The organism is Mesorhizobium loti R88b (assembly GCF_013170845.1).
GTDB lineage: Bacteria > Pseudomonadota > Alphaproteobacteria > Rhizobiales > Rhizobiaceae > Mesorhizobium > Mesorhizobium loti_B.
In genome coordinates, this window is the sequence record NZ_CP033367.1 from 5,469,756 (window position 1) to 5,585,098 (window position 115,343).

Consider the following 115,343-nt stretch of genomic DNA (forward strand, 5'->3'; position numbering starts at 1 on the left):
TGATGCCGACCACCTGGCCGTTGAGATTGAAGGTCGGGCCACCCGAATTGCCGCGATTAACCGAGGCATCGATCTGGAGGAAATCGTCATAAGGTCCGGCGCCGATGTCACGGCCGCGCGCCGAGACGATGCCGGCGGTGACGGTGCCGCCGAGCCCGAACGGATTGCCGACCGCCACGACCCAGTCGCCGACCCGAACCTTGGAATCATCGGCGAAGTCAACATAGGTGAACTTGCCGCCACCATCGACCTTGAGCACGGCGAGGTCGGTGCGCGGGTCGGTGCCGACCAGCTTGGCATCGAGTTCCTTGCCGTCACTGGTCACCACGGTGAAAGCGGTGCCTTCCTCAACGACATGGTTGTTGGTGACGAGGTAGCCGTCCTCGGAAATGAAGAACCCGGAGCCCTGCGCCACCGGCCGCGGCTGGTCGTTGTTGCGGTCGCGGTTACCGAAGCGGCGATGACCATCATCGTTCTGGCCGTTCTGGCTGTTCTGGTCGCCGAAGCCGCGGAACTCCTTGAAGAAGCGTCGCAACTGCGGATTGTTGGGAAGATTATCCAGACCGTCCTGATCATCGGAGCCATCATCAGCGGTCGGCTGGATCTTGGCCTTCACCTTGACGCTGACGACGGCGGGCGAAACGCGCTCGACCACATCTGCAAAGCCTTGCACCTGCGGTGCCTCGACACGTACGGCATCGGCTAGAACAGGACTGGTTCCACTGGTCAGCGCGCCAACGCCGATCACACCGGCAACGGCGACGGAAGCGGCGGCAGCCAGGAGACGGTTGCGGGTTCGGGAATATGAATTGGGGGCAATATTCATGGGTCTCTTATCCTCTTTCAAACGGACGCTGCTTGATCGGCATCCTCGGGGAGAGAGAATTAGAGAGGCGCACATTACAGCGCCATTTCCGACACATGAATCTTTGGTAATGTTGGCGGGGCGGTCGCCGCCGTCAGTCGCGGTGAAGGATGGCGTCCAATGCCGCCTGTTCCTCTGAAGACAGGGACTTTGTCGCCAGTGTCCGGCGCGATCGCGCGGTCAACACAATGAACACGCCTCCGACCAGCAGCAACAGTACTGGCGTGCCCCAAAGCAGTGCGTTGCGCAGGTCGAAACGCGGCTTCAGCAGAACGAATTCGCCGTAACGCGACACGACATAGTCCATCACCTGTTGGTCGGTATCGCCGGCGACGAGGCGCTGGCGCACGAGGATGCGCAAATCACGGGCAAGGTCGGCATCGGACTCATCGATCGACTGGTTCTGGCAGACCATGCAGCGCAGGCCTTCCGACAGGGCCCGTGCCCTCGCCTCGAGCGCCGGATCCGCCAGCATCTCGTCAGGCTTCACCGCCAAGGCAGAGCCGGCGAAGAACAGCGCCAACAGTAGGACAATCGAGGTTAATGAAAGCCGTGCGTTCATGGCAGGGTCGCGGGCGCCACGGCGCTCGCCTGCTTGCGCCGGCGCGAGGGCGCGCCGACACGCAGGCGCCTATCCATCAGCGACATGGCAGCGCCCGCCATCATCACCAGGCCGCCGCCCCAGATCAGCGTCACCAGCGGTTTCCACCACAGGCGCACCACGACCGAGCCATCCTTGTTCTCATCACCGAGCGAGAGGTAGAGCTGACTGAACCAGAGTGTCTTGATGCCGGACTCTGTCGTCGTCATCTGGCGCACGGGGAAGAAGCGCTTGGCCGAGGTGATTTCACCAGCCGCGTTTCCGTCGGCGCCGATCAGTTCGAAGCGACCAAGGTCCTCGCTGTAGTTTGGCCCTTGCGCCGGATAAAGCCCGACGAAACGCAGCGTATGGCCTGACAATTCCACCGTCTCGCCGGCACGCATGGTGAGGATCTTCTCGGTGCCGAAGGAGAGCGTGGCGACTATGCCGAGCAAGGTCAGGCCGAGACCGAGATGGGCCAATGCCGTGCCGAAGACCGAGCGCGGCAGGCCGGCGAAGCGCCTGAACATGACGGCCGGTGCGACAGATCCGACGCCGGACTTGACGGCAAGGTCGGTGAGCGCGCCAGCAACCAGCCAGACGGCAAGGCCGATGCCGAGGGCGGCGAAAACCGACGCACCGTCGATAAACAGGCCGGTGACCAGCATCGCCGCCAGCGCTACTGCGAAGGCCGCCATCAGGCGTTGCGAAGCGGCGAAGACATCGCCACGCTTCCATGCCAGCAGCGGCCCGAACGGCACGATGGCCAGAAGCGGCAGCATCAACGGGCCGAAGGTCAGGTTGAAGAACGGCGCACCGACCGAGATCTTGTCGCCGGTGAGCGCCTCCAACGCCAGCGGATAGAGCGTGCCGACGAGCACCGTGGCTGTCGCCGTGGTCAGGAACAGATTGTTGAGGACGAGCGCGCCTTCACGCGAGATCGGGTGGAACAGGCCGCCGGCCGTCAATTTCGAGGCGCGCAGCGCAAACAATGCCAGCGAGCCGCCGATAAACAGCGTCAAAATGCACAGGATGAAGACGCCGCGCGTTGGATCGGTGGCGAAGGCGTGGACGGAGGTCAGGACACCAGAACGCACCAGGAAGGTGCCGAGCAGCGACAGCGAGAAGGTGAGAATGGCGAGCAGCAGCGTCCAGATCTTCAAGGCCGAGCGCTTTTCCATGACGATGGCCGAATGCAGCAGGGCGGTGCCCGCCAGCCACGGCATGAACGAAGCGTTCTCGACCGGATCCCAGAACCAGAAACCGCCCCAGCCGAGTTCGTAATAGGCCCAGTACGAGCCCATGGCGATGCCACCGGTGAGGAACATCCAGGCGACCAGTGTCCATGGCCGGACCCAGCGCGCCCAGGAGGCGTCGATCCGGCCCTCGATGAGAGCGGCGACCGAGAAGGAGAAGCAGATCGAGAAGCCGACATAGCCAAGATAGAGCAGCGGCGGATGAATGGCGAGGCCGAGATCCTGCAGGACCGGGTTGAGATCGCGGCCTTCGATGGGCGCCGGATTGAGCCGGATGAAGGGATTGGACGTCGCCAGGATGAACAGGAAGAAGGCAGCGCCAATGGCGCCTTGCACAGCCAGCACATTGGCCCGCAGCGTGGCCGGCAAATTGGAGCCGAAAGCGGCGACCAGGGCGCCGAAAAAAGTCAGGATCAGCACCCAGAGCAGCATCGAGCCTTCATGATTGCCCCAGGTTCCGGTGATCTTGTAAATCAGCGGCTGCAGCGAGTGCGAGTTTTCCCACACACTTGCCACCGAGAAATCGGAGTTCGCGTAGGCGCTCGCCAGGGCGACGAAGGACAGCGCCGTCAGGGCAAAGCCTGTGAGCGCGACCGGACCGCCCACAGCCATCAGGCGCTGGTTATTGAGGCGCGCGCCGAACAGCGGCACGGTCATCTGCACCAGCGAAAGCGCAAACGCCAGCACCAGGGCGAAATGTCCGGTTTCAACCATGCCCGTGATTCACTCTTGCTCTCATGCCAGGCTATTCACTCTTGCTCTCCTGCCAGACGCCCTTGGCCTTCAGGCCGTCGGCCACTTCCTTGGGCATGTAGCGCTCATCATGCTTGGCCAGCACGCTGTCGGCAACGAAGACACCGTCCGGGCCGAAAGTGCCTTCGGTGATGACGCCCTGCTCTTCGCGGAAGAGATCGGGCAGGATGCCAGTATAGGTCACCCTGACCGATTTGTGGGTGTCCGTGACCGAAAACGCGACCGTCGCGCCCTGCCCGCGCTGGATGGTGCCCTTTTCGACCAGACCGCCGAGCCTGATACGCTGACCAGGCTGGACGCTTGCCGTGGTGAGGTCGGCCGGCATGTAAAAATACGAGGCCTTCTGGCCAAGAGCGTAGAAGGTCAGCCCGGTGGCGGCGCCCAGGAAAGCCAATCCACCTGCAATGACCGACAACCGCTTCTGCTTGCGCGTCATATCCAGTTCTACTCCGTCGCCGTCAGGCCGAGCGAGGCGGCAAAGGCGGTGAATTTCTTGGCTTCGTCACTGCCGGCGCCGAAGACAGCTATGGCACGACCCAGCGCATCGCGCGCCTGGTCGGCCTTGCCCAGCACGACATAAGAACGAACGAGCCGCATCCATCCTTCCGGGTCACGCGGATTTTGCCGCAGTTTTTCGTCGAGGCCGGCGACCATCGTGTTGATCATGGCTTCGCGATCCTGCTGCGACATCGAGGACGCGGCGTCGACAGCCGCGGCATCGGGGCCTTTCGCTGCCGCGCCGGAAGCAACTTCCGGGTTACCGGATTTGGCCAATGCCTGCTCGACGGCGCCACGCCATGGCGAGTCCGGCGGCAAAGTACCAAGCATCGCCTGCCAGGCCGTCACCGCTTCCTTGTTTCGCCCCTCCTGCGCCAAGGCCATCGCCAGATAGAAGTTGGCTTTCGCATTGGCCGGATCGAGTTTCAGCGCCGCCTCGAAGGCATCCTGGGCATCGGCGGAAACAATGCCGCCTGCCGCACCGGCGATCGCCTCGCCAAGCCCCGCCCGACGGGCGGCACTGTCGCCGTCGAGACGGATGGCGTTGCGATAGGCGGCCACCGCATCGGAAAAGCGCTGCATGCGCAGATAGACCGGCGCCAGCACCTCCCATCCCCTGCCATCGGCAGGGTTGGCGGCAAGATGAGCCTCGGCCCGCGCCACCAACTCGTCAACCGAACTGTCGGCCGGGTTCTTGGCCAGCCGCTGGCTAAGCGGCTGCGACGGCAAATCAGGCGAGCCGATCTGGCTGTAAAGACCCCAGCTGACCAGCGGCACGGCCAGCACGGCCACGGTCGCGACAAGCCGTGCCGTGACAGAGGCCTGCCTGGCCGAGGTCTCGCCGGCCTTATCCGCGTTGTCGAGGCGAAGAATGCGGCGCGCGATTTCGGCACGGGCCTCGGCCACTTCCATAGGCTGGATCAGGCCGCGCGCGGCGTCTCGGTCAAGCTCGGACAATTGATCGCGATAGACTTCCAGATCGTGACCGCTGCTCGACGACGCGCCCTTGGCGCCTCCGGCCAGCGGCAACAGCACCGCCAGGCTCGCACCGAGCGTCAGTATCGCGGCTATGACCCAGAACAGCATGGTTCTTCCAATAACGGCAGAGCCCTGCCCTGCCAACACGGGCATCCTGCGACGCTTTGACGGCCGGACGCCTGTCCTTGATCGACATCAACCGGCCGGAGCCGGTCTGGATATCAGGTCAGCGGCGTCCAACTGCCGTCGGCGTTGCGGCACGCGGTTCCACGGGCGGTGACGCCGGCTCCGCCGGTAAAGACCGTCTGCGTGTACTGGCGGCAGTCCTGCGAACCGACGCGATAGGGCTGCGCCGGAACCACCTCGCCGTAACGAGAAGCCTGGTCGCCCTTCCATGTCACCTTCTGGCCGCTGGTCGTATATTCGAGCGCCTTATACTCGGCCTCGAGCGCACTGCGCTTCTCCGTTGCGCTGAGGCTGCTGCCGATCGAGCCGCCAATCAGGCCACCATCCATCGCGGAAATGATTGAGGTGGTGACCTTACCGGCGGAAGGAGGCGTTGAGGCCGGTGTAGCCCCAATGGTTGGACCCTTGCCGCCCAAGGTCGTGCAGCCGGACACGGCCAGCAAGGCGGAAACAAGCGCGACGCGAATCTTCATGCAAACAACCGGTTTTCTTGAGTTGGAGCCTGCCATGGATGCGCCGGGGGCCGCGTCATCGGAGAAGTAGGCGTGGCCATAGTATTGATATTTGTCGGAAATTTGGCCGCTACCGGCAAGGCCGGGAGCAATCGATATTGCTCCGGGAGCAATCGACATGTCGCCATAACTTGGCCCGTCCACCGCTGTCGATTGGCCTGGAAAAGCGTCACTGAAGGCTCCGCAACCGCACCACCGCCTTCAATCCGCCCATACCGGACCGTTCAAGCGCGAGAACGCCTCCATACTCGTTGACGAGGTCGGCGACAATGGCAAGCCCCAAACCTGTTCCCGGTTTTGTCTCGTCCAGGCGCCTTCCGCGCTTCAGCGCGTCGCGCGCCTTATCCTCGGGAATGCCTGGGCCGTCGTCGTCGATGCTGATCTCGAAAAGATTGTCATCCTTGCTGGCCAACGGCGCCACGGTGACCAATACCGCGCTTCTTGCCCATTTCATTGCATTTTCGAGCAGATTGCCGAGCAGTTCCTCGAGGTCCTCGCGCTCGCCGGCGAACACAATCTCGGCAGGCGGCAGTGTCAGCGACAGGCTGGTCTGCGGATTGAGCTTCTGCAACACCCGCACCATGCGCTGCACCAACGGCGTTACCGGCGTGCGATAAACGACGCTGTCGCGCTGCGCGGCCACACGGGCGCGTTGCAGATAATGCTCGACCTGCTTCTGCATGGAGGCGGCCTGTTCGGCAATCAATTGGCCTTTGGCGCCGCCGAGCGCGCGGCCCTCATTGAGCATCACCGCGAGCGGTGTTTTCAATGAATGAGCAAGATTGCCGACCTGAGTCCGAGAGCGCTCGACGATGCGTTTGTTGTTTTCGATCAACGCGTTGGTTTCGTTGGCTAATGGTTCGATCTCGGCCGGGAAGCGGCCGTCAAGCCTCTGCGCGGTGCCTTCACGAACCATGGCCAGCGCGTTCCGGACCCTGCGCAGCGGCTGCAAACCAAGAAAAATGGCAATCGCATTGATGGCGATCATGCCGACGCCGAACAGGCCGAGATAGGTCAGCAGCCGGCGCTGGAAGGTGGAGATCTCCTGTTCAAGTTCGCTTTGATTGCCCATGACGCGGAAACGCGCGGCGCGGTTCTTGGCGTCGAGCACGAACTCGCTTTCGAACACCTGGAGTTGCTCGCCATCGATGCCTTCGGTCGCATAGCTGCGCTGGAAGCTGGCATTGAAAGGCACTTCGGCGACGCTTGGCGACGGGATGGTCTTGGTCATCGAAGAGGAATGAAGATCGCCATGCACGCCTTCAGAGGCGGGCTCCACCGACCAGTACCAACCCGAATTCGGCTCCGAGAATCGGAGATCGCCAAGGTCGGGGGCGCCGGTCAGCGCGCCGGTGTCGGAAATGCCGATGGAACCGATCAGGTTGAAAAGATGCGCCGACAACAGGCTGTCGAAACCGCGTTCGCTGGCCTGGCGATAGAGCGTGGTGATCAAAGTGAAGATGACGACAAGGGTCAGGATCGCCCAGACCGTGGAAAAGGCGATGACGCGGAACGTCAGCGAACGCGGCCACAAACGCAGCGAAAGCGGCGCCTTTGCGGTTGGTTTGAGCGGTTCCGAGTTACGCCTCCGGCTCACGCATGCGGTAGCCCATGCCACGCACGGTTTCGATCATGTCGATGCCCATCTTCTTGCGCAGCCGCCCGACAAACACCTCGATGGTGTTGGAATCGCGATCGAAATCCTGGTCGTAGAGATGTTCGACCAGTTCGGTGCGCGAAACGACCTCGCCCATATGGTGCATCAGGTAGGCAAGCAGGCGGAATTCGTGCGAGGTCAGCTTCAACGGCACGCCGTCGACATCGGCCTTCGAGGCCTTGGTGTCGAGGCGCAGTGGTCCGCAGGTCAGTTCGGACGAGGCATGGCCGGCGGCGCGGCGGATCAGGGCCCGGAGCCTCGCCAACACCTCCTCGATGTGGAACGGCTTGGTGACATAGTCGTCGGCACCGGCATCGATGCCGGAGACCTTGTCGCTCCAACGGTCGCGCGCGGTCAGGATCAGCACCGGCATCTTGCGGCCACCGCGCCGCCAGCGCTCGACCACGCTGATGCCGTCCATCTGCGGCAGGCCGATGTCTAGCACGACCGCGTCGTAAGGCTCGGTGTCGCCGAGGAAATGGCCCTCCTCGCCGTCGAAGGCGCGGTCGACCACATAGCCGGCGTCGACCAGCGCATCCGCTATCTGCCGGTTGAGATCCTTGTCATCCTCGACGACGAGTACGCGCATGCGGAGATCGATACCTGTTGAAGAGCTTGGTCAGATATAGGCCGATTCCGTCGGCCTGGAAACGTAGCCCTGTAAGACGTAAAGACTGGATCAGTTCTGCGGAACGACGATCTCGGAACGGCGCGGGCGCTGCCCGTCCTTGCCAGGCACCAGAACGACGATGACGCAGACCGCCTGGCCACCGCGCGTCGACTGCGAGGCCTTGGCCAGCGTTCCGCCATTCTGCTCGGCCACCTGTTGGCCAATCGCGTAGCAGTCGTTCCCGGCCACGACGATCGGATCGTCCTGGCCGGACGCCGCGACCGAAATGGCGCTTGCCTGCGACGCAAACAGCCCGGCGGCACAGAGCGCCAGGGTCGCGGTTCGAAACTGGGAGCAAAGCGTTTTCATGGTCGGCGTTGTAACGCATCGGTGCTGAACGTGAAATGAACAGTGATCGATGCGAAAGCCATGTCCGCTACACCCCTGAAACGCGAGACGACAGATCGTGATTTCGACGCCCCAACTCGACGAAATCACGCAGACGCCAGTCTAGACTCCGTTTCGGTCGCATTGAAAGCGCGTCAGGCATTTTCCTGCGTCAGTGCACGAAACCGCAACAGCCCATGGTGCACAAGGAGATCCTCGTCGTAGCGGGCCTCGGTGAATTCAAGCGTCAGCCGCGTCTGGCCGCGCGGGCCAATCGTCAGCGCCGCATTGGCAAGGCGTGCCTTGATGGCGTCCATGATGGCAAGCGTCTCGGCTTCGCCATGGGCTTTTGACCAAACATGCAGCGTGATCAATTGGTCGTCATTGTTCTCGGCGCCGGTATCCCAGTCAAAGGCCGAGGTCTGCCCGCAGGTCACATAGGGAAAAGCGGCATTTGCGGTTGGACTTTCCAACAGTCCAGCGCCGCCGAGCAACGCCGACAGCGACTTGTCGCTTTTCAGTCTCAGAAACAGTGCCTGCTGCAAATCGCCGGGCGCGGTCATTGTCCATTTCCTCAAGCCATTGCACCACCGACAATGCTTTTCCAAAGCCTGTCCATGTCTGCTTACACTTGCCAGATATAGCGGTTCGCCACGCGAAGACGATGGCGATTCGTCATCGCAATGATGAACGCCGATGATCTCGGAAATACGACTTGCGTCGGCAAGCGCGGTATAGCCGGAACCACGAGGCTGCACAGCAAGCATCAGCACTGCCCGGCAAGAAGAGCATGAACGCGTTGTCCCGCTTGCCTGGTCACTTGATCTTGTCCCATATGGATCGGTCTACACGATGGAATGTTCCTTGCCCGCTTTGGCCGGCCAGATGAGCATTCTCCTAGATTTCCGGAGCCGATCATGCTCGATGCAGAAAAAGCCGGAGCCGCGTCTCGGTTATTGGTAGGCCACTGGGACAAAGGTACCCGTCTCGATGCCATACCCCAAGATTTGCGGCCCAAGACGCGCATTGAAGGCTATGCCATCCAGTCGCATGTGATGGATCGCTCGGCGGCTCCGCTTTTCGGCTGGAAGATTGCCGCGACCAGTCTGGCCGGACAACGACACATCAATGTCGATGGCCCGATGGCCGGGCGTCTCATCGCCGAGAAAGCGGTCGAGGTCGGCGGGACCGTTTCCCTGGTGACGAGCAAGATGCGCGTGGCCGAAATCGAATTCGCTTTCCGTTTCGGTCGTCCGTTGCCGCCACGTCCGGCGCCCTACGAGATCGCCGAGGTGATGGAAGCCGTGGCGAGCTTGCACCCGGCGATCGAAATACCGGACTCGCGCTACAATGATTTCTGCGCTGTCGGGGCACCACAGCTCATCGCGGACAATGCCTGTGCCAATCTGTTTGTCATCGGCGAGGCGGTAAAAGATGAATGGCGCGACGTGAACCTCGCGGAGCATCCGGTGGTCGGTTTGATTTCCGGCAAGTCGCAGCACAATGGATCGGGCGTGGCTGTGCTGGGCGACCCTCGTGTTGCACTCACATGGATCGTCAATGAACTGTCTGGGCTCGGCACAGCCCTCGAGCCGGGACAGCTGGTGATCACAGGCACCTGCGTGACGCCTATCAGCGTCGAGGCGGGCGACGAAGTCATTGGCGATCTTGGCAGATTCGGCCGTGTCTCGGTGCGGTTTGTCTAGGGCACCTCGCTGCTGGCGATGAACTGTCCGACCGGGAACGAACTGTCGCCCCGCAGGCCTGTTTGATTTGGCGCAATGACGGCGGGCGACTTTCCTGACGGAATGAGCATCGGGATGTAGAGCACTCCTGCTGCTGACCCGAAGGAGATCGCCATGAAAACCATATACAGGACAGCAGCGCTCGGGCTCGCGGCCGCAATGCTCATCGCCGGCAGCGCCGGCGTCGTCCAAGCTGCTTCGCTTGTCCAGATTTCGCTCTGGGACAAGGGCGCGAGTATGGAGATGCCGATGGGGCTCGCCTATGCGACGCCCGGAATTGATCCGGCCAAGGCGACCATGGGCGTCAAGGCTTTGCCAGCTGTAGTGAAGGCCGGGCAGGTCACATTCAATGTGAAGAATGATTCCAAGGACACCATTCACGAAATGATCGTTATGCAACTTGCCGATCCCGGCAAGCCGCTTCCTTACATTGATTCCGAGAATCGGGTCGACGAAGACAAAGCTGGCGACAAGGGCGAAGTTTCGGAACTTGACCCCGGGAAATCAGGCACATTGACCGTCGATCTGACGGCTGGAAAATATCTGCTTATCTGCAACGTGCCAGGGCACTATGCCGCCGGCATGTGGGCCGAATTCACCGTCGAGCCATAGGCATTGGGCTTAAAGCGAGGTTGTGCGTCGGGTCGATCAGTGCCCGCCGCGCGGCCTGGCCATCACACTGCGCACCGCCAACACCAGCACCGTGATGATGATCAGGATCACCGACAGCGCTGCGATCGCCGGGTCGATGTTGTCGCGCAGGCCCATCCACATCAGACGCGGCAGCGTGATGGCGTTGACCGAGGTGATGAACAGGGTGACGCCGATCTCTTCCCAGGACAGCACGAAGGACAATAGCGCCGCGGTGACGATACCGAATTTGATGTTGGGCATGATGATGCGCGTGGCGCGCTCCCAGACAGTTGCGCCGAGACCCCGCGCGGCAAGGTCGATGCGGCGGTCGAACTGGCTGAGCGAGACCAAGATCAGCACCGTGGCGAATGGCACCGTCATCACCGAATGCGCCATGACGACACCGAGCCAGGTGTCATAGCCGAAGAACGAACTCATCCCCGAGACCGAGGTCAGAAGGAAGTACAGCGTGATCGCCGACACCACGGGCGGCACGACCATCGGCAGCAACACGAAACCAACGAGGGCCGCCGTGAAGCGTGGCTGGAACATCCAGACGCCGAGGCTGAAGCACAGAGCGAGCACTGTGGAAAAGGCACTGCTGACGATGCCGATGCGGATCGAGAGCAGGATCGAATCGATCCAACGCGGATCCTCGATCAACGCCCTGTAGTGGCGCAGCGACAGTTCGCCCGACGGCATCGCCAACATGCGGCTCGGCGTCAGCGAGACCGGAATGACGGCGAGCAGCGGCATCAACAGGAACAGCGCCACCAAGGCGGCGATAACAAGCGAGACGGGACCGGGGCGATAGGTCGGCATCAGATCAACTGCCTCGGTTTGACATAGCGGAACAGCACCGCCATCAGCACGCCGACGAACAGCACCAGCACGACGCTGATCGCCGCGCCCAGCCCCCAGTCCGGGCTCTGGAAAATCCTGAGATAGATCAGCTCGGCGATCATGACGCTGCGGCCGCCGCCGAGGATTGCCGGGGTAACGAAAAAGCCGAGCGAAAACACGAAGACGATCATCGCGGAGCCGATGATGCCGGAGCGCGTCATCGGCACGAACACGGTCCAGAAGGTGCGCATACGGCTGGAGCCGAGGCCGCGCGCTGCGAGCAGCACCCGGTCGTCGAGGCTGCGCATGGCCGACGCCAGCGGAAAGACGGCGAACGGAATGAGGAAATGCGTCATGCCGACGATGACACCGAATTCATTGCGCACCAGCGCCAGCGGTTCGGAAATGAAGCCGATCGCCTGCAGCCAGGTGTTGATCAGGCCGCGATTGGAGAGCAGCGCCACCCAGCCGAAGGCGCGTGTCAGCACCGATATCCAGAACGGCACGAGGATGCAGAATTCGGCGATCAGGCGCTGCGCGGGGGTGCCACGCACCCAGACGACAGTGATGGCGTAGGCGGCGCAGACCGAGACGATGGTAACGATGGCGGCGATGCGCAGCGTGCGGATGAACACCGACTGCACCAGATCGTCGGTGAGCAATGCTTCATACTGGCCGAGCCCAGGCGTCGGCAGCGTAAAGCTCCATTTGACGACGCCGAGGAACGGCCAGGCATAGGCCAGGACGAGAAACAGGAGCAGCGGCGCCATCAACAGCGCCGCGCCCATCCTGTCTGAGAGATAGGACCGCATCCCTGCCCGGATCAGGCGGAGATGATCTTGGTGTATTCGTCGAGCGCCGCGCCGTAGTTCTTGGCGTACCAATCCATGTCGAGCGCGATCTGCTTCTTCATGTTGTCCGGGTCGACGGGGTTGATGCGCTTCTTGTCGGCAGGGATCAGCGCGTCGGTGGCCGGATTGGCCGGACCCTGGCCGAGCTTGTCGAACATGATGAGCTGCTTTTGCGGATCCTGGGCGCTGGCGATGAATTTCATCGCCGCATCCTTGCCGCCGGGATTGCCCTTGAGCACGGCCAGCGCACCGGGCGAGATCAGGCCCTGATCCCAGATGAACTTGATCTTGCCGCCGGAGTCCTGCTCGATCAGTGAGGCGCGGGTCGACCAGACGATCGCCATCGAGGCTTCGCCGTTGAGCAGCACGCTCTGGCTCTCGGCGCCGCCACCCCAATAGGCAACGACGTTTTCCTTGAAGGCGGCGATCTTGTCATGCGCACGCTTGAGGTCGAGCGGGTAGAGCGAAGCCGGCGCAATGCCGTCGGCGAGAAGGGCCGCTTCCCAGCTCGACACACCCCATTTGTAGAGCGAGCGCTTGCCGGGAAATTTCTTCACATCGAAGAAGTCGGCCATGCCGGTCGGGGCATCCTTGCCGTATTTTTCGGAATCATAGGCGATAATGTAGGAGAAGAAATAGGTCGAGGCGGCATAGTCCCAGCCGAAGCCCGGCCGCATCTTCTTCTTGTCGACGATGTTGTAGTCGATGGGCTCCAGCGCGCCCTGGGCGCCGAGCGTGATGGCCGAGAACGGATCGACGTCGACCAGATCCCAGGTCGGGGCGCCGCTCTTGAACTGCGCCGAGATGGCGCCTTCGGTCGGGCCCGAGCCGTCCATCTTCACGGTAATGCCGGTGTCCTTGGTGAAGGCCTGGCCGTAGGCGGCATCGTAAGCCGTAATGGCGTCGCCACCCCAGTTGACCAGCACCAGTTCCTTGGCCTGCGCGAAGGCACCGGTCGAGCGCAGCAGCATCGGCGTGCCGGCAAGTACGAGGGCCGCCAACTGCGTGAACTGGCGGCGCGAAATCTCGCCGCGGCCTGCCTTGGCGGACAGGCTGTCGATGGCTTGTTTCCTGGTATCGTTAGTCATGTCAGTTCCCCTTTTTGTCGTTGATCGTTCCCGGAAGCCTGCGTGTCCCATCGGTCCACGCTGGCGGTCATTGTCCTCCATCCGGAAGGAGGAAACCCTTTTCCGCCGGCCATGTCAGCCAGACGGAATTGCCTTTGCTCAGCGCTGCCGCCGCGACCTCGTTCGGCACCGAAACGGTCACCTTGGCGCCCTGGCGTGTGGTGAGATCAAGCTTGGTCGCGGCGCCCAGATAGGTCGAGGCGGTGGCGGTCGCGGCAATGCCGTTCTCGCCGACCGCCGCTTCGCGCGCGATCGACATGTGTTCGGGCCGGATCGCCAGGATGGCGTCACCACGGACTTTCTCGGCCTTGCAGTGCATGTTGACCGCGCGGTCCTCGCAGAGGCCCGTCGAACCATTATCGGCGGGCTGGACCCCCTTCAGCGGCAGCATGTTGATCTCGCCCAGGAACTCGGCCACGAAGCGGTTGTCCGGCCGGTCATAGACCTCATCCGGCGCGCCGACCTGCAGCAATTTGCCATGGTTGAAGATGGCGACGCGTGACGACAGCGCCAGCGCCTCGCTCTGATCGTGGGTGACGAACACAAAAGTGGTGCCGGTTTCCTGGTGCAGGCGCTTCATTTCGGCCTGCATCTGGCCACGCAAGCTCTTGTCCAGCGCCGAGAACGGTTCGTCGAGGAGCAGCACGCCCGGTTCGAACACCAGCGCCCGGGCAAGCGCCACGCGCTGCTGCTGGCCGCCGGAGAGCTGCGAGGGCAGTTTCTTCTCGTGGCCGACCAGACCGACGCGCTCGATCATCTCGCCGACACGCTTCTTGATCTCGGAGGATGATTTCTTGCGGACCTTGAGCGGGAAAGCGATGTTGGCCTCGACGCTCATATGCGGGAACAGCGCATAGCCCTGGAACACCATGCCGGCGGCGCGTTGTTCGGCCGGGCGATCGGTGATGTCGGTGCCGTCGCTGAACAGCTTGCCTTCGGTCGGCTGCACGAAGCCGGCCAGGATCATCAGGAAGGTGGTCTTGCCCGAACCGGAGGGGCCAAGCAGGGTCAGGAACTCGCCACGGCCGATATTGAGCGTCAGATTGTCCAGCGCACGGAACGAGCCGAAGCTCTTGCCGATCCCGATTGCCTTGATCTCCGCGGCCCGGCCGGGTTGCTGCATCCTGCCTCTTCCTCAGTCCCAAGAGGAAATCGTAGGCAGGCTGGCGGCTCACCGCAACCGAATAGTTTTCGCCTCATCGGCAAATTTCATTCATCTATGCCGGGCTGGTCGCCCTGTCCTCAATAGGGCTGAATGCGGTTCTCCGAGAGCTTCGACCTCAGCCACCCAGCGAAAGCGTCCAGCACCGGATGCGAAGCCTTGGCGTGTTCGGAGACGAGGAAATAGGAGCGCGGCGACTTGATGGCGATGTCGAACGGCCTGACCAGCCGGCCCTCGCTGAGTGCGCGCCGGCTGGTCAGTTCGTCGCCCATGGCAATGCCCTGGCCGGCAATCGCCGCCGAGAAGACCAGGTTCATGTCGGAGAAGAAGATGCCGCCCTCGGTATCCGGGTTTTCCACCTTGGACAGGGCCAGCCAGCGCGCCCAATCCTCGGTGTCGTCGAGATGCAGCAGATTGGCGCGCAGCACGTCCGCCGGCCGGGAAAAACCGCCGACCTTGTTGAGCAGCGTCGGGCTGCATAGCGGCGTGAAGGAGATTTCGCAGAGTGGCTCAACCAAGCGGTTCGGCCAATTGCCAACACCGAAAGCGATGAAGGCGTCAGCCTCCGCATTGCTGACATCGTCGAGCCGCCTGGGCGTCAGGATGCGCAACGCCACGTCAGGATACATCTGCCGGAACTCGCCGATATGGGTGCATAAAAACAGTGAAGCAAAGCCCGGCGTGCAGGAAACGGCGAACGAGCCGCCGACACCGGTGCCGGCATCGCGCGTCACCGCGTCGCCCAGCACGGTGAGCGCCTTGCGCACGTCGCTGGCATAGCGCTGGCCACGCGGGGTGAGCGCGACGCCCTTGCCGATGCGTTCCAGCAGATCGAAGCCGAGGTCGCGCTCCAGCAGCCGCAATTGATGGCTGACCGCGCTGCGGGTGAGGTGCAGTTCATCGGCGGCGCGCCAGACGCTGCCGTGGCGGGCGAAACTGTCGAGGGCGCGCAGCGCTTGCGTGGATGGAATTCTCAAGAGGTGAACCGAATTTGCACGAACCGGGAAAACATATCACTTTTTGGCGCGCCGCTTCACTGCTTTCTTTGACACATGGACAAAGCGGTGACGACATCAGCGCAAGAGACTGCGCTCGCTTGCATCGACGGCATCCAGCCGTCGCTGTCGGCATGGACGCGCACCATTTTCGATTTCGGCGAGACCGCCTGGCGCGAATACCAGTCGGCCGCCTTGTACGTAGCGCGGCTGAAGCATGAGGGTTTTTCCGTCGAGGAAGGCTCGGGCGGCATGCCGACCGCCTTCTGCGCCCACTGGACGAATGGCGCGGGGCCGACGATCGGCATGTATGCCGAATATGACGCGGTGCCCGGCAATTGCCAGGACGCGGTGACGATGAAGCAGCCGCGGCCCGGCCTTGGCGTCGAGGCCGGCGGCCACACCGATCCGCATTCGGGGCTCGGCATGGCAAGCCTCGGCGGCCTGTTGGCCACCAAGGCCGCCATGCAGCGCCACGGCATTCCAGGCACGCTGCGCTTCACCGGCGAGCCGGCGGAGAAGGTTCGCGGCTCGAAGCCGATCCATGCTGCCAAAGGCTATTATGATGGCCTTGCCGGCATGATCTCGTTCCATCCCTTCTACATGCTGCCGCTCTGCAACACGGCGCGCTGGGATACGCATTGCGGCGCTGCCTACGCGATGATCTACCGCTTCATCTGCGACGAACCCGAAAACTGGATCCACGCAGGCGATGGTGCGCCGATCCCGCAGGCGCATTCGGCGGTCCGCGCCCCGGGCGCCAATGACGCGCTGATGACGATGTACATGACCTCCAAGGCGCTGCGCGATTCCATGCTGCCGCACCAGGGCGGCTGGTCGATCAGCGAGGCGATCCTGACCGCCGGCCAGGCAACGGCCGACAATCTGCCGGCGGGCCTGTCCGAGATCCAGTACATGATCCGCGTGCCGACCATTGCCATGGCTGAGCAGGTCACATCAGTGCTCGACCGCAATGCCGCCGCCGCCGCCAGCATGAGCGGCTGCCGCTATGAGCGCCACTGGGTGTCGAAGTCGCGGCCAGGGCTGGCCAACCATGCCATGGCCGAGATAGCCTATGAAGCGCTGTCGACGGTCGGCCCGCCGCGCTGGGACGAGGCCGCCAAGGCAATCGCGCGCGAAATCCAGGTCAATGCCGGGGCTACCGCGACGGAGAACCCGTTCATCGACGAGTTGGAGCGGCTGATTTCGCCACAAGACGCGGAGGCGATCCTGCGCCGCGACCTGCCACCCTCGCAGGTGAATTCGACCTCCGACGACTACACCGACATGAGCTGGCATGCGCCGACGGCACGCTTCTATGTCGCGCGCCCGGCGCTGCGCTCGGCGAAGGGGCACGCCTATCCCTCCTGGGTGATGAATGCGCTAGGTGGCATTTCCGCCACCATCGACCCGATGGTGACCTGCGCGGCCAAGACCGTCGCGCTGGCGGCGCTGCGCCTGCTCGAGGACAAGACCGCCCGCGACGCGGCGATGGACGAATTCGTCACCCGCACCGGAGGCGGCGTTGGTGGCACGAACTGGATCGCGCCGCTCTGCGACTACGAACCGCCGGTCAATTTCCGCTGGCCGGAATATGTCACCACCGCGCGCGGCCGCGACTGGTGGATCCCAAGCAATGCATGACCGACCAACTCTTGAGAACAAGCCCACGAGGAGAACTCCATGACCGTTCATGATCGCATCGTCGCCGAGCCGTTTTCGCTGCAGCGCCGCAATCCGACTGGCGGCACCAAGCCGCTGACATCATGGGGCTTCGCCAACGAAACCGACGTGCTGACCGACGTGCTGCTCGGCTCACCGAATTTCCTCCGCCACCTGTCGACCAGCTCGCTGTCGCGCAAACATCTGCGCGAGGCGCCCTGCAACGTCCAGATCGCCCAGGCGCAGCACAAGGACCTGGTCGCCGCCTACGAGCATTTTGGCGTCAACATCCACTGGCACGAGCCGACGCCGGAACTGCCGATGCAGGTCTATTCCCGCGATTCCAGCGTCATGACACCCTATGGCGCCTTCATCACCGCCATGGCCAACTGGTGGCGACGCGGCGAGAATTATGCCGCCATCCGCACCTACGAGAAACTCGGCATCCCGATCTACGACATGGTCACCGCAGGCACTTTCGAGGGCGGTGACTTCAACGTCATCGAGGAAGGCGTGGTGCTGATCGGCTGCGGCGGCGCCCGCACGCAGGAGGAAGGCGCCCGTCAGGTGCAGTCCTGGTTCGAGAAAGAGGGCTGGGAGACGCGTCTCGCCTTCATCGACGAATACTATGTCCATATCGACCTGATGGTGGTGCCGATCGCCGAAAAGCTCACCGCCGTCTGCCTCGCCTGCACCGAACCCGGCATTGTCGACTGGCTGAAGGGCAAGGGCCACGAGATCATCGACGTGCCGTTCCAGGACACGATGGCGCTCGGCTGCAACTTCATGTCGCTGGGCAAGGACCGGGTCATCGCGCCGACCTCCTCGAAGACGCTGATCGAAAAGCTCAAGGCGCGCGGCTTCGAGGTCGCGGCCGTCGACATGAGCGAGATCTCCAAGACCGGCGGCGGCATCCACTGCATGGCACAGGCGCTGAAGCGCGAAGCAGCATGATAGAAGGATAACGGCAACGACCCCTCACCCGCCGGATCGAAAATCCGGTGGGCGGGCAACCATGTTGGCTGTTGCCTGCCTTTTCCATCGACAAACCACGCAGCTGTGTCCTGCCTGCCCTTGTGAGCGTCCGAAAAATGGATGAATAGTCGCGGCAGGGCGCCGCCCTGAAATTGCCCGCTTGCGGTTTTCAGGTCACGCCACAGCCGAGCCGGGTTTTTGAATGGTCAACCCTGAACCGCGCAAGAGAAGAGGTCCGATCGCGTCGCGCCTTCTGGCGATGGATGCCTGGGTCGATTCCTCGCTCTATGAGGTCGGGTTCAAGGCGCGCCAGTTCTGGGAAGGCGCGACGATCTTCTCGCGGCGTTTCCGTCTCAAAGGCTGGCGCCGCGGCATCATCGAACTGTTGAGCGAAGGTTTCACGCTTGGCGCCGGCGGCATGGTGGTGATGCTGGCGCTGGCAATCCCGGCCTTCCACGATACGACCGGTGACTGGCGCGCCCAGGGCGACTTCGCCGTCACCTTCCTCGACCGCTACGGAAATGAGATCGGCCAGCGCGGCATCATCCAGCGCGACTCCGTGCCGGTCGACGAGATGCCCGATCACGTCATCAAGGCGGTGCTTGCCACAGAGGATCGCCGCTTTTTCGAGCATTATGGCATCGACGTGCTCGGCCTTTCGCGCGCGATCTTCGAGAATGTGCGGGCGAACTCGGTCGTCCAGGGTGGTTCGAGCATTACCCAGCAATTGGCCAAGAACCTGTTCCTGACCAATGAGCGCACCTTCGAGCGCAAGATCAAGGAAGCCTTCCTGTCGCTGTGGCTCGAAGCCAATCTGTCGAAGAAGGAAATCCTGCAGCTCTACCTCGACCGCGCCTATATGGGCGGCGGCACCTTCGGCATCGAGGCGGCGGCCGACTTCTATTTCGGCAAGAGTGTCAAGGACTTGAACCTTGCCGAGGCGGCGATGCTGGCCGGCCTGTTCAAGGCGCCGACCAAATACGCCCCCCACATCAACCTGCCGGCGGCGCGCGCCCGCGCCAATGTGGTGCTGTCCAACCTCGTCGATTCAGGCTTCATGACCGAGGGCCAGGTGCTGCAGGCAAGGCTGCATCCGGCCGACGTCGTCGACCGCGGCGAACAGAAGAGCCCTGACTACTACCTCGACTGGGCCTTTGACGAGGTCAAGAAGATCGCCAAGCCGGGGCAGCACTCGCTGGTCGCGCACACCACTTTCGACGCCAACATCCAGAAGGCGGCGGAGGAGTCCGTCGAGTTCCACCTGCGCCAGTTCGGCAAGGAGTATAACGTCACCGAAGGTGCCGTGGTGGTCATCGAGACCAATGGCGCGGTGCGGGCGATCGTCGGCGGCCGCGACTACGGCGCCAGCCAGTTCAACCGCGCCACCAAGGCGCTGCGCCAGACCGGTTCGTCGTTCAAACCTTATGTCTATGCCACGGCGATGGAACACGGCTTTACGCCGAACTCGATCATCTCGGGCGGACCGATCAGCTGGGGCAACTGGTCACCGCACAATTATGCCGGCGAATCCGCCGGCAACATCACGCTGATCATGGCGATGGCCAAGTCGATCAACACGGTGCCGGTGCGGCTGGCCAAGGACCATCTCGGCATCGCACCCATCAAGGCGATGGCGGAGTCATTCGGGGTGGAATCACCGCTGGAGGGGCACAAGACTATGGTCCTCGGCACCTCGGGCATGACCGTGATGGACCAGGCGACGGGCTACAGCGTGTTCGCTCAGAACGGCTTCGTCGGTTCCAGGCACGGCATCACCCAGCTCGTTACCCGCACCGGCGACGTGGTGTATGACTGGACCAAGGACGCACCGCCGCCGCACCGGGTGCTGTCAGAGCAGGCGCTGAAATCGATGAACACCATGCTGGCGGCGGTGCCGGTGATGGGTACGGGTCGGCGGGCGCTCATTCCCAACATCGTCGTCGCCGGCAAGACCGGGACGACGCAATCCTACCGCGACGCCTGGTTTGTCGGCTTTACCGGCAACTACACAGCGGCCGTGTGGCTGGGCAATGACGATTTCACCCCGACCAAGAACATGACGGGCGGCACGCTGCCGGCAATGGTCTGGCAACGGCTGATGGTCTATGCGCACCAGAACATCGATCTGAAGCCGATCCCCGGCATCGACAAACCGTTTGTCGACGAGGAGATCGCGGCCAAGGCCGCGGAAGCGCAGAAGAAGAGCGAGGACCAGGCAGCAGCCGATGCCGCTGCCGAACGCCCGCCGGTGCTGTCCAGCCGAACCACGCAGACTTTGAGGGACATGACCCGGCTGTTCGAGACAGCGCCCCGGCTCGACGCCCCCGCCCCGCCCGAAACGCTTTCGGCGCTGTGATTGCCACAGCGCAGCAGAATGGGCAATTCCATCACGCCGGCTTGCCACGAGGCCCCGCGCCGCGATATCCCCGAGCTGCAATTCTCCACATGACCGGCTTTTGATGCTCAAGAACGCCTTCCTGATGCTGCTTTCGCTTGCCATAGCCATTGGCGGCGGCGGCGCCAGCGTCTGGTATGCGCTGAAGATCCAGGATGGCGTCGGCGCGATCCGGATCGGCCAATGGACCGCCTTTCCCGACATCGGCACGCCGGCCGCCGACCCCTATTCCAAGGCGCGCGTGGCACGCGAGGGCGTGCTTGCACTCGGCCGCGCCGAAGGCTTGTCCTTCGTCGCGGAAAATGACGCTGCCGGCGACCAGCTCAAGCGGGAATGCACCTACAGAATAGAGGGCGGATTTCCGACCGCCCGCTTCTGGACGCTCTATGCCGCCGATCAATCGCTCGGTGTCGTCGAGACAGGCAAGCCGCGACTTGCCGCGCTTCAGTCCTATGAGGTGCTACGCCAAGCCGACAATTCGGTGATCATTTCTGTCGGCCACCACCCAATGCCCGGCAACTGGCTTTTGACCGACGGATCGGGGCGGATGTATTTCGTCCTGACCTTCTACGACACGCCGATTGCCAGCAGCACCGGCCTGTCCGACGTCTCGCTGCCCAGGATCGTGAAGGCCGGCTGCGATGCGTAACGTCCTGGCAGCACTACGCCGTCTTTTCCATGCCGTCCTGCTCGGCCTGGTCGGCGCCGGCATCGTGCACATCGTGGTGTTGCTTCTGGTACCGGAATTTTCGGAACGCGACGCTTGGTCCCGACTGTCCATGGCGTCCGATCTCTACCGGATGAACCGGCTCGATGCCGAGGCGGGCGGCGCGCCGGTGGTGAAATCGGTCGACCCGCTGTTCTACGCCACGGCCTGCCGGTTCGACCTCGAGGAAGGCATGGTCCGCATCAAGGCGCCGGGAAACGTGCCCTTCTGGTCGGTCTCGGTCTATGACCGCAACGGGCACAACATTTATTCCTTCAACGACCATACGGCGACCGGCGGCAAGCTTGATGCCGTGGTGCTGACGCCGGCGCAGATGATCGACGTGCGCAAGGACTTGCCTGAGGATCTGCAGGGCGCGATCTTCGTCGAAGCGCCCATCGACGAGGGCATCTTCGTCATCCGCAGCTTCGTGCCGGACGACAGCTGGAAGCCGATCGTGTCGCGCTTCCTCGATCAGAGTTCCTGCGAGCTGCAGGATTTCTAGGCCAGATCGCGAACCTGATATCCGTACCAGGAGAGCCGGCAGCGAATACTGCCTGATGAGGCAGTCTGCTGCTTCAGGAAAACTCAATGGTGCGGCATCGGCGTCCGTGGCGATCCCGGCTTGTCTGGCCCGGCAGGCCGCGCATCAGCGGCGCTGGACCGCTCATAGCGGATGCCGGGAAAGATGATCACCGCCGCCGGTATTTCGGCGGTTTGCTTGGCTCGATTGGTTGGTGCCGCTCGCGGCACGAAAGACAGTACCATGCCCATGATTCGCGCATTCCTCTCGGTTTCCCCGGAGCACAACGCAACGCCTCCAAATGTTATTAAGGCCGGCAGAGGGTTAACGGAGCGCTAACGGATCGCCGCTAACTTGATCTTTGTTCTTGGCGATCGCGAAACCGACACAGTCCCGGTTGAGCGCTACCAGGGCTGTGTATCGAGTATCGGGTATCCTTCGTGTCATCTTCGGATTTCAGGCAAATCGCTGTACGAACGGAATCGGGTCGGGCTGAAAGGCTGTTCCGCGCCGCGGTGTCGGCGTTCTGTTGCCTTACCCGCCCGTCGCGCCGCGAGATCGGCCAGCTCGAAGACCTGACGCTGCCGCTGTTCGACGATGTGTCCGTCGAATCGCGACGCTACGTGGCCGCCGCCCTTTCGGAATGTGAATATGCCCCCGCAGCACTTGTGCGGCGCCTGTGCGAGGAGCCGGTCGATATTGCAGCACCGCTGCTGATCCGCTCACGCGCTGTCAGCGATATCGACCTTATCGCGCTGATCGGCCGGCATGGGCTGCCGCATGCGCGCGCCATTGCGCGCCGCAAGGACCTGAACCCGACGATCGCCGATCTGATCAGGGCGCTCGAGCGACCGACGCTGGTGCGGGTGCGGGAACCGGAGGCACAAGCTCCCGCCGCACCAATCACCGCAGCCGCGAATGCGGAAGCGGCCGAAGACATCACGGCAAGCTCACAGTCCTCCGGCATTGCCGCCGAGAATGCTCGGCGCAGGCTGCGCTCGATGATGCGCACCGGCGACGAAGCATCAGCGGCGAAGGTCGATGCGTTCCCCGGTTCGGATACCTATGTCAAGCTGCGCGAGACGGCGCTGACGGGAAACGCCGCGTTCTTCCAGACCGCGCTTGCCGACGCCCTCGACATTGATTTCTCGACCGCCCGCTCGCTGACCGCCAACCAGAACTACGCCTCACTGCTTGCGGCGCTGCGCTCGCTCGACTTCAGCGAAGACAGGGCATTCCTGATCACGGTCGCCGTCTATCCGAGCCTCTTCCCGCATCCGCAGGCCATCCGGACCTATCTCGACCGCTATCGTCTGCTGCATCGCGATGTGGCTCTGGACCGGGTGCGGGGATGGAAAGCCGAGACGCTGTCCAGGATGGTTCGCGACGCTTCTCCCGCAAACAGCGATAGCCGCGAGGCCTCGAACAGCGACGAAGCCGCTACCCCCGGCCTCAGGGCGTCTTCACGGAAATAAGTTCCTCGACGGGAACGGTGCCAGCCTCGATCTCGACCACCCAGATGTCGGGATCAAACTTCTTTTCCCTCTCGAGGCGGGCATCGAGCACGGCTGGATCATCGCCGGTGGCAAGAAGGCTGAAGAAGCGGTCGTCGGGCTTGGCCGAATCGTAACTTGTCTGCGGTGCCGGCCCGTAGAGGGCGATTTCGCCCAGCCTGCCCCGCGCCAGAACGAAAACGGCGCCGGCCTCGGTCGCGCCACGGTTGACCACGGCGGCAAAGCCGCCGGCGCCGAAAACCCGGCGCAACAGGGCCGAAACCCACAGATCCGATGTGACGCGCATGAAAACTCCGCAGACCGTGCGGGCTATCTATCGACATTTCATTCGCTGTGCGAGCCGCGTTTCGGGCTTGTAGGTCGGACCTCAGTTGGTCAGGCCGATCTCGCGCATCTTGACGTAGACGATTTCATCGGGCTCACCGGTCTGCGGCAGGCCGAACAGCGACTGGAATTCCTTGATCGCCGCCTTGGTGCGGGCCCCGACGACACCGTCCAGCCGCATGTCGTCATTGCCGAATGCCTTCAGACCGGCCTGGATCTTGACGATGCGGGGATCGGGTCCCTCGATCGGGGCGGCATTCGCCTGTCCGGAATTTGTTTGCCCAGAATTGGTTTGCCCCGAATTGGTTTGCAACGACACCGGAACCGCGGCTGGCGAGACGTCGGGACGTGGCTGCGGTTTCGGCACGGCAGCAGTCTTCGGCGTTGCGCCAAGCTGATCGAGCAGCAGCGCGTCTATCTCGCCGGAGGCGTTCAGCCCGACCTTCTGCTGATAGGCCTGTATGGCCTTGCGCGTGTTGGGGCCGGAAATGCCGTCGACCGTGCCCGGATAGAAGTCGAGATCCTTCAATATGCCCTGCACCTGCTCGATCACCGGATCACCCTTCATCGGTGCGGGTGCCGCATTCGGCCGCTCGATGTTGATCGTCGTCTCCGGCTCATCGGCGGCGGCGTGCGGAACACCCTGGAAGGTGCGGGTGGCGAAGAATGCCCCGGCATGCGGGAAAGGCTGATACCACAGCGCGTTGGCCGAGACATAGAACAGCGTCACCAGGAAGGCGGTCGATCCGCCCACCAGGACGGGATTGCGCGAAATCATCCCGCCGACGGCTATAGCGCCGTCCTGAAAGGCGTTGCTGCGGCGCTTGACCGCCTTAGGCTGTTTTGCGGAGCGAGCCATTTCTGTCCCCTTTCGCCCTCGTCACCGGCATCGTCAGCACCCCTGCCTGGTTGGCCGGGCGCCCCTTCGGCCCGTTGACCGGCAGGCTGATGGTCACCGTGGTGCCCTCACCCTGCATGCTTTCGATCGACATGGTACCTTCGTGCAGTGCCACCAGGCCCTTCACCAGTGACAGGCCAAGACCGGTCCCCTCGAAACGGCGGGTATAGTCGTTCTGGATCTGCATGAAGGGCTTGCCGAGATTGGCGAAATCCTCCTCGGCAATGCCGATGCCGGTGTCCCTGACCCAGAAATGCAGGCGTGAACCGATCCGCTTGGCGCCGACGACGACGTCGCCGCCATCGGGTGTGAACTTGATCGCGTTGGAGACGAGGTTGATCAGGATCTGCTGCACGGCGCGGCGATCCGCATTGATGTCGCCGGCGTCGGGTGCGATCTGCGCCTGCAGGTCAATGTTCTTGGCCTGCGCCTGCAGCCGCATCATCGACTGGCACATGTCGACAGCTTCCATGAACCGGAACGGCTCCGGTTCGGTCGCGTAGGCGCCCGATTCGATCCTCGATACGTCGAGTATGGATGTCACGACGGCCAAAAGGTGCTGGCCCGAATCCCGCACCAGGGTGACATATTCCTTCTGGCGCGGATCCTTGAAGGCGCCGAACATCTCGTGCAGCAGCATGTCCGAGAAGCCGATGATGGCGTTCAGTGGCGTGCGCAACTCATGGCTCACCACCGCCAGGAACCGCCCCTTGGCCACTTCAGCGGCGACCGCTGCCTCATTGGCTTCTGCCAGTTCCTCGCGCAGCCGGGCAGTCTCGTCATTCTCGCGCAGGACCAGCGTGAAGACGTCGCTCTGTTCCACACCGCGCACCAGCTCCAGCGTGAATGGCCGGTAATTGTCGGCCGCCAGGCGATTGTCATTCTGGCCGTTGCCATTCTGAGGCAGCCTGACGCGCAATTCGAGGCGGCGCGACAGGGCGCCGTCACGCATGTCGGCCAGGGCGCTGAGATAGCAGACGCGGTCCGACAGATGGACGCGGTCGAACAAGCCGCTTCCGGAAAGCAGTTCCGGCGGCAATTTCAAAAGTGTGCGCGCTTTGGCGGACGCATCGAGCACCTCGCCGTGGCGGGCGATCCGCAACACCACCGCATCGATGATATCTTCCAGCCGATCACCGCTATCCAGCGTGTCGGCCGCGCCGGCGGTGTCGCGAAACGCCGACAGGCGCGGGATCAGCGTCAGCGCCCAGGCCAATGGCACCAGCCAGTGCCAGGCAGCGATCTGCGCGCCCGTGATTGGCATGAAGGCCGTGGCCAGAGGCTGAAGAGCAATGGCGACAATGGCCGAAACAGCCCCCCACAGGGCCGTACGCCGCGACGCGCCGATCCACCAGGCTTCGAAGGGCAGCGCCACGGCAAGCATGGCGACAGGAGAACTCAACCCGCCGGCGGCGGCGATGAGACCGCCAAGAGCAACAGCCGCCATCGCCAGGGCGATCCGCGCCGCCACGGCCATCTTGCCGGTCGCCGCCACCAGCAAGGCGACGAACCAGCACAGGCCGAAGGCCGCGAAGATGGCAGCCATGGTGACCGCGGCACCCATGCCCGATGTGACCAGCGTGACCGCAGCGCCGGCGGCAAAGAACGGCGCCGCCAGCATGACGCCGATGAAGCGGCGCTGGCGCTCGCGGTCGCTCTGCCCAAGAATGGAGGGATGGACCATACGTTCGCAACCGGCGGCAATTGCGCCAGGCAATTCAGCGTATCTGGCCTTGATCAAACTCAACTCAACGCACTCGCACTCGTCGTGAACAGCACTGCTTTTGCAGATTCTTTTGATTGCCTCTGAAACTCTCATCCAGCGTTTAAGGAATGGATAAGGCAGGGCCGACCAACGCCCGGCCTGCGGCAAATATCGGGATGCTTGCCGCCGAAAACCCGTGCAAATGCCGCCATAGTAAATGGAGCGTTATCCGCCAACGCCTGCCGTCGGCGGACCTTAGGCGGGAAGAGAGCCGCCCGAATTCAAGAAAACTGCAATGGAAACAACCAGATAAATGGTTATCGGATGGTAACGCGAATGGTCCCGATATGAAACAAATCGGTCGCAACACGCTTCCTTTCGGATTTGCCTAAAATTTGAGGAAAATTCTCGTCTAACTTGCAAGCCGTCCTTTGTGCCTGTGTGCCAACATCCTGCCATAAAAGAGGTCATGCCATGTGATGCATGATCCGGTCACGACGAGAGGCAAGGCATGTTCTTCCTGATAAGAATGGCTTTCTGGTTTTCACTGGTGCTGCTGGCGCTGCCGCTGAGTGTCGGTTCCGACGAGCCGGGCCAGGAAAGCGTCGGGCCGATCCAGGCTCTGTTCGCGGCACGCGATGCGGTGGGCGACATTGCCGGCATCTGCGAGCGCAAACCCGATGTCTGTGAAACCGGCAAGTCGGCGATGCACACCATCACCGCGCGCGCCAAGGAGACGGCCAAGATCGCGGCCGCCATGCTGGACGACAAGTCCGCCGGCCCCGATACCTCGACAATGACGGCCAGCGTGCCGGAAGAAATCGTCCTGCCCGAGACCGTCAACCTACCGATAAGGAATTAAGCCGTCTCGACGGCACACCGCGGGCCGTCTGCCCTCTCGACGCCCGCGGTGTTTGTTTTTCTCGTGACGCGGCGCTGCCGCGTGACTATATCCGGGATCATGACGACCACGATCCAGACGATCCGCGACGATTTTTCGTTCCTTGATGAATGGGAAGACCGCTACCGCTATGTGATCGAACTGGGCGAGGCGCTGCCGCCATTTCCCGATGAGCAGCGCAATGCCGCCAACAAGGTGCCAGGTTGCGTCAGCCAGGTCTGGCTGACCACCGAACGGGAACCGGGCAGCGATCCGGTCATCACCTTCACCGGCGATTCGGACGCCCATATCGTGCGCGGACTGGTCGCGATCATGCTGGCGCTGTTTTCCGGAAAGACCGCCAGCGAAATCCAGAAAACCGATGCCGAAGCAACGCTAAAAGAGCTCGGCCTGGACGAGCACCTGTCGCCCCAGCGCGCCAACGGCCTTCGCTCGATGGTCAAGCGCATCAAGCGCGATGCCGAAATGGCACTCGCGCAGACCGCCTGATCGGATCCGATCCGCCAACGGCCCCCCAAAATCAAACGGCGCCCGAAAGCGCCGTTGATTCAGCTTCGACCTGACAAAGCAGCGATTACCGCGCCTTGCGCTTGCGGCCAAGGCCCATTTTCTTGGCGAGCTGCGAGCGTGCCGCCGCATAGTTCGGCGCAACCATCGGATAGCTCGGGTCGAGATTCCACTTTTCGCGATACTGGTCCGGCGTCAGGTCATAGTGGGTCATCAGGTGACGCTTGAGCGACTTGAACTTCTTGCCGTCTTCAAGACAGACAATGTAGTCGTCATGAACCGAGCGCTTCGGGTTGACAGCCGGCTTCTGCTTGTCGGCAGGGGGCTGTTCTGTGGTGCCGCCCACACGCCCGAGAGCGGCATGGACATCGGATATGAGGTTCGGCAGTTCGCCGACCGGCACGGGATTGTTGCTGACATAGGCGGCCACCACATCGGCGGTCAGCTCGATCAGCGCATCGTTGTTTCTGGAAGGTGTTTCGACAATATCCATGATCTTCAGGCCCCAACAAGAGTTACGTCGATCTGCGCCCTTTTTTACAGGCAGGGCATTGCACGAATTTTGTGCAGGTAGAGTTCCTGCGATTCGTATCGCGGGCGCATCAATGCGACGATAAAGCAAGTAAGTCAATTCGCTCTGTGCATTATATTTAAGAATGTTGATCAACTATTCGCGGATCAGCTTCAATCTTTCGTGCATCATGTAATTTTTCGATATTTCGCCCGCCAAACCGACAAAGCCTGCCGTAACGTCAGCCCCGCGTTACATTCGCGATAACTCACAAAGCAGGTTTCAATGCTCTGGTTTGCTTTGCTATCGCGCCGACAGTCTTGGTTGTTCACATCTGTCCGCAAAACCACAGGTTGCCGTGCATCACACAAAAACAAGGGAGCTGCCTGCCACCGGCCTGGTGCCAATCGATGGCGGCCAATCAATATAGGTGATGTATTTTGCCATAGGCGCACGTTGAGCGTGTCGCCGACCAGCACATTGGCCACTTGCCAAGCCGCGAATACGGTCGCATGAGACTGGCCGGCAAAGACCAGAGTTAGCGAAGCAACGGCGAAAGTCGCAGCAATCCAATCGTCACCTTTCCTCCCGGCCCCCATCTCATGAAGCCGGCACCATCCCAGGCTGCGGCCCTTGAACCCGCCCTGACCGGCGTATTCACTGCCCACTCAAGATATTTCCCAAGCGAGACGCAATGACCAAGACTTCCATGTTTCCGATCGCCAGCCCGCCAACACCCGAAAAGCGGCCGGTCTTCGACACACATCACGGCATCACGCGGACCGATGAATATGCCTGGCTGCGGGCCGACAACTGGCAGGAGATGTTCCGGGACCCTTCCCTGCTCGATGCAGGGATCCGCGCCGAACTCGAAGCGGAAAATGCCTACCAGTCGAAGCTGATGGCCGACACATCAGGCCTGCAGAAGCAACTCTTCAAGGAAATGAAGGCGCGCATCAAGGAAGACGATTCTTCCGTTCCGATGCAGGACGGGCCCTATGCCTACGGTTCTTCCTTCAAGCTCGGCGGCGAGCAGCCACGCTATTTCCGCATGCCACGCGACGGCGGGGCTGAGCAGATCCTGCTCGACGGTGACCTGGAGGCGGAAGGCAAGGCCTATTTCCGGCTCGGCGGCGTTGATCATTCGGCCGATCATCGCAAGCTTTTGTGGGCCTTCGACGACAAGGGGTCGGAATTCTACACGCTGCGCGTGCGCGATCTTGCCGATGGCAAGGAACTGGCGGACCAGATACAAGCCACCGGCGGCTCAGGCGTGTGGGATGCGGGCAATGACGGGTTCTTCTATACGCGTCTCGACCCAAACCACCGCCCCTCGAAGGTGCTGTTCCACGCACTTGGACAAGACCCTGAAAGCGACCGCCTGATCTATGAGGAAACCGACCCCGGTTTCTTCATGAATGTCGACGGCACCCGCAACAACGAATGGATCATGATCGGCATCAACGATCACGAGACCTCGGAATATCGCCTGTTGAGCGCCAGCGACCCATTTGCCGAACCCAGGCTGGTCTCGGCGCGCGAGATCGGCCTGCAGTATGAGCTGGAGGAAGGCGGCGACATCTTCTTCATCCTCACCAACGCCGACGGCGCCAAGGATTTCAAGATCATGACGGCGCCGGCGAGTGATCCGGTCCGCGCCAACTGGCAGGAACTGGTGGCGCACGAGCCGGGCCGGCTGATCCTGTCGGTGATCGGCTTCAAGGACCACATGGTGCGGCTCGAACGCAAGGAGGGCCTGCCGCGCATCGTCGTGCACGACCGCACCAGCGGTGAAGAGCATCTTCTGTCTCTCGATGAAGAGGCTTTCTCGCTCGGCCTGTCGGGTTCCTACGAATACGACACCGAGATCATGCGCTTTTCCTATTCGTCGATGACGACGCCGGCGCAAGTGTTCGACTACAACATGCGCACCCGCGAGCGGGTGTTGCTGAAGACCCAGGAAGTGCCGTCCGGCCATGATGCGGACCACTATGTGACAAGGCGGCTGATGGCGCCCGCCGCCGATGGCGAACTGGTGCCGATCTCGCTTTTGCACCATCGCGACACGCCGCTCGACGGATCCGCACCTTGCCTGCTCTACGGCTACGGCTCCTATGGCATCACCGTGCCGGCGGCCTTCAACACCAATTGCCTATCGCTGGTCGACCGCGGCTTCGTTTACGCCATCGCCCATGTCCGTGGCGGCAAGGACAAGGGTTATGGCTGGTACGACGACGGCAAGCGGGCAACCAAGATGAACACCTTCACCGATTTCATCGCCTGCGCGCGCCACCTCGTTGCCGAACGCTATACCGCGCCTGACCGCACCGTCGCGCAAGGCGGCTCGGCCGGCGGCATGCTGATGGGCGCCATCGCCAACATGGCGCCCGAAAGCTTCGGCGGCATCGTTGCCGAGGTGCCGTTCGTCGACGTGCTCACCACCATGCTCGACGCGACCCTGCCGCTGACGCCGCCGGAATGGCCGGAATGGGGCAACCCGATCGCGTCCGCCGACGACTACCGGACGATCGCCGCCTACTCGCCCTACGACAATGTCGCGGCACTCGACTATCCGCCGATCCTGGCGCTCGCTGGTCTCACCGATCCGCGCGTCACCTATTGGGAGCCGGCCAAATGGGTGGCGCGGCTGCGCGACCGCAAGAGCGGCGACAATCCGGTGCTGTTCAAGATCAACATGGATTCCGGCCATGCCGGTGCGTCAGGCCGGTTCTCACGCCTGGAAGAGATCGCCTACACCTATTCCTTCGCGCTGAAGGTGACGGGCAAGGCGCAGCTTACCGAGGAGACCCTCCAATGATCGATCTGTCGACATTGATCGCCTACATCGCCGTCGTGCTCGGCTTCGTCTTTATCCCGGGGCCGGCCACGCTGCTGACGATCGCCCGGGCAACGAGTTCTGGAACGAAGGTCGGGATCGCGACCGGTGCCGGGATCGCGGCCGGCGACATGTTTCACACGGTCATGGCGATGATCGGCATCTCGGCGATCATCGCCGCGTCGGCGACGCTGTTCAGCGTCGTGAAGTACATCGGCGCGGCCTACCTCGTTTACCTCGGCATTCGCGCCATCCTCGAGAAGACGCCGACCGATCCGACCGCCGGTGCGCTCGCGATCCCTGCCGGCAAGGCGTTTCGACAGGCTGTCTTCACCGAGGTGCTCAATCCCAAGACCGCGCTTTTCTTCCTGGCCTTCCTGCCTCAGTTCGTGCGGCCCGAAAACGGTTCGGCGATGCTTCAACTGGCCGTATTGGGAACTGTCTTCGTCGTGCTGGGTCTTTTCAGCACGGTCATTTTTGCGGTGAGCGCAGGTCGGCTTGGCAGTTTCCTGCGCAGAAATCCGACAGCGCTGAAATGGCAGGGCAAGCTGGTCGGCGGTATCTATTGTGCCTTTGGCGTCCGCATGGCCTTGCAACAACGCTGACGCTGGAGAGGCCGGCTTCCGACAGACATCTTCCGGAAGACATTGCGATCATGACTTTTTGAATTCCGTACTGCTCATTTCCGCTCGCAATTGCACCAGCCGCGCGCTAACCAGTGCGCGGCTTTTCGCAAGCCGTGCCTGCCATGTTTTTTACCGGGGTGTACCATGTTGCTCGTCGACGTCTATCTCGACAAATCGCCGATCCAGGGCATCGGTGTGTTTGCCAAGAACCACATTGCCAAGGGCACGCTGGTCTGGAAGCTCGACCCCCGGTTTGACCGCATCATCGACGTCGAGACCTATGAGGGCGAGAGCGGACCGGTGAAGAACTATCTCGATCGCTATTCCTATCCCGACCGGCGCGATCCGGCCTATATCGTCTTCGAAGCGGACGACGCCCGCTACATGAACCATGACGACGAGCCGAATTGCGATGTCTCCTCGCCCGAGGAAACCTACGCCTTACGCGACATCGCAGCGGGCGAGGAGATGACCTGCAACTACAATCATTTCTTCGAGACGGGCTTTGATTTTCTCGGCGATCGCCACCTGTAGTCTGAGGACGGCCGCGGGGATACCCTGAAGCAGGAGCTCGAAACTTCGATTGCCCGGCGACGCGCTGGCGAAGATCGTCGAATGTTTTGCCAGGGGACGGGAGCCAAGCCTGAGCGACGAAGCCGAAATCAATTCGCAGCCGCCTTGCGTGCGGGATAACCGTTCGTGTGCGGCGGTACAGCCTTGAGATAGGCGGCAATCGCGGCGCGATCCTCTGGTGTCAGTTCGGCCATGTTTCGCTGCACGTCGACCATCGCACCGCCGACGGAATCGAAATCCGGTGTGAACCCGGTCTCGAGATAATTGGCGATGTCGGCTTGCGACCAGTGGCTAAGGCCACCCTCGCCCGATGTGATGTTCGGCACGATGCCGCTGCCTTCGGCGGCCACGGCGCCAGCCAGCCATTCGTTCTTTTTTATACCGCCCGCGAAGTCGCGCGGCGTGTGGCATTCGCCGCAATGACCCGGCCCTTCGACCAGATAGCGGCCGGCCATCACAGGGGCAGGCGTGCCCACCGGCAAGGGAATGACAGGCTGATCCCTGAGATAAAGCAGTTTCCACAGGCCGATGCCGCGACGGATGTTGAACGGGAACGCCAGCGAATTGTCCGGCGCCTTGCCCGCGATCGCCGGAAGCGTCTTCAAGAAAGCATAGAGATCGGCGATATCCGATGGCTTCATGCGGGCGTAGGAGGCGTAGGGAAAGGCCGGATAGAAATGCTGGCCAGACGGCGACACGCCCTTGAGCATGGCGTTGGCGAGATCCTCGACCGACCACGCGCCGATGCCGTCCTTGGGATCTTGCGAGATGTTGGGCGGAACGAAGGTGCCAAACGGCGTCTTGAGTTCGAGGCCACCCACGAGCTGAAGCCGCGCATCGCCTTGCGAACCCGGCTTGGCATGGCAGGACGTGCAGCCGCCGGCATAGAAAATGCGCTTGCCCCTGGCGGCATCGCCCGGCCCGAGTTGCGCCAGGACCGTCGTATCGAGCCTGACCGGCGCCGACAGCAGCAACCCGGCAGCCGCGCCGGCGCCCCCCAGAACGAGGGCCACGCCGACGAGTTTCTTCAGCCATGCCATGGCTGAAATCAGCTTTTCTTGACCCTGTAGCCCTGATGGCATGTGCCGCAATCCGAGCCGATTGCGCCGACCTGCGTCTTCAGCGCGCCGACATCGGCGGGAGCCGCCGCGACGGCTGCCTTGACGTCGGCGAGATACTTGTCCTCGGCCGCCTTGAAGCCGGTCATATCTGACCAGATCTTCGGTCCCGCCGTGGTGTCGCCGGTATCGCTGCCTTTCGGGAACAACGCGTCGACGTCGAACTTCTCGGCATTTGCCTGCAGCGCCTGCAACTGCGTCAGCACGGCAGCAGCATCGAAGGGCTCATCGCCCTTGGCCACTTTTGCCAGGCCGCCGACGATCTTTCCGCGCTCCTTCATCAGAGCCTGCCTGTCGAGGATCGGATCGGCAAAGGCGGCCGAACCGGCGAAGGCGAGCATTGAGATGGCGATAACAAGCTTTCTCATTCATTTGGCTCCATGATGAAGGCATTTCAGGACAGGACGTTAACGGATGCGACGGGGGGAATATTCCCTTTCCTCTGACGATTTTTGCCGGGCCTTCGCAGCCACGGGCGTTGATACCGAAAAAGAAAAGCCCCGGGATTGCCGGGGCCTTTCTGACGATCGATTACTTCGCCTTTTCGTAGAGTTCCAGCACATGATCCCAGTTGATCAGGCTGTCTACGAACGCCTCGAGATATTTCGGGCGGGCGTTGCGGTAGTCGATGTAATAGGAGTGTTCCCAGACGTCGACGCCGAGGATCGGCGAGGCGCCATGAACGAGCGGGTTTTCGCCGTTCGGGGTCTTCGAGATCGCCAGCTTGCCGTCCTTGACGGAAACCCAGGCCCAGCCCGAACCGAACTGCGTCGTGCCGGCAGCGATGAAATCAGCCTTGAACTTGTCGTAGCCGCCGAGATCGGCGTCGACCGCCTTCTGCAGCGCGCCAGGCAGCTTGTTGCCGCCGCCGCCCTTCTTCATCCACTTCCAGAAATGGATGTGGTTGTAATGCTGCGCGGCATTGTTGAAGAGGCCGGCATTCTTGCCGAACGACTGCTTGACCACCTCTTCGACCGACAGATCGCCAAGGCCGGCTTCAGCGGCAAGCTTGTTGCCGTTGTCGACATAGGCTTTGTGGTGCTTGTCGTGGTGATACTCCAGCGTCTCTTTCGACATATAGGGCTGCAAGGCCTCATAGTCGTAGGGCAGAGCGGGCAATTCAAAAGCCATGGGTAGTACTCCCTCGTGGAAAAGTCCGGTGTGGATACCGATTTAAGATAGGTCTGGAATGGATTTGGACAACTCCGGAATGAAGCGTCGGTCGCCTTTTTATCCGCTCACGCGGCGGAAGTCGAATGCGCCCAATCCCAATAGAGTTCGCGCGCCTTCTTGGCCACCGGCCCGGGTTGCAGGTTGCGATCCTCGATGCGCGTGATCGGCACCACCTTGGAATGGTTGCCGGTCGAGAAAATCTCATCCGCTTCGAGGAAATCGCGCACCGACAGCGTCTTTTCCGTGGTTTTGAAGCCATACTCGCCCAGCAGCGTCATAGTGCGCGAGCGCGTGATGCCGGACAGGAAGGTGCCGTTCGGCGCCGGCGTGAAAACGTGGCCATCCTTGACCAGAAAGATATTGGAGCTTCCGGTCTCGGCGACATTGCCCAGCATATCGAGCACCAGCGCATTGTCGAAGCCGCGCATCTTGGCTTCGAGGATGGCGCGGCCATTGTTGGGATAAAGGCAGCCGGCCTTGGCGTTGGTCGGCATGGTTTCGATCGTCGGGCGCCGGAACGGCGACACTGTCACCGAAAACCCGGTTGGCGCGATCATCGGCGATTCATAGAGGCAGAGGCAGAACCGGGTCGAAGCGGGATCGGCCGGCACGCCCATATAGCCGCCATGCTCGGCCCAGTACATCGGCCTGACGTAGACCGCCGTCTTGCCGTCGAACTTCTTCAATCCGTCCCAGGTCAGCCCGACGATCTTTTCGGGCGTCATGTTCGGCTTGAGGCCAAGCGCGATCGCCGAGGCGTTCACCCTTTTGGCATGAAGGTCGAGGTCGGGCGCCACGCCCTCGAACCACCGAGCGCCATCAAACACGCTGGTGCCCAGCCACATGGCGTGGCTGCGCGGCCCGAGGATGGCTACATTGCCCTCGTACCAGTCGCCGTCGACATAAGTCCATGTCGCGGATTGCGCCGCTGCCGCCAGTGTCATCGCGTTGTCCCGTTCCGATCAATCTTGTGTGACAACATTGGATGATGCTTTGGCCGCTGCCGTCAACCAGCATCAAGGAGTTTTGTTGATGCCAGCGGCGGGCGCGTTGCAATCAAGGCTTGCACCTTGCCCCGCCTCGCCTCAAAACTGTTGCCATGCAATACACCGCCTATGTTTTCGACGCCTACGGTACGCTGTTCGACGTGCATGCCGCCGTACGCCGACATGCCGACCAGATTGGGCCGGACGGCCAGCTGCTGTCCGAAATCTGGCGTGCCAAGCAACTCGAATATTCCTGGGTGCGCACGCTGATGGGCGCCTATGCCGATTTCTGGCAGCTGACCGAACACGCGCTCGACTTCGCCTTGCGCAAGGTCCCTTCAGCTGATCCAAGCCTCAAGGCCAGGCTGCTGGAAGCTTACTGGCGGTTGGATTGCTACCCGGAAGTGCCGGCCGTGCTGAAGGCGCTCAAGGCTTCGGGAGCGAGGCTCGCGATCCTCTCCAACGGCTCGCCCGAAATGCTGGAAGCAGCGGTCAAGTCCGCCGCGCTCGACCAGGTTCTGGACGACATCTATTCGGTCGATGCCGTGCGGCGTTTCAAGACCGATCCGGCGGTCTACGACATGGTCGCCACTGGCTGGCGCCTCTATCCCGGCGCGGTGTCGTTCCAGTCCTCCAATCGCTGGGATATTGCGGGCGCCACCAAATTCGGCTTCCGAACGGTGTGGATCAACCGCTCCAACCAGCCCGAGGAATACCGCGACTTCCCGCCCGCCCTGATCCTGCCGACTCTTGAAGCGCTGGTGCCCGGCATCTGAAGCGGTTCACCGTTTCAGCTATTCGTTTGATGCAATTCCCAAGGGAAAGCGCTATGCGCTTTTCCCGGGAAAACCGCTTCACCCTTTTCCTGGCATTGCTCCAGCAACAGGCTGTGGCCCTGGCGCCACAGTGGCGGCGCGGTCACAGCTTCGCCTTTGTTTGTCCACGTTCGGGCCAGAATCGGAACCGCCTATCGCCCCAGGTGTTGTCAGGCACCGGTAACAGCGGTCGGTGAATTCACGCTTTGTTGCGATTCCCGACTTAAAGAAGGCAGCTATGTCCATAACCGAAATCGAATCCTATCGCCTGAGCCGTCGCGGCTTTCTCAACGCCGCAGCATTGGGCGCCGCCTCGATTGCGGTTTCCGCATGCACCACCACTGGACCCGGACCCGGGCCGGTCGAGCCACCCCCACCCACCTATGTCGAACCGCCTCTTCCCGACTACGCGACGATGTATGCAGCCGTCAGCGATGGCGGCTTCGACCTTCCGGCGATACCGTTCGAACGGATCGATCCGCAGTACCTGCGTCAGATCGTCCCCGATCCGACCGGGCAGAAGCCCGGCACCATCATCGTCGATACGACCGGACATCATCTCTATCTGGTGCGTCCGGGCGGCCAGGCGATCCGTTACGGCGTCGGTCTTGGCCGCGCCGGCTTCGAATGGTCCGGCGATGCTGTCGTCCAGTGGAAGCAGAAATGGCCGAAATGGACGCCGCCGGATGAAATGATCGCCCGGCAGCCAGAGTTGAAGCCATACAGCGCCGACAATGGCGGCATGCCCGGCGGCTTGAAGAACCCGCTCGGCGCGCGTGCGCTCTATCTTTTTCAGGGCAACGTCGACACGCTGTACCGCCTGCACGGCTCGCCGGAATGGAAATCGATCGGCAAGTCGGTCTCGTCAGGCTGCGTTCGCTTCATGAACCAGGACATCATCGATCTCTACGATCGCGTGCCGTCGAAGACGCCCGTGATCGTGACTGCCGATATCAGTCAGGCTGCGGTGGCGACGGCTAACCGGAAGGCCATCCCGATCGACGCTGGCGTGCCGGACGGATCGGTCCTGCTCGGACCGGTCAAGGCCGTCACCAACGCGATCTTCTGAGCTGGCCGAGGGAGCGGCGGGCAGCCGTCGCTTCTTGGAGGCGAAGTTTGTTCCCTCAGACGGTGAAAGCTTCGCGAAACGCCCGCAGGGCTGCTTCAGGGTCTCCGGAGGCGAACGCCTCCATGCCGACAGGCCCACGATAGCCCATGTCCTTCAGCGCGTGGGCGATGCCCCGGTAATTGATCTCACCGCGCCGGGCTCCATGCGTCCGGAAACATCGGCAACCTGGACCTCACCAATCCAGGGCAGGCAGGCGCGGCACAGCTCGATCAAATTCCCTTCGCCGATCTGGGCATGGTAGAGATCGAGATTGAGGCGCAGTCCCGGCCGATTAACGCTCGAGACCAGCGCCAGCGTATCCTGCGCGCGCCCGAACGGCACGCCGGGATGGTCAACCGGCAGGTTCAAATTCTCCAGCGTGAAGGTCACGCCTTCCGCCTCGGCGAGGTCGGCAATGCGGTTCAGCGTGTCGCGCGCTTTGAGCCACATGGCACCGGTGACCGTCTCGCAAGGGGTTACCGGCAGGCCGCCATCGCCCAGCCCGGTGCCGTGCAGATTGAGCCGCGCGACGCCGAGGCGCTTGCCGACCGCCGCCGTCTCCTTCGCCGTCTTGAGCAATTCGGCGGCACCTTCGTCATCGGCCAGCCGACCGCGCAGGTAACCGTTCATGATCGAGAAGGTCGCGCCGGACCTTTCCAGCATTGCAAGGTCGTGCTCGGGCCAGTTCCAGAGGCCGACCTGAAAACCCATTTCGGTGAGGCGCTTGACGCGCCATTCCATCGGCTTGTCGCGCCACAGCATTTCGGCGCAAGCCGCAAGCGCAAAAGTATCGGACATGTCAGACCTCGATGTACACGCGGCCGTTCTCGACCTTCGTGGTGTAGGTTTTAGCGTGCGCTTCGCCGGTTCGGGAATCAACACGCCGCTATGTTTTGGACATTCGAGCTAGCCGGGCTATCGGCCCTGGGCGTGGCTTAACGCCCCCGCGACAGGCTCCCGAGAATCCCGCGCACGATCGCACGTCCGACCGAGGAGCCGACCGAGCGCACCACCGACTTGATCGCGGCCTCGGTTACGGTCTGGCGATTGGAGGGGCGCGGCGCAGGGGCGCGGCGGCCCCCCGACTGCGGCGGCGGATCGTCATTGCCGAAACCCGGAATGGTCCAGCGCGAACCGCCGCTGCCTGCCTGCTGTGCCTGCGCTTCAGCGTCCTGCGCCTCCTGCGCTTTCTTCTGCAGCATCTCAAAGGCCGATTCGCGATCGATGACCTCGTCATACTGGCCGGCGACCGGGCTTTCGGCGATCAGTTTTTGCCGCTCGGCGGCGGTTATCGGCCCGAGCCGCGACGAAGGCGGGCGGATCAAGGTGCGTTGCACCACAGACGGAATGCCTTTGGTCTCCAGCGTCGAGACCAGCGCTTCGCCGGTGGCGAGTTGGGTGATGGCGACGGCGCAGTCGAAATCGGGATTGGGGCGAAACGTTTCCGCAGCCGTCCTCACCGCCTGCTGTTCACGCGGCGTGTAGGCGCGCAATGCGTGCTGGACGCGATTGCCGAGCTGGGCCAGAACCTTTTCAGGGATATCCAAGGGGTTCTGCGTGACGAAATAGACGCCGACGCCTTTCGAGCGGATCAGGCGGACTACCTGTTCGACGCGATCGATCAGCACCTTCGGCGCTTCATCGAAAAGCAGGTGCGCCTCGTCGAAGAAGAACACCAGCTTCGGCTTGTCGGGATCGCCGACTTCCGGCAGCACCTCGAACAGTTCCGACATCAGCCAGAGCAGGAAGGTGGCGTAGAGCCGTGGGCTCATCATCAGCTTGTCGGCGGCGAGCACGCTGATGGCGCCTCGGCCGTCCCGGGTGGTGCGCATGATGTCGGAGATCCGCAACGCCGGCTCACCGAAGAAATGGGCAGCACCCTGCTGCTCCAGTATCAGCAGCGTGCGCTGGATGGCGCCGACGGAAGGTTTGGTCACATTGCCGTAGCGCGAGCCGATCTCATCGGCACGCTCGGCGACGTTGGCCAGCAGCGCCTGCAAATCCTTCATGTCGAGCAGCAGCAAGCCTTCCTCGTCGGCGATACGGAAGGCGATGTTCATGATGCCTTCCTGCGCCTCGGTCAGGTTCATCAGCCGCGACAACAGCAACGGCCCCATCTCCGAGACGGTGGCGCGGATCGGATGGCCCTGCTCGCCGAACAGGTCCCAGAAGATGACGGGGAACTCCTGGAAATCGTAAGGGTCGAGCTTGACCTGTTCGGCCCGCTTGACCAGGAAATCCTGCGCCGTGCCCATCATGGCGATGCCTGACAGGTCGCCCTTGATGTCGGCGCAGAACACCGGCACGCCAGCATTCGAAAACCCTTCAGCCAGGATCTGCAAGGTGACGGTCTTGCCGGTACCGGTGGCGCCAGTCACCAGGCCATGGCGATTCCCATACTGCAGCAACAGCTGCTCGGGGCGCTGATAGCTGTCGTCGGGCTTGCGGCTGGCGCCGATGAAAATACTGGTGTCGTCGGCCATATCCAGGGTCTCCGCAAACTGATGTGTCTAAAGCCGGCCTTTGCCGGAAGGTATAGTGAGGCCGTTGGGCAGCGACAATGCCAATTGCCCAAAGCGGGGCCAATTGCCCAAAGCGGGCCAATCAATCAAATCGGATTTTTGGAACTTGCGGATTTTGCTGGTGTTTGGCAATCGTTCATGGTCCGTCCACGCAAGCCGCCCTATATCTCGATGATCGAATTTTGACCTTGGAGGCACGTCGCATTGCGATAACCGACCGGGAACCGTAGACTGAACCGCACCGGCTGATGCGGCCGCATAAAACGAGGAAGATCGATGGGCGCCGGAGCCTTGACGAGGGATGCTGAACCTGTGAGCGCGGAGCGCCAGCGTTGGCTGGCCTTGGCGGAAAAGGCGCTGGCCGGTGCATCCTTCGAGGAAAAGCTGGTCTCGCATACCGACGACAACATCCGCATCGAACCCCTCTACGACCGTGCGACCGGGACTGAGCCGATCGTGCGCGCGAATCCCCGATCGACCTGGATCGTCAGCCAGCGCGTCGACGACCCTGATATCGATCGCGCCAAGGCCCAGGTGCTTGACGATATCGCGCAGGGCGCGACGGGATTGTCGCTCGTCTTCGAAGGCGCCCCGAACGCATTCGGCTATGGCCTGCCGAGGACGGCACAAGCACTTGAGACGGTGCTGGAAGGCGTGCCCCTCAACCGGGTCCAGATCCGCATCGATACCCATCCCTGGAGTCGCCCCATGGCCGATTGGCTGGTGGCGTTCCTGAGCAAGCGCCGCTCCGATCCGGCGAAGCTCAACCTCTCCTTTGGCATCGACCCGGCGGCGATCCTTGCCGGCACCGGCCGGCTGCGCATGTCGATCGAGGCGCTGCAGGAATCGATGCCGCAATCCTTGGCGCATTTCTTCTCGATGGGTGTTCCGGGCGTGCTGCTGGAGGCGGACGGTCGCGTCTTCCACAATGCCGGCGCCACCGAGGCGCAGGAGCTCGGCATCATGCTGGCTTCGGCGGTCTCGTATCTCAGAATGTTCGAGAAGGCGCGGCAGCCGCTCGTCTATGCCGCACCTCACATCGGCTTCGCGCTTAGCGTCGACCAGGACCAGTTCCTGTCGATGGCCAAGGTGCGGGCCTTGCGCAGGTTGTGGGCGCGGGTGCAGGAGGCCTGCTCGATCCCCAACTCGACGGCCAACATCCATGCCGAGACATCATTCCGGATGATGACGGCACTGGACCCGGAAACCAACATACTGCGCACGACGATCGGCTGCTTCGCGGCGGCAGCGGGGGGAGCCGATTCGATCTCCATCCTGCCGCACACGATCGCGCACGGCCTGCCGGCGGCTTTTGCCCGCCGCGTCGCGCGCAACGCGCAGCTGATCATGGCCAATGAAAGCCATGTCGACCATGTTGCCGATCCCGCCTATGGTTCCGGCGCGGTGGAGGCACTGACATCTGACCTTTGCGAAGCCGCGTGGGCGGAGTTGCAGACGATCGAGGCCGAAGGGGGTGTGCTGTCCAGCCTTCGGGACGGGCATATCCAGGGACGCGTCCGCGCTGCCGCGGCTCAACGCGACACCGCCTTCAAGACGGGCGAGCGGGCGATCATCGGCACCACGCTCTATCCCGTGAAAAACGAGCGTCCGGTCGAGACGCTGGACGCCGAGCGGCGGCCCGCCTTCACCGAAGGCGTCGTGCTGTGCGAACCGCTGTTTGCGGCCCGCATCGACCAATCCATCGGGGCCGCTTCTTGATTCCGGATTTCAGTCAGATTGGCTGGGTGCCGCCACGCCGGGCACCGGTCGAGGTCAAGGGGCAGCGAACGACGCCGGAAGGGCTTGTCGTCAAGCATCTCTACAATCAGGGCGACCTCAAGGGCCTGCCGCATCTCGATACGTATCCGGGTTTGCCGCCCTTCGTGCGCGGCCCCTACCCCACCATGTATGTCCAGCAGCCCTGGACGATCCGGCAATATGCCGGTTTCTCCACGGCCGAAGAATCCAACGCCTTTTACCGGCGCAATCTTGCCGCCGGCCAGAAGGGCCTGTCGGTTGCCTTCGATCTGGCCACGCATCGCGGCTATGACAGCGACCATCCGCGCGTTGCCGGCGATGTCGGCATGGCGGGCGTCGCCATCGATTCCATCCTCGACATGCGGCAATTGTTCGACGGTATTCCGCTCGGCGACATGACCGTGTCGATGACGATGAACGGCGCGGTGCTGCCGATCATGGCGCTTTACATCGTCGCGGCGGAAGAACAGGGCGTTGCGCAGAAGGATCTGGCCGGGACCATTCAGAACGACATTCTGAAGGAGTTCATGGTCCGCAACACCTACATCTATCCGCCCAAACCCTCGATGCGGATCGTTTCGGACATCTTCTCCTATACGTCGAAGAACATGCCAAAGTTCAATTCGATATCGATCTCCGGCTATCACATGCAGGAGGCAGGGGCGACCGCCGACCTGGAACTCGCCTATACGATCGCCGACGGCATCGAGTATGCCCGCGCCGGCGTTGCCGCGGGTCTCGATATCGACCGCTTCGCGCCACGCCTGTCCTTCTTCTGGGCAATCGGCATGAACTTCTTCATGGAAGTGGCCAAGCTCAGGGCGGCGCGCCTGCTGTGGGCGACGCTGATGAAGAAGAATTTTGCGCCGAAGGACGAACGCTCGCTATCGCTGCGCACCCATTGCCAGACGTCCGGCTGGTCGCTGACGGCGCAGGACCCCTACAACAACATCATCCGCACCATGATCGAGGCGATGGCGGCAACGCAGGGGCATACCCAGTCGCTGCACACCAATTCCTTCGACGAGGCGATGGCGCTGCCGACCGACCATTCGGCCCGCATCGCCCGCAACACGCAGCTCATCCTGCAAAAGGAATCCGGCACCACGCGCATCATCGATCCGTGGGGCGGCTCCGCCTATCTCGAACGGCTAACCCACGATCTGGCGGCGCGCGCGCTTGCCCATATCGAGGAGGTCGAGGCTCTCGGCGGGATGGCGGCGGCGACCGAACAAGGCATTCCGAAGCTGCGCATCGAGGAGGCTGCAGCACGCACGCAGGCACGCATCGATTCCGGCGAGCAGATGCTGGTCGGCGTCAACGCGCATCGTCCCGAGACCGACATCGAGGTCGACGTGCTGAAGATCGACAATGCCGAGGTCCGGGCGCGGCAATTGTCGAAGCTGCAACGGCTGAAAGGCACTCGCGAGGTCGCTGCGGTGGAAAGCGCGCTCGATGCACTGACCCGTGCTGCGCACGGCAATGAAAACCTGCTGGAATTCGCCATCCGCGCCGCACGTGCCAATGCCACGGTCGGCGAAATCTCATTCGCCCTGGAAAGGGCCTTTGGCCGCCATGTCGCGACGGTCCAGACCATTTCTGGCGTCTATCGCAAGGCGCTTGGCGACAATCCGGTGGTCGACGGGCTTCAGGACAAGCTCGACGCCTTCGAGAAGAAAAACGGCGGCAAGCCGCGTATCCTCGTTGCCAAGATGGGACAGGATGGCCACGACCGGGGACAGAAGGTCATCGCCACCGCCTTCGCCGATCTCGGCTTCGACGTCACCGTCGGCGCGATGTTCCAGACACCGGAAGAGATCGCTAAACTGGCTGTCCAGCAGGATGTCCATATCATCGGCGCCTCATCGCTGGCCGCAGGACATCTGACGCTGATCCCCGAATTGCGCGACGCGCTGAAGAAGCTCGGCCGGGGCGATATGGTGATCGTTGCCGGCGGCGTCATCCCACCGCAGGATTATGACGCGGTGCTGCAAGCCGGTGCGGCGGAAATCTTCCCGCCGGGGACGGTTATTCCGGAGGCGGCGGATCGGTTGTTGGATCGGCTGCTGCGAGCTGATTAGGCTACGACGCTCTAACTGTCCGACAGCTTGACGATTTCCCATTCCTTGCCGTTGACCGTGACGACCTCGCCAACCTTCTTGCCGAACAGCGCGACCGCCATCGGAGAAACGTGCGAAATGCTGCCCTTGGTGGGATCGGCCTCGTCCTCGCCGACGATCTTCCAGTGCACTTTCTTGCCGTCATCGCCTTCCAGCGTGACACCCATGCCGAAGCGCACCAGATCGCTGCCGGGCTCCGGTACGGAAAGCTCGGCATTCTCGCGCCGGGCCGTCCAGTAGCGCAAATCGCGTGAGACGACGGCGATGCGCTCGCGGTCGGCTTTCCGTTCGGCTTTCGCCAGGATATCGCGCAGATCGGCCAAATTATCCTCGATCTGCGCCAAGCCGTGCTCGGTCACCAGATTGCGGTGCGTGCTGATCGGCCGTTCGCCGACGCCGGCAATGGCGTTTTCGCTATCTTCTTCGCGGGTAAAAGCTCTGCTCATTCCCTAAACCTAGGCCTCGAGTGGTTGCTCGACAAGCCATCGTCGACAGTTCGTGAAGGGGAACAGAACGTCTGGCACGATTCCTGCGGTGCCGGGGCTGACACTGTGGTGTCAGGGCTGAACGCAGGGAATCTGTGCCGATGTTGAACAGACGAACGCTGCTGACCGGAACCGCCGGCTTTGCCGTCATCGGCCTTGCGCTCGGCAAAGCGGCGGCCGCCGGCCTGACCGGCATCGAAAAGGCCTCGATACGCGGCTCGATCAATGCCACTGACCTTGGCGTGCAGCCCGGCACCTTCGACGACCAGAGCAAGGCCTTTGCCAAGCTGCTGCGCGACGCGAACAGCCGGGACATACCGGTGTTCCTGCCGGCGGGCACCTATGTGGTGTCCAACCTCTCGCTGCCCAGCCGGGTGCGTCTTTCCGGCGTGTCGGGTGCGACGCGGATCGTCTATGGCGGCGACGGCCACCTCTTCATGGCCGAACAGGCCGACCATATCGAGTTGAGCGGGTTGGTCTTTGACGGCTCGAACCGCTCGATGGGCGACTATGCGCAAGGGCTGCTCGATCTGCGCCGGGTCGGTCATCTCGTGGTCGACAATTGCCAGATAACCGGCAGCGGCAAGAACGGACTGGCGCTGGAACGTGCGGTTGGGCGCATCGAGCGCACGGACATATCGGGAGCTGCCGATGCCGGCATCTATTCAGTCGAAGCCGGAGGCCTGGCGATCACGGGCAACACCATCTCCGACTGCGCCAATGGCGGCATCCTCGTGCATCGCTGGCAAGCCGCGGAGGACGGCACGATGGTCACCGGCAATCGTGTCGAACGCATCGGTGCGCGCAGTGGCGGAACCGGCCAGAACGGCAATGGCATCAACGCCTTTCGCGCCGGCAATGTCATCATCTCGGGCAATGTCGTCTCGGACTGCGCTTTCTCGGCAATCCGCGCCAACAGTTCCAGCAATCTGCAGATTTCCGGCAACACCTGTTCGCGCTCGGGCGAGACCGCAGTCTATTCCGAATTCTCGTTCGAGGGCGCCGTCATCAGCAACAACATCGTCGATGGCGCGGCCAACGGCATCTCGATCGTCAACTTCAACGAAGGCGGCCGCATGGGTGTCTGTTCAGGCAACATCGTGCGCAATTTGTCGACCAGCGGCGCCTACACCGCGGACCCGCCCGGCTTCGGCGTCGGCATTGGCGTCGAGGCCGACACCATCGCGTCCAACAATGTCATCGAGAATGCGCCGCTCTACGGCATGTCGATCGGCTGGGGGCCGTATCTGCGCAATGTCGTGGCCACGGGCAACATCATCCGCAAGGCGGGCACGGGCATTGTCGTCAGCGTGGTCGAAGGTGCCGGCACAGCCGTCATCTCCGACAACGTCATCGACGGCGCGTTGAACGGTGCCGTCATCGGCCAGCGCTGGGCCGAACCGGTGACGGCAGACCTGACCCAGTTGACCAACAGTGGCTTTGCGCATGTGACGGTTGAGCGCAACCGCGTCAGCTGAAGATGGCCTGAACGCTTTTGGCGATCAATGAGGCGACACGGGCGGGCTGTCGGAGATAGAGCGCCAGCATCGCTTCATCCTGGCCTGCTGCAGCACGCCAAAGGGAAACATCCCGCTCGACCTCCTTTACGCGGTCATCAGTTTGAGCGCCTTGAGCAGGCGGACATGCGTGTGGGAATGATGGTGTCTGACATGCACGGCCGAATAGATGGGATGTGAGATCTTCGGCGCATCACCAACGAGTTGTGCCACACCGTCCTGCCGCAATTTTGTCGCTACCGTTTCGGTGACGAAGGCGGTGCCGCCCCGGCTTCGCAGCAGATAGGCAACCGCGCCGCCATTCCCCGTCGATACGGGGCTGTTTTCCAGTTCCGGCAGCATCTGCTTATGCGCGCGATTGAAGAAGGCCGAATAATTGGCGCGGATGTAGTCCGCCGGCACCACCTCGCCGAAGGCAACGCCGCGGGTCGAAACCATGACGAAATTCTCCTCGGCGATCTGCTCGTAGTGCATGTCCGGAAGATGCTGCGGCGAATAGAGCACCGCCAGATCGAGACTGCCGGTGGTCAGATCGAGGATCATCTGGTTGGAGTAGTCGATCTCGACATAGATCGCGAGCTTGGGCATCGTCGCCCGCACCCATTCCAGCCACCCTTCCAGCACGCGTTCGTAGAGCTCGAACTGGATACCGATGCGGATCAGGCGGTCGAACTTGCCGACCGACTGGATTTCGCGGCGGGCGTCGAGCCAGCGCAGTTTGACCGCGCGCGCATGCTCCTCGAACCTCAGGCCAGCGACGGTCGGCTCCGTGCCACTCTTGTTGCGGATGAAGAGCTGCTTTTCCAGCAGCGCCTCGAGCGTGCGGATGCGGCTCGAAACGGTCGACTGGGTGATGCCAAGGCGCTCCGCTGTCCTGTTGAAGTTGCGGGTTTCGATCAGATCCAGGAATGTGTCGAGCAATTCGATCTGCATCTTGGCCACCCCACGGAGAACGTCCGCAACGGCTACCGCTTTTTGATCCGCTTCGACAATGGCTAATCGGATTCTTCGATTAACATCCCATCCCGGGTTGCGTTGCCGGATATCGCCTTAGCGCGCAGAATTGCAGCATCTTTCAGACATCCGCCACGGCAGGTCATCCATGTTCATCGTCGACACCGACGTCCACAATTACTGGTCCAGTGCCGAGGTTCTGCTTCCCTATCTCGAGCCCTATTGGCGTGATTTTCTGGTTCGCGGCGAAAAGCCGGGACCAAAGGGCAGTTTCCCGCACGGACATCGCCCATGGCTGCATCCGGAGGGGTTCTCGCGGCATGACATCAGGCCACAGACCGAGGAGGACAATTATCTGATCATGAAGGAGAAGCACCTCGATCTCTACGACATCGATGTGGCGATTCTCACCGCCGACGAGCCGCTGGAAGCTTCGACGCTGGCCAACTATCATTACGCCAACGCACTGGTGAAAGCCTACAACGATTACATGATCGACTGGTGGCTGCCCAAGGACCGGCGCTTCAAGGGATCGATCATCATTTCGCCGACCGATCCGCACGGCGCCGCGGCCGAGATCCGCCGTCTCGGCGCCCACAAGGATATCGTCCAGGTGCTGGCCAGCCACGGGTCGCAACGTCCTTACGGCGATCCGTTCTATCATCCGATCTTCGAGGCCTGCGCCGAAGTCGGCCTGCCCTTCGCCATCCATTTCGGCGGCCAGGGCGGCGTCAACCACAATGCCATCGCCAGCGGCCCGACGACCTATTACTGGGAGACGCATGCGCTGCTCAGCCAGCCGGCGATGACCCATGTCGTCAGCATGATTTCCAACGGCGTGTTCGAAAAATATCCCGACCTCTACTTCGTCGTCATCGAATGCGGCGTGTCGTGGGTGCCGTCGCTGATGTGGCGGCTCGATGCCAACTTCAAGGCGCTGCGCAAGGAGACGCCGTGGCTGAAGATGCTGCCGTCGGAATATTGCCGCCGCAACATCCGCTTCAGCACCCAGCCGCTCGAACAGCCGCAGAACGTCAAGCATCTCTGGGAAACGCTCGAGCACATGGATGGCCAGAACACGCTGCTTTTCGCGTCCGACTATCCGCACTGGGATTTCGACGCGCCGACCAACATCCACATCCCACCGGCCTGGCGCGACAAGGTGATGGGGCTGAATGCGCTGGAGGTCTACAAGCGCATCGAGGCTCCGGCCGCCGCCAGCGCGAGGGTTGCGTGATGACGGCCAATGCAGCAGCCGTGCCAGTCCGAGGCCGCACCTTTGCCTGCAAGGTCAACGAGGTCGCGGTCGGGCAACCCAGGATCGTCGCCTTCGGCCGCATGAGCATCGGTATATTCCAGCTCGACGATGGCTATGCCGCCTTGCTCAACATCTGCCCGCACCGGGCAGGCCGGCTTTGCGAAGGGCCGGTTTGTGGAACCACCAGGCCGACCGACAGGGCGGAATTCGTCTATGAGCGCGCAGGCGAAATCGTCCGCTGTGCCTGGCACGGCTGGGAATTCGAAATCAGGTCGGGAAAATGCCTCGTCGATGACAGGCTGAAGGCGCGGACATTTCCGGTCGAGATCGTGGGCGGCGACCTCTATCTTGAGCTCGGTCGCTAGGTTTCTGGTTGCGGAAGGTGACGACAATGGAAACGGTAAAATTCACCCAGATGAAGGATGGCGACCGCGAGGATTATGCCTTCCTGACCGCACATGAAATCGAATATGCCGCCGGCACAGCCGACCGGCTACTGGCGGCCATGGTCGAACTCGACAAATCGCTGTCAGGCTACAAGGTGACGCGGCTCGGTCATTCGCTGCAGGCCGCGACGCGGGCCTGGAACGCCGGCGCCGACATAGACTGGGTGGTGTCGGCGCTGCTGCACGATATCGGCGATATCTACGCGCCCTATAACCACGACGAATACGCCGCTGCCATCATACGACCGTTCGTGCGCGAGCAATGCGCCTGGGTGGTCGAGAAGCATGGCGATTTCCAGCTTGTCTATTATGGCGAGCATGTCGGGGCCAATCCGCACAAGCGCGACGCCTTCCGGGATAGCGCGTATTTCGACGACTGCGCCGAGTTCTGTGAAAAATGGGACCAGTCGAGCTTCGATCCGGACTATCCGACCCGGCCGCTGGAATTCTTCGCGCCGATGGTGAGGGAAGTCTTCGCCCGCAAGAGCTATGACCCAGCTGTCGTCAGAGCCAACCAACGGGAAGTCATGTCGAACTCCGCGCTCGCTGCGGCACGCGCGGCGATCTAATGATGTCGCTCTTCAGCCGAGGGCGGCGGTCGGCCTCAGCGCCCCAACCTTGGTGCCGATCCGGCTTTCGATTGGGGCGTTCGCCAGTTCGAGCAGCTTCGCCGCTACGGCCTCGTCGGCACGCAGCAGTTTGGCAAGGACGGCGGCAGCCATGGCGTCGCCTGCGCGGCCGGCGCCATCATCACATTTGATCGCGATGCCGAGGCCAAGTTCCGGGATTGCGGCGCAGTGGACGCCTTCGGCGCCGCCTTTCGCAAAAATCCGGCCCGGTGCCGCTTCCATCAGGGCGACATCGGCGCGACCGGTGCCGGCAACGAAGAATGGTTCTGCCATGCATGCTGAAAGCAGTCGCTTGGCAGCCTTTGCCCGCTCGGGGCCAAAACCTGATGTCGTGGCCATGCGCGCAAAGCCGAGCGCGAAACTTTTCAGCGGCACCGCATAGGTCGGGATCGAGCAGCCATCGGTCGCCCGCTCGTCGGCACCGTGGACGGCGCCGGTGACCGATTGCATGGCGTCGCGCACCATCTCCTGCAGACCGTGCCCGGCCTTCACGTAGCCCCCGTGTGCAATTCCGGAATGGACACAGGTGCAGAGGAAGCCGGAATGCTTGCCGGAGCAATTGTTGTGCAACGCGTTCGGCAAGCCGCCGGCACGGGCCAGCGCAATCTCCGCCTCATGATTCGAAGGCCAATGCGTGCCGCATTCGAGTGCGCGCTCATCGAGCCCAGCCCTGGCCAGCATGGACCGCGCCAGTTCGACATGCGCCGGCTCGCCCGAATGGGATGCGCAGGCGAGCGCCAGTTCGCGGTTGCCGAAGCCATAGGCATCGGCAGCACCCGTTTCGACCAGCGGCAAGGCCTGGATCGCCTTGACAGCCGAGCGCGGAAAGACAGGCTTCGAGGTATCGCCGATCTCCAGGACCGGCTTGCCGTCGGCGTCGAAGACCGCGACGGCACCGCGATGCACGCTCTCGACAATAGCGCCGCGCAGAACCTCGATCAGAACCGGATTTGTCATATGACCTCCCGCCAAATCCAAGTGTTACAGCGTCCTTTGCGCGCCCCAAAAGGCGCGCGGCGCTGTAATGCAGGGGCGGTTTATCTGATCCGGTCGAGAATGGAAACGTAGTTGGCGACGGCAGCGCCACCCATGTTGAAGATGCCGCCAAGCTTTGCGCCCGGCACCTGGATGCCGCCGGCTTCGCCGACAAGCTGCATGGCGGTCAGGACATGCATGGAGACACCGGTGGCGCCGATCGGATGACCCTTGGCTTTCAGCCCGCCGGAGGGGTTGACCGGCAAGCGGCCATCTTTCGCCGTCGTGCCGTCCAGCGCCAGCTTGGCGCCCTCGCCCGGCCTGGCCAGGCCCATCGCTTCGTATTCGATCAGTTCGGCGATGGTGAAGCAGTCATGCGTCTCGACGAAGGACAGATCGTCCAGCGTCACGCCGGCGCTCTTCAGCGCCTTGCCCCAAGCCTGCTCGCAGCCTTCGAAGGCCAGGATGTCGCGCTTCGACATCGGCAGGAAATCCTGCACATGCTCGTTGGCCCGGAAGGCAACCGCGCGACGCATCTTCAGGGCCGTCGCGGTATCGGCGAGGATCAGGGCAGCAGCGCCGTCGGAGACCAATGAGCAGTCTGTGCGCTTCAGCGGGCCGGCGACGAAGGGGTTCTTTTCGCTCTCCTGGCGGCAGAACTCGTAGCCGAAATCCTTGCGCATCTGCGCATAGGGATTGTCGACGCCGTTCTTATGGTTCTTGGCGGCGATCATGGCGAGCGCATCCGACTGGTCGCCATAGCGCTGGAAATAGGCTTGCGCGATTTTGCCGAAGACGCCGGCGAAGCCTGCCGGCGTCTCGCCATCCTCCGGCAGGTAGGATGCTTTCAAGAGGTTCTTGCCGATTTCCGGACCGGGCGTCGTCGTCATCTGCTCGGCGCCGACCACCAGCACGATGCGGGCGGCATTGGCATCGATCGCGCGGATGCCTTGCCTGACCGCCGCCGAACCGGTCGCGCAAGCGTTCTCAACGCGAGTCGCCGGCTTGAAGCGCAGTCGATCGTTGGCCTGCAGCACCAGGCTGGCGGTGAAATCCTGCGCCGAAAAGCCGGCGTTGAAATGGCCGAGCACGATCTCGTCGACCTCGTCCGGACCGATCCCGGCGTGGTCGAGCGCGTCTGTCGCCACCTTGACGATCAGGTTTTCGAGCGTCTCGCCTTCAAGCTTGCCGAAGCGCGAATGCGCCCAGCCAACGATGCATGCGGTCATGGCGGTCTCCATCCTTGGCGCCAGCCTGTGACATGGCGCAGTTCGCCGTTATTGTTCAAATATAAACAATCGCCCTCACCTCGGAAAGGGCCGGAACAAGACAATCGCTTGGTACAGGCTTCGCCGGTGTCGATTTTTTGTTGATTGACCCGTCAATAAAAAATAATCTCGCGCAAAAATCGGGAACAGCATGCCTAAAGTCGGAATGGAGCCACTGCGCCGCAAGGCGCTCATCGACGCGACGATCTCAGCGATCGGCGAGCGCGGTTCGCTTGACGTGACCATGTCCGAGATCGCCGGGCGCGCCGGTGTTTCCTCGGCGCTTGCCCACCATTATTTCGGCGCCAAGGACGAGCTGCTGCTGGCGACGATGCGACACATCCTCGCCGAACTGACCATCGACATGCGCCGCGCCCTGCAATCCGCCACCTCCCCGCGCGAACGCGTCTCGGCGGTGGTGGCCGTCAACTTCTCCGACATCCAGTTCCAGCCGGAAACCATCGCCGCATGGCTTGCCTTCTATGTCGAGGCGCAGAAATCGTCAGCGCTTCGCCGGTTGCTCAGGGTCTATGCGCGACGGCTGCATTCGAACCTGATGAGTGGGCTGACCGGCATCCTGCCCAGGGCTGAGGCCGACCGGGCCGCCGAAGCGACGGCGGCGATGATCGACGGGCTCTATATCAGGCGGGCGCTGAAGGACGGCGTGCCTGACGCCGCGACCGCGATTGCGCTGGTCGAGGACTATCTCGAAACCAAACTCGGCGAGCGGCGCAAACAGTGACCACGAAGCGACCCAATTTCCTGATCGTCATGGTCGATCAGCTCAACGGGACTTTTTTCCCAGATGGGCCGGCCGCGTTTCTGCACGCGCCGCATCTGAAGGCGCTGGGCGCACGATCGGCACGCTTTGCCAACAACTACACGGCCTCGCCGCTCTGCGCGCCGGGCCGCGCCTCGTTCATGAGCGGCCAGTTGCCGTCGCGCACCGAGGTCTATGACAACGCCGCCGAATTCGCTTCGTCGATCCCAACCTTTGCCCATCATCTGCGCGCCGACGGCTATCACACCGTGCTGTCGGGCAAGATGCATTTCGTTGGCCCCGACCAGTTGCATGGCTTCGAGGAGCGGCTGACCACCGACATCTATCCGGCCGATTTCGGCTGGACGCCGGACTACCGCAAACCGGGCGAGCGCATTGACTGGTGGTATCACAATCTGGGCTCGGTGACCGGCGCCGGCGTCGCCGAGATCTCAAACCAGATGGAGTATGACGACGAGGTCGCCTTCCATGCGGTGCAGAAACTCTATGATTTCGCCCGTGTCTCCGACGGCGCGTCACACCGGCCCTGGTGCCTGACGGTTTCCTTCACCCATCCGCACGATCCCTATGTGGCGCGGCGGCAATATTGGGACCTCTACGAGGATTGCCCGGCGCTCGAACCCGAGGTCGGCTTCATCCCCTACGACAAGCAGGATCCACATTCGCAGCGGCTCTACAAAGCCTCCGACTACGACAGTTTCGACATCACGGCCGAGCAGGTCCGCCGCTCGCGGCGCGGCTATTTCGCCAACATCTCCTATCTCGACGACAAGGTCGGCGAGTTGCTGTCGGTGCTGGAGCGCACCCGCATGCTCGACGACACGATCATCCTGTTCTGCTCCGATCACGGCGACATGCTCGGCGAGCGCGGCCTGTGGTTCAAGATGTGCTTCTTCGAGGGCTCGTCGCGGGTGCCGCTGATGATCGCAGGCAAAGGCATACCGGCGGGACTGATCGAGGCACCGGTCTCCAATCTCGACGTGACGCCGACGCTGTGCGATCTCGCCGGCATCGATATGAGCGCGATCGCGCCATGGACCGACGGCCAGTCGCTGCTGCCGCTGCTGAATGGCAAGCCACGTACAGCACCGGTGCTGATGGAGTATGCCGCCGAAGGCTCCAATGCGCCGTTGGTGGCGATCCGCGACGGCCGCTACAAGTTCGTCCATTGCGAGATCGATCCGTCACAACTCTATGATATCGAGGCCGATCCGCATGAGTTGAACAATCTCGCCGCCGATCCGGCGCACGCCGGTCTGGTGGCGGCCTTCATGGAAAAGGTCCGCGCGCGCTGGGACATGGCGGCTTTCGACGCTGCCGTGCGGGTCAGCCAGGCGCGGCGCTGGGTGGTCTATCCAGCGCTGCGCAACGGCACGCACTACCCCTGGGAATTCCAGCCGCTGCAGAAGGCTTCGGAACGCTACATGCGCAACCATATGGATTTGAACGTGCTCGAAGAGCAGAAACGGTTCCCGCGAGGCGAATGATGGCAGACCTTCTCGTTCCCTCCCTAGACCACCTCCAACAGGCATATGCCGTCACCTCCAGGGCGACGCAGATCACGCCGCTGCTGGAATCGGCGGCACTTGCTCGCGAGACCGGCGCGGCCCGCGTCTTCATCAAGCCAGAATCGCTGCAATGGGCGGGATCTTTCAAGGTGCGCGGCGCCTATTGGCGTTTGAAGCAGCTTTCGGCCAATGAGGCGAAAAAGGGCGTCGTCGCCTATTCCTCCGGCAATTTCGCGCAAGGGCTGGCCGCCGCCGGCCAGGCGCTCGGCATTCCGGTCACCATCGTCATGCCGATCGACGCGCCGGCGGCCAAGCGCGATGCCACGGCAGGCTATGGCGCCCGTGTCGTGCTGACCGACCACGGCGATCGCGCGCGTGAGGAAGTCGCCGCCGCCAAGGCGCGTGAGATCGCCGAGACCGAAGGGCTGGCCCTGCTGCATCCCTTCGACGACCCGGAGATCGTGGCCGGCCAGGCAGGCGCCGGGCTCGAAGCGCTCGACCAGCTTGCCGCCAAGGATGCCAGCGCCGACCTGTTGTTCTGTTCGGTCGGCGGTGGCGGATTGATCGGTGGCGTTTCGCTCGCCTTCCACTATCTGTCGCCGGCAACCGAGATCATCGGCGTCGAGCCGGAAGGTTTCAATGGCATGGGCTCGTCACTGGCGCATGGCGCCATCGAGACCATGCCGATCGGTCCGAAGTCGATCTGCGACGGGCTGATGTCGCGACGGCCGGGTGACGCGCCGTTCGCGGCGGTCAAGACTGCCGGTGTTCGCGGCATTACCGTCGACGACCAGTCGGTGCGGCGGGCAATGAAGATCGCCTTCGAGCGCATGAAGCTGGTGCTGGAGCCGTCCGGGGCGGCGTCACTGGCGGCGCTGCTCGGCGGCAAGGTGGATGTGAAGGACAAGACCGTCCTTGTTGTGGCTACTGGCGGCAATGTTTCGCTCGCCGATTTTATGGCGCATATGAACCATGCTTGAAGCGGATTTCGTCATCATCGGCTCCGGCTCGGCCGGCTCGGCCATGGCCTATCGCCTATCGGAGGACGGCAAGCATTCGGTGATCGTCATCGAGTTCGGCGGCACCGATGTCGGGCCTTTGATCCAGATGCCGTCAGCGCTGTCGATCCCGCTCAATATGAGCCTCTACGACTGGGGCTTTGCCAGCGAGCCGGAGCCGCATCTTGGCGGCCGCGTGCTGGCAACGCCGCGCGGCAAGGTCATCGGCGGCTCGTCCTCGATCAACGGCATGGTCTATGTGCGCGGCCACGCCCGTGATTTCGACCATTGGGCCGAAGAAGGCGCAGCAGGCTGGGGCTTTGCCGACGTGCTCCCCTATTTCAAGCGCATGGAAGACAATGATGGCGGCGAGGACGGCTGGCGCGGGCACGGCGGCCCCCTGCATGTGCAACGCGGCTCGCGTAAGAATCCGCTCTACGGCGCGTTCGTCGAGGCAGGCCGCCAGGCCGGGTTCGAACTGACCGACGATTACAACGGCTCCAAGCAGGAAGGCTTTGGGCCGATGGAGCAGACCATCCGTGGCGGCCGCCGCTGGTCGGCGGCATCGGCCTATCTGAAGCCGGCTCTCAAACGTGGGAATGTTAGCCTGCTCAAGGGTTTCGCCCGCCGGGTGATCATCGAGAATCAACGCGCTGTTGGCGTCGAGATCGAAGCTCACAAACAGATTCAAGTCGTTAAGGCACGACGTGAGGTGATCATCGCCGCATCGTCGATCAATTCGCCCAAGATCCTGATGCTGTCGGGCATCGGACCGGCCGAGCATTTGCGCGAAAACGGCATTGCCGTGGTCGCCGACAGGCCTGGCGTCGGCCGCAATTTGCAGGACCATATGGAGCTTTATATCCAGCAGGAATCGACCAAGCCGATCACGCTGAATTCGGTGCTGAATCCATTCTCGAAAGCATTGATCGGGGCGCAGTGGCTGTTCTTCAGGACCGGGCTTGGCGCCACCAACCATTTCGAGGCGGCGGCTTTCGTGCGCTCGCGCGCCGGCGTCGACTATCCAGACATCCAGTATCACTTCATCCCGGCGGCGGTCCGCTATGACGGCAAGGCAGCGGCGAAGTCGCATGGCTTCCAGGCGCATGTCGGACCGATGCGCTCGAAGTCGCGCGGCTCGGTGACACTACGCTCGCCCGACCCAAAGGCGACACCGGTGATCCGCTTCAACTACATGTCGCATCCGGATGACTGGACGGAGTTCCGCCACTGCATCCGGCTGACCCGCGAGATTTTTGGCCAGTCGGCCTTCGACGCCTATCGCGGCAAGGAGATCTCGCCGGGGAGCCATGTGCAGTCGGACGACGATCTCGATGTCTTTATTCGCGACCATGCCGAGAGCGCCTACCATCCCTGCGGCACCTGCAAGATGGGTCACGCTGAAGACGTGATGAGCGTCGTCGATCCGGAATGCCGGGTCATCGGCGTCGACGGCTTGCGGGTCGCGGACTCTTCGATCTTCCCGCGTGTCACCAATGGCAACCTCAACGCGCCGTCGATCATGACCGGCGAGAAGGCGTCCGACCACATCCTTGGCCGCACGCCGCTGGCGCCGTCCAACCAGGAACCATGGATCAATCCGCGCTGGCAGCTATCCGACAGATAGGCCATGATCGTGAGACTGCACGATCCGCATGCCGCGAAAGACAATTTGGAGACTTCCCCATGCGCGCCCAGCCAACGGCATCGCACTATGTCAACGGACGCTACATAGAGGATGAAGGCGGCGCGCCGCTGCCGGTGATCTATCCGGCAACTGGCGAGGTCATCGCCACCCTGCATTCGGCGACGCCGAATGTGCTGGAACTCGCCGTCGAGGCCGCACGAGCCGCGCAACCGGCCTGGGCGCGGCTGAAGCCGGTCGAGCGCGGGCGCATTCTGCGCCGCGCCGCCGACATTCTTCGCGCCCGCAACGCCGATCTCGCCCGCATCGAGACTCTCGACACCGGCAAGGCGATCCAGGAAACGCTGGTGGCTGATGCGCCCTCGGCCGCGGACTGCCTTGAATATTTCGGCGGCGCGGTCGCCGCCTACAATGGTGAATCCGTCGACCTCGGCGGACCTTTCGCTTACACGCGGCGTGAGGCGCTGGGTGTCTGCGTCGGCATCGGCGCCTGGAACTATCCGATCCAGATCGCCGGCTGGAAATCGGCACCGGCGCTCGCCATGGGCAATGCCATGGTGTTCAAGCCGTCGGAAAACACCCCGCTATCAGCGCTGGCCCTGGCCGAGATCTACAGCGAGGCCGGTCTGCCGGACGGCTTGTTCAACGTCGTGCAGGGTTATGGCGATGTCGGCGCAGGCCTCGTCGGCCATGATGTCGTCGCCAAGGTTTCGGTGACCGGCTCGGTGCCGACCGGCCGCAAGGTGCTGTCGCTTGCCGGCTCGAAGATGAAACATGCGACGATGGAACTCGGCGGCAAGTCGCCATTGATCGTCTTCGACGACGCCGACATCGAAAACGCGATCGGCGGCGCCATGCTTGGCAATTTCTACTCGACCGGCCAGATCTGCTCCAACGGCACGCGCGTCTTCGTGCAGAGCGGCATCCACGATCGCTTCGTCGATCGTCTGATCGAACGGACCAAGAAAATCCGCATCGGCGATCCGCTCGACCCCGAAACCCAGATGGGGCCGCTGGTGTCGAAAGCGCAGCATGAGAAGGTGGTCGGCTATATCGCGATAGGCAAGCAGGATGGTGCTGTTCTCGCCTGCGGCGGCAATGTGCCCTCGCTGCAGGGTTTCGACGGCGGCTTCTTCGTCGAGCCGACGATCTTCACCGGTGTCACCGACACGATGCGGATCGCCCGCGAGGAGATTTTCGGGCCGGTCATGAGCGTGCTGAAATTCGATGGCGAGGACGAGGTGATCGACCGCGCCAACGACACCGAGTTCGGCCTTGCCGCCGGCGTCTTCACCCGCGATCTGCCGCGCGCCCACCGTGTCATCGCCGAATTGCAGGCCGGCACCTGCTGGATCAATGCCTACAATCTGACTCCGGTTGAAATCCCGTTCGGCGGCTTCAAACAGTCCGGTATCGGCCGCGAGAACTCGCTAGCGGCCCTGGCGCTCTATTCGCAGCTGAAGTCGATCTATGTCGAGACCGGGGATGTGGCGAGCCCGTATTGAGGGCAGAAGCTTGCGCTGATGTCCGCATGATCCGTTCGACCTGTTGTCCAGAGCGTTTTCCTCGCCCATCAGTTTGCCATAAGCTTCGTGGCGCATGAGCGCCAAGGAGGCCAACATGGCGGGCGAGACCAAGGACAAAAGAACTGCCGTGCTGCCGCTGCTGCTCAGTTTCAATGGCGGCTATGTCGACACAGCCGGGTTCCTTGCCCTTCAGGGACTGTTCACGGCGCACGTCACCGGCAATTTCGTCACGCTCGGCGCATCGCTGGCGCTCGGTACATCGGGTGCCCTAGCAAAGCTTCTGGCCTTGCCTGTCTTCTGTGTCGTCGTCATCCTTAGCCGGCTTCTGTCGTACCCGCTGAAAAGCTGGAAGCTGCCGGTCTTCCGGTCCCTATTGGCGATCAAGCTTGTTCTGCTGACAGCAGCCGCGATCCTGGCGATCCGCCTCGGACCGTTTCCGGATGGAAACAGCTGGGCCGCCATTGTCACCGGCATGGTCCTGGTTTCGGCCATGGCGGTGCAGAATGCCGCGCATCGCGTCCACCTTCCCAGCGCGCCGCCATCGACGCTGATGACCGGCACCACGACCCAGATCATGCTTGACTTGGCCGATCTGATCCACGGCGCGCCGCCCGAGAGCATCGTGGCGTCACGATCACGCCTCGCACGCATGTCGGTTGCCGTGCTTATCTTCGCGCTGGGATGCGGAAGCGCCGCCCTGCTCTATACCAAGATCGGCATGTGGTGTTTTGTGGTTCCGCCGATCGTTGCGATCGTGCCGCTTGTGATACGGGAAAGCGCGCCCGCCACCACGCCGTGACTAGAGCATTTCACCGTTTCACGGAAACGGCGAAGCGCCCTAACCCTTTGTTTTTCCGCAATTCCGGACGGAAAACCGCTCACACTTTTCCTGGAATTGCTCTACGGCTTCGCCGTCCCATCCAGATACTGCGTCAGCGCGCAGACCAGATGATAGAAGATGCTGGCTGGCACGTCTGATGCCAGCGAGCGGCCGCGTTCGTCGATGCGGTCGATCCACAGGCCGAGCGGTGCCGGGTCGATGTGCCAGCGGAACAGCCGGCCGACACGCTCCTCGATCTCCGGCTTGAGATCCGGTCCGCCAACGCCATCCAGCGCGATCGCCGCCTTGACCGCTTCGGCCTGAGGCCAGCTGCGCGAGATCAGGTCCAGCGGCAGCCCTTGCCGGGAGACGGCGCCATAGGCAAGACCGGTTGCACGGTTGAGGCCATTGGCGATGGCCGAGGCATAGAGTTTCCTGGCGAAGCCGTTCAACTCGGCCTGGCCGCTGCGCCCGGCGAAATCGATCAGCAGCGAAGCCCATTCGAAGTGATGGCCGGGCTCGGTCCAGGCGCCTTTCTCACCGGCTGACGGTGTCCACTCGGCATCGAAATATTCGCCCAGTGTCCAGCTTTCCCGATCAAAGAAATGGCTGCGAAAGAGATCGATGATGCGCGCCGCACGGCGCAGATGGGTGCGCTCGCCGGTTGCCTGGTGCCAGGCCAGGAACGCTTCGAGCAAATGCATGTGCGGGTTGGAGCGCCGCTCGCCCTCGCCGTCCGACGTTTCGAGGAAGCCGGTCATGCGACGATCCTCGAGATGGGCATCGAGGAAGGCGAAAGTTTCCTCGCCGAGCCGCAAGGCATCAGGATTGCCCGACATATGCGCATGCGCCAGCGCCAGCAGCACGCAGGAATGATCGTAGGCATCCTCGGTGGCGTCAGCGACGGAGCCGTCGACATGGAAGGTGCGCACCCAGCCGCCTTTGTCGGTGCGGCCATTTCTGACCATGAACTCGATACCATGGCTGATCAGCCGGTCGGCCGGGCCATCCCAGCCGCGCGCACTGGCGACAGCGAAGGCGTAGACCTGCCTTGCCATTGTGCGCATGCGCTTGGGCTTCATCAGCGGCGCGCCGTCGAAGCCCAGCGCTTCGTGGAAGCCACCATGGCGCTCGTCGACACCCGATGTCGACCACAGCGGCAAGGTTTCCTGAAACAGCCAGTGGTGCACACGCCGCCGCCAGGCACCGCTTTCGATGACACGGTCGTGCGCCGGTGTGAACCTGGTTTCCAGCCGGCCGGATTTTTCGAGCTGCTCGACAATCTTCTTGACGTGCTGGCTGTGGCTGACAGGGGCGACGAAAGTGGCATCGGCGGTCGAAACGATGGCGACATCCTTCATGCCGATTGCCGACAACAGGCGGCCGTCGCTGCGGATGTAGGAGTTCTCACAATCGATGGCGACGACATCGCCGATGACGACATTGCCCTGGTCGTCGGCGGGGCCGACATCGAGCAGCGATTGCCAGGAGCCAAGATCGTTCCAGCGGAAGTCGGCGGGCACCATGGCAATGTCATCAGCCCGTTCCATGATGGCATAGTCGATCGAGATCGAGGGCACGGCTTCGTAAAGCTCCAGCGGCATATAGAGGCCGGACAAATCCGATGTCGCCGCCTTGTAGGCTCTCTCGGTGGCCTGCCAGATGTCGGCCTGGAACGTCGCGAAGGCGTCACGCATGGCGCCGGCGCGAAACAGGAAGATGCCGGTGTTCCAGTAGAAATTGTCCGCCTTGAGATAGCTCTGCGCGGTACCGAGGTCCGGCTTTTCGACGAAGCGCGCGACGTCGAAGATGCCGCCATGCGCGTCTGCCACCTCGATATAGCCATAGCCGGTCTCGGGCTGCGTCGGTTTGATACCGAACACCACTAGCCGGCCGGCGCCTGCCGCCTCGGCGCCTGCCTCGACGCTCTGCCAGAACTGCCCCGCGGTTGATATCTCGTGGTCCGATGGCACCACCAGGACCAGGCTGTCGCCGAATTCGGACAAAGTTCGCAGCGTCGCCAGCGCCACCGCCGCGGCGGTGTTGCGCCCCGTGGGCTCGAACAATGGGCCGCCGCCGGCAAGATCGAGGCCGGCAAGGTCGGCATGGACGCGTTCGGCATGACGCTCCGATGCGATCAGGAAAACTGGTGTCTCGCCGGCCGGCCGCGCCGTCAGCCGGCGCAAGGTCTTGGCCAGCATCGAACCATCGCCTGAAAAATCGTGAAACTGCTTGGGATTGTCCTCGCGCGACAGCGGCCAGAGCCGCGACCCGACGCCGCCGCTCATGACAAAACTGACGATGCGCTCGGTCATTCGGGTCTCGTGTGCAGAAGGCAGTGGTGGCCGGTTGCTAGCATACAAGCCTTAAGCGGTGTTAGTCCGATTGGGTACACGGTGGGATGTCAGCCATGCGCGCGACGAAAGCTGACGAAATGCGACAGAAGCGCTGCCATTGCCGCTTGCAGGAATGAAGTGTGGCGGCTATAAGCCCGCGTCTGGTCACGGAGTGTAGCGCAGCCTGGTAGCGCACCTCGTTCGGGACGAGGGGGTCGCAGGTTCAAATCCTGCCACTCCGACCAGAAGAACCACGTGTTAGCGCATCCCGACTTTGGCGCTTAAACTGATATCCCACCTGAAAATATGGCGAGCGAACCGCCTGGCGGCCTTGCCTTTATCGCCAACGTGCTACGCCAGTGGGCTTATTGAAAACGCGACACCGTGGGTAGCTGCAGTTTGTCGGTCATTGCGCGTGAATTTTCATTCGCCGCGCGGCATTCAACAACGCCGCACCATCCGTCTTGATCGTGTCGACAAGTTCGCTGGCTTGGTCCGCGCTGATGCCTGTCTCATTGGACAGGAACCAGACGCGGAAGCTCCTGTCTTCAGGTGGAAAAGGGGCGACGAACTCACCGCGATCGTTTTGGTCTTGGGCTGATAGCCTGCGGCGCTTTCGCGGTGTCCGCTTTGGCTGGTCATCTTCCGATGAAACGTAAATGGACATAGCTGGGGTCGCACTTATCGTAGGCCGAAGAAGCTCAATATCGCTAATACGATGACCACCGCTCCAACGAGCCAGATGATGTTGTTCATGATCACTCTCCTGTTTGCTGGGGAGCCCACGCCTCCGACGGAGAACGCGTGCCGACCAGCCTTTGCCTGCTGATCTTCAGCAGACACCAGGGCGTCTGCTGCGAGGGATAGAACTATTAGACACGCCTAATGTTCCACACCACGTGGCAAGCCGGACATTGCGATTTTTGGGTGCAGATAGTCGTGCTGCCTGAAACGATCGCGACCGATGCATCAAGCCAGTTCGTTCTTGCAAACAGCATCAGCGAAAGCCCCCTACTCTGCCCGAGGCGATGCGATCGCCCATCCTTCGACGTGCCGCAGGCTTCACTGCCGCCCCGGGGAAAACCCGGAACCAAAGCGGCCAGCCGCAGTTGTATCCAACGAAGGGCTCATCAAGGTAGTGGAGAAATTACAATGAAAACAATGATTATGTGCGCTTTGGCGCTTTCCATCGGATTGCCGGCAATGGCTTCGGCAGCCGAGGCCGATGTCGTTATCAAGACCCACCATCGACACCACAACAACGTCAAGATCATCAACGAGGACGGCCAGCGCCTGCATCACCGCCACCACGGCACTGTTGCGTTCTACGACCATGGCCGCCGACACCATCGCCCGGATACCGTCGTTGTCACGAGTTCCGTCTCCACACATCATCACCGCCATCCCGTGGTGATCGAGAACGGCGGCTATTGATCAGCGGCCGCTGGCCCGGCTCCATACTGAGTCGGGCCGCCTTGGCCACTGTCCCAAATGGCCTCCACACAGATGCTCTGAAGTCCTTGAGCGGATCTGAAATCTCGTCGGCGACCTCGCTTTGGGTTGGATTCCGGAATCGGTGGAATCCCATCGCCTGTCGCGGAATTCCGGTCGTTCGACCAAAGGCGACAAACCATTCACGAAGCGTGTGATCTACCGGCTTGGGTGCCCACCAAGAGCTGAGGGTTCGCTCGCCGTCTATAAAGCGGCGAGCGAACCCTATCGGCGCAGGAAGGGACGTGGCTGCGCCAATTACAAAACCTTTACAGTCGATTTCTCCTGGATGCTCTCAGCCGAGGACTATTCCAATCGCCATCAGGGTGATGGCCACCGCGAAGACCGGTGCGAGCAACCAACGCGCTTGGCCAACACTCTTTTCCATCAGCTTCCTCCCACGATCTTGCAGTGGACAACGGTGGCAAACAGCGGCTGTTCCGCACGGTGCCCGTGGCAAGACCATTGCCTTTCGCACTCAGACTTAGGTCCCATACCCTGTCCGACCGAAGTCCAGTGCAGGGAACGTTTCCATCTCGCCCAAGTTCGATGGATTGGGCGCGAGGACAGTCAAATAGCGCGGAAATGGATGAGCATCATTATGTCGAACCGTGAGACCGCAAGATCCCACGCCCTGGGGACACGCGTAGCCGACCTCAAGACCAGGATGCAGAAGGCTCGCATTAGCGAGAGCGAGATGAAGACCTTCCAAAAAGTCGCGGCCACAATGGCGGACGGTCAGGGCGGCATTGACGGCGACGATCTGATCGCCGTGTCGTTCGTTGCCGGCAACTTGTTGGACAAGAGCAATCCGTGACCATGCGAACAATTAGCAAGCTTTTTGATTCCCATTCCGAAGCGGCACGGGTTGTTGGAGACCTGGTGGCGGTTGGCGTTCCTCGCGTACAGATCGCGATTATCGGGCCCTACCAGGACGAGGTCGGAATTCTTAGGTCCCCGGGCGTCATCCTTGGTGCAGTCGGTGCAATGTTGGCCTGCCTGGGCGCCATGATCGTTTACGGCGGACTATCGGCAACAGCACTGATTTGCGCGGTCTGCGGCGGCGGTGCTGGCGGATTGCTCGGCGCATGCATCGCCGCTGCCACAAAACTGGATGATCGCACCGTTGCCGGGCGGATCGTCTTGGTAACGGCGCATGTCGATGACCATGAGACAGACATCGCCCAAGCAGTGCTCGGCGGTTGCGCTCCCACCGCATCTATCGCCGAAGCAGCATGACCGTTGGCCAGGGACCGACGAAAAGCCCGCCCCGACGTCAGCCGAGACGGGCTCTCTCCGTTGCCAGTGATTGAATGAAGACACTCGACCGGGAACAACTTCCAGTGACCGAGAACGTTCCCACATCGGCCAGCAATCCCAATGTTCATAAAGCGACGGGCACGGTTCAGCGGGAGGTCCCGTCACGAGCGCAAATTGGCAAGGGCTGCCGGCGCGAGCAATCCGACAAAACTCGGTGTGACGGCAATCAAAACAGGGTCCCACCCTGTTTGGCGCCATGGTCAGTCTCGGCGTCATAATCGTCATTGGCCTTTTGCATTCTCTTGTAACCATCCTGGGTCACCGCAGCGGCATCGCGCAGAAAGACATCGCATGACCGAGACAGTGCTCCGAGGCTTCTGTCGAGATCCTTCGCCGTCGATTTGTAGAGTTTTACGTGCCCATTCTCGTGGACGATAACGCCAGCCAGGAATTTGTCCCACCTCGCCTGAACATCAGGCGGAACCTTCGTAGCGAGCTTCGGCAACAACACAGTCAACTTCAATGAAACATCGACGCTTGTCATCCGGCATGTTTTGCCGGACTGCCTCCAGGTGTGATTGACAGAAACGTCCCAGTGCGTCTCCGCGTCAAAATTTGAATGCGCGCGCCTCAGGCTGTCGAGCAGCTCTGCAATGGACGTTCCAGAAACAGCAAAATATTCGGTCTTCTCCGTTACCCTCAAACGGGCATCTGCTTCCCGTGAACCCAACCCCAACAGAGCTAAATTGACCAGAAGAAACATCCACGCATGCTTGTGTCCCAAGTGATTGCCCCTTTGGTCGGACTCCTGTCCTTTCGCCAGCTGATCAGTATCGCCCCCGCGGAGCAAGATACGTGACGCGATGGGAACCCAGAGCCGGGCAGATCCAATCTCGTTGGCAAGGAATGCCGTTTGACGAGGCGAACGAGCCGCTCTACTTCCATGGAACAATCGGATGGCTTGAGCAGTTCACCGTTTCACGGAAACGGCAACCTGCTCTAACTGTTTGTTTAGACGCAATTCCTGTGGGAAAGCGCTACGCGCTTTTCCCGGGAAAACCGTTTCACGCTTTTCCTGGAATTGCTCTAGGGGCGGCGGCGGAGCAAGGTTGGGAGATGAAATTGCCTTCTACCGGGGCCAACCGGGTCACCCTTCTGGTCACACTGCTTGTCGTCGGAGGCTGCGCTTCCCTCGGCAAAACAGTTGATCCGAAGTACGACAAGATGACCTGTACAGAACTCAACAGCGCGCTGGGGACCAACGCCGGCGAAATTTCACAAACCGCAATCACGCGCGGCAAGGTCGCCAACACCAGCGTTCCACGTTGGCTGCTTGGTGGCGAGCGGGTAAAGACAGGGGTGGCCAATCGCGAAACCACCCGAATCGAGCGGCTGCAGCAAGAACAGCAGACGCTCATCGCTGCGAGAAAGAGCCGCTGTGCATCCTCGCAATGAGTAGCGCCCGCCTCGAGCATTTCACCGTTTCACGGGAACGGCGAACTGCTCTAACTCATTGTTTTGACGCAACTCCGGACGGAAAACCGTCTCACACTTTTCCTGGAATTGCTCTAATGGCGGTGGCGTCAACCGCGGTATCTGGAGCCCTATCGAACGAGCACCATGTTGGATCAGCGTCTATCCCTCAAGGTCGTGCCGTTGAACAGGATAGAGGCGAGCGTGCCACCCATTTGGGAGATGCCGCTCAGGACCAGAGCATGGCATCCTTTCACCGACACGGCAGCTTCAGGGCTTACGCAACTGTAGCAGGAGACGATTCGACAACCCGTGCACTCCGGCTCTTTCCGCCCGCAACGGTTCAAGAATGAGGTTTCCATGCATTTGAGATGTAGCCTTTGCGGTCCGATGCAGACACGCCGAGCCTTTCTTACCATCCTTGGATTAAGCGCCGTCTCCGCATCGTCGAAATTTGCCTGCGCAGCAGCCGGCCCGACACCTGACGTCGCGCGCGAACTCAACCGACGCCCTCGTGTTGCAAGTGCGATCACCTGGTATGCCCCCGGCGCCGCCAATCAGCTCGCCTATGCGCAATGGCCGGCCGCCTGGAAAGAAGAACTCAAGCAGTTCTTCAATCTGCTGTGGGCCGGACAGCCACTGGCCCTAACCGATCCACCCCCCAATCGGTGCGACCCGTCCATCAACGAGACCCTCTTGAGCGCGGATGACGCGCGGCATCTGTTCCTGGCGCTTGTGGCGCAAAGTCTCGTCGTCGAGATCGGCAAGCGCGTGCCCTGGTCGATCGAGCAGGACAATGATGCAAGCTTCGCTGCCCTCTTCTCGCCAACGGAAATGTTCCAGTTCGACCGCCACACCAAACTCCACCGGGTAAACTGGTCGGGTATCGCCGCGCCTCCGGATGTCGCGTCTCATTTTCTGCGCACCCAGGCACTGATCGGTTCAACCCGTCGGGCAACGATCGAACGACTGCTGCAGTGGTGCATTGCGCGCCTCGTGCACTTCACCGGCAACACGTCGAATGCCAATTTGGAACGGCAGTGGCAGTATTACGGCGAGCCGCCAATGTCGCGCATCATTTCAGGCACGGTCGCCACCGGCAGCAACGACCCGCCCCACCACATCACCGCAGGCTGTTGGGGAACCACGGCCTTTCTCACCGCCATGCTGCGCATCGTGAACATTCCCGTGGCCATGGAGGTGGTCTTCCAGGACCCAAGTTCGAAGAAGAAGGCACACGCGACGCCGCATTTCGTCAGCGAAGACCTTTATCTCAGCCATGGCGACGATCCCTATAATCTGCTCGTTCGGCTCAGACCATCGCGTACCCCCGGCCAAATTCTGATCGGCCGAGACCGCTTCAACCAATGGTTCCGGAGCGGCGACACGACCGACAATGTCGGACGACAACCCTTCGAGCTGGCGCTCGCCGATCCACCTATCAGCCTGTTGAAGGACTATGTCGACGATACCGCCAAAGGCGCGATGAAGACCGGACAGGTCTGGCAGGACTACAGTCATTACTATTCGGCGAAAGAGCTCGATGAAACCGGGCTCTGGTCCCGCCTCGAACAGAAGACAGCGGCCCTTGGTGGGGCTGAAGCAGTCAAAAAGGAATACAGGGCTGCGTTCGATGCCGTTCAGAAAAGCCTCTCCGAACCTTGAAACGCGTCGCGTCGAAGCGGACAAAGGCGACGCGTTCCAAGTCTCTGTTTTTCGCCGAATTCAAGCGCTCAACCTGAACCGCGTCACATCGATGGCCGCGTTCATCAGCGTCTGCGTGTAAGGCGCCTGGGGATTGCTGAAGATCGCCTCGGTCGGCCCTTCTTCGACGATCTTGCCCTGCTTCATGACGATTATGTAGTCGGCCATGGCGCGCACGACCGTCAGATCGTGGCTGATGAAGAGGTAGGACAGTTCGTGGTCGGCCTGCAGCTTGCGCAGCAGTTCGACGATCTGTTTCTGAACCGAGCGGTCAAGCGCCGAGGTCGGCTCATCCAGCACGACCATTTTGGGCTTCAGGATCATGGCGCGGGCAATGGCGATGCGCTGCCGTTGCCCGCCGGAGAACTCGTGCGGGTAGCGGTTGCGGGCGTTGGGGTCGAGGCCGACTTCAAGCAAGGCTTCCACTGCGCGCTGATCGCGCTGCTTGTGCGACAGGTTAGGCTCGTGCACCAGCAGCCCTTCGGTGATGACCTGGCCGACTGTCATGCGTGGCGACAGCGAGCCGAACGGATCCTGGAAGACGAGTTGCATCTGGCGCCGCAGCGGCCGCATCTGCTGGCGGTCAGCCTGGGAAATGTCGCGATCGCCGAAACGAATGAGCCCATCGCTCGGCAGCAGCCGCAGCAAGGCGCGGCCGAGCGTCGATTTGCCTGAACCGGATTCGCCGACGATGCCGATGGTCTGGTTGCGCTGCAGCCGGATCGAAATGTCATCGACGGCACGCAGCATCATCGGCTCGCCAGCCAGAAACCCGCCGCCGATCTTGAAGGTGACTTCGACATTCCTGCCTTCGAGCACCACGGGCGCATTGGCGGGCGGAGGCGCCTTGGTCCCGGTCGGCTCGGCCGCCAGCAGCATCTTGGTATAGGCATGCTGCGGGTTGACGAAGATCGCTTCCGCCTCGCCTTCCTCGACCACCTCGCCCTGGCGCATGACATAGACCCGGTCGGCGAAGCGCCGGACGATACCGAGATCATGGGTGATGAAGACGATCGCCATGCCGAGCTTGCGCTGCAATTCGGCGAGCAGCATCAGAATCTGCGCCTGGATGGTGACGTCGAGCGCCGTGGTCGGCTCGTCGGCGATCAGGATGTCGGGGTCATTGGCGAGCGCCATGGCGATCATGACGCGCTGGCGCTGGCCGCCCGACATTTCGTGCGGATAGGACTTCATCCGCCGCTCGGGATCGGGAATATGCACCAGCCGCAAAAGCTTGAGTGCCTCTTCGCGTGCCTCGGCGGCATTCAGGCCGCGATGCCGGCGGATTGGCTCGATCAGCTGGTTGCCGATCGAATAGAGCGGATCGAGCGAGGTCATCGGTTCCTGGAAGATCATGCTGATCTTGGCGCCGCGGACCTTGTTGAGGTCGGATTTGCTGAGCGTCAGCAGGTTGCGGCCGCGATAGTCGACGTGGCCGGTGGCTTCGCCATTCGAGGCGAGCAAGCTCATCGCCGCCATCATCGTCTGGCTCTTGCCGGAACCGGATTCGCCGACCACGGCAACGGTCTCGCCCGCGTTGACGTGAATGTTGATGCCCTTCACCGCCTCGACCGCGCCATCGAGCGTGCGGAAGCGGACGCGCAAATCCTTGACGCTGAGGATCGTTTCTGGAGTGGCCATATCAACGGTCCCCATCTTTATCGATCTCTCGGATCGAGCGCATCACGCAGGCCGTCGCCGACGAAATTCAGGGCGAACAGCGTCGAGACGAGGAAGAATGCGGGGAACAAGAGTAGCCAATTGGCGTAGCCGATGTTCTTGGCACCGACCGAGATCAGCACGCCCCAGCTGGTCATCGGCTCCTGCACGCCGAGGCCGAGGAACGACAGGAAACTTTCCAGGATGATCACCTGCGGCACCAGCAGCGTCATGTAGATGACGACCGGGCCGAGCAGATTGGGAATGACATGGCGCAGCAGGATGCCGCGCTGGCCGACGCCCATGGCTTCCGCTGCCTGGACATACTCCTGGCGGCGGATCGACAGCGCCTGGCCGCGCACGATGCGGGCCATGTCGAGCCACAGCACCGCTCCCACGGCCAGGAACATCAGCACGAAGTTGCGCCCGAAGAACACCACCAGCATGATGACGAAGAAGATGAACGGCAAGGAATAGAGCACATCGACGATACGCATCATCACCTCGTCGATCTTGCCGCCGGAAAAGCCGGCAGCGGCCCCGTAGATCACACCGATCACCACCGCCACGACGCCGGCGAGCAGGCCGATGGCCAGCGAGATGCGTCCGGCCATCAGCGTGCGCGACAGCAGATCGCGGCCGGTGTTGTCGGTGCCGAACAGGAAATATTGCTGCTTGACCGACGTGCTCATCGTCACTTCGAGCCCGTCGGGCGACTTGCTCTCGATCTTGGTGTCGTCAAAGGCATCGGAACGGTCGAGGTAGCGGATGTTGCGATCGTCGATCGGCTTGGTCGAGGTGACGGTCACCGTGACGCGCTGGCCATCCTGCTTCCATTCCTTGATCTCGACCCGCATGCGCTTGACCGCATCGTTGAGAGCGGTCTCGATCATATCGGCCTTGGGATAGGCCATCAGGCTCGGCGGGGTGCGCACATAGTCGCCATAGATGGTCGTGTATTCATGCGGCACGAACCATGGGCCAAACACGCTGATGAGAGCGACAAAGGCGAGGTAATAAAGGCTGATCATGGCGGCGCGATTGGCCTTGAGGCGTGCCCAGGCATCGCCCCACAAGGAGCGGCCGACAATGGCGGGAGCCGTGGCTGTAATGTCAGTCATAGCGCACCCTCGGGTCGACGACCGCGTACATGACGTCGACGATCAGGTTGAAGATGATGGTGAAGATGGCGATGACCACCACGGTTCCCATCACCAGCGTGTAGTCGCGGTTGAGTGCGGCATCGACGAAATAGCGGCCGACGCCGGGAATGGAGAAAATCGTCTCGACGATGACAGAGCCGGTCAGCAGCGCCGCCGCTGCCGGACCGGTGAACGAAACGATCGGCAGGATGGCGCCGCGCAGCGCGTGCTTGACCACCACCGACCAGTCGGAGAGGCCGAGCGCGCGTGCGGTGCGGATATGGTGGGAGCGCAGCGATTCGATCATCGAACCACGCATCAGGCGGGCAACGATGGCGATCTGCGGCAGAGCAAGCGTCAGTATCGGGCCGATCTTGTTGAGGAAGGCACCATCGCCCCAGCCACCGATCGGCAACAGCTTCCAGGTCAGCCCGAACAGAAGCTGGATCACCGGTGCGATGACGAAGGTGGGGATGGTGCTGCCGGCTGTCGCCAGCGCAATCACCGTATAGTCGCCAAGCTTGTTCTGGTTAAGCGCGGCGATGGTGCCGAGCACGGAACCTAGCAGCAGCGCCAGGATCAGCGCCGAAGCACCGAGCTGGATCGAAATCGGCAGGCCCTTGGCGAACAGTTCGGTGACGGTGAAATCCGGCATGTTGTAGCTCGGCCCGAAATTGCCGCGCAGGAGATTGCCGAGATAGTGGACATATTGCAGCCAGAGCGGATCGTTGAGGCCAAACTGGGCTTCAAGGTTGGCCTTGATCTCGGGGCTAAGCCCCCGCTCCTGGTTGAATGGGCCGCCTGGTGCGACGCGCATGAGGAAGAACGCCATCGTCACGATGACGAACAGCGTTGGGATGGCGGTCAAAAGCCGCCGGAATACGTATCGCAGCATCGGTGCCCCGCTTGATCCGGAGCCTGTACGTCCAATTGGACTGACATGCTCCAGCCTTCAAATCTTCGCACCGGATTTTCCGAAAATCGATTCCGTTTCCCGGCCGATGCGATGGCAAACCAGCGCCGCCGCGCCTCGAAAGACGCGGCGGCTTGGCCGGGATCAGTCCTTGCTGACGAAGCGCGACGGATGCACGTCCATCACATTGTCGGTGAAGCCATGCAGCTTCGAAGATACGATGTCGTGGTAGCTGTAATAGAGGAGCGGGATCTGGCCGACATCGTCGACCAGGATGCGTTCGGCCTCGGAGAGGTCCTTCATGCGCTCTTCGGGTTTGCCGCCGGCTGCGGCCGCCTTATCCATGGCCGCCTCGTATGCCGGGCTGTTGTAGTTCGAATAATTGTTGCCGCTCGCCTTGCGTGAGATGCCGAGGAAGGTTTCCGGATCCTTGTAGTCGGCGATCCAGGCGGCACGTGCCAAATCATAGTCGCCCTTCTGCTCAAGGAAGGAATAGTGGGTCTTGGTGTCGGTGTTGAGCAGGGTCACTTCGACGCCGAGCGGCTTCAACTGCTCCTGGATCGCCACTGCCATATTCTTGTGGTTTTCCGAAGTGTTGTAGCGGATCTCCATCTTCAGCGGCTTATCGGGCGTATAGCCGAGCTTCTCGAGCACTTTCTTGGCTGCGTCCTCGCGATCGATCTGCGGCATGTCGGCGAATTTGGCCATTGCCGGCGTGTAGCCCTCAATGCCCGGAGGCACCATCGAATAGCCCGGCAGCATCGAATTCTGCCAGACCTTTTCGGCGATGAAGTCGCGGTCAATCGCCATCGAGATGGCGTTGCGCAGCTCGGGATTGTTCCACGGCGCCTTGTCGGTCTTGATCGCGTAGTAGTAGGTGCCGAGATATGGCCCGACATGAATCTGATCGCCGAACTTGGTCTTGAGATCGGCGAGCTGTTCGGTCGGCAGATCGTCATAGCTGTCGAGTTCGCCGGCCTCGAAGCGCTTCATCGCCGATGAACGGTCTTCGGTCGGGATGTAGTTGACCACGTCGAACTTGACGGTCGCCGCATCCCAGAATTTCGGATTCTTGACCAGTTTCATATGGTCGTTGGGAACCCATTCGGCCAGCGTATAGGCGCCGTTCGAAACGAGATTGCCTGGCTTGATCCAGTCCGCGCCGAGCTTCTCGATGGAGGCCTTGCTGACCGGATAGGTCGCCTGGTGGGTCAACATTTCCAGGAAGTATGGGGTCGGCGCCTTGAGCGTTATCTCAAGAGTGCTGGCGTCGATTGCCTTGACGCCCATGTCCTCGGGCTTGCCCTTCTTGGTGTTGACGTCCTCCGCACCCTTCACCGGGTACAGCATCGAGGCGTATTCGGCGCCGGTCGCCGGGTCTTCCAGGCGGTGGAAGGCGTAGACGAAGTCGTCCGCCGTCACCGGGCTGCCGTCCGACCACTGGCCGTCCTTGCGCAGCTTGAAGGTGTAGACGGTGCCGTCATCCGATACCGTCCAGCTTTCGGCCGCCCCCGGGATGAGGTTCGCCTTCTGGTCCTGCATGACCAGGCCCTGGAACAGGTCACGCAAGACATTCGCTTCATAGACCGTCGAGGTCTTGTGCGGGTCGACCGATTCCGACTCCGCGGCGGTGCCCCTGTTGTAGACGGTCTCGGCAAAGGCCGGCGTCAAGAATGTGCCGGCAGCCAAGGTCATGGTCGTGGCGAATACCGTCGCCTTCAGCATGTTTTTCAGCATGAAGTTCTCCCTGTCGGCGCTGCCGTGGGCGCGCCTTTACGTGTTGACGCCCCGGAACCGATGTCTGGCCCCTTTGAGCGCGCCGCCGGTTCCCTCCGGCAGCTGGTGGCAGGAGACTAGACAGGAGGTAAGCTCTTTTCAACCGAGTACTGATTGACCCTAAGTCAATCCTCATGATTGCAAAAGCAACGGCTAAATTAGAGCGGCTTTTTCAATCGCACACGCCCCCAGGTTGTACCCGGAGTTTTCGCTTTCTGCATGCGAACTTTGGCATGTTAGGACCATGGTGCAGAACCTCATTTCCAAGGTCCGAAGGCGCGTGCTCCGAACAGACACCTCGGGAACATCGGCGGTCGAGTTCGCCCTGCTATCGCCGCTCTTCATCCTTCTCCTGCTCGGAATGGTTGCGTATGGCATCTATTTTGGAGCTGCCAACTCAATCCAGCAGATCGCGGCGGATGCTGCCCGGACGGCCATAGCCGGGTTGAACCAGACCGAGCGTCAGACGCTGGTGGCCAGCTACCTTACCAACAATGCCGGCGGATACCCCTTCGTGGACGCCAGCAAACTGACCTATCAGGCCAATGACAGCGTCGCCGATGGAAGCCAGTTCGTGGTGTCGATCTCGTACGATGCCCGCAACCTGCCGATCTGGAATCTCTTCCCGGGCATAGCCATGCCGGGGACCACGATCACGCGCCAGTCAACGATCAGGGTCGGGGGTATCTGAATGTTGCTTCGCGCACGCACGAGGATCGGCCGAGCAGCCCTGCGTCTGTTGACCGACAGGAAGGCGAATTTCGCCGTCATGATGGCATTGAGCGCACCTGTCGCGCTGGCGCTGGCAGCTGTGGCGATCGATGAGGGCTCGATCTACACAGAGCGCCGGCAAGCCCAGGCGATGGTCGACCTGGCAGCAATCACCGCCGCCTCCAACATCACCAACGTCAACACGGCGGTGATCACCACGCTCACCGACAACGGCATGCCAGGCGTCGTCGTTCAAGCTTCGGGCCAGACCATTCCTCCGGCCGTCGGGAAGACGGTGGTGACGGTCACGCAAGGTCGATATGCCTCAACGACCACCAATGTCACCCAGCGCTTCCAGGCGGGTGTGACACCTTACAACGCGGTGCGTGTCACATTGGCGAAAATCCCCAACCGCTATTTCGCCAGCTCTCTCATCCCCACTCCGGTCATCGGCACCGTTGCCACGGCCAGCATGACGCCGCAGGCGACATTCTCGGTCGGATCGAGACTGCTCAGCGTCAACGGCGGCATCCTCAACGCTCTGCTGAGCGGACTTCTCGGCGGCAACATCTCGCTCAGCGTCATGGATTACAACGGACTGATCTCGGCCGATGTCAGCGTGCTTTCCTTCATCAGTGCGCTCGCCACACAATTGAACATCACGGCCGGCACCTATTCGGACGTGCTGGCCTCGAAGGCGACGGTCGGCCAGATCGCCACAGCCATGGCCAACGTTCCCGGTCTCGGCAACACGGCAAAGCTTGCTCTGCAATCCATCGCCTCCAAATCGACCAGCACGGTCAAGATCCCGCTCAGCAGCCTTATCGATCTCGGCTCCGTCGGCAGCCTGGGACTGGGGCAAACCCCAACAGGCCTTGGGGTCGATGCAAGCGCCATGGGTATGCTGACGGCCGCTGCCGTGCTGGCCAACGGCACCAACCAGGCTCAGGTCAATCTCGGCGCCACCATACCTGGTCTTCTTTCCACCCAGCTTGCCATCGCCATTGGCGAGCCGGCGCAATCTTCACCATGGCTGGCCATCGATGGCATCGGCACCACGGTGCGGACCGCCCAGACGCGTATCAAGCTGACGGCCTCCGTCGGTGTCGGCACGTCTGGCCTCGGCGGCGGCATCAGCCTGCTGGCCGTCAACCTGCCACTCAATGTGGAAGTCGCCTATGCCGAAGCCAAGCTGACCGACATCACCTGTCCGACAGGGCCGTCCAGCATCAGCGTTTCCATCGCCGCACACCCCGGCATTGCCCAGTTGAACCTGGCCAACAGCAACAATCCCTCCGGCTTTGCCGATTTCAGCCAACCGCAGACCTTCACCGACGCCGAGATCGCGGATGTGAGCCTGCATCTGCTGCTGATCAATCTCCCGTTGATCCAGGTGATGGGCTCGGCCGCGACGGCGATCACCAACAACAGCCCCCAAACCTTGACCTTCAACGCGACCGAGATTGCCAACAAGACGATCAAGACCGTTTCGACGCGTAACATCTCGCAGTCGCTCACCACGTCACTGGTCAACAACCTATCGCTTTCGGTGGGCGTGCTTGGTCTCGGCATCGACCTCACCGCCCTGCTTGGAACCGTCAAACCCGCGGTGGTGGCGGTGCTCAACACCGTAACGGCCCCGGTCGATGACTTGCTTTACAATGTGCTCTCGGCACTGGGTGTCGGTGTCGGCCAGGCCGACGTGCGCGTCACCGGAGCGACCTGCGGACGGGCGGTGCTGGTTCAATAGGGTATTTGTAGCCCAGCGGATCGTTTGGCCAAGACACGGTCGAACCGGCGGTCAGTCGATGCGGCCAAGGAAGCAACCGAGAGCCGGCAGCGAGAGCGCGTTTTCCTCGACAGCCACGGTGCCACCCAACACAGCCGCAATTGGCCCGATATCCCCGGGCAACGGCCAATTCGCCGGCTCCCCAGAGAAATTGAAGACACAGAGCAGCCTTTCGCCGCCGCCCTCGCGGATGAAGGCGAGCACGTCACCCTCGGCGTCGAGGAAGCGGATCGAACCGCCGACCAGCGCTGGATGGCTCCTGCGCAAGGCGAGCGTTGAGCGGTAGGCGGACAGTACCGATTGCTCATTGCCGTTCTGCAAATCGGCAGCGCGGGCGCGATGACTGGCCAGGACCGGCAGCCAGGGTTTGCCGGTCGAGAAACCCGCATTGTCGGCGCCGGCCTCCCAGACCATCGGCGTGCGGCAGCCATCCCTCCCCTTCACGCCTGGCCAAAAGCGGATGCCGACAGGATCGCGCAGATCCTCATAGGCAAGCTCCGCCTCCTCCAGGCCGAGCTCCTCACCCTGATAGAGGCAGATCGAGCCGCGCAGGCAAGCGAGCAGCATGATCGAGAATCTGGCCACCGCGTCGGGATCGCCGTCCGGCCACGTCCAGCGGCTGACATGGCGCACAACATCATGGTTGGAAAACGCCCAGCAGACCCAGCCGTCGGCAACGGCATGTTCGAAGGCCTCGACACAGCCGCGCACATGCGCCGCCGAAAATTGCGAACCAAGCAGGTCGAACGTGTAGCACATCTGCAGCTTGTCGCCGCCGGACGTGTAGGCGGCAAGCGTCTGCAGCGAGCGGCTCTCATCGCCGACTTCACCGACGGCGGCGCGGTCCTGATACTCGTCGAGCAGCGCCCGGAAGCGCCTGAGGAAAGCCAGGTTTTCCGGCTGCGTCTTGTCGAACAGATGCTCCTGGTAGAGGTAGGTGTTGGTCTCGCCATTGGTGCCGGCGACGCTCGACGCCAAAGGCGGATTGCTGCGCAGCCAGCGATCGTGGACATAGTAGTTGACCGTGTCGAGCCGGAAACCGTCGACACCGCGCTCAAGCCAGAAGCGCACCGTGTCCAGCAACGCATCCTGAACCTCGAGATTGTGGAAATTCAAATCGGGCTGCGAGGCGAGGAAATTGTGCATGTAATATTGCCGGCGGGTCGAATCCCACTCCCAGGACGGGCCGCCGAAGACGGACAGCCAGTTGTTGGGCGCGTTGCCATCGGGTTTCGTGTCGGCCCAGACGTACCAATCGGCCTTGGGATTGTCGCGGCTGGCACGGCTTTCGACGAACCATTCGTGCTTGTCGGAGGAGTGAGACAGCACCTGATCGATGATGATCTTCAGACCCAGCCGGTGCGCTTCGGCGACCAAAGCGTCAAAATCCTCCAGCGTGCCGAACATCGGATCAACGTCGCGATAGTCCGACACGTCATAGCCCATGTCGGCCATCGGCGACTTGAAGAAGGGCGACAGCCACACGGCATCGACGCCAAGCGAGGCGATGTGGGCAAGCCTTGCCGTGATGCCTTTGAGATCGCCGCTGCCGTCGCCCGTCGTATCCTGGAAAGAGCGCGGATAGACCTGATAGATGACGCAGCCGCGCCACCATTCGGCGCTCCGACCCGTACTGTCGTCAGCCATCACGAACCTTTCCTGATACGGGTCTTCGTCGCCCTGCGCTCGATCGCGAAATTGACGCTGCGACCAGGCAACGGCCGTGTAAGGTCGAGCGCCTGCGTTTCGATCGCCGGCTGCCATGCAAAGCCCTCTCGGGCCGGCAAGGTGAAGACGCATTGGCGGCGGTCGCCATTGACCATGACGGCAAGGCGATTGCCCTCGATATCGCCGAGCAGCATGACGAGACGATGTCGTCCGGGATCGTTCCAGTCGGCCTCGGTGAGCGGCATGCCGGTCTCGGCCAGCCAGGCGACATCGGGGATGGCTGCTCCCTCCGCCGCTTGCCCGGTCAGGAAATTCGTATCGGCCAGAACCGGCAAAGCACGCCGCAGCGCCGATAGCGCCACCGTATAATCCTCCAGCACCCTGTCACGGCCCGCCCAGTCGAGCCAGGTGATGGCATTGTCCTGCGCGTAGGCATTATTGTTGCCCTGCTGGCTGCGGCCGAATTCATCGCCTGCGGTGAGCATAATGGTGCCGCGCGAGGCAAACAGCGTGGCAAGCAGCGCGCACTGGTCGTCGAAGCGCGCCTTGGTGATCGCAGCGCTGTCCGTCTCGCCCTCGACGCCGTTGTTCCAGGACAGATTGTCGTTGTGACCATCGCGGTTCTGCTCGCCATTGGCCGCATTGTGCTTGTGCTCATAGGCGACGATATCGGCCAGCGTCATGCCGTCATGGGCGGCGATGAAATTAACGCTGCGACTGGCAGGCTGCCCTTCCCTGCCGAACACGTCGGACGAGCCCGCAAGCCGTGTGGCCAAAGCGCCGACCGCGCCCGCGTCACCACGCCAGAAGCGCCTGACGTCGTCGCGGCAGCGGTCGTTCCATTCCAGATAGGGCGGGCGGAAATTGCCGAGCTGGTAGCCGTTCGGACCGATGTCCCACGGTTCTGCGATCAGCACCCGGTCGGCCAGTATTGGATCACTTGCGATCGCCTGGAGCAGCGGCGCGTCGGGCTCGAATGTGCCGTCGACGCGGCCGAGCACCGGCGCGAGATCGAAGCGGAAACCGTCGACGCCGGCCTGCCGGACGAAATGGCGCAGCGTGTCCAGCACCATCTCGCGGACCACCGGATGATCGCAGGCGACCGTGTTGCCGGTACCGGTGTCGTTGGCCAGGCGACCGTCTGGCAATTGCCGGTAATAGACCTGTGCGTCGAGGCCGCGCAGCGCCAAAGTCGGGCCAAGCCGGTCGCTCTCGCCGGTGTGGTTGAAGACGAGGTCGAGGATGGTTCCGATGCCGGCCTTGCGCAGCACCGCCACGGTGTCGCGCAGCTCATTCAGACCACCCGGCGCTAGGCGTGGGTCGAGAGCCATGAAGGTGACGGGATTGTAGCCCCAGGCGTTGTTCAAGCCCAGCGGCGGCAAATGGCGCTCGTCGATCCAGGCGGTAACCGGCATCAGTTCAACGGCGGAGACGCCGAGCCTTTGCAGATGCTTGATGATAGCAGGATGAGCGAGTGCCGCGATCGTACCGCGCTGCTCTTCCGGGATGTCCGGATGCAGCCTGGTGAAGGCGCGGATATTCAGCTCATAGATCAGGCCGCCCGGACGAAACAGCGGCGGCAGGGCAGGCACGGCCTTGGGCAAGGCCGTCGCCACGGCCTTGGGCATCAGCGGCGCGGTGTCCGCACCCTCGTTACGCTTTGCGGCAAGCCGCCAGTGGTAGGCATAGGGCCGGTCGATTTCGACGGCGTAGGGATCGGTCAGCAGCTTGTTGGGGTCGAACCACAGCCCGCGCTCGGGCGCATAACCGCCATCGGCGCGAAAGCCGTATCGCGTGCCCGCGGCAAGGCCGGAGACGAAGAGCGCATTAACCCCCTCGCCTTCCGGCTGCAGTTCCAGCCGATCGAGTTCGCGGTTTCCCTGCTCGTCGAAGATCGACACCCAAAGGCGACGGGCCGACGACGACCATGCGGCAAAGCGGATGCCTTCAGGGGTGATGGTGGCGCCGAGCTGGGTCATGCGAACGCCTTCCCTTCTACCCTTGCGGGAGGAGGGGGAGCCCTATCCGCCACTTTCAAGTAATCACGCTCGGCTTGTTGCGGCCGGTGTGGCTCTTGATCCCGGCAATGTCGTCTGCGGCAGCGATGAGGTCGGCGAGTGCGACCTGGGTGTCGATGTCGTGCTTCGCCTTGTCGGGCTCGTAGCGCTCGATATAGACGCGCAAGGTCGCCCCCGAAGTGCCGGTGCCAGAAAGCCGGAAGACGACGCGCGAGCCGCCTTCGAACAGCACTCTGATGCCCTGGTGCTCGCTGGTCGAACCGTCGACCGGGTCGTGATAGGCAAAATCGTCGGCATTGGCGATCTTCAGGCCGCGCACGCTGGTGCCTGGCAAAGAGGCAAGCTTGGCCCGCAGTTCGTCGACCAGCGCATTGGCGCGGTCGCTCTCGACCTCCTCATAGTCGTGGCGCGAATAATAATTGCGCCCATAGGCCGCCCAGTGCTCGGTGACGACCTGCTTGCAGCTTTCGCCGCGCGCGGCGAGGATGTTGAGCCACAACAGCACCGCCCACAGCCCGTCCTTCTCGCGCACATGATTGGAACCAGTGCCGGCGCTTTCCTCGCCGCAGATCGTCGCCATTCCGGCGTCGAGCAGATTGCCGAAGAACTTCCAGCCCGTCGGTGTCTCATAAATGCCGATGCCGAGTTTCTCGGCAACGCGGTCGGCGGCACCGCTGGTCGGCATCGAGCGGGCGATGCCCTTCAGCCCGTCCTTGTAGCCGGGCGCCAGGCGGGCATTGGCGGCAAGCATGGCGACCGAGTCGGACGGCGTGACGAAGATGCCCTTGCCGATGATCAAATTGCGGTCACCGTCGCCGTCGGAAGCGGCACCAAAATCAGGCGCATCCGGCCCCATCATCTCGTCATAGAGGTGCTTGGCATGAACGAGGTTCGGATCCGGGTGATGACCGCCGAAATCCGGCAGCGGCTTGAAGTTGCGGCAGGTGCCGTTCGGCGCACCGAGCCGGTTTTCGAGGATCTCCTTGGCGTAGGGACCGGTCACCGCGTGCATGGCGTCAAAGCGCATGCGGAAGCCCGACTTGAACAGTTTGCGCAGCGCGTCGAAATCGAACAGGCTTTCCATCAGCTCGGCATAATCGGTGACCGGATCGATGATCTCGACCTCCATGCCGGCGGCCTTGACCGTGCCTATCGTGTCGATGTCGATCGGATCGATGTCTGATGTCTTGAAGCTCGAAATCGCCTTGGTTTTCTCGAAGATCGCGTCGGTCAGCTTTTCCGGCGCCGGGCCGCCATTGCCGGCATTGTACTTGATGCCGAAATCCTCGTGCGGGCCGCCGGGATTGTGGCTGGCCGACAGGATGATGCCGCCGAAGGTCTTGTATTTGCGGATGACATGCGAGGCGGCCGGCGTCGACAAGATACCGCCCTGCCCGACCATCACCTTGCCGAAGCCGTTGGCGGCGGCCATGGCGATGGCCTTCTGGATGACCTCCCTGTTATAGAAGCGGCCATCGCCGCCGATCACCAGGGTCTTGCCCTTGAAGCCGTCCAGCGCGTCGAAGATCGACTGGATGAAGTTCTCGGCATAGTGCTCCTGCTGGAACACAGGCACCTTCTTGCGCAGGCCCGACGTGCCGGGCTTCTGGTCGGGGTAGGGTTTGGTGGGGACGGTGCGTATCATGCTTCAGGCAACCCTTTTCGAAAGCAGCAGGCGATAGAGTTCGACATATTTTTCCGCGCTCTTGTCCCAGGACACATCAGCCTTCATGCCCTGGCGCTGCAGCGATTCCCAGACAGCCGGATTGGCATGTGTGTCGACGAGGCGGCGGATGGCGTGCAGCATGGCAACGCCATTGTTGGGCGCGAACTGAAAGCCGGTGGCAACGCCGGCCGAAACGGCGGCTTCATTGGCATCAATGACCGTGTCGGCGAGGCCGCCGGTGCGGGCAACCACCGGCACGCAGCCGTAACGCAGACCATAAAGCTGCGTCAGTCCGCAGGGTTCGAAGCGCGACGGGATGATGATGGCGTCGCAGCCACCCTGCATGGTGTGCGACAGCCCCTCATCATAGCCGACGACCACGCCGATGCGACCGCGGTGGCGTGCGGCGGCGGCAAGCAGCGCGCCTTCGAGACCGGCATCGCCGGAGCCCAGTATGGCCAGCCGCGCACCGGTCGCAACGATGCCGTCGACCACGGTGGCCAGAATATCCATGCCCTTTTGCCAGGTCAGCCGGCTGATGACGCAGACGATGGGGCTGTCGTCACGTTCGAGGCTGAAACGGTCCTCGACAACCGCCCGGTTGGGAAGGCGGGCCCTGAGTGTTCCGGCTGTATAGTTCGACACAAGATGCTTGTCGGTCTCAGGGTTCCAGATGTCGGTGTCGATGCCGTTGACGATGCCATAGAGGTCACTGGAGCGCATGTTGATCAGGCCGTCGAGACCCATGCCGAATTCCGCCGAGCGGATCTCCTGCGCATAGGTCGGGCTGACCGTGGTGATTGCCCAGGCGGCCTGCAGGCCAGCCTTGAGGAAACCGACGCCGCCATAATATTCGACGCCGTCGAGCGCCATCGCCACCGCGGGCAGGCCGAGTTCGCCAAAGATGCCGGCGCCGAACTGGCCCTGGAAGGCGAGATTGTGGACGGTCATCATCGACGGGACGCCGACCGCCTTGCCGTAGCGCATATAGGCCAGCGCCATCGCCGACTGCCAGTCATGGGCGTGGACGAGGTCCGGCTGATAGCCCGAGATGGCGCCACCGGCGATATCGCCTCCGACCTGGCTCAACGCCGCGAAGCGCCGCCAATTGTCGGGCCAATCCGCGCCGGCCGCATTGCCATAGGGGCCACCGGGGCGGTCGAACAAATGCGGCGCGTCGAGCACGAACAGGTCGAGCCCGGCAATCTGGATGGCATGGACCGAAGCCTTGCCGCCCTGCAGCAGCGGGTATTGGTAAACAGCCTTCTTTTTCTTGAAGGCATCCATCACCACGGGAAAGCCGGGAATGAGCGTGCGCATGGTCACGCCCTTGGCGGCGAGCGCGATGGGCAGCGCGCCGGTCACGTCGGCAAGCCCGCCGGTCTTGATCAGCGGGAAAATCTCAGGCGTGACCGACAGAACCTGCATGCGTCAATGGATCCTGTCCAACTTTTGTTTTGCGCAATTCCGGACGGAAAACCGCTTCACACTTTTCCTTGGAATAGCTCCTAAAGCTTCAGCTTGTCGATCATGTCCTGCGTGACCAGGCAGATGCCCTTTTCGGAAACGCGGAAACGCTTGGCGTCGAGCACCGGGTCTTCGCCAACCACCAGTCCCTCCGGTATCCTAACACCATGGTCGATGACGACGCGCTTCAACTTTGCGTTCCGGCCGACATGAACGTCGGGCAGCATGACGACTTCTTCCAGCGTCGAATAGGAATTGATACGCGCGCCGGTAAAGATCAGGCTTCTTTTCAGCGACGCACCCGAGACGATGCAGTCGCCCGAGACGAGCGATGACACGGCCGAACCACGCCGGCCATCCTCGTCATGCACGAACTTTGCCGGTGGCTTCAACTCGGCATAGGTCCAGATCGGCCAGTCGCGATCATAAAGATCGAGCTCCGGCGTGATGTCGGTCAAGTCGATATTGGCTTCCCAATAGGCATCGACGGTGCCGACATCGCGCCAATAGGCTTCGTTTTCCATCGTGGAGCGGACACAGGACTTGGCGAAGCGGTGGGCGATCGCCTTACCATGCTGGACGATATAGGGGATGATGTCCTTGCCGAAGTCGCGGCTCGAGCCGGGCTCGGCGGCGTCACGGCGCAACTGCTCCATCAGGAACTTGGTCTTGAAGACGTAGATACCCATCGAGGCCAGCGCGAATTCCGGTCTGTCGGGAATGCCGGGCGGGTCGGCAGGCTTTTCGACGAAGGCGATGATGTTGTCCTTGGCATCGACATGCATGACGCCGAAGCCGGTCGCTTCCATGCGTGGCACTTCGAGACATCCGACGGTGACATCGGCGCCGGCGTCGACATGCTGGCGCAGCATCAGCTCGTAATCCATCTTGTAGATGTGGTCGCCGGCGAGGATGACCATGTATTCCGGGCCATAGGCCTCGATGATATCGATGTTCTGGTAGACCGCGTCGGCCGTGCCTTCATACCACTGCGTTTCCGACACGCGCTGGCTGGCCGGCAGGATGTCGAAGCTTTCGTTTCGCTCTGGCCGCAGGAAGTTCCAGCCGCGCTGCAGATGGCGGATCAGCGAATGCGCCTTGTACTGGGTGGCGACGCCAAGGCGGCGAATGCCGGAGTTGAGCGCGTTGGACAGCGCGAAGTCGATGATGCGCGTCTTGCCGCCAAAATAGACCGCCGGCTTGGCGCGACGGTCGGTCAGTTCCTTGAGGCGGCTGCCACGGCCGCCTGCCAGTACATAGGCCATGGCATCGCGCGCCAGCGGCTGGGTCCGTTTCAAGTCTGCCATTTCTACCCTCCCAAGTTACTCAAGTCTCGCCATGGTGCTCGGCCTTGCCGGGCTCAGTCGGCAACAAGTTCAAGCATGATCGTCGACAGCGGCGGCAAAAGCATCGTTGCCGAGATCCCCTTGCCCTCCGCCTTTGCCTCGACCATGCCGCCATTGCCCATACCGGAGCCGCCATATTCAGAAGCGTCGGTGTTGATGATTTCGCGCCACTTGCCGGCCTTCGGCAGCGGCACGCGATAATTGTCACGCGGCACCGGCGTGAAGTTGGATATGACGGCCACCGGGCTGCCGCCCGGCGCGTTGCGTACCCAGGCGAAAACCGAATTCTGGCTGTCGTCGACGATCAGCCAGGAAAACCCTTCCGGCTCGCAGTCGCGGCCGTGCAGCGCCGGGCGCGACCGGTAGAGGTAATTGAGATCGCGCACCGTCTGCCAGACGCCGCGATGCGGGCGGAAATCCAGCAGGTTCCAGTCGAGCGCGCGCGCCTCGCTCCATTCGCGACGTTGTGCGAACTCCTGCCCCATGAACAAGAGCTTCTTGCCGGGATAGCCCCACATGAAGCCGTAATAGGCACGCAAGGTCGCGAATTTCTGCCAATCGTCGCCGGCCATCTTGCCCAGCAGCGTGCCTTTGCCGTGCACGACCTCGTCATGCGAAAGCGGCAGCACGAAATTCTCGGAGAAGGCGTAGGTCAGGCCGAAGGTCAGATCATTGTGGTGGTGCTTGCGGAAAATCGGCTCCTTGGCAAAATACTCCAGCGTGTCGTGCATGAAGCCCATGTTCCACTTGAAGCCGAAGCCGAGCCCCCCTTCATGCACCGGCGCCGAAACCTTCGGCCATGATGTCGATTCCTCGGCGATGGTGATGACGCCCGGATGGTGACCGTAGACCTCCTTGTTCATCTTCTGCAGGAAGGAGACCGCTTCGAGGTTCTCGCGTCCGCCCTTTTCGTTGGGGATCCATTCGCCGGCCTTGCGCGAATAATCGAGATAAAGCATCGAGGCGACCGCATCGACGCGCAGCCCGTCGACATGATATTTCTCGGCCCAGAACAGCGCGTTGTTGACCAGGAACGACACCACCTCGCGACGGCCGAAATTGTAGATCGCGGTGTTCCAGTCGGGATGGAAGCCCTTGCGCGGATCGGCATGTTCATAGAGCGCGGTGCCGTCGAAATGGGCCAGGCCATGCGCGTCGACCGGGAAATGCGCCGGCACCCAGTCGAGGATGACGCCAACGCCGGCGCGGTGCGCACCATCGACGAAACGGGCAAAGCCGTCCGGATCGCCAAAACGGGCCGATGGCGCGTAAAGCCCGGTTGTCTGATAACCCCAGGACGGGTCATAGGGATGCTCGGAGATCGGCATGAATTCGATGTGGGTAAAGCCTGTCTCGACCACATAGGGGATCAGCCGATCAGCCATTTCGTCCCATGACAGGAACGTACCGTCGTCGCGAAGCTGCCAGGAACCGGCGTGGACTTCGTAGATCGAAATGGCTTCTCGGCGGTGATCGGCATTGCGCCAGAAATTGCGGTGCGCCTCGTCGCCCCACTCATGCGCCGGCGGCACGGCAACAACCGAAGCCGTGGCCGGACGCAGTTCGGATTTGAACGCAAACGGATCGGCCTTCAGCGGCAGTCTGACGCCATCAGGCCCAATGATCTCGTACTTGTAGGGTCGCCCGGCGCCGATGTCGGGCACGAACAGTTCCCAGATGCCGGTGTCACGGCGATCGCGCATCGTGTGGCGGCGGCCATCCCAGTCGTTGAAATCGCCGACCACCGAGACGCGCCGCGCATTGGGAGCCCATACGGCGAAATGCACGCCGGTGGCGCCCTCGTGATCGATGACATGCGCGCCAAGCTTGTCGAACAGCCTGAGGTGCGATCCCTGGGCGATGTAATAGTCATCCATCGGACCGAGCACCGGGCCGAACGAATAGGGATCGGTCAGCCACCAGTCACCGCCGGCATTGCGCGCGTGGTAGCGCAGCGGCTGCCGCTTCTTGATCGACAATTTGCCTTCGAAGAAGCCGACATCGTCTCGCCGCGACAGCTCACCGGCTGCGATGCCCGTCAGCGTATAGGCGGTGACGGTCTCGGCATGCGGAACAAAGCAGCGGGCAAACAGGCTCTTGCCGACCTCATGGACACCAAGGACCGCAAACGGATCTCCGTGCGTGCCGGCGACAATCGCCGCAACATCGCTGGCTGGCGCCAGTCCGTCCGGCCCGCTTGTCGCAGCGGTCGCGCGCGGCTTCGTCATCAGGCAGTGTCCCTCCCCGGGCACCAGGTGTTTATTTCTGGTGATGTGAACTGACATTCAATTCACATCACCGGGACCACATTGTTCGTGGCCTCCATGCAATCACATCAGGCGGGCACGTTCCAGATTTCTTTCGCGTATTGGCGGATCGTGCGGTCGGACGAGAACCAGCCGACGCGCGCGACGTTGCGGATTGCCCTGGCATACCAGTCCGGACTGTTGCGCCAGACGGCATCGACCTCGCGCTGGGCGGCGGTATAGGCGTCGAAATCGGCGGCAACCATGAACCAGTCACTGTCGTAGAGACCGTTGATGAGGTCGCGGTAGCGGTTGGGGTCATCGGGCGAGAAGACGCCCGACGAAACAGCGGCCAGGGCTTGCGCCAATTCGGGTGATGCTTCGATCACGGCGCGCGGATTGTAGCCGTTGTTGCGCCGCTCGGCGACCTCGGCGGTGGTGAGGCCGAAGATGAAGATGTTGTCGTCGCCGACGTGCTCCTTCATTTCGACATTGGCGCCATCGAGCGTGCCGATGGTCAAGGCGCCGTTCATCATGAACTTCATGTTTCCGGTGCCCGACGCTTCCATACCGGCGGTCGAGATCTGCTCGGAGAGATCCGCGGCCGGCATCAGCACTTCGGCCAGGCTGACATTGTAGTTCGGCACGAACACCACCTTCAGCAGACCGCGCACTGACGGATCGCCGTTGATGACCTTGGCAACGTCGTTGGCGAGTTTGATGATCAGCTTAGCGTTGTGGTAGCTGGGCGCGGCCTTGCCACCGAAGAATTTCACGCGCGGCATCCATTCACGCTCGGGATGCGAGCGGATCTGGTCGTAAAGCGCGATTGCCTCGAGGATGTTCAGAAGCTGGCGCTTGTATTCGTGGATGCGCTTGACCTGGATGTCGAACAGGGCCGAAGGGTCGACCTTGATGCCGAGCCGATCGGCGACGAGATTGGCCAGCCGCACCTTGTTCTGCCGCTTGACGGCGGCGAACTTGTCGCGAAACGCGCTGTCATCGGCAAAGGTGTCGAGCCCCTTGATCGCCTCGATATCGTCGAGAAAACGGTCGCCGATCGCTTCGCGGGCGAGCGACGTCAGCCCCGGATTGCACTGGATCAACCAGCGCCGCGGCGTGATGCCATTGGTCTTGTTGTTGATACGATCAGGATAGAGCTTGTGCAGGTCGGCGAACACCGTTTCCTTCATCAGCTCGGTATGCAGCGCCGAGACGCCGTTGATCGAATGCGAGCCGACAAAGGCGAGATTGCCCATGCGCACCCGACGGTCGCCATTCTCCTGGATGAGCGAAATGCGGCTGATCTGTTCGTCCGAGAACTGGTTGGTAGCGCGGGCTTCGAGCAGCACCTGCGCGTTGATGGCGTAGACGATCTGCATATGGCGCGGCAAAAGCCGCTCGAACAGCGGCACCGGCCAGCTTTCGAGCGCCTCGGGTAGAAGCGTGTGGTTGGTGTAGCCAAAGGTGCGCTTGGTGACATCCCAGGCAAGATCGAAGTCCATGCCGTGGACATCCATCAAGAGCCGCATCAGCTCCGGCACCGCGATCGCCGGATGGGTGTCGTTGAGATGGATCGCGGCCTTGTCGGGCAGCGATTTCAGGTCGCCATATTGGCTGAGATGACGCTGGACGATGTCCTGCAGCGAGGCTGTGGAGAAGAAATATTCCTGGCGTAGCCTGAGTTCCTGGCCGGCCATATGTGAATCGGCGGGGTAGAGAACGCGCGACAGCGCGTCAGCCTTGTTGCTTTCGGCCAGCGCGCCAATGTGGTCGCCGGCGTTGAACTTGCTGAGCAGGATTGGATCGACCGGCATGCCCGACCACAGCCGCAGCGTGTTGACGCGGTTCGCCCGCCAGCCGACGACCGGCGTGTCGTAGGCGACGGCCAGGACGTGCTCGGTCGGCTTCCAGACATGGCGCTCGAGCCGGCCGGCCTTCGACGTCACCGATTCCACCGAGCCACCGAAGCCGACATCGAAGGAGCGCTCACGCCTCTCGAACTCCCACGGATTGCCGTGGTCGAGCCAGGTCTCGGGCAGTTCGACCTGCCAGCCATCGTGGATTTCCTGGCGAAACATGCCGTTGGCGTAGCGAATGCCGTAGCCGTGGGCGGGGATGTCGACTGTCGCCATGCTTTCCATGAAGCAGGCGGCGAGCCGGCCGAGGCCGCCATTTCCGAGCGCGGCATCCGGCTCCAGTGCCGCAATCAGGTCGAGGTCGACACCGAGCGAGGACAGCGCTTCGCGCATGCTCTCCATCAGGCCGAGATTGGAAAAGGCGTCGCGCATCAGGCGCCCGATCAGGAATTCCAGTGACAGGTAGTAAACCCGCTTTTCCTGCTGGTCGTAGGCTTCCTTGGTCGCCTCCATCCAGTGATCGATGATGCGGTCGCGCACGACCTTGATCGAGGCAGTCAGCCAATCATATTGGGTCGCGACGGTGGTGTCCTTGCCGACCCTGTATTTGAGGGCCATCAGAACTTCTCTTGCGAGCGTCTTCGGATCAGGATTTTCGAGCAGTGGGGGAAGGGTTTCGGATGTCATCGCGCGCGTCATGCTGCCTCTCGTGCGGTTGCCCCGATCATACCGGCTTTCGTCAATCCTCCCAGCCCATGCTAGCGCATCTTTCAGGATGTTCAATCGATTTAGGCGATTCCGCAATCAGGAGCGCCTGCGGCAACTTGGCAGTCAGGCTGCCAGCGCTGCCTCCGGGGGGGCCTTTGCTCCGGTCATGAAGGCAACGGCATCGGACATCGTATACTGCTTGGGGTCGATGACGCAGAGTCGACGGCCCAGGCGATGGATGTGGATGCGGTCGGCCACTTCGAAGACATGCGGCATGTTGTGCGAGATCAGCACGATCGGCAGTCCGCGCTTCTTGACGTCGAGGATCAGCTCGAGCACGCGGCGGCTCTCCTTGACGCCGAGGGCAGCCGTCGGCTCGTCCATGATCACAACCCGGCTGCCGAAGGCAGCGGCGCGCGCCACCGCCACGCCCTGGCGCTGGCCGCCGGAGAGCGTCTCCACCGCCTGGCTGATGTTCTGGATGGTCATCAGGCCAAGTTCGGTGAGCTTGTCGCGGGCACGTTTTTCCATCGCCGGGCGGTCGAGCATGCGCAGCCACTGGCCGAGGAAGCCGGGTTTGCGGATCTCACGGCCGAGGAACATGTTGTCGGCGATCGACAGCGCCGGCGACAGCGCCAGGTTCTGGTAGACCGTTTCGATGCCGGCTTCGCGGGCCTCCATCGGCGACTTGAAGGCGACGGGTTTGCCTTCGAGCCGGATCTCGCCTTCGTCCGGCGCGGCCGCGCCGGAAATCGCCTTGATGAGCGATGACTTGCCGGCGCCATTGTCGCCGATGACGGCGAGGATTTCGCCGGGATAAAGGTCGAAGTCGGCATTGTCGAGGGCGGTGACGCGACCATAGCGTTTGACCAGACCGCGCGCGGTAAGGATGGGTTCCTGGGTCATGATTATGCCGAAACCTTTCTGATCCATTGGTCGATCGCCACGGCGCCGATGATCAGCACGCCGGTGAGCAGCACTTTCCACTGCGGATCGGCGCCCAGCATGTTGAGGCCCATGGAGACGACGCCGACGATCATCGCGCCGAACAGCGTGCCCAGGATCGAGCCGCGCCCGCCGAACAGGGAAATGCCGCCGATCACCGTCGCGGTGATGGCCTGCAGATTGTAGTCGGTCACGGCGGCCGAAGGCGAGATCGAGCCGTTGCGGCCAATGGAGACCCAGGCAGCGAAAGCGGCGATCAGCCCGGCAAGGGTATAGACCGTCATCAGCACCTTCTTGGTCTGGATGCCCGACAGCTTCGCCGCTTCCTGGTCATCGCCAACGGCGTAGACATGGCGACCCCATGCCGTGTGATTGAGCACGTACCAGAGGATCAGAACCAGCACGACCGTGGCGATGACGCCAAGCGTCAGCACCGCCGTGCCGATCTTGAAGCTCAGTGCAAAGAGATGCAGCAGCGGCGCCTGGGCGTCGACGTCGGTGTCGCGGATCGTCTCATTGGCCGAATAGATGAAGTTCGTCGCCATGACGATGTTCCAGGTGCCAAGCGTCACGATAAAGGGCGGCAGCTTCATATAAGCGACCAGCAGCCCGTTGAGCAGCCCGCAGGCCGCACCGGCGGCGAGCCCGATCGTCACGGCGAGGATGGCCGGCATACCGTAACTGACCGCGCAATTGCCCATGATCACGGCGGAAATAACCATGATCACGCCGATCGACAGGTCGATGCCGGCAGTCAGGATGACCAGCGTCTGCGCGGCACCCAGAATGCCGATGATGGCGATCTGCTGCAGGATCAGTGTCAGCGTGTAGGACGAAAAGAAACGTCCACCGATGGCGATACCGAAGATGACGATCGACAGGACCAGCACGATCAGCGGCACAGCGGCCGGCGTCGAATGCAGGAAATGCTGGATGCGCTTGACGGCCGATTTGTGCTCGTCAAAAGCGGCGACGCTGGTGTCGCTGCTCGAGAGAACCTTCTCGAATTCCTGAGCTTGAGCCATGTTTCCTCCCCGTGAGGGGTCAGCCAATCGCTGACGCCCGTCCACGCCTTTCCGGTCTATCGCCGGGATTGTTCGCGGTCACGCGACCCATCGTCCACCCGAAGCGGCCGGGGATCAAGTCCCCCCGGCCGTTTCGGTTGTTTTGTTGCCAGTCAGACCGGCATCAGCCCCAGCACTTGGCGAGGCCTTCCTTGGTGTCGATGGACTTCACGCCAGTGGCCGGCTTGTCGGTCACCAGGTTGACGCCGGTGTCGAAGAAGTTCTTGCCTTCGGTCGGCTTCGGCTTGGTTCCGTCCTTGGCGAAAGCAGCGATCGCCTCGATGCCGAGCGCCGCCATCTGCAGCGGATATTGCTGCGATGTCGCGCCGATCACGCCTTCTGTAACCGACTTCACGCCGGGGCAGCCACCGTCGACCGAGACGATCAGCACCTGCTTTTCAAGGCCGACGGCCTTGAGCGCCTGGTAAGCACCGACAGCGGCCGGCTCGTTGATGGTGTGGATGACGGTGATGCCGGAGTCCTTCTGAAGCAGGTTCTCCATCGCCTTGCGGCCGCCTTCCTCATTGCCGTTGGTGACGTCGTGGCCGACAATGCGCGGATCGGTTTCGTCGCCGATCTTGTTGGGGTCCTTCACGTCGATGCCGTAACCCATCATGAAGCCCTGGTCGCGCAGAACGTCCACGGTCGGTTGCGAAGGCGTCAGGTCAAGGAAGCCGATCTTGGCGTCCTTGGCCTTGTCGCCGAGCGTCGCGGCGGCCCAGGCGCCGATCAGCTTACCGGCCTCGAGATTGTCGGTGGCGAAGGTTGCATCGGCCGCGTCGATCGGGTCGAGCGGCGTATCGAGCGCGATCACCAGCAAGCCGGCATCACGCGCCTTCTTCACGGTCGGCACGATGCCCTTGGTGTCGGATGCGGTGATCAGGATACCCTTGGCGCCGTCAGCAATGCAGCTTTCGATCGCCGCGACCTGGCTCTCGCTGTCGCCGTCGATCTTGCCGGCGTAGGTCTTGAGGTCGACGCCGAGTTCCTTGGCCTTTGCGGTCGCGCCTTCCTTCATCTTGACGAAGAAGGGATTGGTATCGGTCTTGGTGATCAGGCAAGCGCCGACACCGGCCGCGGATGCGGACGAGGCAAACGCCATCAGGCCCAGGGCCGCCGCCGCAAAGACGGTGGACTTCAACAGTTTTGTATTGGTCACGATTTTCCTCCCAGTGGAACCAATTCCGGATGCCGGCCAACCGACATCCACAGCGCATCCAACGAATTTCTCCCAGCGTGGACGCTGCTTCAACAGACACCAGAGCGGGAGTTCTGTCAATAATTAAATCACTCTTATTTATTATTGACAGCCTTGTGCCGTTCACCCATTCTGGCCCAAAAGCATCGAGAAGAAACGACGGGAGGAACAGGGTGGAGACCGCCATTGCGAGGCACGGTTCGCCCGAAGCGAATGACAGCCTGATTCACCGCGGCACCAACCAGAGTGGCATGCGCGACCACAACGAACGGTTGGTGCTCTCGCTGGTGCGCCAGCACGGCAGCCTGGCGAAATCCGACATCGCCCGTATGACCGGACTTTCGGCGCAGACGGTTTCGGTGATCATGCGCGAACTGGAGGAAGAAGGCCTGCTCGTTCGCCAGGCGCCGCTGCGCGGCAAGATCGGCCAGCCCTCCATACCGATGGCGCTCAACCCCGAGGGCGCCTTCTTCATCGGCCTCAAGATCGGCCGCCGCAGCGCGGAACTGGTGCTGATCGATTTCCTTGGCCATGTGCGCGCGATGCTGCAGCACTCCTATCGCTATCCGGCACCGCGCGAGACGGTGGAATTCGTCACATCAGGCATGAAGAAGATGCGCGGCGAACTGACACCGGCGCAGGACAAGCGCATCGCCGGGCTCGGCATCGCCATGCCGTTCGAACTGTGGAACTGGGCCGACACCGCCGGCGCGCCGCGCGACGTCATGGACGAATGGCGCCACCGCGACATCAGGGCCGACATCCAGGGGCAATGTGAGTTTCCGGTCTATCTGCAAAATGACGCCACCTCGGCCTGCGGCGCCGAGCTCGTCTTCGGCCAGGCGGGCGGCGCGCGCGACTTCGTCTATTTCTATATCGGCGCCTTCGCCGGCGGCGGCATCGTGCTCAACGGCCGGCTGTTCGGCGGGCCAACCGGCAATGCTGGCGCGCTCGGCTCGATGCCCGTGCCCGGACCGGACGGCAAGCCGACCCAGCTGATCGACGTGGCGTCGATCGCCATGCTGGAAAAGGCGCTCAATGCCCGTGGCGTCGAGGCCTCGCATCTGTGGACATCGCCCGAGGACTGGGGCGAGATAGGCTCCGAACTCGACGACTGGATCGCCAGCGCCTCACAGGCACTTGCCTATGCCATTGTCGCCGCATCCTCGGTCATCGATTTCGAAGCGGCGGTGATCGACGGCTGGATGCCGAAGGCGGTGCGCCGCCGGCTGGTCGATGCCATCATCGCGGCCATCGCCACCATCGACGGCGAAGGCCTGAAACTTCCTCCCGTTCGCGAGGGAACCGTCGGCATCCATGCCCGGGCGCTCGGCGGCGCCAGCCTGCCGCTTTCGGAACGCTTCCTCATCGGTTCGACGACGATTTCCAGGAGCGCCTGAATGCTGATCGGAATCCCGGCGCTGCTCGGTCCGGAGCTTCTGGCGACATTACGCGCCATGGGCCATGGCGATGAGATCGCCCTTGTCGACGGAAACTATCCGGCCGAGGAGCAGGCAAGACGCCTGATCCGCGCCGACGGTCATGCACTCATTCCAGTGCTCGACGCGATCCTGAGCGTCCTGCCGGTGGACGACGCGGTGCCGGAAGCGTTGTTTCGCGCATCCGTGAAGGGCGACCCGTCGCGTGCCGATCCCGTCCATCATGAGATCGAGGCGATCTGTGCCAAACGCGCGCCGGGCCGCAAGGTGGTTGCACTGGCCGGCGCCGACTTCTATGCACGGGTCAAATCGGCGCATGCCATCGTCGCGACAAGCGAGCCGCGGCTTTACGCCAACATCATCATCCGCAAGGGCGTGATCTATCCGCCGGAGACCAGAAAACCATGATCCTTTGCTGCGGCGAAGCCCTGATCGACATGCTGCCGCGCACCACGACGCAAGGTGAGCCGGCCTTTGCTCCTTATGTCGGCGGCGCCGTGTTCAACACGGCCATCGCGCTTGGCCGGCTGGGCGCGCCGGCTGGCTTTTTTTCGGGCCTGTCGTCGGATCTGTTCGGCGGCCAGTTCAGGGACGCACTGGGCGCAAGCAAGGTCAGTTCCACCTATGCCCACACCTCGCTACGGCCAACGACACTGGCCTTCGTGAAGCTCACCAACGGCCAGGCGACCTACACCTTCTACGACGAGAACACCGCTGGACGCCTATTGACCATCGATGACCTGCCAACGCTCGGCAACGAGATCGAAGCCATGCTGTTCGGCGCCATCAGCCTGATTTCAGAGCCCGCCGGCAGTGCCTATGAGGAGTTCATGAAGCGCGAGCATGCAAGCCGCGTCATGATGCTCGATCCCAACATCCGGCCGAACTTCATCCCGGACAAGGCAAAGCATCTCAGGCGCATCCGCGCCATGATGGCGATGGCCGACATCGTGAAACTGTCGGACGAAGACCTGAACTGGTTCGGCGAAGCCGGTTCGCACGAGGATGTCATCCGCAACTGGCTCGACCGCGGCCCCAAGCTGATCGTCGTAACGCATGGCAGCGAAGGCGCTGTCGGTTACACCAAGGACCACGCTGTCACCGTAATGCCGGAAAAAGTCGAGGTGGTCGACACGGTCGGCGCGGGCGATACGTTCAACGCCGGCATCCTCGCCTCCCTGCATGAACAGGGCCTGCTGACCAAGACGGACATCGCCGGTCTTACACAGGACGCCATCCGCAAGGCGCTGGCGCTTGGTGCCAAGGCAGCGGCCGTGACCGTGTCACGCGCGGGTGCCAATCCGCCGTGGCGGCATGAAATCACCTGAGCAACGCTCAACTTAAGTTGAGCCAGCCGATCACTTTATGTTTCGCAGGACCGCTCCGTGGGACTATAAAGGCACAATTGCGACCGACGAAGCCCGGATTTCCGGCATCTCGCCAAGATCCGCATGAAGTCATCGGTAACAGACTGAGATATCCAGGCAATTGGTGGCCTTGGCTGCCCGGCTTTCTCGGCAGGCGCAACTCTGGTACCAGCGGGCCGTTATCTGGCTAAACCGCCTGGTTCGAACCGTTTTTTGAGGCCGACATGCAGTTCATTGATCTTGGCGCGCAGCGCGAACGCATCCGCGACCGGCTGAAGGCCGCGATCGACCGTGTCGTCGAAGAGGGCCGCTACATCCTCGGGCCGCAGGTCACCGAATTCGAGAACAAGCTTGCCGCCTATATCGGCACCAAGCATGTCGTGGCCTGCGCCAACGGCACCGATGCGCTGCTTTTGCCGCTGTTTGCCGCCGGCATTGGCCCGGGCGACGCGGTGTTCGTGCCGAGCTTCACCTTCGCGGCCACCGCCGAAGTGGTGGCGCTCGCCAAGGCGGAACCTGTGTTTGTCGATGTCGATCCTCATACCTACAACATCGACATTGCCAGCCTAGAGGCGGCCATCGCCATGATCAAGAAGGAAGGCCGGTTGAAGCCGAAGGCGATCATCCCGGTCGACCTGTTCGGCCTTGCCGCTGACTACGACGCCATCATGGCCATTGCCAAACGCGAAGATCTGTTGGTGATCGAGGATGCCGCCCAGTCGATGGGCGGATCGCTTGACGGCAAGATGTGCGGTGCCTTCGGCCATGTCGGCTCGACCAGCTTCTATCCGGCCAAGCCGCTTGGCTGCTACGGCGACGGCGGCGCGATGTTCACCAACGATGACGCGCTGGCCGACAAGCTCAGATCCTTCGCCTTCCACGGCAAGGGCGAGACGCAATACGACAATGTCCGCGTCGGCATCAATTCGCGGCTTGACACGATCCAGGCGGCCATTCTGATCGAAAAACTCGCCATTCTCGAAGACGAGATGGTGGCGCGCCAGGTAGTGGCAAACCGTTACGCAGAAGGGTTGGGCGACATCGTTGCCGCTGCCCGCAACCTCGATGGCAGCCGCTCGGCCTGGGCGCAGTACGCCATCGAAACGCCCAAGCGCGATGGCCTGAAGGCGCATCTCGGTGAAAAGGGCATTCCGTCGGTCATCTACTACGTCAAGCCGCTGCATGCCCAGCTTGCCTATCGCGACTACCCGCGCACGCCGACCGGTCTTGCCGTGTCGGAAGACCTGCCGAAGCGCATCCTGTGCCTGCCGATGCACGCCTATCTCAGCGAAGACGACCAGGACCGGATTATAGAGACGATCCGCAACTACATCGGCTCGAACTCGGCGCAGGCCGCGGCCGAGTAATCGGCAGCCGCTTTCAGGCGGGGCTGGCCCCTGCCCTGCCGCTGGCGATGAAATGCGGATTGGCGAAATCCTCGTCATCGGCCTGGTCGCGTTTGCCATAGACCAGGGGTTTGCCATCCAGCGTGCGTGTCGTGCCGCCCGCCGCGCGCAGCACCGCGTCGCCGGCGGCCGTGTCCCATTCCATGGTGCGGCCGAAGCGCGGATAGACGTCCGCCTCGGCACTGGCGAGCAGGCAGAATTTCAAGGAGGAGCCGACCGAGACGATCTCGGCGCTACCGAGGTCGCGAATATAGGCTTCGGTTTCCGGCGTGTTGTGGGAGCGGCTGGCAACCACGGCGAGCGGTGCAGCTGCTGTTCTTACCGAAATCGGCCGGCGCGCGACGATCTGGTAGTCGGCATCGATTTCGAGGGCTTCCGCCCTGCCCGGCAGGCCGGAAAAGAAGCGGCCAGTGCAGGGTGCGAAGACGACGCCGACTTCCGGCACGCCATGGCGGACAAGCGCTATGTTGACGGTGAAATCGGTGCGGCGATTGACGAATTCCTTGGTGCCGTCGAGCGGATCGATGAGGAAGAAGGTGTTGCCAAGATCGATCGGCATGATGCCAGCCGCGGCCTCCTCCTCAGCCACGCAGGGAATGTCGGGAAATGCGATGCGCAGTCCGGCGAGAATGATCTTCTCACTCTCGCGATCCGCCTCGGTCACCGGCGAGGCGTCTGATTTGTGGTCGACCGCGCAGCCGGCGTGGAACACGCGCATGACCTCGCGCCCGGCGGCAAGGGCCAGCCGCTCGAAGATGTCGAGCATCGGCCTGTCGTCAGATGCCGCCGCCGTTGTCATATTGGTCTTCGGCAATGTCACGCTCATTCAGCCAGTGTTCCAGGGCGTCTACCATCTCTTCCGCCGATCTGCCGAGCGTCTTCAGATGGATTTCCGGTTTTTCCGGCGCTTCGTAAGGCGAATCGACACCGGTGAAGTTCTTGATCTCGCCATTCAGCGCACGGGCATAGAGGCCCTTGGGATCTCGCCTGGCGCATTCCTCGAAGGGCGTGTCGACAAACACCTCGATGAACTCACCATCGGCCATCAATTCCCTGGCCATGCGCCGCTCGGCACTGAACGGCGAGATGAATGAGACAATGACGATCAGTCCTGCATCAGCCATCAGCTTGGCCACTTCGGCGACCCGGCGGATGTTTTCGACGCGATCGGCGTCGGTGAAGCCGAGATCGCGGTTGAGACCGTGACGCACATTGTCACCGTCCAGGATGTACGTATGGCGGCCGGTGGCGAACAGCTTCTTCTCGAACAAATTGGCGATGGTCGACTTGCCGGAACCCGAAAGCCCGGTGAACCAGAACACCGCTGGCCGCTGGTTCTTCATGTCGGCGCGCACGCGCTTGCCGACATCGAGCGACTGCCAGTGGATATTTTCGGCACGACGCAGCGAATGCAGGATCATGCCGGCGCCGACCGTGGCGTTGCTGATGCGGTCGATCAGGATGAAGGCGCCGGTGGTCCGATTTTCGGCGAAGGGATCGAAGGCGATCGGCGCCCGCGTCGAGATGTTGCAGATGCCGACTTCGTTCATCTCCAGCGACTTGGCAGCCTCATGGGCGAAGTCGTTGACGTTGATGCGGTATTTCAGGTCGGTGACGGTGGCGCTGGTCTGGTCGGTTTCAGTGCGCAGGATGTAGGAACGGCCGGGCAGCAGCGCATGTTCGTCGAACCAGACGATGTTGGCGGCGAACTGGTCGGCGACCTGCGGCCGGGCGGCCGGCGAAACCAGCATGTTGCCGCGCGAGACCTCGACCTCGTCGTCAAGAACGAGCGTGATAGCCTGGCCGGCCACCGCCTGTTTAAGATCGCCGCCATAAGCGACAATGCGTTTGACATGCGACGACTTGCCGGATTTGGCGACAACGACCTCGTCGCCTTGCGCGATGGCGCCGGAGGCGATCGTGCCGGCAAAACCGCGGAAATCGAGATTGGGGCGATTGACGTATTGCACCGGAAAACGGAACGGCTGCTCGACGGCAGCCTCTTCGACCGAAACGGTCTCAAGGTGCTCGATCAGCGTCGGGCCGGAATACCACTTCATGTTCTGCGAGCGGCTGCTGACGTTGTCGCCATAGCGGGCCGACATCGGGATCGGCGCGATGGTCTGGAAGCCGAGATCACGCGAGAATTGCCGGTATTCTTCGACGATCCGGTCAAAAACCGCTTGATCGAAATCGACGAGATCGATCTTGTTGACGGCCAGCACGATGTGGCGGATGCCGAGCAGCGAGGCGATGATCGAATGGCGCCTGGTCTGGCGCAGCACACCTTGCCGGGCATCGATCAGCACGATCGCCAGATCGGCGGTCGAGGCGCCGGTCGCCATGTTGCGGGTGTATTGTTCGTGGCCCGGGGTGTCGGCGACGATGAACTTGCGCTTCGGCGTGGCGAAGAAGCGGTAGGCGACGTCGATGGTGATGCCTTGCTCACGCTCAGCCTCGAGGCCGTCGACCAGCAGCGCGAAATCGATGTCGTCACCGGTGGTGCCATGCTTGCGCGAATCGCGTTCGAGCGCGGCAAGCTGATCCTCGAAGATCTGCTTGGTGTCGGACAAAAGGCGCCCGATCAGCGTCGACTTGCCATCATCGACCGAACCGCAGGTCAGGAAGCGTAGCAGCGACTTCTTCTCCTGTGCCGCCAGATAGTCACGGACGCTGTCGGTGGGTGCGAGGCTTTTTGCCATGATGTGGCGCATGGTCAGAAATACCCCTCGCGCTTCTTCTTTTCCATGGACCCGGCTTCATCGCGGTCGATCAGGCGCCCCTGCCGTTCGGAGGTACGCGCGGTCAGCATCTCGCCGACGATGGCTTCGAGCGTATCGGCATCGGATTCGATAGCGCCAGTGAGCGGATAGCAGCCCAAAGTGCGGAACCGGACCAGCCGGTTCTCGACTGTCTCACCGGGGCGCAGTTTCATACGGTCGTCGTCCTTGAGGATCAGCATCCCGTCGCGTTCCACCACCGGCCGTTCCTTGGCGAAATAAAGCGGGACGATGGGGATATTCTCCTGCAGAATGTACTGCCAGATATCGAGCTCGGTCCAGTTCGACAGCGGGAAGACGCGGATCGATTCACCCGCTGCGATGCGCGTGTTGAATATCTTCCACATTTCGGGCCGCTGGTTCTTCGGATCCCAGACATGTTGGGCATTACGGAAAGAGAATATGCGCTCCTTGGCGCGTGATTTTTCCTCGTCGCGGCGGGCGCCACCGAAAGCGGCGTCGAAACCGTATTTGTCGAGCGCCTGGCGCAGCGCCACGGTCTTCATCACATGGGTGTGGGTGTTCGAACCGTGATCGAACGGGTTGATGTTGTCGCGCACGCCGTCTTCGTTGACATGAACCAAAAGGTCGAAGCCGAGTTTTTGTGCCATCTGATCGCGAAATGCGATCATCTCGCGGAATTTCCACGTCGTGTCGACATGAAGGAACGGGAACGGCGGCTTGGCCGGATAAAACGCCTTCACCGCCAGATGCATCAGCACGGATGAATCCTTGCCGACCGAATAGAGCATGACCGGCTTGGCGAAGGCTGCCGCAACCTCGCGGAAGATGTGAATGGATTCGGCTTCAAGCCGCTGCAGATGCGTAAGCGCTATTGTCATCGACTGTGAGCGTTCTCTCGTGCTTTCTCGCAGAAGACCTTGCGTCAAATGATGGGGCCTTTATGGCCGATTCAAGCTTCGCTTCTGGACAACATGTTTCGTGCGGGCGTTCTAGCAGATCGGCGCACGGCAGAACAATGCAAGACAAGCCCGGCAGGGGCCGGTTCGAGAATGAATTTTCCATGCTTTCGCCAGAACCCGGAAATTTCTGTTCGCAAGGCCTTCGCCCGGAGAAATGCAGGAAAAAAATTGCTCGGGAGAACGTGATGACAAACGCTCCTGAAGCCATTTCCCAATCGACGGCAGCCGGGCAGCCGATTTTCGGTGACAACCAGCCCCGCCGCACTATCGAAAAGACAGCCCAGCCACTATACAAACCTCCGGAAGCGGGCAAGATGCGTCATCAGGCATGGGCAATTTCGAGGCGAGCACATTCGGTTCCGCTGAACAGGATGTGCCGCCTAGAGCTACTCGAGAATAGCGAGCCCGAAACTTGAACCGGCTTTCGTCCATAAGACTGCAACTCACGCCGTCGCGGATCAATATCTACTTCTCCACCCTTTGCTTCTTTTTTCCACCGGTCCTGGGATCGCTGGTCAGCTTCGTGTTCAATGGCGGCGGCCTGTGGTCCGCCCTGTTGATCGCCTTGAAGAAAAGGCGCTTCAACACCGACAGGGCGATGATGGCGCTGACGATCGCGATCTATTCCTATTGCGCGTCCAATCTCGTGGCGTCCATCGTCAACAACGCGATCGTCCAGGATGCGCCACGCCTTATTCCACTTGTGACGTTCCTGCTTTTTCCCATCTCCTATTCGACCTGGAGCATCTCGCAGAAAACCACGCTTGTCCGCATAATCGTGTTCAGCAGCCTCGCCGCCTGTTTCGTCGCGCTACTGCTGGCCGTTGTCCAGCAATATTGGCTGGGGATGAGGGCCAAGGGCGGGGCCGGCAATGCGATAGTGTTCGCGGAGGTCCTCTCCCTTGCCGTCATGGTCTGTGTGGCTGGCGCCTTGTCGGGTATCGAGAAACACAGGAACGCCTTTATCTGCGCAGCGCTTAGCGGGACGATCGCCATTGTCTATTCCGGGACGCGCATTGTCTGGCTGTCGCTGCTGATCGCCGGCATTGCTGTCTTGCTGATCAACCAGGAACGGCTGAGGGGCAGGAATGCCGTTCGCCTGCTGTTGCTGCTGTTGGCGGTTGGCGTCGTAGTCGCGGCTGTCGGCTCCCAGACGATATCCGGACGTATCGACTTTCTGCGCGCCGACTGGGATGCACTTGGGACACAGGGCAACTACAACACCTCGTTGGGTTTCCGGGTTGCCCTTTGGGACATAGGCCTGAAGGCGTTCCGCGAGACTCCATTGTTCGGACATGGCGTGGGCGCCACCCAGTATTTGATAAAGCAGGGCTTTCGGGACCAGTTCGGGATGGATGCCGGCTTCAATCATTTCCATAACGGCTTCCTGACCGCCTTGGTGCAGGCCGGAATCCTCGGCGCGGTGACACTGGCGGCGATCTTTGTGGTTGCAGCCAGGAATGCCGCCTTGGTCCTGCGCAACAGCGCCGACCCGATCGAGCGGTTCGGCGCCACCATGATTGTCATCGTGGTGATTACCTATCTCACAGCCGGAATGACAGGCATCCTGCTTGGCCACGACATTCTGGATTCGGTGCTGATGGTGTTTCTGGTAAGCGGAACATATCTTGCTTCTGGCCGCCAGCTTCCACTTGTGGAAGGCGAAGCTCTTCCACAAGTGGCGGAAGCTCTTCCATCAGTTCCCCATTAGCCGCTGTGGGCAAGGCGATGAAAGTCCTGGTCACAGGCGCGACAGGCTTTATCGGCCGCCAGGTGGTCGACCGGCTTCGTCTGGCCGGCGTCGCGCTTCGCCTTGCATCCCGCCACCCGGAGAAACTTGATCCGGGCTTCGATGCCATGCTGATGCCCGGTTTCGATGCCCCGGCCGCGGCCTTCCTTGCACTCACCAGCGATGTTACCGACATTGTCCATTGCGCCGGCCTGAACAATGATCAGGGCAACGCCACCCAAGCCGATTTTCGGGCGGCCAATACGGAACTGAGCGCACGGCTGGCGCATGCCGCGGCCACGCAGGCAAGCGGACGCTTCATCCATCTCTCCTCGACCCGGGCCGTGATCGGCGCGCGCGTCAGCGCGACGATCGACGAGAACACGATGCCCGATCCGCAATGCGCCTACGGGCGCTCGAAGCGTGAAGCGGAGATCAGGGTGCTGGAAGCCTATGCGTCGCATGGCCGCCCAGACGCCACGGTGCTGCGGTTGCCCCCGGTCTATGGCAGTGGCATGAAAGGGAATATGGCGATGCTGATGCGGCTGGCCGACACGGCCTTGCCGCTGCCGACAGGCGCCCTGACCGGAACCCGCTCGCTCATGTCATCGCAGTCGGCGGCAGGCGCGATATGGCATCTGCTGAGCCATTCGGAGCCGCTGCGCCCGATCCATGTTGCCAGCGATGTGCCGCCGGTTTCGGTCGCTGCCGTCATCGGCGCCTTTCGCAGCGGTTTCGGGCGGCCGACGCGCCTAATGGCCATGCCGGCCGGGCCACTGCGGGCAGCCGCGATCCTCCTGGGCAAGCAGGCGTTCTGGGACAGCATGACCGCGACCCAGATATGCGACCCTTCCCTGCTCGTATCCGAGGGCTGGCTGCCGGAAACAGGCACGCTCGAGCGGCTAGCCGAGATAGCGCGGCTCGGAAACGCTCAACCGCGTCCGCTACGATAGAGCGTTCCAAACAGGATGCGAAGGTCGAGCCAGAACGACGACGCCCTGAGATAGTCGGCATCCGCTTGCGCCAAAAGCCGCGGATTCGACATGTCGATGCCCCTGATCTGCGCCATGCCGGTAATGCCCGGAAGTGCCGCCAAAACCCCTAGCCGCCTGCGACACTCGATCAGTTCCGTCTGTGTCGGCAGACACGGGCGGGGTCCGACCAGGCTCATCTCGCCCCGCAGAACATTCCAGAATTGCGGCAGCTCATCGAGCTTGAATTTCCGCAGGACCCTTCCGACCGAAGTCACGGCATGCGCAGGCGCTTCGTGCGAGGGCAAGGACGGCGTTCCCTGATACATCGTCCTCAACTTGTGGCAGCGAAACAACGCACCATCGCGGCCGACCCGCGTTTGCGAAAAAATCACCGGACCAGGCGACGATGCCCGCACGGCCAGGACGCAGAGCACCAGAACGGGGGACGTCACCAGCAATAGCAGGGTTGTAGCGACGAGATCGAAGGCTCGCTTCAGTCCCGTCACGGCCATCCCCCGATCAATAAAGCCGCCGGCTGCGGGATCGATTTCAGGGCAAAATCTCGCCGTTCAACCACCAGCTGCAACGTATCTAACCTGCTTGCCCGACTATTCTCGAGCCCGTTTCCCGCCGCGTATCGGGCGCTGACGTCTCCGGCCCATGGAGTTCCGCCAACACGGCAAGGGCCGAAGCCTTATCCTGATTCTTCATCGCCGCCTGCAACGCGGCCAGCGCGGCCTGAACCGTCGGCCACGCCACGACATCGGTTTTGAGGCCGAAGATCTTGGCGATATCGAGCGTGACGACTTCTTCATTGGCGCCCTGGAGCGTCTCATGAAGCTTCTCACCGGGCCTGATGCCGGTGAAGCGGATCGGGATATCCGTATAGGGCGTCTTGCCGGCCATGCGGATCATGGTTTCCGCCACTTCGAGAATCGGCACGGGTTTGCCCATGTCCAGCATGTAGATGGCATAGTCGTCCTTGCCATTGCGCGACTGTGCGTCGGCGGCCGCCATGATGACGAGGTCGACGGCTTCCGCCACCGTCATGAAATAACGCGTCATGCGTCGATCGGTAATCGTGACCGGACCGCCGGCTTCAATCTGTGCCTGGAAGATCGTTGCCACCGAACCATTGGAGCCGAACACGTTGCCGAACCGCACCGCTATGAACTTGGTGCCGGAACGGCGCCCGTCCGTCGCGATTGCGTGGCTTTCGTGCAGGGAACTGACAAGCTGCTCGGCTGCTCTCTTTGTAATGCCAAGCACCGAGGACGGATCCACGGCCTTGTCGCTCGAGATGAGCAGGAACTGCGGAACGCCACATTTGGCGGCAACCTCAGCGCAGACAAGCGTGCCGAAAACATTGGTCTGGATGGCCGATTCCCAGTTCTCCTCGAGCAGCGGAACGTGCTTGAGCGCCGCAGCATGAAAGATGATGTCCGGTTTGAATTCCGTGACGACGCGCGTCATCTGGCGCCGGTCCGCGACATCGACGATGCGAACCTTGAGGCGATCATGGTCCTTCTCGTCGACATACTGGCTCAACTGGAAGATGCCGAACTCGGAATTGTCGGCGACCAGCACCGCCTCTGCCCCGAGTTCCAACGACCGCTTGACCAGTGTGCGGCCGATAGATCCGGCGCCTCCCGTCACCAGGACGCGCTTGCCGCCGACGAAGGCACCAATGCGTTCTATATCGGACGGCACCGTCGGGCGGCGCAGGATCGTTTCCATCTCGACTTCGTCGAGAACGAGCTTTCCTTCCTGCCCCAGTTGCGAAAGCCTCGAGAACTGGGCAACGGTTATGCCGCCATGCCGGGCGACACGCACAAGTTCAGTATATTCCTCGATCTCATGCTCGGCGCCGCTGCCGAAAATAAGCAGGTCGATGCTCTTGGTGCCGGCGGCGTAGTCCTCCAGGACATCGATCAGGCGCGGCCGGGTCGCCACCACGGGAACACCTTGAATGCGTGTGCCCAACGGTGCACCGCGCTCTGTCGCCATGATGCCGGCGATGTAATGGTCTGATGGCTCTGCCGTGCGCGTGAAGCGAATGATCAGGTCGGCCTCGCCGAGCCGGCCGACGAACAGCGCCCGCTTGGCCTGCGCTTTACCGGCCCTGTCGGTGAGGATGCCCCAGCTCGCGCCGTCGCGAAGAAATCGGTAGAACAGCCGAGGCGCCGATATGATGGTGAAGGAAACGAGGAAGAAGACGATGAACTGGCGCTCGTTGAGGCCGGCGACGGGCTGGATGTAGCGAGCCAGCAGCGAGACGCAATAAAGAACAATCGTCAGAATCCCGCAACTCTTCAGAATGTTGAAAAAATCCGGGGTCGAGGCAAAACGCCAGATCGTGGTGTAGAGACCACAATATCTGAACAGCAGGTGGCTGATGATAACGATGCCAACCCAGGTGGCCAAGCCCTCATAGGAGAGCGCCTCGAACGAAAGATTTGACCGCGACAACACCAGACTGAGCGCCACGGCGACCAAGACCATGACAAGATCCTGGACCATGATGATGGCGCGCCGCATCTTCGGCCGACTTCCGGACACGGCTTGTAAATAGGAAGTCATTGGCCAGTACTGAACTCCAGGCGAAAGGACTTGAACATTACATTAGCGTGGGATCAATTGACATACGTCACTGACCACTCGTTGAAGTCCAAATCCTCAGCCCCCGCTGCGATCCATCGCATAGCGTGGAGTTGCTGTCATCGCCAGAGTTTTTTTGTTACCTGGCTGTTTCAGATGGCGCGCGAGACCAGCCGGGAATAGAGCGCGGCATAAGCCCTCCCCATCCTGTCGGCGGTAAAAAGACTGGCATAGCGATCCCGCGCCGCCTGCCCCCATCTCCCGGCGTCTTCAGGCGAATCCACCAAGCGGTTGATGGCTTCACCCAGCCGCGCCGGGTCCGAGGGCGGTACCACCAGCCCGGTTATCCCAGGCTCGTTGACATAGGTCGTTCCCGTGCCGATTTCGCAGGAAATCATTGCTTTGCCGCACATCGCTGCTTCTACCAGGGACAGCCCATAGGCTTCCGACCTCTGGTTCGATGGGAAAACGAATCCGCGGCAGGTATGAAGCAGCGCCATCTTGCGCTGCTCCGTAATCTCTCCAAGGAAGATCACGTTATCGAGCCGCAGTTTTGCGACCTGAAGCTTGAGTTGCTGCTCAATGGGGCCGGATCCGGCGATGACGATCTTGCACCGCACCTGATTGGCTGCCTGGATCAGCACGTCCAGTCCTTTGTAGTAGCGCAAGACACCGACAAACAGCACGAAGGGTTGCGCCACCACCGATCGGCACCAAATGTTGTCTGCTTCGGTTGGTGCGGGGTAGGCATTCTCGCCGATGCCAATCGGAATGACGGTCGATTTCGCCTCGAATATCTTGAGAACAGGACTCGATTTCAGATAGTTCGGCGATGTCGCAACGATTGCATCCACGTCCTTCAGGAAACGCAGCATCAATGGTCGATAAAAAGGCAGCAACAGTCGCTGTTTGACGATGTCGGAATGATAGGTGACGACACTCGGCTTGCCGTGGCGGGAATGGAAATGCACCACGTCCATGAACGGCCATGGAAAATGGTAGTGTATCAGGTCGGCTTTCTCCGCGAGCTCTCTGAACCTCCGAAAAACCCCGAGCGAGAATCCGGTCGACGCCAGTTCGAAGTCGAGCCTGGCTTTGGGGGCCACGTGTCCGTCAAGGCTCTGGGTGTTTGCACTCGGAGAGCGGCTCAATGACAGCACTTCGGTCTCGACGCCTTGGCTGGCGGTGCTTTCTGCGATGGCGTGTATCGTTCGCTCAACCCCGCCGAAGGTATCGGGCCAATAGGTCTTGAAGAAGTGCAGGACTTTCAAACGCGGTCTTCCGTCTTTGCTCGATGGCCTGTTGGGAACATCAAGGCATGATTTTTCGGGCGGAGCGTCTCGCGTTCTTATTGTGCATCAGCCTCAATTTCCGTAGATCAAAAAAATGAATGCCATGCCAATGAAAATAGCGAGTTGGATGCCCGAGGCCGCGCATTCTAGGAGTGTTGAACCTGCATCTGCGGCAATGGATGTGGTAGGATAAAACGCACACCGGCGCTCGGCCTCGAAAGTCAGTGTTTTGCTTGACAAGGTCCCGTCGTCATTGGAATGAAGGTCGATAAGGAAGGCGGCTCCGCTTGGTTAAACTAGCTACGCGTTTGGCCCTCAAGGTCACCAAAGTCCGAATGGGATTTTGGCGGGGTAAGGGTGATACAGAATATTTCCGGCGACTGGGAGGACGGCTCGACCAGTTTGGTCCAGACCTGAGTGCCGAAATCATCAAGCATCTAGACTACCTGGCCAAGAAGGCAGGGGTGAGTCGGGACTGGGTGTCATCGGGCTTGCCCTTTGCAGTGAGCCGAAGGGTACACGCAGATGCCGTGAAAAACATTGATGCTGTGATGCGCAAGAGCGAGGCTGGGGATGGCGACGCAAGGGGTGATGATCAGCGCCCTTGGTCCGCGCATCCAACAAAGACCGACGCCGTGACGCAGAAACTCATTGAGCGTGCCGAACGCGAACTCGAAGGCTGGTGCAGCCGCGAAAAATCCACTGTCATTGCCGACATCGTAATAAGCGAACGCGCACAAATCTGTGTGGAGATCGGGGTATACGGCGGCCGGTCGCTGATTCCTGTCGCGGCAGCGTTAAAGCAGAATGGCAAGGGTGAAATATACGGCATCGAAACTTGGGACCCGACCATAGCCACCGAATACGTCACAAACGAGAGTAATGATACCTGGTGGCGGGGCATTGACTTCAACGCCATCAAAAGGAATTTCTATAGGTTCATTGCGGAGCAAGATCTGGCTTCACAGGTACGGATAATCGAGGCGCCCTCTGCGGACGCGGCGAGTCTTTTCAAAACACTGGACTACCTGCATATCGATGGTGCTCACTCAACGTACAACGCTGCCGAGGACGTGGTGCTCTACGCAAAAAAAGTGCGGCGGCGCGGCATTATTATCCTCGACGACACGAACTGGCCCACAACAAAACCCGCTGTCGACATTCTGGACTCCATCTGCGAGCGTATACGCGAGTTCAAGGACGAACACGGCAACGTCGCCTGCATCCTGTTCCGTAAGCGCTGACGGAGTGAATGGAATCCAACGCTTGTTGGCGGCGTATGCCCAGATGATGCGCCTAGCTCGGACGCCTACAATCGAGTGAGGGGACGCCACGCGAGAAGCAACGCTTCGGTCGTTCGGCAAAGAATCTCTTATAGCATCGGGACACGAGGTCAGGCGGGTGCTAGACGGGATCTCCGTTTCAGCTTTCTATATCGTTCAAGCATGGGGATGATTGCAGTGTATCAAAGAGCATTGTCGGCGATTCGGAACGTAAAGGCTATTTTACGTGACGCGCGTAAAGGACCCAACGCGGATTCCGAGCAACAATATAGAACTTCGATTGGCGAAATCGAACATAAAATCTCAGATATTATCTCACGCCTTAACGATATACATGTTGTTTCTTATCTTGGGCGAGATCTATGCTTGGTAAAAACGAGATGGGGCGGCCACGTCGTGGTTCCGGCGTACAATGTCGATGTTGCAGTAGGAATAATCCGTGATGGAATACATGAGCCCTGGACTACCAGGCTTGTTAGAGAATCTCTAAAATTTGGCGACGTATACGTCAACGTTGGCGCAAATTTCGGATATTACACTAGCTTAGGAGGATTAATAGTTGGCGGTGAAGGGAAAGTATTCTCATTTGAGGCAAATCCAACCGTTTTTGCGGTGTTATTGAAGACAATTATGTATGCAGGCATTCCCAATAGGACGACGGCGTTTAATCGCGCAGTTTACTCCACAACGGGATCGACTATGGGATTTTCGTTTGATTATCAATTCGCCGGCGGCGGGCACCTTGAATTCTTTGGTCGCGAGGCATCGGATATTTTGGATACCTTCTGGTCTGCTACAACAATTCCTCATATTCTTGACGGCGATGGTAAATGGATTCCCTCCAAAGGAATCATGAATTCTTTTGAAACGCAAACCATTGCGCTTGATGATGCACTCGGCGATGTAAAAGTAAATCTGCTGCACTGTGATGTAGAGTCGGCTGAGCCATACGTTATACATGGCGCAAGAAGAACCATACGAAACTCACCCCAGATTCGCATCATTTTCGAATGGTCTTCCTATAATTTCAACGTCGGATCAGACGAATATCGAAAAATGGTGGAAGCGATGTGGGATTTTTTGGCGGAAGAAGGCTTCTCCGTTCGGCGGCTATTCCCGATGACTCACCCCGACGGCGCAATCGATCTGTCACCAAAACTCTCATATGCGGAATTCATAGTCGGAGAGCATGGAGATTATTTGGCCGCCCGTCACGATCATTGAGCTGCCGCCTGGAATGCATGTCGCCGAAGATGCTTAACCGTTGAAGCCGTGCCGTCTGGGCGACAAATCGCATGGAACAAAAAAACGGTGGCGGCCCCGGTCGGGCCTTTTTTGGAATCGCCCTTTGCCGCTAGTTGGAAAGGCTCCGACCAACACGGATTGCGTAGTGACAAGATTCTTTGAAGACGGCATAAATCCGCATCGGAAGGCAGGTGCGATACTTCACTGCTTTCAAGCCATTGCGCTGAGCCTATTGCAAAGGCGCTAGCGTGGCGGAGGCGTTCTTGTCACGCGTAAGGGATATTTGCGCAGCGACCTGCGAACAGAGGGCTTTGAATTGTTTTCGGACGGGTCCCAAAGGATCTATCACTATCATCTAAAGAAGTGCGGTGGCACGTCGCTCAATTCTTGGCTTGAATGGCATTTTCCAGATGACGGACGATGGACCGAAGCCGTTGATAACCAATATTATCTTGCTATGCGTGCGGGAACGCCCCCGATTCAGCAGGCGCTGGCTTCTCTGCTCGAGGCGAGCCCTGGAGCCTTCACGCATATTCCGCTAAGCGGCATTCTGCCACCCCAAACATTTTCGGTGACCGTTTTGCGCAATCCTGTGAAACGTATCGTTTCGCAGATTTCGGATTGGCGCCGGGAATTCGCCGAAGGCAAACATCCGGGGCACAGCCCGGAAGTCCGCGCGATTGAGCATGCTGCAAATATGTCCCTGCGTGATTTCCTGAGTGCGCATAGCGCCTCACCTCTACGCGGCCTTTTTGACAATTATCAGACCCGCGCGCTTGCCACACGCGCAGGGGAACCGGCCGATGAAGGTGATGCGTACGCGCTCCTCCCTGCAGCGAAAGCCACGCTCGAAAGGGATTATGGGGTAGTTGGGCTGACTGAGCGTATGAAGGAGACGCGCGCGGCAATCTGCTCTTATCTGGGGCTGGTTCCGGACGAGGAAGCAGGCGGAGCCAGGAACGTGACCGCCGACAGATTTGTCTCGCGGGATGAGCTTCGGGATGCCTCGGAGATCGTTGGCCGATTCACTGCCGTGGACGAAGAGCTATATGCCCATGCACGATTACTTTTTTTGAATCGACACGCAGAGAGGGCGCAGTACTCGGAACTCGACTTTGAGGCCAAACATGCTGCGAAAGCCGTGCAACGGCTCCGCCCTGTTTTGAGGGAGCAGAACGTATTCCTTTCCGTTCGCGATGCAATATTGGGCTCGGGCATCCATGGTCGCGACGGTGCGGGCACAGACAATTGCGCTGTCTGGACAGGTCCTACGACACGGACCGTTCTCTACATGCCATGCCCGGTTGAGAAGATGCTCAAAGTCAAGCTCTGGATACGCGGATACGCGGCGGAGAGGATACGTAGCCAGGTTCGATTTGAGATCGATGACAGGTTAACTCCGCATGCCTTTGTCAGTAGCCCAGAGTCGCATGAAGTCGCTGAAATATACGCAACACCTAAGAGATCTTTTCTGAAGCTGACCATCCTGGTTGACGAAACGCTGACGTCCCTGGAAGCCGGCGGGGGAAATGCTGATGAACGCAAGCGTGGCTTGGCTTTTGACGGTTACGGCTGGTCAGCAGTGTAAGCGCTGTCTGTGCTGATTGGGATGAATTCTGCACTGGCAAGTTGTACTTAGTCTACAATTAGGACTCGACAATTCGGCCCATCTCAAGAGTAATCTTTCGATCCGTCATTTCATTAAGTAGAGTGTCGTTGTGAGAGGCGAAAAGGAAGCCTTCATTCTTTGCGATATATTCAACTAACCGGTCTTGGGCCTTCTGCTGGAATGCGCGATCGGCGACGCCCATCCATTCATCGAGGAGCAAAATGTCGGCGGGCTCAACGGTGTTCATTGCGAATTGGAGACGGCTCTGCATTCCAGGTGAATAGGTTCCGACAGGCATGTCAAAAAATGCGCCGAGTTCGGCAAATTCAGCCACGTCCTCTGCATAGTCCGTCGGTGTCAGGCTCCGAATATCGAGCAAGGAATGACGCAGCCTGACGTTCTGCCGCCCCGTCAGTGCGAAAATCATGCCAGCGCCAACGTGGAGCAGCGAGCGGATCGATCCGCGCACGTCGACAAATCCGGAAGACACAGGAAGCATGCCCCCGACGACCTTGAGCAAGGTGGTCTTCCCGTTTCCGTTCCCGCCCACAATGCCTATCCGCTCACCGCGATGGACTTCGAGATTGACGCCATCGAGCGCGCGCAGGACAGGCGACTTGTTCCTCAGTAGTATCCGTGGATCGTTGCCGAGCGATACATTCTTAAGCCCTCGAAGGGGGATTTCCACCGACACGTTGTCAAGTCGGATGACCACGTCATCCTCAGTTATCCTGTTCACGCTACCCACCTGAATACGACAAGCTCTCGATTCGCCGGGAACACCACGTATGAAACGAGCATTCCCAAGAAACAAAGTCCAATTACGATCGACAATGAAACGAGGGGCCAACCACCGTTCAGCATTGGACCACGCGAAATCTCGACTAGATGATAGACGGGATTGAAGTCGACAACCCACCTATGCGCACTGATTCGGTCGGGACTCCAGAGAATTGGGGTCATGAGATAGACAGCGAACAACAACTGCGGGAGAAACCCACGAAAAAGCCGGAAGCGGTCAAAAATATATGCTATCGGCAGCGACCAGCACATCATTGCAAGGGTCGTCAGTACTATTCCTAGTGCGAATCCCACGTAGTTGGCATGCATCAGCACATGAAAATTTACAGTAGCTATTATTATTGCGACAGCCAAGATTTTGAGAGAGACTGCAATCAGGAAGTCATAAGCATTCGCAAGATGTACAACGTACCCAGATATGCCCGGGAACCCTATGTAGTTCGCCACCTTCTCATTGGCATGAGCGCTAGCAGAAACTGAAATCGAGAGGCCCTGCCAAAGCGCAAAGGACACCGCGAAGAAGGGGATGAAGTCGGTAAGGGTCTCGTGGAAGACGAGCCCCATGACCGAACCTAGGAGTACAACATGAACAAAAATCGAAATGAACGGCGCGATCAGACCCAACCCCGAATTGCGCCTTTGCTCCGCGACATCGGCCAGATAGAGCTGCCAAGACAGCGCCCGCTGCCTCATGAGCGCTCGCAGGTCCTCCCGAAAGCCGCGCTCAATCCATCGTTGTTCACGCATCGTTTTAACTACCGTTCGTGGCTAGCGAGCCAAATTCTCAAAGGCAAGCAGATAAAGGGCGGCTCGGGATTCCACATTGTAACGTTCAAGGTACGCGCCTCGAGCGGCAACTCGCTCCTTGCCGGTGCCGTCAGAACGTCTGATCTTCTCTGCTAACTCGACATGATTTCCGACCTCGAAGAACGCCAGCATGCCGGGCTGATACCGGTCCAGTTCCTTGAAGCACTGATTACGAGAGCAGTAGATGGGACGAGCCAGATCGAGCGCCATAGCCGCAGGGCCGGACGACGTCTGTCCAACCTCAGCATAAGGCAGGATAATAGCGTCACAGGCAAGCATCACTTCATTGAACTCTCGGTTCCCAAGGGCTCCGCAAAAATGAACGCGCTCAATAAGATTACTGCTCGAGATCTCCTCCTCATCTGTAAATTCAATCTCATTCATAAGCTTCTTAATGTAGGGTTGGTCAATTGTGTGTCGCAATATCCCTTCGGGGTGAAGGCCACCAACGATCAAAAGATGGTAATCTTCCGGCAGATATTTCATGGCCCGCACGGCGACTTCAATTCCCTTGTACTCGTTTAGGAAACCAAAGCAGCCTAGGAATTTTTTCCCCTCAATATTGTACCGCTCGGATACTTCCATTTTGATGCGGGATTCATCGATTACGTTACGCTCCTGCCGACTTAGGAATGACAGCGGTTGGTGGAAAATTGTTTCGGTAGATAGGCCAATCAGGGCAAAGTTCCTGGCTTCCCGACTTGTCTGGACGATGTGGCGAAACTTCTGTGGGTTGTTGCGAACCTTCTTGAACAACCTGTCAAAGACAAAGTTGCCCCGCCACGAGCGCAAGAAATGCCAAAGCCCCCTCGGGTTGAGGCTAACTCTTTCGCCCTCCATTTGAGGTACTGTGTGATAGGTAATAATGACCCGCTTGCTGGCGTCGATGATAGCGCCGATCCGGCGCCAGATAGAGAAAGGCGTCAACCCGAATAGACCCGGCTCAAGCTGCAGATTGACCACATCCGCGGACCTTACGAGCTTGATGATCTCTGCCAACTGCTGCTTTGCGGCTTTTCGGGCGTAGTTCGACTGCGCACGAAATATGTCCACGGGGAGCGGCACGATTTCGACCTCGCAATCAGCCTGAAGTCGAAGGGGACCCTCAAGTGCTTCAACATATTGCGCGATTCCGCAGGCACGATGATAGCTCGATACAATGAGCAGCTTCTTCGCCACGGCATCGTCCCCAGTTTGCACCAATGGTTTAGCAATGGTTTGATGCATTTTTCGGTCCTTCCAGTCGCCCCATGCGAGGTGGGTTAGATTGAATCCGATATACCGGCACGGCGCTCCGGACGATAGGCTCCATCGCCCTTGCCGAGCAGTAGTTCTGCCAAATGAGCGCCACTGCGTCCCGTTGCTGCCAACGCCGTTCTAGTCAATTCCCAACTCTCCGCTTTCAACAAAGGCCTCCCGTTCGGCGCCCTTGAGGTCCTCCACGACCATTTCCTTAACAAGATCGGCGAATGTTGTTTTCGGCTCCCAGCCAAGCCTCTGTCGGGCTTTTGAGGGATCGCCAAGCAGGGCCTCGACTTCGGCCGGTCGGAAATACCGAGGATCCACGGCGACGATACACACGCCCGTCGATGCATCATAACCCTTTTCGTCCGTGCCTTCGCCCTCCCAGCGGATGGATATGCCAAGTTCGGCTGCGGCAAAGGTCACAAATTCACGAACAGAATGCTGCACTCCAGTCGCGATGACATAGTCCTCAGGGGCATCTTGCTGCAACATCAACCACTGCATCTCGACATAGTCCCGCGCATGGCCCCAATCGCGTAAGGCGCTGAGATTTCCCAGATACAGCCTCTTTTGCATCCCCAGCTTGATGCGGGCCATGGCCCGCGTGATTTTCCGGGTGACGAACGTTTCGCCTCGGACTGGCGACTCATGATTGAACAGGATCCCGTTGCAGGCATAGATGCCATAGGATTCCCTGTAGTTTACCGTGATCCAATGGGCATAGAGCTTGGCCACGGCGTAGGGCGAGCGTGGATAAAATGGCGTCGTCTCTTTTTGAGGTATCTCCTGAACCAACCCGAAAAGCTCAGACGTTGACGCCTGACAGAAACGGGTTTTTTTCTCCAGTCCCAAAATCCGGATCGCTTCAAGCACGCGAAGCGGCCCCAGGGCATCTGAGTTCGCCGTATATTCAGGCTCTTCAAAGGAAACGGCGACGTGGCTCTGAGCCGCCAGATTGTAAATTTCATCAGGTTGAACCATCTGAATGACGCGAGTCAGACTTGATGAGTCCGTCATGTCTCCGTGATGCAATGTGAGATCGGGGCCGCTGTCGTGCGGGTCGTGATATAGGTGATCTATGCGCCCCGTATTGAAAAGCGAAGAGCGCCTTTTGATGCCATGCACGGAATACCCCTTTGCAAGCAGTAACTCCGCTAGATAAGACCCATCTTGCCCCGTGATACCGGTGATCAGCGCAACTTTTTTATCTGGCAATTGAGAGCCCTTTTTTACACCCGGCCATAAACATCATCAAACCGCACTATATCGTCTTCGCCGAGATATTCCCCGCTTTGCACTTCGATCATGACGAGCGGAAGAATGCCGGGATTTTCGAGGCGGTGCTTGTGGCCGCAGGGGATATAGGTGGACTGGTTGGTCGCGAGCAGGATTTCACTCTGGCCGTTGACAACCTTCGCAGTCCCACTCACCACCACCCAGTGTTCGGAGCGGTGATGATGCGCTTGCAGGCTTAGGCGCGCGTTGGGCTTTACCTCAATCCGCTTGATCTTGAAGCGCGGACCTTCCTCCAGCACGGTGTAGGTGCCCCAAGGGCGATGCACGGTGCGATGCACGGTCGCCGCCTCGTGCCCTTGGGCCTTGAGGCGGTTGTAGAGCTCCTTGACTTCCTGCGCCTTATCCTGGTGGGCGATGAGAAGCGCATCCGGCGTGTCGATGACCAGCAGATCCGAGACGCCGACAAGACCAACGAGCCGGTCTTCGCTGTGCACGTAGCAGTTCGTCACATCATGAAGAATTGTCTCGCCGATGGTGCGATTGCCCTTGTCATCAGCTGGAACAAGCTTCGAAAGAACGCTCCATGAGCCAATGTCGGACCAGTCGAAGCTGCAGGGGACGAAACCTACGTTCCTTGCTTTCTCCATCACCGCATAGTCGATGGAAACAGCCGGAACGGCCGCGAAACCATCCTTGTCGATCTCGACAGTGACGCGGTCCGCGGCATCGCTTGTCCTGGCATTGTCGAGCGCTGTGCGCGTATTGGACAATACGTCCGGACACAGTTCCTGCATGGCCGCGATCATGGCGCGAGCTGCGAAACAGAACATGCCCGAATTCCAGAAAAATCGGCCACTGGCAATAAATTGGGCTGCTCGTTCCGCATTCGGCTTTTCCACGAACCGAAGAACCGTATCTCCCTCAGCCTCGATATAACCAAATCCGGTCTCGGGGCGCTCGGCCTTCATGCCAAACGTGACGATGCGGCCCGTCGCCGCGATCGACGCCGCCTTAGCCACGGCCGCGCCAAAGGCTGCTTCGTCCAGGATCAGATGATCCGCGGGCAGCACAACCAGGACCGCGTCGGAATTGTTGCGCGCGACCTGCAATGCTGCGAGCGCTACCGCTGCGGCCGTGTCACGGCCGAAAGGCTCCAGCAGGAATGTGTTCTTGATACCTGGCGCCGCCACCTCGGCATATTCGTCCGCCGTCAGGAACAGCAGATCGCGGTTGGTGACCGTGACAATTTGATCAACGCCTTCGAGCCCGGCTGCGCGGGCGTAAGTCCGGCGAATGAGCGTGCCCCCTCCCGGCAAGGGAATGAAGGGCTTGGGGTGCAGCGCACGAGAAATCGGCCAGAGGCGGGACCCGACACCGCCACTTATGATGACAGGAACGATATTGGTCAAACTTCAGCTTTCCAAGATTTGAGCTCGGCCAAGGGCAAGACCCCAACCGAGCAATTC

The 115,343-nt window shown here is 61.4% G+C and carries 103 protein-coding genes, 1 tRNA gene and 1 pseudogene (2 of these 105 cut by a window edge); 44 read left to right on the top strand and 61 right to left on the bottom strand.

All coding sequences use genetic code 11. From position 1 onward, the window contains the following. The 10 genes from EB235_RS26870 to EB235_RS26915 all read right to left on the bottom strand — a co-directional run. Positions 1 to 826 carry the 5' portion of a Do family serine endopeptidase gene (locus EB235_RS26870; RefSeq protein ID WP_027034370.1) on the bottom strand. The gene continues 734 nt to the left of window position 1, outside the view, so 826 of the gene's 1,560 nt are visible here — the first part of the coding sequence; the start codon lies at positions 824 to 826; its stop codon lies beyond the left edge, outside the window. 133 nt (positions 827 to 959) lie between these two features. Continuing rightward, on the bottom strand, positions 960 to 1,427 hold the full coding sequence (locus EB235_RS26875) for a cytochrome c-type biogenesis protein (protein ID WP_027034369.1): 468 nt from the start codon (positions 1,425 to 1,427) through the stop codon (positions 960 to 962). Then, positions 1,424 to 3,415, bottom strand: coding sequence for a heme lyase CcmF/NrfE family subunit (locus EB235_RS26880; RefSeq protein ID WP_027034368.1), 1,992 nt, complete (start codon positions 3,413 to 3,415; stop codon positions 1,424 to 1,426). The genes EB235_RS26875 and EB235_RS26880 overlap by 4 nt, the downstream gene beginning before the upstream one ends. Before the next feature lie 31 nt (positions 3,416 to 3,446). After that, on the bottom strand, positions 3,447 to 3,890 hold the full coding sequence (gene ccmE / locus EB235_RS26885; RefSeq protein WP_027034367.1) for a cytochrome c maturation protein CcmE: 444 nt from the start codon (positions 3,888 to 3,890) through the stop codon (positions 3,447 to 3,449). Between the two features lie 8 nt (positions 3,891 to 3,898). Continuing rightward, entirely contained in the window at positions 3,899 to 5,038 is a 1,140-nt protein-coding gene (gene ccmI, locus EB235_RS26890; protein ID WP_027034366.1) for a c-type cytochrome biogenesis protein CcmI, read from the bottom strand. 113 nt (positions 5,039 to 5,151) lie between these two features. Beyond that, positions 5,152 to 5,589 carry a hypothetical protein gene (locus EB235_RS26895; RefSeq protein ID WP_032926108.1) on the bottom strand — a complete coding sequence of 146 codons (438 nt, stop codon included), beginning with the start codon at positions 5,587 to 5,589 and terminating at the stop codon, positions 5,152 to 5,154. 208 nt (positions 5,590 to 5,797) lie between these two features. Then, positions 5,798 to 7,225: an ATP-binding protein gene (locus EB235_RS26900; protein WP_027034364.1), complete on the bottom strand. Its 1,428-nt coding sequence runs from the start codon at positions 7,223 to 7,225 to the stop codon at positions 5,798 to 5,800. Continuing rightward, a complete protein-coding gene (locus EB235_RS26905; protein WP_019857144.1) occupies positions 7,209 to 7,874 on the bottom strand; it encodes a response regulator transcription factor in 666 nt (221 codons plus the stop codon). Before EB235_RS26905 ends, EB235_RS26900 begins: the two co-directional genes overlap by 17 nt. 90 nt (positions 7,875 to 7,964) lie before the next feature. Beyond that, entirely contained in the window at positions 7,965 to 8,264 is a 300-nt protein-coding gene (locus EB235_RS26910) for a hypothetical protein (protein ID WP_027034363.1), read from the bottom strand. A gap of 173 nt (positions 8,265 to 8,437) precedes the next feature. Further along, positions 8,438 to 8,845: a DUF3168 domain-containing protein gene (locus EB235_RS26915; RefSeq protein ID WP_027034362.1), complete on the bottom strand. Its 408-nt coding sequence runs from the start codon at positions 8,843 to 8,845 to the stop codon at positions 8,438 to 8,440. Between the two features lie 354 nt (positions 8,846 to 9,199). Here EB235_RS26915 and EB235_RS26920 point away from each other — a divergent pair, with 354 nt between their 5' ends. Next, the gene (locus EB235_RS26920; protein WP_027034361.1) at positions 9,200 to 9,988 is read left to right on the top strand and encodes a 2-keto-4-pentenoate hydratase; all 789 of its coding nucleotides are present in this window, start codon (positions 9,200 to 9,202) and stop codon (positions 9,986 to 9,988) included. Here EB235_RS26920 and EB235_RS26925 read toward each other — a convergent pair. Continuing rightward, complete coding sequence (locus tag EB235_RS26925) at positions 9,985 to 10,194, bottom strand: hypothetical protein (protein ID WP_167334840.1); 210 nt, start codon at positions 10,192 to 10,194, stop codon at positions 9,985 to 9,987. The genes EB235_RS26920 and EB235_RS26925 overlap by 4 nt on opposite strands. On the opposite strand from EB235_RS26925, the gene EB235_RS26930 reads away from it, so the two are divergent. Beyond that, on the top strand, positions 10,187 to 10,639 hold the full coding sequence (locus EB235_RS26930) for a cupredoxin domain-containing protein (RefSeq protein ID WP_245268930.1): 453 nt from the start codon (positions 10,187 to 10,189) through the stop codon (positions 10,637 to 10,639). The two genes, EB235_RS26925 and EB235_RS26930, sit on opposite strands and share 8 nt — an antisense overlap. Before the next feature lie 36 nt (positions 10,640 to 10,675). On the opposite strand, the gene EB235_RS26935 is transcribed toward EB235_RS26930, so the two are convergent. The 5 genes from EB235_RS26935 to EB235_RS26955 all read right to left on the bottom strand — a co-directional run bounded on the left by EB235_RS26935 (position 10,676) and on the right by EB235_RS26955 (position 15,620). Continuing rightward, entirely contained in the window at positions 10,676 to 11,482 is an 807-nt protein-coding gene (locus tag EB235_RS26935; RefSeq protein ID WP_027034359.1) for an ABC transporter permease, read from the bottom strand. Then, complete coding sequence (locus EB235_RS26940; protein WP_027034358.1) at positions 11,482 to 12,315, bottom strand: ABC transporter permease; 834 nt, start codon at positions 12,313 to 12,315, stop codon at positions 11,482 to 11,484. Before EB235_RS26940 ends, EB235_RS26935 begins: the two co-directional genes overlap by 1 nt. Before the next feature lie 11 nt (positions 12,316 to 12,326). Next, on the bottom strand, positions 12,327 to 13,442 hold the full coding sequence (locus EB235_RS26945) for an ABC transporter substrate-binding protein (RefSeq protein WP_027034357.1): 1,116 nt from the start codon (positions 13,440 to 13,442) through the stop codon (positions 12,327 to 12,329). Between the two features lie 67 nt (positions 13,443 to 13,509). Next, complete coding sequence (locus tag EB235_RS26950; RefSeq protein ID WP_027034356.1) at positions 13,510 to 14,604, bottom strand: ABC transporter ATP-binding protein; 1,095 nt, start codon at positions 14,602 to 14,604, stop codon at positions 13,510 to 13,512. Between the two features lie 119 nt (positions 14,605 to 14,723). Further along, complete coding sequence (locus EB235_RS26955; RefSeq protein WP_027034355.1) at positions 14,724 to 15,620, bottom strand: LysR substrate-binding domain-containing protein; 897 nt, start codon at positions 15,618 to 15,620, stop codon at positions 14,724 to 14,726. 75 nt (positions 15,621 to 15,695) lie between these two features. On the opposite strand from EB235_RS26955, the gene EB235_RS26960 reads away from it, so the two are divergent. From EB235_RS26960 to EB235_RS26980, 5 genes are all read left to right on the top strand, one after another. Beyond that, positions 15,696 to 17,282 carry a peptidase M20 gene (locus tag EB235_RS26960; RefSeq protein ID WP_027034354.1) on the top strand — a complete coding sequence of 529 codons (1,587 nt, stop codon included), beginning with the start codon at positions 15,696 to 15,698 and terminating at the stop codon, positions 17,280 to 17,282. A gap of 39 nt (positions 17,283 to 17,321) precedes the next feature. Further along, entirely contained in the window at positions 17,322 to 18,254 is a 933-nt protein-coding gene (locus EB235_RS26965; protein WP_027034353.1) for a dimethylarginine dimethylaminohydrolase family protein, read from the top strand. 223 nt (positions 18,255 to 18,477) lie between these two features. Further along, complete coding sequence (locus EB235_RS26970; RefSeq protein ID WP_027034352.1) at positions 18,478 to 20,631, top strand: transglycosylase domain-containing protein; 2,154 nt, start codon at positions 18,478 to 18,480, stop codon at positions 20,629 to 20,631. 103 nt (positions 20,632 to 20,734) lie between these two features. Beyond that, positions 20,735 to 21,319 carry a DUF1214 domain-containing protein gene (locus tag EB235_RS26975; protein ID WP_027034351.1) on the top strand — a complete coding sequence of 195 codons (585 nt, stop codon included), beginning with the start codon at positions 20,735 to 20,737 and terminating at the stop codon, positions 21,317 to 21,319. After that, positions 21,312 to 21,881: a DUF1254 domain-containing protein gene (locus EB235_RS26980; protein WP_027034350.1), complete on the top strand. Its 570-nt coding sequence runs from the start codon at positions 21,312 to 21,314 to the stop codon at positions 21,879 to 21,881. Before EB235_RS26975 ends, EB235_RS26980 begins: the two co-directional genes overlap by 8 nt. Before the next feature lie 83 nt (positions 21,882 to 21,964). Here EB235_RS26980 and EB235_RS26985 read toward each other — a convergent pair whose 3' ends face one another. Beyond that, complete coding sequence (locus tag EB235_RS26985) at positions 21,965 to 22,150, bottom strand: hypothetical protein (RefSeq protein WP_080680986.1); 186 nt, start codon at positions 22,148 to 22,150, stop codon at positions 21,965 to 21,967. A 189-nt stretch (positions 22,151 to 22,339) separates the two neighbouring features. On the opposite strand from EB235_RS26985, the gene EB235_RS26990 reads away from it, so the two are divergent. Then, positions 22,340 to 23,374, top strand: coding sequence for a hypothetical protein (locus EB235_RS26990; protein WP_027034348.1), 1,035 nt, complete (start codon positions 22,340 to 22,342; stop codon positions 23,372 to 23,374). Here the strand turns inward: EB235_RS26990 and EB235_RS26995 are convergent. From EB235_RS26995 to EB235_RS27005, 3 genes are all read right to left on the bottom strand, one after another. Then, entirely contained in the window at positions 23,352 to 23,699 is a 348-nt protein-coding gene (locus EB235_RS26995) for a DUF1491 family protein (protein ID WP_027034347.1), read from the bottom strand. The genes EB235_RS26990 and EB235_RS26995 overlap by 23 nt on opposite strands. A gap of 81 nt (positions 23,700 to 23,780) precedes the next feature. Further along, positions 23,781 to 24,596 carry a peptidoglycan-binding domain-containing protein gene (locus EB235_RS27000; protein ID WP_027034346.1) on the bottom strand — a complete coding sequence of 272 codons (816 nt, stop codon included), beginning with the start codon at positions 24,594 to 24,596 and terminating at the stop codon, positions 23,781 to 23,783. Next, positions 24,571 to 26,319 carry a sensor histidine kinase gene (locus EB235_RS27005; protein WP_027034345.1) on the bottom strand — a complete coding sequence of 583 codons (1,749 nt, stop codon included), beginning with the start codon at positions 26,317 to 26,319 and terminating at the stop codon, positions 24,571 to 24,573. The genes EB235_RS27000 and EB235_RS27005 overlap by 26 nt, the downstream gene beginning before the upstream one ends. Positions 26,320 to 26,851: 532 nt before the next feature. On the opposite strand from EB235_RS27005, the gene EB235_RS27010 reads away from it, so the two are divergent. Both EB235_RS27010 and EB235_RS27015 read left to right on the top strand, forming a co-directional pair. After that, on the top strand, positions 26,852 to 27,202 hold the full coding sequence (locus EB235_RS27010) for a DUF5330 domain-containing protein (RefSeq protein WP_027034344.1): 351 nt from the start codon (positions 26,852 to 26,854) through the stop codon (positions 27,200 to 27,202). Between the two features lie 99 nt (positions 27,203 to 27,301). Next, entirely contained in the window at positions 27,302 to 27,730 is a 429-nt protein-coding gene (locus tag EB235_RS27015) for a SufE family protein (RefSeq protein ID WP_027034343.1), read from the top strand. Between the two features lie 85 nt (positions 27,731 to 27,815). On the opposite strand, the gene EB235_RS27020 is transcribed toward EB235_RS27015, so the two are convergent. Both EB235_RS27020 and EB235_RS27025 read right to left on the bottom strand, forming a co-directional pair. Continuing rightward, positions 27,816 to 28,241 carry a MucR family transcriptional regulator gene (locus tag EB235_RS27020; RefSeq protein ID WP_027034342.1) on the bottom strand — a complete coding sequence of 142 codons (426 nt, stop codon included), beginning with the start codon at positions 28,239 to 28,241 and terminating at the stop codon, positions 27,816 to 27,818. 206 nt (positions 28,242 to 28,447) lie between these two features. Continuing rightward, complete coding sequence (locus EB235_RS27025) at positions 28,448 to 28,858, bottom strand: hypothetical protein (protein ID WP_080680985.1); 411 nt, start codon at positions 28,856 to 28,858, stop codon at positions 28,448 to 28,450. Positions 28,859 to 28,953: 95 nt separating this feature from the next. Between EB235_RS27025 and EB235_RS27030 the strand changes: the two genes are divergently transcribed. The 3 genes from EB235_RS27030 to EB235_RS27040 all read left to right on the top strand — a co-directional run bounded on the left by EB235_RS27030 (position 28,954) and on the right by EB235_RS27040 (position 32,255). After that, positions 28,954 to 31,077 (top strand): S9 family peptidase, encoded by a 2,124-nt coding sequence (locus tag EB235_RS27030; protein ID WP_027034341.1) that lies wholly within the window; start codon positions 28,954 to 28,956, stop codon positions 31,075 to 31,077. After that, the gene (locus tag EB235_RS27035; protein WP_027034340.1) at positions 31,074 to 31,700 is read left to right on the top strand and encodes a LysE family translocator; all 627 of its coding nucleotides are present in this window, start codon (positions 31,074 to 31,076) and stop codon (positions 31,698 to 31,700) included. The genes EB235_RS27030 and EB235_RS27035 overlap by 4 nt, the downstream gene beginning before the upstream one ends. Positions 31,701 to 31,865: 165 nt before the next feature. Beyond that, positions 31,866 to 32,255, top strand: coding sequence for an SET domain-containing protein (locus tag EB235_RS27040; protein ID WP_027034339.1), 390 nt, complete (start codon positions 31,866 to 31,868; stop codon positions 32,253 to 32,255). A gap of 128 nt (positions 32,256 to 32,383) precedes the next feature. Here the strand turns inward: EB235_RS27040 and EB235_RS27045 are convergent, their stop codons facing one another. The 4 genes from EB235_RS27045 to EB235_RS27060 form a co-directional block, all read right to left on the bottom strand. After that, entirely contained in the window at positions 32,384 to 33,334 is a 951-nt protein-coding gene (locus EB235_RS27045) for a cytochrome c (protein ID WP_027034338.1), read from the bottom strand. 8 nt (positions 33,335 to 33,342) lie between these two features. Then, positions 33,343 to 33,780: a c-type cytochrome gene (locus EB235_RS27050; RefSeq protein WP_027034337.1), complete on the bottom strand. Its 438-nt coding sequence runs from the start codon at positions 33,778 to 33,780 to the stop codon at positions 33,343 to 33,345. Between the two features lie 163 nt (positions 33,781 to 33,943). Beyond that, positions 33,944 to 34,543: a superoxide dismutase gene (locus tag EB235_RS27055; RefSeq protein WP_027034336.1), complete on the bottom strand. Its 600-nt coding sequence runs from the start codon at positions 34,541 to 34,543 to the stop codon at positions 33,944 to 33,946. A gap of 107 nt (positions 34,544 to 34,650) precedes the next feature. Further along, positions 34,651 to 35,529 (bottom strand): branched-chain amino acid aminotransferase, encoded by an 879-nt coding sequence (locus EB235_RS27060; RefSeq protein ID WP_027034335.1) that lies wholly within the window; start codon positions 35,527 to 35,529, stop codon positions 34,651 to 34,653. Between the two features lie 155 nt (positions 35,530 to 35,684). On the opposite strand from EB235_RS27060, the gene EB235_RS27065 reads away from it, so the two are divergent. Then, the gene (locus EB235_RS27065; RefSeq protein WP_027034334.1) at positions 35,685 to 36,347 is read left to right on the top strand and encodes a haloacid dehalogenase type II; all 663 of its coding nucleotides are present in this window, start codon (positions 35,685 to 35,687) and stop codon (positions 36,345 to 36,347) included. A gap of 277 nt (positions 36,348 to 36,624) precedes the next feature. Next, positions 36,625 to 37,455: a L,D-transpeptidase gene (locus tag EB235_RS27070; RefSeq protein WP_027034333.1), complete on the top strand. Its 831-nt coding sequence runs from the start codon at positions 36,625 to 36,627 to the stop codon at positions 37,453 to 37,455. Positions 37,456 to 37,510: 55 nt separating this feature from the next. Here EB235_RS27070 and EB235_RS27075 read toward each other — a convergent pair. Beyond that, positions 37,511 to 38,292 (bottom strand): annotated as a pseudogene (locus EB235_RS27075) (TIM barrel protein). A 137-nt stretch (positions 38,293 to 38,429) separates the two neighbouring features. Continuing rightward, positions 38,430 to 39,977 carry a helicase HerA-like C-terminal domain-containing protein gene (locus tag EB235_RS27080; protein ID WP_027034332.1) on the bottom strand — a complete coding sequence of 516 codons (1,548 nt, stop codon included), beginning with the start codon at positions 39,975 to 39,977 and terminating at the stop codon, positions 38,430 to 38,432. Between the two features lie 315 nt (positions 39,978 to 40,292). On the opposite strand from EB235_RS27080, the gene EB235_RS27085 reads away from it, so the two are divergent. Together EB235_RS27085 and scpA are read left to right on the top strand one after the other, a co-directional pair. After that, on the top strand, positions 40,293 to 41,735 hold the full coding sequence (locus EB235_RS27085) for a methylmalonyl-CoA mutase subunit beta (RefSeq protein WP_027034331.1): 1,443 nt from the start codon (positions 40,293 to 40,295) through the stop codon (positions 41,733 to 41,735). Beyond that, a complete protein-coding gene (gene scpA / locus EB235_RS27090) occupies positions 41,732 to 43,855 on the top strand; it encodes a methylmalonyl-CoA mutase (RefSeq protein WP_027034330.1) in 2,124 nt (707 codons plus the stop codon). Before EB235_RS27085 ends, scpA begins: the two co-directional genes overlap by 4 nt. Positions 43,856 to 43,866: 11 nt before the next feature. On the opposite strand, the gene greA is transcribed toward scpA, so the two are convergent. After that, positions 43,867 to 44,340 carry a transcription elongation factor GreA gene (gene greA, locus EB235_RS27095; RefSeq protein ID WP_027034329.1) on the bottom strand — a complete coding sequence of 158 codons (474 nt, stop codon included), beginning with the start codon at positions 44,338 to 44,340 and terminating at the stop codon, positions 43,867 to 43,869. Positions 44,341 to 44,480: 140 nt separating this feature from the next. Between greA and EB235_RS27100 the strand changes: the two genes are divergently transcribed. Continuing rightward, positions 44,481 to 45,857 (top strand): TIGR03808 family TAT-translocated repetitive protein, encoded by a 1,377-nt coding sequence (locus tag EB235_RS27100; RefSeq protein ID WP_027034328.1) that lies wholly within the window; start codon positions 44,481 to 44,483, stop codon positions 45,855 to 45,857. A gap of 126 nt (positions 45,858 to 45,983) precedes the next feature. On the opposite strand, the gene EB235_RS27105 is transcribed toward EB235_RS27100, so the two are convergent. Further along, positions 45,984 to 46,829 carry a LysR family transcriptional regulator gene (locus tag EB235_RS27105; RefSeq protein ID WP_027034327.1) on the bottom strand — a complete coding sequence of 282 codons (846 nt, stop codon included), beginning with the start codon at positions 46,827 to 46,829 and terminating at the stop codon, positions 45,984 to 45,986. Positions 46,830 to 46,998: 169 nt separating this feature from the next. Between EB235_RS27105 and EB235_RS27110 the strand changes: the two genes are divergently transcribed. Genes EB235_RS27110 through EB235_RS27120 form a run of 3 tightly spaced genes read left to right on the top strand, consistent with a single transcriptional unit; the run spans position 46,999 to position 49,123 of the window. Continuing rightward, the gene (locus EB235_RS27110) at positions 46,999 to 48,087 is read left to right on the top strand and encodes an amidohydrolase family protein (RefSeq protein WP_027034326.1); all 1,089 of its coding nucleotides are present in this window, start codon (positions 46,999 to 47,001) and stop codon (positions 48,085 to 48,087) included. Further along, on the top strand, positions 48,087 to 48,473 hold the full coding sequence (locus EB235_RS27115) for a Rieske (2Fe-2S) protein (RefSeq protein ID WP_051429822.1): 387 nt from the start codon (positions 48,087 to 48,089) through the stop codon (positions 48,471 to 48,473). The genes EB235_RS27110 and EB235_RS27115 overlap by 1 nt, the downstream gene beginning before the upstream one ends. Positions 48,474 to 48,499: 26 nt before the next feature. Beyond that, positions 48,500 to 49,123 (top strand): HD domain-containing protein, encoded by a 624-nt coding sequence (locus EB235_RS27120; protein ID WP_027034324.1) that lies wholly within the window; start codon positions 48,500 to 48,502, stop codon positions 49,121 to 49,123. A 12-nt stretch (positions 49,124 to 49,135) separates the two neighbouring features. Here EB235_RS27120 and EB235_RS27125 read toward each other — a convergent pair whose 3' ends face one another. Next, on the bottom strand, positions 49,136 to 50,140 hold the full coding sequence (locus EB235_RS27125; protein WP_027034323.1) for an asparaginase: 1,005 nt from the start codon (positions 50,138 to 50,140) through the stop codon (positions 49,136 to 49,138). An 80-nt stretch (positions 50,141 to 50,220) separates the two neighbouring features. Beyond that, positions 50,221 to 51,387, bottom strand: coding sequence for an acetyl-CoA acetyltransferase (locus EB235_RS27130; protein WP_027034322.1), 1,167 nt, complete (start codon positions 51,385 to 51,387; stop codon positions 50,221 to 50,223). Positions 51,388 to 51,577: 190 nt separating this feature from the next. Between EB235_RS27130 and betI the strand changes: the two genes are divergently transcribed. From betI to EB235_RS27160, 6 genes are all read left to right on the top strand, one after another. Then, a complete protein-coding gene (gene betI, locus EB235_RS27135) occupies positions 51,578 to 52,168 on the top strand; it encodes a choline-binding transcriptional repressor BetI (protein WP_027034321.1) in 591 nt (196 codons plus the stop codon). Beyond that, entirely contained in the window at positions 52,165 to 53,694 is a 1,530-nt protein-coding gene (betC, locus tag EB235_RS27140; protein ID WP_027034320.1) for a choline-sulfatase, read from the top strand. Before betI ends, betC begins: the two co-directional genes overlap by 4 nt. After that, a complete protein-coding gene (locus EB235_RS27145) occupies positions 53,691 to 54,695 on the top strand; it encodes a threonine/serine dehydratase (protein WP_032926103.1) in 1,005 nt (334 codons plus the stop codon). Before betC ends, EB235_RS27145 begins: the two co-directional genes overlap by 4 nt. After that, positions 54,688 to 56,340 (top strand): choline dehydrogenase, encoded by a 1,653-nt coding sequence (gene betA / locus EB235_RS27150; protein ID WP_027034318.1) that lies wholly within the window; start codon positions 54,688 to 54,690, stop codon positions 56,338 to 56,340. Before EB235_RS27145 ends, betA begins: the two co-directional genes overlap by 8 nt. Before the next feature lie 59 nt (positions 56,341 to 56,399). Further along, positions 56,400 to 57,863, top strand: a complete 1,464-nt coding sequence (betB, locus tag EB235_RS27155) for a betaine-aldehyde dehydrogenase (RefSeq protein ID WP_027034317.1) — start codon at positions 56,400 to 56,402, stop codon at positions 57,861 to 57,863. Positions 57,864 to 57,978: 115 nt separating this feature from the next. Next, a complete protein-coding gene (locus tag EB235_RS27160) occupies positions 57,979 to 58,683 on the top strand; it encodes a YoaK family protein (RefSeq protein ID WP_032926961.1) in 705 nt (234 codons plus the stop codon). A 101-nt stretch (positions 58,684 to 58,784) separates the two neighbouring features. Here the strand turns inward: EB235_RS27160 and EB235_RS27165 are convergent, their stop codons facing one another. Next, on the bottom strand, positions 58,785 to 61,019 hold the full coding sequence (locus EB235_RS27165) for a mannose-1-phosphate guanylyltransferase/mannose-6-phosphate isomerase (RefSeq protein WP_027034315.1): 2,235 nt from the start codon (positions 61,017 to 61,019) through the stop codon (positions 58,785 to 58,787). A gap of 189 nt (positions 61,020 to 61,208) precedes the next feature. Between EB235_RS27165 and EB235_RS27170 the strand changes: the two genes are divergently transcribed. Continuing rightward, a tRNA-Pro gene (locus EB235_RS27170) sits at positions 61,209 to 61,285 on the top strand. 161 nt (positions 61,286 to 61,446) lie between these two features. Here EB235_RS27170 and EB235_RS27175 read toward each other — a convergent pair. Further along, entirely contained in the window at positions 61,447 to 61,707 is a 261-nt protein-coding gene (locus EB235_RS27175; protein WP_027034314.1) for a hypothetical protein, read from the bottom strand. A gap of 485 nt (positions 61,708 to 62,192) precedes the next feature. On the opposite strand from EB235_RS27175, the gene EB235_RS35305 reads away from it, so the two are divergent. The 3 genes from EB235_RS35305 to EB235_RS27190 all read left to right on the top strand — a co-directional run bounded on the left by EB235_RS35305 (position 62,193) and on the right by EB235_RS27190 (position 63,770). After that, positions 62,193 to 62,474 carry a hypothetical protein gene (locus EB235_RS35305; RefSeq protein ID WP_027034313.1) on the top strand — a complete coding sequence of 94 codons (282 nt, stop codon included), beginning with the start codon at positions 62,193 to 62,195 and terminating at the stop codon, positions 62,472 to 62,474. Positions 62,475 to 63,132: 658 nt separating this feature from the next. After that, entirely contained in the window at positions 63,133 to 63,348 is a 216-nt protein-coding gene (locus EB235_RS27185) for a hypothetical protein (RefSeq protein ID WP_027034312.1), read from the top strand. 2 nt (positions 63,349 to 63,350) lie between these two features. Continuing rightward, positions 63,351 to 63,770: a hypothetical protein gene (locus tag EB235_RS27190; RefSeq protein WP_027034311.1), complete on the top strand. Its 420-nt coding sequence runs from the start codon at positions 63,351 to 63,353 to the stop codon at positions 63,768 to 63,770. Positions 63,771 to 64,017: 247 nt separating this feature from the next. Here EB235_RS27190 and EB235_RS27195 read toward each other — a convergent pair whose 3' ends face one another. Beyond that, complete coding sequence (locus EB235_RS27195; protein WP_155256491.1) at positions 64,018 to 64,554, bottom strand: DUF922 domain-containing protein; 537 nt, start codon at positions 64,552 to 64,554, stop codon at positions 64,018 to 64,020. Positions 64,555 to 64,697: 143 nt separating this feature from the next. Between EB235_RS27195 and EB235_RS35200 the strand changes: the two genes are divergently transcribed. Together EB235_RS35200 and EB235_RS27205 are read left to right on the top strand one after the other, a co-directional pair. Beyond that, positions 64,698 to 65,246 carry a hypothetical protein gene (locus EB235_RS35200; protein ID WP_348647266.1) on the top strand — a complete coding sequence of 183 codons (549 nt, stop codon included), beginning with the start codon at positions 64,698 to 64,700 and terminating at the stop codon, positions 65,244 to 65,246. A gap of 408 nt (positions 65,247 to 65,654) precedes the next feature. Continuing rightward, positions 65,655 to 66,929, top strand: a complete 1,275-nt coding sequence (locus EB235_RS27205) for a hypothetical protein (protein ID WP_027034309.1) — start codon at positions 65,655 to 65,657, stop codon at positions 66,927 to 66,929. A 60-nt stretch (positions 66,930 to 66,989) separates the two neighbouring features. Here EB235_RS27205 and EB235_RS27210 read toward each other — a convergent pair whose 3' ends face one another. From EB235_RS27210 to EB235_RS27225, 4 genes are all read right to left on the bottom strand, one after another. Continuing rightward, on the bottom strand, positions 66,990 to 68,609 hold the full coding sequence (locus EB235_RS27210) for an ABC transporter ATP-binding protein (protein WP_027034308.1): 1,620 nt from the start codon (positions 68,607 to 68,609) through the stop codon (positions 66,990 to 66,992). A 17-nt stretch (positions 68,610 to 68,626) separates the two neighbouring features. Beyond that, positions 68,627 to 69,748, bottom strand: a complete 1,122-nt coding sequence (locus EB235_RS27215) for an ABC transporter permease (RefSeq protein ID WP_027034307.1) — start codon at positions 69,746 to 69,748, stop codon at positions 68,627 to 68,629. Continuing rightward, complete coding sequence (locus tag EB235_RS27220; RefSeq protein ID WP_027034306.1) at positions 69,741 to 70,664, bottom strand: ABC transporter permease subunit; 924 nt, start codon at positions 70,662 to 70,664, stop codon at positions 69,741 to 69,743. Before EB235_RS27220 ends, EB235_RS27215 begins: the two co-directional genes overlap by 8 nt. 162 nt (positions 70,665 to 70,826) lie before the next feature. Next, on the bottom strand, positions 70,827 to 72,419 hold the full coding sequence (locus EB235_RS27225) for a peptide ABC transporter substrate-binding protein (RefSeq protein ID WP_027034305.1): 1,593 nt from the start codon (positions 72,417 to 72,419) through the stop codon (positions 70,827 to 70,829). Positions 72,420 to 72,702: 283 nt separating this feature from the next. Here EB235_RS27225 and EB235_RS27230 point away from each other — a divergent pair, with 283 nt between their 5' ends. Beyond that, a complete protein-coding gene (locus EB235_RS27230) occupies positions 72,703 to 73,149 on the top strand; it encodes a TadE/TadG family type IV pilus assembly protein (protein ID WP_027034304.1) in 447 nt (148 codons plus the stop codon). Beyond that, positions 73,150 to 74,919, top strand: a complete 1,770-nt coding sequence (locus tag EB235_RS27235; RefSeq protein WP_027034303.1) for a pilus assembly protein TadG-related protein — start codon at positions 73,150 to 73,152, stop codon at positions 74,917 to 74,919. A 51-nt stretch (positions 74,920 to 74,970) separates the two neighbouring features. Here the strand turns inward: EB235_RS27235 and EB235_RS27240 are convergent, their stop codons facing one another. From EB235_RS27240 to EB235_RS27285, 10 genes are all read right to left on the bottom strand, one after another. Continuing rightward, positions 74,971 to 76,605, bottom strand: a complete 1,635-nt coding sequence (locus EB235_RS27240) for an alpha-glucosidase family protein (RefSeq protein ID WP_027034302.1) — start codon at positions 76,603 to 76,605, stop codon at positions 74,971 to 74,973. After that, a complete protein-coding gene (gene glgX / locus EB235_RS27245; RefSeq protein ID WP_027034301.1) occupies positions 76,605 to 78,605 on the bottom strand; it encodes a glycogen debranching protein GlgX in 2,001 nt (666 codons plus the stop codon). The genes EB235_RS27240 and glgX overlap by 1 nt, the downstream gene beginning before the upstream one ends. 55 nt (positions 78,606 to 78,660) lie before the next feature. Beyond that, positions 78,661 to 80,289, bottom strand: a complete 1,629-nt coding sequence (locus EB235_RS27250; RefSeq protein ID WP_027034300.1) for an alpha-D-glucose phosphate-specific phosphoglucomutase — start codon at positions 80,287 to 80,289, stop codon at positions 78,661 to 78,663. A gap of 3 nt (positions 80,290 to 80,292) precedes the next feature. Further along, a complete protein-coding gene (gene glgA / locus EB235_RS27255; RefSeq protein WP_027034299.1) occupies positions 80,293 to 81,738 on the bottom strand; it encodes a glycogen synthase GlgA in 1,446 nt (481 codons plus the stop codon). Between the two features lie 80 nt (positions 81,739 to 81,818). After that, the gene (gene glgC, locus EB235_RS27260; RefSeq protein WP_027034298.1) at positions 81,819 to 83,084 is read right to left on the bottom strand and encodes a glucose-1-phosphate adenylyltransferase; all 1,266 of its coding nucleotides are present in this window, start codon (positions 83,082 to 83,084) and stop codon (positions 81,819 to 81,821) included. A gap of 53 nt (positions 83,085 to 83,137) precedes the next feature. After that, positions 83,138 to 85,351: a 1,4-alpha-glucan branching protein GlgB gene (gene glgB, locus EB235_RS27265; RefSeq protein WP_027034297.1), complete on the bottom strand. Its 2,214-nt coding sequence runs from the start codon at positions 85,349 to 85,351 to the stop codon at positions 83,138 to 83,140. Between the two features lie 107 nt (positions 85,352 to 85,458). Beyond that, positions 85,459 to 87,927 carry a glycogen/starch/alpha-glucan phosphorylase gene (locus EB235_RS27270; RefSeq protein ID WP_027034296.1) on the bottom strand — a complete coding sequence of 823 codons (2,469 nt, stop codon included), beginning with the start codon at positions 87,925 to 87,927 and terminating at the stop codon, positions 85,459 to 85,461. A gap of 132 nt (positions 87,928 to 88,059) precedes the next feature. Next, positions 88,060 to 88,842, bottom strand: a complete 783-nt coding sequence (locus tag EB235_RS27275) for an ATP-binding cassette domain-containing protein (RefSeq protein WP_027034295.1) — start codon at positions 88,840 to 88,842, stop codon at positions 88,060 to 88,062. A gap of 2 nt (positions 88,843 to 88,844) precedes the next feature. Then, complete coding sequence (locus EB235_RS27280; RefSeq protein ID WP_027034294.1) at positions 88,845 to 89,906, bottom strand: ABC transporter permease; 1,062 nt, start codon at positions 89,904 to 89,906, stop codon at positions 88,845 to 88,847. 163 nt (positions 89,907 to 90,069) lie between these two features. Further along, positions 90,070 to 91,047 (bottom strand): sugar ABC transporter substrate-binding protein, encoded by a 978-nt coding sequence (locus EB235_RS27285; RefSeq protein ID WP_430515894.1) that lies wholly within the window; start codon positions 91,045 to 91,047, stop codon positions 90,070 to 90,072. A 269-nt stretch (positions 91,048 to 91,316) separates the two neighbouring features. Here EB235_RS27285 and EB235_RS27290 point away from each other — a divergent pair, with 269 nt between their 5' ends. The 4 genes from EB235_RS27290 (at position 91,317) to EB235_RS27305 (ending at position 95,316) form a co-directional block, all read left to right on the top strand. Further along, a complete protein-coding gene (locus tag EB235_RS27290) occupies positions 91,317 to 92,543 on the top strand; it encodes an ROK family transcriptional regulator (RefSeq protein ID WP_027034292.1) in 1,227 nt (408 codons plus the stop codon). Further along, positions 92,544 to 92,990 (top strand): RbsD/FucU family protein, encoded by a 447-nt coding sequence (locus EB235_RS27295; RefSeq protein ID WP_027034291.1) that lies wholly within the window; start codon positions 92,544 to 92,546, stop codon positions 92,988 to 92,990. After that, the gene (locus tag EB235_RS27300; protein ID WP_027034290.1) at positions 92,987 to 93,910 is read left to right on the top strand and encodes a carbohydrate kinase family protein; all 924 of its coding nucleotides are present in this window, start codon (positions 92,987 to 92,989) and stop codon (positions 93,908 to 93,910) included. The genes EB235_RS27295 and EB235_RS27300 overlap by 4 nt, the downstream gene beginning before the upstream one ends. Before the next feature lie 263 nt (positions 93,911 to 94,173). Then, positions 94,174 to 95,316 (top strand): DegT/DnrJ/EryC1/StrS family aminotransferase, encoded by a 1,143-nt coding sequence (locus tag EB235_RS27305; RefSeq protein ID WP_027034289.1) that lies wholly within the window; start codon positions 94,174 to 94,176, stop codon positions 95,314 to 95,316. A gap of 13 nt (positions 95,317 to 95,329) precedes the next feature. Here the strand turns inward: EB235_RS27305 and cysQ are convergent, their stop codons facing one another. From cysQ to cysD, 3 genes are read right to left on the bottom strand one after another with little or no spacing between them, the layout of a single operon-like run. Then, complete coding sequence (gene cysQ / locus EB235_RS27310; protein WP_027034288.1) at positions 95,330 to 96,121, bottom strand: 3'(2'),5'-bisphosphate nucleotidase CysQ; 792 nt, start codon at positions 96,119 to 96,121, stop codon at positions 95,330 to 95,332. A gap of 10 nt (positions 96,122 to 96,131) precedes the next feature. Next, positions 96,132 to 98,069 carry a sulfate adenylyltransferase subunit CysN gene (cysN, locus tag EB235_RS27315; RefSeq protein WP_027034287.1) on the bottom strand — a complete coding sequence of 646 codons (1,938 nt, stop codon included), beginning with the start codon at positions 98,067 to 98,069 and terminating at the stop codon, positions 96,132 to 96,134. Between the two features lie 2 nt (positions 98,070 to 98,071). Next, entirely contained in the window at positions 98,072 to 98,977 is a 906-nt protein-coding gene (gene cysD, locus EB235_RS27320; RefSeq protein WP_027034286.1) for a sulfate adenylyltransferase subunit CysD, read from the bottom strand. Between the two features lie 493 nt (positions 98,978 to 99,470). Between cysD and EB235_RS27325 the strand changes: the two genes are divergently transcribed. Then, positions 99,471 to 100,769, top strand: coding sequence for an O-antigen ligase family protein (locus EB235_RS27325; RefSeq protein WP_027034285.1), 1,299 nt, complete (start codon positions 99,471 to 99,473; stop codon positions 100,767 to 100,769). 17 nt (positions 100,770 to 100,786) lie between these two features. Further along, a complete protein-coding gene (locus EB235_RS27330; RefSeq protein ID WP_027034284.1) occupies positions 100,787 to 101,740 on the top strand; it encodes an NAD-dependent epimerase/dehydratase family protein in 954 nt (317 codons plus the stop codon). On the opposite strand, the gene EB235_RS27335 is transcribed toward EB235_RS27330, so the two are convergent. The 3 genes from EB235_RS27335 to EB235_RS27345 all read right to left on the bottom strand — a co-directional run bounded on the left by EB235_RS27335 (position 101,719) and on the right by EB235_RS27345 (position 105,630). Next, the gene (locus EB235_RS27335) at positions 101,719 to 102,273 is read right to left on the bottom strand and encodes a sugar transferase (RefSeq protein WP_027034283.1); all 555 of its coding nucleotides are present in this window, start codon (positions 102,271 to 102,273) and stop codon (positions 101,719 to 101,721) included. The two genes, EB235_RS27330 and EB235_RS27335, sit on opposite strands and share 22 nt — an antisense overlap. A 79-nt stretch (positions 102,274 to 102,352) precedes the next feature. Beyond that, the gene (locus EB235_RS27340; RefSeq protein WP_027034282.1) at positions 102,353 to 104,341 is read right to left on the bottom strand and encodes a nucleoside-diphosphate sugar epimerase/dehydratase; all 1,989 of its coding nucleotides are present in this window, start codon (positions 104,339 to 104,341) and stop codon (positions 102,353 to 102,355) included. Positions 104,342 to 104,511: 170 nt separating this feature from the next. Continuing rightward, complete coding sequence (locus EB235_RS27345) at positions 104,512 to 105,630, bottom strand: glycosyltransferase family 4 protein (RefSeq protein ID WP_027034281.1); 1,119 nt, start codon at positions 105,628 to 105,630, stop codon at positions 104,512 to 104,514. A gap of 329 nt (positions 105,631 to 105,959) precedes the next feature. Between EB235_RS27345 and EB235_RS27350 the strand changes: the two genes are divergently transcribed. The 3 genes from EB235_RS27350 (at position 105,960) to EB235_RS27360 (ending at position 109,767) form a co-directional block, all read left to right on the top strand. Then, complete coding sequence (locus tag EB235_RS27350; protein WP_167334909.1) at positions 105,960 to 106,895, top strand: class I SAM-dependent methyltransferase; 936 nt, start codon at positions 105,960 to 105,962, stop codon at positions 106,893 to 106,895. Between the two features lie 216 nt (positions 106,896 to 107,111). Continuing rightward, entirely contained in the window at positions 107,112 to 108,158 is a 1,047-nt protein-coding gene (locus EB235_RS27355; protein ID WP_208603649.1) for an FkbM family methyltransferase, read from the top strand. Between the two features lie 304 nt (positions 108,159 to 108,462). Then, positions 108,463 to 109,767, top strand: a complete 1,305-nt coding sequence (locus tag EB235_RS27360) for a sulfotransferase family 2 domain-containing protein (RefSeq protein WP_155256489.1) — start codon at positions 108,463 to 108,465, stop codon at positions 109,765 to 109,767. A gap of 58 nt (positions 109,768 to 109,825) precedes the next feature. Here EB235_RS27360 and EB235_RS27365 read toward each other — a convergent pair whose 3' ends face one another. From EB235_RS27365 to EB235_RS27390, 6 genes are all read right to left on the bottom strand, one after another. Then, positions 109,826 to 110,527, bottom strand: a complete 702-nt coding sequence (locus EB235_RS27365; protein WP_027034277.1) for an ATP-binding cassette domain-containing protein — start codon at positions 110,525 to 110,527, stop codon at positions 109,826 to 109,828. Beyond that, positions 110,524 to 111,336 (bottom strand): ABC transporter permease, encoded by an 813-nt coding sequence (locus EB235_RS27370; RefSeq protein ID WP_027034276.1) that lies wholly within the window; start codon positions 111,334 to 111,336, stop codon positions 110,524 to 110,526. The genes EB235_RS27365 and EB235_RS27370 overlap by 4 nt, the downstream gene beginning before the upstream one ends. A 21-nt stretch (positions 111,337 to 111,357) precedes the next feature. After that, positions 111,358 to 112,623, bottom strand: a complete 1,266-nt coding sequence (locus tag EB235_RS27375; RefSeq protein ID WP_155256488.1) for a glycosyltransferase — start codon at positions 112,621 to 112,623, stop codon at positions 111,358 to 111,360. A gap of 150 nt (positions 112,624 to 112,773) precedes the next feature. Beyond that, positions 112,774 to 113,856: a GDP-mannose 4,6-dehydratase gene (gene gmd / locus EB235_RS27380; protein WP_027034274.1), complete on the bottom strand. Its 1,083-nt coding sequence runs from the start codon at positions 113,854 to 113,856 to the stop codon at positions 112,774 to 112,776. A 14-nt stretch (positions 113,857 to 113,870) separates the two neighbouring features. Continuing rightward, positions 113,871 to 115,286, bottom strand: coding sequence for a mannose-1-phosphate guanylyltransferase/mannose-6-phosphate isomerase (locus EB235_RS27385; RefSeq protein WP_032926099.1), 1,416 nt, complete (start codon positions 115,284 to 115,286; stop codon positions 113,871 to 113,873). Positions 115,287 to 115,289: 3 nt separating this feature from the next. Further along, on the bottom strand, positions 115,290 to 115,343 hold the 3' end of the coding sequence (locus EB235_RS27390; protein WP_027034272.1) for a phosphomannomutase. Its footprint extends 1,374 nt past the window's final position; 54 of the gene's 1,428 nt are visible here — the last part of the coding sequence; the start codon falls outside the window, past its right edge; the stop codon is at positions 115,290 to 115,292.

Coding starts and splice junctions, on each gene's coding strand:
- EB235_RS26875 (WP_027034369.1), bottom strand. CDS start 1,427: ATGAACGCACGGCTTTCATTAACCTCGATTGTCCTACTGTTGGCGCTG.
- EB235_RS26880 (WP_027034368.1), bottom strand. CDS start 3,415: ATGGTTGAAACCGGACATTTCGCCCTGGTGCTGGCGTTTGCGCTTTCG.
- ccmE (WP_027034367.1), bottom strand. CDS start 3,890: ATGACGCGCAAGCAGAAGCGGTTGTCGGTCATTGCAGGTGGATTGGCT.
- ccmI (WP_027034366.1), bottom strand. CDS start 5,038: ATGCTGTTCTGGGTCATAGCCGCGATACTGACGCTCGGTGCGAGCCTG.
- EB235_RS26895 (WP_032926108.1), bottom strand. CDS start 5,589: ATGAAGATTCGCGTCGCGCTTGTTTCCGCCTTGCTGGCCGTGTCCGGC.
- EB235_RS26905 (WP_019857144.1), bottom strand. CDS start 7,874: ATGCGCGTACTCGTCGTCGAGGATGACAAGGATCTCAACCGGCAGATA.
- EB235_RS26910 (WP_027034363.1), bottom strand. CDS start 8,264: ATGAAAACGCTTTGCTCCCAGTTTCGAACCGCGACCCTGGCGCTCTGT.
- EB235_RS26915 (WP_027034362.1), bottom strand. CDS start 8,845: ATGACCGCGCCCGGCGATTTGCAGCAGGCACTGTTTCTGAGACTGAAA.
- EB235_RS26920 (WP_027034361.1), top strand. CDS start 9,200: ATGCTCGATGCAGAAAAAGCCGGAGCCGCGTCTCGGTTATTGGTAGGC.
- EB235_RS26930 (WP_245268930.1), top strand. CDS start 10,187: ATGCTCATCGCCGGCAGCGCCGGCGTCGTCCAAGCTGCTTCGCTTGTC.
- EB235_RS26925 (WP_167334840.1), bottom strand. CDS start 10,194: ATGAGCATTGCGGCCGCGAGCCCGAGCGCTGCTGTCCTGTATATGGTT.
- EB235_RS26935 (WP_027034359.1), bottom strand. CDS start 11,482: ATGCCGACCTATCGCCCCGGTCCCGTCTCGCTTGTTATCGCCGCCTTG.
- EB235_RS26940 (WP_027034358.1), bottom strand. CDS start 12,315: ATGCGGTCCTATCTCTCAGACAGGATGGGCGCGGCGCTGTTGATGGCG.
- EB235_RS26945 (WP_027034357.1), bottom strand. CDS start 13,442: ATGACTAACGATACCAGGAAACAAGCCATCGACAGCCTGTCCGCCAAG.
- EB235_RS26950 (WP_027034356.1), bottom strand. CDS start 14,604: ATGCAGCAACCCGGCCGGGCCGCGGAGATCAAGGCAATCGGGATCGGC.
- EB235_RS26960 (WP_027034354.1), top strand. CDS start 15,696: ATGGACAAAGCGGTGACGACATCAGCGCAAGAGACTGCGCTCGCTTGC.
- EB235_RS26965 (WP_027034353.1), top strand. CDS start 17,322: ATGACCGTTCATGATCGCATCGTCGCCGAGCCGTTTTCGCTGCAGCGC.
- EB235_RS26970 (WP_027034352.1), top strand. CDS start 18,478: ATGGTCAACCCTGAACCGCGCAAGAGAAGAGGTCCGATCGCGTCGCGC.
- EB235_RS26975 (WP_027034351.1), top strand. CDS start 20,735: ATGCTCAAGAACGCCTTCCTGATGCTGCTTTCGCTTGCCATAGCCATT.
- EB235_RS26980 (WP_027034350.1), top strand. CDS start 21,312: ATGCGTAACGTCCTGGCAGCACTACGCCGTCTTTTCCATGCCGTCCTG.
- EB235_RS26985 (WP_080680986.1), bottom strand. CDS start 22,150: ATGGGCATGGTACTGTCTTTCGTGCCGCGAGCGGCACCAACCAATCGA.
- EB235_RS26995 (WP_027034347.1), bottom strand. CDS start 23,699: ATGCGCGTCACATCGGATCTGTGGGTTTCGGCCCTGTTGCGCCGGGTT.
- EB235_RS27000 (WP_027034346.1), bottom strand. CDS start 24,596: ATGGCTCGCTCCGCAAAACAGCCTAAGGCGGTCAAGCGCCGCAGCAAC.
- EB235_RS27005 (WP_027034345.1), bottom strand. CDS start 26,319: ATGGTCCATCCCTCCATTCTTGGGCAGAGCGACCGCGAGCGCCAGCGC.
- EB235_RS27010 (WP_027034344.1), top strand. CDS start 26,852: ATGTTCTTCCTGATAAGAATGGCTTTCTGGTTTTCACTGGTGCTGCTG.
- EB235_RS27015 (WP_027034343.1), top strand. CDS start 27,302: ATGACGACCACGATCCAGACGATCCGCGACGATTTTTCGTTCCTTGAT.
- EB235_RS27020 (WP_027034342.1), bottom strand. CDS start 28,241: ATGGATATTGTCGAAACACCTTCCAGAAACAACGATGCGCTGATCGAG.
- EB235_RS27025 (WP_080680985.1), bottom strand. CDS start 28,858: ATGGGGGCCGGGAGGAAAGGTGACGATTGGATTGCTGCGACTTTCGCC.
- EB235_RS27030 (WP_027034341.1), top strand. CDS start 28,954: ATGACCAAGACTTCCATGTTTCCGATCGCCAGCCCGCCAACACCCGAA.
- EB235_RS27035 (WP_027034340.1), top strand. CDS start 31,074: ATGATCGATCTGTCGACATTGATCGCCTACATCGCCGTCGTGCTCGGC.
- EB235_RS27040 (WP_027034339.1), top strand. CDS start 31,866: ATGTTGCTCGTCGACGTCTATCTCGACAAATCGCCGATCCAGGGCATC.
- EB235_RS27045 (WP_027034338.1), bottom strand. CDS start 33,334: ATGGCATGGCTGAAGAAACTCGTCGGCGTGGCCCTCGTTCTGGGGGGC.
- EB235_RS27050 (WP_027034337.1), bottom strand. CDS start 33,780: ATGAGAAAGCTTGTTATCGCCATCTCAATGCTCGCCTTCGCCGGTTCG.
- EB235_RS27055 (WP_027034336.1), bottom strand. CDS start 34,543: ATGGCTTTTGAATTGCCCGCTCTGCCCTACGACTATGAGGCCTTGCAG.
- EB235_RS27060 (WP_027034335.1), bottom strand. CDS start 35,529: ATGACACTGGCGGCAGCGGCGCAATCCGCGACATGGACTTATGTCGAC.
- EB235_RS27065 (WP_027034334.1), top strand. CDS start 35,685: ATGCAATACACCGCCTATGTTTTCGACGCCTACGGTACGCTGTTCGAC.
- EB235_RS27070 (WP_027034333.1), top strand. CDS start 36,625: ATGTCCATAACCGAAATCGAATCCTATCGCCTGAGCCGTCGCGGCTTT.
- EB235_RS27080 (WP_027034332.1), bottom strand. CDS start 39,977: ATGGCCGACGACACCAGTATTTTCATCGGCGCCAGCCGCAAGCCCGAC.
- EB235_RS27085 (WP_027034331.1), top strand. CDS start 40,293: ATGGGCGCCGGAGCCTTGACGAGGGATGCTGAACCTGTGAGCGCGGAG.
- greA (WP_027034329.1), bottom strand. CDS start 44,340: ATGAGCAGAGCTTTTACCCGCGAAGAAGATAGCGAAAACGCCATTGCC.
- EB235_RS27100 (WP_027034328.1), top strand. CDS start 44,481: ATGTTGAACAGACGAACGCTGCTGACCGGAACCGCCGGCTTTGCCGTC.
- EB235_RS27105 (WP_027034327.1), bottom strand. CDS start 46,829: ATGCAGATCGAATTGCTCGACACATTCCTGGATCTGATCGAAACCCGC.
- EB235_RS27110 (WP_027034326.1), top strand. CDS start 46,999: ATGTTCATCGTCGACACCGACGTCCACAATTACTGGTCCAGTGCCGAG.
- EB235_RS27115 (WP_051429822.1), top strand. CDS start 48,087: ATGACGGCCAATGCAGCAGCCGTGCCAGTCCGAGGCCGCACCTTTGCC.
- EB235_RS27120 (WP_027034324.1), top strand. CDS start 48,500: ATGGAAACGGTAAAATTCACCCAGATGAAGGATGGCGACCGCGAGGAT.
- EB235_RS27125 (WP_027034323.1), bottom strand. CDS start 50,140: ATGACAAATCCGGTTCTGATCGAGGTTCTGCGCGGCGCTATTGTCGAG.
- EB235_RS27130 (WP_027034322.1), bottom strand. CDS start 51,387: ATGACCGCATGCATCGTTGGCTGGGCGCATTCGCGCTTCGGCAAGCTT.
- betI (WP_027034321.1), top strand. CDS start 51,578: ATGCCTAAAGTCGGAATGGAGCCACTGCGCCGCAAGGCGCTCATCGAC.
- EB235_RS27145 (WP_032926103.1), top strand. CDS start 53,691: ATGATGGCAGACCTTCTCGTTCCCTCCCTAGACCACCTCCAACAGGCA.
- betA (WP_027034318.1), top strand. CDS start 54,688: ATGCTTGAAGCGGATTTCGTCATCATCGGCTCCGGCTCGGCCGGCTCG.
- betB (WP_027034317.1), top strand. CDS start 56,400: ATGCGCGCCCAGCCAACGGCATCGCACTATGTCAACGGACGCTACATA.
- EB235_RS27160 (WP_032926961.1), top strand. CDS start 57,979: ATGGCGGGCGAGACCAAGGACAAAAGAACTGCCGTGCTGCCGCTGCTG.
- EB235_RS27165 (WP_027034315.1), bottom strand. CDS start 61,019: ATGACCGAGCGCATCGTCAGTTTTGTCATGAGCGGCGGCGTCGGGTCG.
- EB235_RS27175 (WP_027034314.1), bottom strand. CDS start 61,707: ATGTCCATTTACGTTTCATCGGAAGATGACCAGCCAAAGCGGACACCG.
- EB235_RS35305 (WP_027034313.1), top strand. CDS start 62,193: ATGAAAACAATGATTATGTGCGCTTTGGCGCTTTCCATCGGATTGCCG.
- EB235_RS27185 (WP_027034312.1), top strand. CDS start 63,133: ATGTCGAACCGTGAGACCGCAAGATCCCACGCCCTGGGGACACGCGTA.
- EB235_RS27190 (WP_027034311.1), top strand. CDS start 63,351: ATGCGAACAATTAGCAAGCTTTTTGATTCCCATTCCGAAGCGGCACGG.
- EB235_RS27195 (WP_155256491.1), bottom strand. CDS start 64,554: ATGTTTCTTCTGGTCAATTTAGCTCTGTTGGGGTTGGGTTCACGGGAA.
- EB235_RS35200 (WP_348647266.1), top strand. CDS start 64,698: ATGCCGTTTGACGAGGCGAACGAGCCGCTCTACTTCCATGGAACAATC.
- EB235_RS27205 (WP_027034309.1), top strand. CDS start 65,655: ATGCAGACACGCCGAGCCTTTCTTACCATCCTTGGATTAAGCGCCGTC.
- EB235_RS27210 (WP_027034308.1), bottom strand. CDS start 68,609: ATGGCCACTCCAGAAACGATCCTCAGCGTCAAGGATTTGCGCGTCCGC.
- EB235_RS27215 (WP_027034307.1), bottom strand. CDS start 69,748: ATGACTGACATTACAGCCACGGCTCCCGCCATTGTCGGCCGCTCCTTG.
- EB235_RS27220 (WP_027034306.1), bottom strand. CDS start 70,664: ATGCTGCGATACGTATTCCGGCGGCTTTTGACCGCCATCCCAACGCTG.
- EB235_RS27225 (WP_027034305.1), bottom strand. CDS start 72,419: ATGCTGAAAAACATGCTGAAGGCGACGGTATTCGCCACGACCATGACC.
- EB235_RS27230 (WP_027034304.1), top strand. CDS start 72,703: ATGGTGCAGAACCTCATTTCCAAGGTCCGAAGGCGCGTGCTCCGAACA.
- EB235_RS27235 (WP_027034303.1), top strand. CDS start 73,150: ATGTTGCTTCGCGCACGCACGAGGATCGGCCGAGCAGCCCTGCGTCTG.
- EB235_RS27240 (WP_027034302.1), bottom strand. CDS start 76,605: ATGGCTGACGACAGTACGGGTCGGAGCGCCGAATGGTGGCGCGGCTGC.
- glgX (WP_027034301.1), bottom strand. CDS start 78,605: ATGACCCAGCTCGGCGCCACCATCACCCCTGAAGGCATCCGCTTTGCC.
- EB235_RS27250 (WP_027034300.1), bottom strand. CDS start 80,289: ATGATACGCACCGTCCCCACCAAACCCTACCCCGACCAGAAGCCCGGC.
- glgA (WP_027034299.1), bottom strand. CDS start 81,738: ATGCAGGTTCTGTCGGTCACGCCTGAGATTTTCCCGCTGATCAAGACC.
- glgC (WP_027034298.1), bottom strand. CDS start 83,084: ATGGCAGACTTGAAACGGACCCAGCCGCTGGCGCGCGATGCCATGGCC.
- glgB (WP_027034297.1), bottom strand. CDS start 85,351: ATGACGAAGCCGCGCGCGACCGCTGCGACAAGCGGGCCGGACGGACTG.
- EB235_RS27270 (WP_027034296.1), bottom strand. CDS start 87,927: ATGACGCGCGCGATGACATCCGAAACCCTTCCCCCACTGCTCGAAAAT.
- EB235_RS27275 (WP_027034295.1), bottom strand. CDS start 88,842: ATGACCCAGGAACCCATCCTTACCGCGCGCGGTCTGGTCAAACGCTAT.
- EB235_RS27280 (WP_027034294.1), bottom strand. CDS start 89,906: ATGGCTCAAGCTCAGGAATTCGAGAAGGTTCTCTCGAGCAGCGACACC.
- EB235_RS27285 (WP_430515894.1), bottom strand. CDS start 91,047: ATGGCGTTTGCCTCGTCCGCATCCGCGGCCGGTGTCGGCGCTTGCCTG.
- EB235_RS27295 (WP_027034291.1), top strand. CDS start 92,544: ATGCTGATCGGAATCCCGGCGCTGCTCGGTCCGGAGCTTCTGGCGACA.
- EB235_RS27300 (WP_027034290.1), top strand. CDS start 92,987: ATGATCCTTTGCTGCGGCGAAGCCCTGATCGACATGCTGCCGCGCACC.
- EB235_RS27305 (WP_027034289.1), top strand. CDS start 94,174: ATGCAGTTCATTGATCTTGGCGCGCAGCGCGAACGCATCCGCGACCGG.
- cysQ (WP_027034288.1), bottom strand. CDS start 96,121: ATGCTCGACATCTTCGAGCGGCTGGCCCTTGCCGCCGGGCGCGAGGTC.
- cysN (WP_027034287.1), bottom strand. CDS start 98,069: ATGCGCCACATCATGGCAAAAAGCCTCGCACCCACCGACAGCGTCCGT.
- cysD (WP_027034286.1), bottom strand. CDS start 98,977: ATGACAATAGCGCTTACGCATCTGCAGCGGCTTGAAGCCGAATCCATT.
- EB235_RS27330 (WP_027034284.1), top strand. CDS start 100,787: ATGAAAGTCCTGGTCACAGGCGCGACAGGCTTTATCGGCCGCCAGGTG.
- EB235_RS27335 (WP_027034283.1), bottom strand. CDS start 102,273: ATGGCCGTGACGGGACTGAAGCGAGCCTTCGATCTCGTCGCTACAACC.
- EB235_RS27340 (WP_027034282.1), bottom strand. CDS start 104,341: ATGACTTCCTATTTACAAGCCGTGTCCGGAAGTCGGCCGAAGATGCGG.
- EB235_RS27370 (WP_027034276.1), bottom strand. CDS start 111,336: ATGCGTGAACAACGATGGATTGAGCGCGGCTTTCGGGAGGACCTGCGA.
- EB235_RS27375 (WP_155256488.1), bottom strand. CDS start 112,623: ATGCATCAAACCATTGCTAAACCATTGGTGCAAACTGGGGACGATGCC.